The organism is Bacillus sp. FSL H8-0545, assembly GCF_038006105.1.
Taxonomy (GTDB): domain Bacteria; phylum Bacillota; class Bacilli; order Bacillales; family Bacillaceae_G; genus Bacillus_A; species Bacillus_A cereus_U.
On sequence record NZ_JBBOUO010000001.1, the window covers coordinates 3,413,057 to 3,528,399 of the forward strand.

Below are 115,343 nucleotides of genomic sequence, written 5' to 3' on the forward strand. Positions count from 1 at the left end.
TTCCCATCACTAAAATTGTTCCCACTGCAAAGTCAATGTCGGTAAGTTGCAAATTAACGCATTCGCTTACACGAATCCCAGTTGCATACATCAACTCTAATAAAGCTTGATTCCTTTGACCTAATGGCGCCCCTGTATCAGAAACTTCAAACAATTCCTCTAACTCTTCAGCATATAAAAACTTTGGGATTGACAATTCTTTCTTGGGAAGTGATGCAAGTGCAAACGGATTATCTTTTTGATAACCTTCACGCATCAAAAAACGATATAAACTTCGTAAGCTTGATACTTTCCTTGCGACAGATTTACGGGCTAACTTCTGATCGTGCAACGTCGTCAAGTATAAACGAACATCCGCGTATGTAACATCTAAAAAAGAGGATATGCCTTCTCGCTCCATAAATTGCACAAAATGTTCTAAATCATTTTGATAACTTGCAATTGTATATTTTGAATAATTTCTTTCAATTTGTAAATATCCAACGAATAATTGTAACAAATTCTTCACATTCACATCCATATAACTCACCTCAATAAAGGCTACTAAATCGTATCACAACTTAGTAGCCTTTGCAAGAAATTTAATTAAATATTTACAAAATTTTGAATTGTTTCCAAAGCGCGTGTAGCATATGCTTCATTTCGCTCTTGTTTCTTTTTAATTTTCTTCTCTAACGGTGTAAATAAACCGAAGTTTGCATTCATTGGCTGGAAGTTTTTCGCATTTGTCGCAGTAATATAATTTGCCATACTTCCCATTGCAGTTACAGGTGGTAATACAACTGGCTCTTCACCTTGTACAAGTCGAGCAGCGTTAATACCCGCTAATAATCCTGATGCTGCTGATTCAACATAACCCTCTACCCCAGTCATTTGACCAGCGAAGAATAAATCATCACGTTGTTTATATTGATATGTTGGACGAAGCAAATTAGGCGAATTAATAAACGTATTACGATGCATTACACCATAACGTACAATCTCTGCGTTTTCTAGTCCTGGAATTAGCTGTAACACTTCTTTTTGTGGCCCCCACTTTAAATGTGTTTGGAAGCCTACAATATTGTATAATGTTCCTGCTGCATCATCTTGACGTAACTGAACAACCGCATACGGTGTTTTCCCTGTTTTCGGATCTTCTAACCCAACAGGCTTCATCGGTCCAAATACTAACGTCTGTCTTCCTCTACTTGCCATAACTTCTACTGGCATACAACCTTCAAAGAAAATTTCTTTTTCAAATTCTTTTAAAGGCACTGTCTCAGCAGCAATTAAAGCCTCATAAAAACGATCAAACTCTTCTTCTGTCATTGGACAGTTTAAATATGCCGCTTCACCTTTATCATAACGAGATTTTAAATATACTTTATTCATGTCAATGCTGTCTTTCTCAACGATTGGCGCTGCAGCATCATAAAAATAAAAATAATCTTCACCTGTTAGTTTTTTTAATTGTGCAGAAAGATCCGGAGACGTAAGTGGACCTGTCGCAATAACAGTTGGCCCCTCTGGAATTTCAGTGATTTCCTCATTCATTACAGTTACGTTCGGATGATTTTTCACATATTCAGTCACTTTCGCCGCGAATTCATGACGATCTACAGCTAAAGCACCTCCTGCTGGTACAGAGCACTCATCAGCTGCACGAATAATGACAGAATCCATTAGGCGCATTTCTTCTTTAATAACACCGACAGCATTTGTTAATGTGTTTGCGCGAAGTGAGTTACTACATACTAATTCAGCAAATTTATCTGTATGATGAGCTGGTGTTTGCCTTACTGGTCTCATTTCATATAATTTTACTTGGACACCACGCTTTGCAATTTGGTAAGCTGCTTCGCTTCCTGCAAGACCTGCGCCAATGACGTTTACTACTTGTGTTGTCATATATATCACCTTTCCTTTTCTTCCCGAAAAAAATGTGAGCAGTTACGCTCACATTTGTTGTTCTTCTTCATAATCACACGAAACACATTGTACTTGCACGCCTTTTTTCAACTTTTTCTCTACGAGCATACTTTCACACTTCGGACATTTACGACCAATCGGCTTGTCCCAAGATACAAAGTCACATTCTGGATACGTACCGCATCCATAGAAAAGGCGTTTCTTTTTATTACTACGGCGTTCAATAATTTGCCCTTTATCACACTTCGGACAAGTAACACCGATTTCTTTTACAATCGGTTTTGTATTACGACATTCCGGGAAATTCGAACAAGCCATAAACTTCCCATATTTACCCATTTTAAAGACCATCGGGTGACTACATAATTCACAGTCTTCCCCAGCTGGTTCATCTTTAATTTCCACTTCACGCATTTCTTTTTCCGCTTTTTCTAAGCGCGGTTCAAATCCTACGTAGAAATCATCAACAATTTTCACCCAATTTGCATTTCCTTCTTCTACTTCATCAAGGCTTTGCTCCATATTGGCAGTAAATTCAATGTTAATAATTTCTGGGAAAAACTCTAAAATAAGTTCGATTACTATTCCACCAAGCTCAGTCGGAACGAAGCGTTTATTATCTAAAGCAACGTATCCTCGTTTTTGGATTGTTTCAAGTGTCGGTACATAAGTAGACGGTCTCCCAATTCCAAGCTCTTCAAGTGTTCTTACTAGACGAGCCTCTGTATAACGCGGCGGAGGCTGTGTGTAATGTTGCTTCGGTTCTATATCTTTTGAAAATACAGTTTCACCTACTTCTAAAGGTGGCAACATCTTATCCTTTTCTTCCGCACCATCATCTTTCGACTCTACGTACACTTTCATAAATCCTGGGAACTTTACAACTGATCCACTTGCACGGAACTGAACATTGTTATTAATGAGTTTCGCTGTAACAGTATCCATTATAGCAGATGCCATTTGACTTGCAACAAATCGCTCCCAAATCAGTTTATACAAACGGAGTTGATCACGACTTAAGAAACTTTTTAGTTCCTCTGGCTTTCTCATTACCGAAGTAGGACGAATCGCCTCATGCGCATCTTGTGCTTTCGACTTTTTCGTTTCTTTCTTCTTCTCTGTTCCTATGTATTCCGCACCAAACGCCTCAGTAATGTAATCACGAGCCTCTGTTTGAGCTGTTTCTGAGATACGTGTTGAATCAGTTCTCATATACGTAATAAGACCTACAGTCCCTTGTTTTCCAAGATCCATCCCTTCATACAGCTGCTGTGCAAGCATCATTGTTTTCTTTGCTCGCATATTTAACTTACGCGCTGCCTCTTGTTGCAAGGAAGATGTTGTAAACGGTAATGCAGGGTTACGCTTTCGCTCTTTTCGCGTTACATTTTCAACCGAAAACGCATTGTCTTTCATCTTTTCGATTATTTCGTTCACTTGTGCTTCGTTCGTTAATTGAACTTTTTCACCATCTACGCCGTAAAAGCTTGCTTCAAATGTGTCTTTCCCTTTCACAAATTCTGTTTTAATTGTCCAGAATTCTTCAGGTTCAAAACTTTGAATTTCTTTTTCACGTTCGATGATTAAACGAACTGCTACAGATTGTACGCGTCCTGCACTTAATCCTTTTTTTACTTTCTTCCATAATAAAGGACTAATATTGTAGCCAACAAGACGATCGAGTATACGCCTTGCCTGTTGTGCATCTACTAAATCCATATTAATTGCACGAGGATATTTAAATGATTCTTTTATTGCATCTTTTGTAATCTCATTAAATACAACTCGGCAATCTGATTCAACGTCCACATTTAACGTATTTGCTAAATGCCAAGCAATTGCTTCTCCTTCACGATCCGGATCGGCCGCGAGATAGACTTTCTTTGCTTTTTTTGCCGCTGATTTTAAATCTTTTAAAACGGGACCCTTACCACGAATGGTAATATACTTCGGGGTGAAGTTATTCTTTACTTCTATCCCCATTTGGCTTTTAGGTAAATCGCGGACATGTCCCATGGACGCGACGACTTTGTATTTTTTCCCTAAATATTTTTCAATGGTCTTCGCCTTAGAAGGCGACTCCACGATTACGAGGTAATCTGACATGCTAGTGCCTCCTTAAGAGGTGGATTCAAGTCTTCATCAATCTTATTGATTTCTCTTGTTTTTGTCAATCAAGAATGAATATACCATACAGCGACAATCTACCATTTGTCAATAATTGTTTAATAAAAACATGAAAATATATGGTTAATTTAAAATTTCTTCAAGGATATCCTCCGCATTTCTTACTAGCTTTGCGCCTTGTTGAATTAGATGATTCGTTCCCGCTACACTCTCTATAAATATAGGTCCAGGAAGCGCAAACACCTCTCTATTTTGTTCTAATGCAAGGTCTGCAGTAATAAGGGATCCACTTCTCGTTTTTGCTTCTACAACTAAAACACCTTTACTTATACCGCTAATAATTCGATTTCTTTTTGGGAAATACCATTTTTTCGGCACATAATGAGGCGGATACTCTGTCGATAACAATATATAATCTTTCCACGTGTCATATAAACCTCTATTCTCCTTTGGATACATATAAGATAATCCGTGTCCTAATATTGCAATAGTCGGGCAATGCTGCCTTACTGTAACTTCATGAGCAATTGTATCTATCCCTCTTGCAAACCCACTAACAATAAGCCATTCTTTTTCAAGTAAAGGTTGTAAAATAAACTTCACACTCTCCTTTCCATATAAAGACGGTTCTCTCGTTCCAACAATTGCTAATTTATTTATCTTGCCAAGAAAATCTCTCTCTCCTTTTCCGTATAAAACAAAAGGGGGATCTTGTATTTCCTGCAATAGTTGCGGATAATCCTCATCCCATATGGTTATATAAAATATTCGATTTTTTTCTAAATAGGATACATATTGCTTTAGATTTGAAGTCTGAAGGAAATTTACTAGTTCTGAAGATTTTTTCGGGGATATTCCAGCGTAATATTCAAATTGTTTCGGACTAAAAGTGTATACTCCCTTCAGTTCTGGATCAACATATAGTAGTCTCTCCATCGCCTTCCAATGATCCGCCAACATGTAATGAAGGTGCAATAAACGTTCTCTTTTCATCTCAATTCTCCTTACCCATAATTTTTATTATGTAAACAAAAAATGTGTAAAAAGACACCCTCTAATAAGAAGGTGTCTTTCAAAAAGATTAGTAGTTTTTGCAAGTCTCAAATAATCCCTTTTCTTTTAAAACAGAGATTAATGTTTCACCCATAACAGCTGGTGTTTCCGCTACTTTAATACCACAAGCTTCCATTGTTTTAATCTTTTCAGCAGCAGTTCCTTTGCCGCCAGAAATAATCGCCCCAGCATGACCCATACGTTTGCCTTCAGGCGCAGTTTGACCGCCAATGAAGCCTACAACTGGTTTTGTCATATTAGCTTGTACCCACTCAGCTGCCTCTTCTTCTGCCGTACCGCCGATTTCACCAATCATAATTACAGCATGCGTTTCTTCATCTTCATTAAATGCTTTTAACGCATCAATAAAGTCCGTACCATTAACAGGGTCTCCGCCGATACCTACAGCAGTAGATTGGCCAATACCTTCTTGTGTTAACTGATGTACAGCTTCATACGTTAATGTACCAGAGCGAGATACGATACCAACATGACCTTTTTTGTGAATATATCCTGGCATAATACCAATTTTACATTCGTCAGGTGTAATAACACCAGGGCAGTTTGGTCCAAGTAAACGTGTATGTTTACCCGCCATATATCTCTTAACGTTTACCATATCTAATACAGGGATTCCTTCAGTAATACATACTACTAAATCAATCTTTGCATCAACAGCTTCCATAATTGCATCAGCCGCAAAAGCGGGTGGAACGTATACAACTGAAGCGTTTGCGCCTGTTGCTTTCACAGCATCTTCTACTGTATCAAATACTGGTACGCCTTCAATATCAGTGCCACCTTTACCTGGTGTTACACCACCTACAATTTTCGTACCGTATTCAATCATTTGCTTTGTATGGAATAACCCTTGAGAACCTGTAATACCTTGAACAATAACTTTTGTATCTTTATTAACTAATACGCTCATTTTTCTCCCCCGCTTTCTATTAGCCCACTAGTGAAACAATTTTTTGTGCACCGTCTGCCATAGATTCTGCTGCAACAATATTTAAACCAGACTCATTTAAAATTTTCTTTCCTAACTCTACGTTTGTACCTTCAAGACGTACAACTAAAGGCAACTCAAGACCTACCTGCTTCGTTGCTTCAATAACACCTTCTGCGATAACATCACACTTCATAATGCCACCAAAAATGTTAACGAAGATACCTTTTACATTTTTGTCAGAAAGGATAATTTTGAATGCTTCTGTAACTTTTTCAGCTGTTGCGCCGCCACCAACATCTAAGAAGTTAGCTGGGTCACCATGGTAATGTTTAATGATATCCATTGTAGCCATTGCTAAACCTGCACCATTAACCATACAACCGATATTTCCATCTAAAGGAATGTAGTTTAAGTCATATTTAGAAGCTTCAATTTCTTTTGAATCTTCTTCTTCAAGGTCACGAAGTTCTAAAATATCTTTATTGCGATATAACGCATTAGAATCAAAGTTTAATTTTGCATCTAACGCCATAACTTTACCGTCACCTGTTGTAACAAGTGGATTAATCTCAGCGATAGAGCAATCTTTTTCGATAAACGCACTGTATAAGCCCATCATAAACTTCACAGCTTGTCCTACAAGTTCTTTTGGAATATTGATGTTAAACGCGATTCGACGCGCTTGGAAACCTTGTAAACCTACTGCTGGATCAATATATTCTTTAAAGATTTTTTCAGGCGTTTTTTCTGCTACTTCTTCAATTTCTGTTCCACCTTCTTCAGATGCCATTAAAACAACTTGAGAAGTTGCACGATCTAATACAAGACCTACATAATATTCTTTTTTAATATCGCAACCTTCTTCGATAAGTAAGCGTTTTACTTCCTTACCTTCAGGACCTGTTTGATGCGTCACAAGTGTAGTTCCTAAAATGCTTTCTGCATATGTACGAACTTCTTCTAAATTTTTCGCAACTTTTACACCGCCAGCTTTGCCGCGTCCACCAGCGTGAATTTGCGCTTTAACTACACACACTTCCGTTCCTAATTCTTTCGCTGCTTCTACAGCTTCTTCTACTGTAAATGCAACCTTCCCGTTCGGAACGCTAACCCCATAGCTTCTAAGGACTGCCTTACCTTGGTACTCATGGATATTCATGGTCCCATCCTCCCCTGTTTTCCTGTTTTACTCGAAAAGTTTTTTAATGTTTAAAAAACATTACATTGCCATTGTATAAGATGATTGGCACGCTGTCTACAATAAAGTGTCAGAAAACTGAAATCGCTTTATTCTTTTTCGAAAATAATAATGTTTATATACCAAAATAAAAAATAAGCTGTGAATATACAGCTTATTTTTGAATCATATCTTTAATTGGCGCAAATGATTTTCGATGTTCCTCTAATACTCCATGTACTTCAATCGCTTCTAAATGCTGTTTCGTCCCATATCCCATATGTTGTTCAAATCCATATGCAGGATACTTTCCTCCTAACTCTTTCATCATGCGATCTCTCGTCACTTTCGCAATAATAGATGCAGCTGAAATAGAGACACTTTTCGCATCACCTTTAATGATTGATGTTTGCGGAATTGATGTAGGAAGCTTCATCGCATCGATTAATAAATATTCTGGTGTACATGATAAATTAGCAACGGCATCTAACATCGCTTGCTTCGTCGCTTGATAAATATTTATTTCATCAATAACTTGTGGTGATACAATTCCCACTCCAATCGCAATTGCATGCTCTTTAATTTCATCATAAAAACGCTCACGTTTCGCTTCACTTAATTTTTTCGAGTCATTTAATCCTGGAATATAAAAATCTTCTGGAAGGACGACAGCCGCCGTCACAACAGGTCCTGCTAACGGCCCACGGCCCACTTCATCAATGCCAGCAATGTACGTGAGCCCTTTTTCACGTAACTCATTTTCGTACTTTGACATTTCTAGAAATTTTCCTCTTTCTTTTTGAGCTAACTCTTTTTGTTTATACCACTTCAAAATTAGTTTTTGAACACCTTTTCTCTCATCTTTCACTAACATTTGAAAACGCTCGTCTTCTTCACTCATAATTTCTTGCAGCAAACATCCCGCTTCTTGAATAGTCATTTTTTGCATTCATTTACACTCCTTTTAAACGTAACCAAAAAGAAAAGACGTACAAACGCACGTCTTATACTTCTTCTACTTTTTCTACATCTTCCACCTGCTCCGCAAACTCTTCTGGTGTTTCAAATGTCATTTTCCCAAATCTTCCACCACGAAGCTCACGAAGTATAAGCTCAGATGTTTTATCATAATCAATCATTCCGCCGCCCATTAAGCAACCTCTGTTTTTTCCAATTGCATCAAATAACTCCACAATTTCTTCTGGAATGTCATTTAACTTATATCGCTCTTTTAAACGTTCTGGATAATGTTTTTCCATAAAACGTAGTGCATAAATAGCTACATCCTGTAGATTTAATATAGAATCTTTAATTGCACCCGTCGTCGCTAAACGAAGACCAACTAATTCATCTTCAAATTTAGGCCACAAAATACCTGGTGTATCTAATAATTCCATTTCTTTCCCAACTTTAATCCACTGCTGAGCCGTTGTCACACCAGGACGATCTCCTGTTTTTGCTATATTTTTCTTCGCTAATTTATTAATCAGTGTAGATTTACCAACGTTTGGAATACCTACAATTAAAGCACGAATTGCTCTTGGTCTAATGCCTTTAGCAACCATTTTATCGAATTTTTCTTTGACAAGCACTTTACAAGCTGCTGCAATTTCTTTCATACCTTGTCCAGCTTGTGCATTAATTGAAATTGCTTTTTGACCTCTTTCATCAAAATATGCAATCCACTGCTTTGTAAGACGATCATCCGCCATATCCGCTTTATTTAAAACAACAAGCCTTGGTTTATGCGTAATAATTTCATCAATCATTGGATTACGAGAAGATAAAGGTAATCGAGCATCTACAAGCTCAATTACAACATCAATTAACTTTAATTTTTCTGTTACTTGGCGTCTAGCCTTTGCCATATGTCCCGGGAACCATTGGATTACCATGTTGCCACCTTCTTTTTCTTTTATTTCACAATACGTGCATCTTTTAACGGCCAATATAGCATATTTGCTTTACCAATCACTTGGTCCATTGAAATTGTACCAATCGAACGGCTATCTTTACTAAAACGACGATTATCGCCTAAAACAAATAATTGACCTTCTGGAACAGTTTTCTTTCCTGTCATTTCTTCAAGAGTAAAATCATATGTAAGCGGTCCGTCAGCAAGTTGTTTTTTCTGCTTATCTAAATACGGCTCCTCATAAGGTTTCCCGTTAACATATAGTTTATCATTACGGTATTCGATTTCGTCGCCCGGCAGGCCAATAATACGCTTAATGTAATCTTTTTCTTCAGTCGCTCGGAATACAATAATATCAAAGCGTTTCGGATCACCTATGTGATAGCCAATTTTATTAACAATCATTCGATCACGGTCATGTAAAGTCGGCGACATCGATACACCATCTACGAGAATTGGGGCAAAGAAAAACTGTCTAATTACGCCCGCTAATACAACAGCAATCAAAATTGCTTTGATCCATTCCCAAAGTGAGCTCTTCTCTTTCTTCATGCTTTCCCCTCCACAGTTATGTAAGCTGCTCGTATTATACCAAAATTTCATATAGATTGGAAAAAGGGAGCTTGTGTATTTACAAGCTCCCATACATGTCTTATCGAATTTCTTTAATACGTGCTTTTTTACCGCGAAGGTTACGTAAGTAGTATAACTTAGCACGACGTACTTTACCACGGCGAAGTACTTCGATGTTCGCGATTCTTGGCGTGTGAACTGGGAATGTACGCTCAACACCTACACCGTAAGAAATCTTACGAACTGTGAATGTTTCACTGATTCCGCCACCACGACGTTTAATTACAACACCTTCGAAAAGCTGAATTCTTTCACGAGTTCCCTCAACTACTTTTACGTGTACACGTAAAGTGTCTCCAGGACGGAATGAAGGAAGGTCAGTTTTCAATTGGCCTTTTGTGATTTCTGTGATTAATTGTTGCATATTAAATTCTCTCCTTTAAACAGATGCTCTTATAAAGTCTTATTAAATTACAGCGGAACATCGTTAATACGGCTACTGATTTCAGTAGCACAAATGTTATAATAGCATATTGTTAGGACTGTTGCAATAGAAAATATATCAAGCCCTTATCGGTCTTCTTTAATCTGTTCCAGCCATTTCTCTTCTTGCTTAGATAATTCTCGTTCTTCCAGTAAATCCGGTCTACGTGTGTACGTACGACGTAGTGACTCTTTATGGCGCCATTCATCAATGTTTTTATGATTTCCTGACATTAGTACATCCGGTACCTTCATACCACGAAAATCAGCAGGACGTGTATAATGTGGGTGCTCTAACAAACCTGTGCTAAAAGAGTCTTCCACTTGTGACGTTTGATTCCCAAGCACTCCTGGCAAAAGACGTACAACACTGTCAGTGACTACCATAGAAGCCAATTCTCCACCCGTTAATACGTAATCCCCAATAGAAATCTCATCTGTTACAAGATGCTCACGAATTCGTTCATCGTATCCTTCATAATGGCCACATACAAAAATAACATGCTCTTCTCCAGCAAGCTCTTCTGCCTTCTTCTGCGTGAAACGCTCTCCTTGTGGACACATTAAGACGATTCTCGGCTTACGGTCTGTTTCCTTCGTTAACTCTTCTACCGCATCAAAGATAGGCTGCGGGGTTAATACCATACCAGCGCCCCCACCATACGGATAATCATCTACACTATTATGCTTACTAGTTGTATACTCACGGAAATTGACAACACGAAGCTCTACCGCTTCTTTTTCTTGTGCTTTCTTTAAAATTGAAGACCCAAATACACCCGTAAACATATCTGGAAACAATGTTAAAATGTCAATTTTCATTATAGTAGCCCTTCCATTACATGAATGGTTACTAATTTATTTTCAATGTTAACTTGAAGTACAACGTCATCAATATAAGGAATTAACAGATCTTGACCCTTTGGACGTTTAATCACCCAAACGTCATTCGCACCAGGAGATAGAATCTCTTTGATTGTCCCTAACGCTTCTCCTTCTTCCGTTACAACGTTGCAACCAATAATTTCATGGTAGTAGTATTCACCTTCAGCTAGTTCACCTAACTGCTCTTCTGGTACTTTTATTAAAGAACCTTTAAACTTCTCTGCTTCATCTACATTGTTGTATCCTTCAAATGTTAATAAATCAAATGTCTTATGTTGACGATGAGCAGTTACCTTCACTGTAAGATAGTCTGTACCTTTCTCATCCCATATGTATAACGTGTTCCCTACTTTATATCGCTCTTCTGGAAAATCAGTACGAGAAATAACACGAATTTCTCCTTTTACGCCATGAGTATTTACAATTTTCCCTACGTTAAACCATTTTGTCATAAATAGTATGTCACCCCTGGTTTCTATATAAATTAAGCATTTCCATTTCATATATGGAACATGCAATTTCTCTTTAAATGTTAAAAAAGGGAGAGGAAATAACTCCTCGCCCTTTTTACGTTTATTGAATTTCCAGTGTGACGTTCTCATCATTATGATGTCCCACTGAATACAAGAGCATTCGAATCGCTTTCGCAACTTTCCCTTGCTTTCCAATGACTTTTCCAACATCCTCAGGATGTACAGTTAATCGATACTTTATTTCTCCGTTGCAAAGTTCCTGTGTAACTTTTACATCTCCAGGATGATCCACAAGAGGTTTAACAATTGTCTCGACTAACATTTTCATTGTCATTGCCTCAATTACTTACCTTGTTTAGATAAGTGGAATTTCTCCATGATACCTTGGTTAGAGAAAAGGTTACGAACTGTATCAGACGGTTTAGCACCATTTCCTAACCATTTTAATGCTGCTTCTTCGTTGATCTTAACTTCCGCTGGTTGAGCAACCGGATTGTAAGTACCGATTTCCTCAATGAAACGTCCGTCACGAGGAGAACGAGAATCTGCAACAACTACACGATAGAAAGGAGTTTTTTTAGCTCCCATACGTTTTAAACGAATTTTAACTGCCATTTATAAAGCACCTCCGAATTTATTTAACACAGATAATTATATTAGCAAAAAGACTATTGCTTTGTAAAGTATTTTTTCTTAACAGAGCCATCTTTTTTCCTTACATGAATGGAAACTTCAATCCACCTAGTCCTTTTTTCTTACCTTTTTGCATTCCCGTCATCGTCTTCATCATTTTTTTCATATCATCAAATTGCTTGATTAGACGATTGATTTCTTGTACCGTTGTACCGCTACCTTTGGCAATGCGCTTTTTACGACTAGCATTGATTATTTCCGGTTGTTCTCGTTCTACTTTAGTCATAGAACGAATAATTGCCTCAATATGCCCAATTTGTTTTTCATCAACTTGTGCATTTTTCAGCCCTTTAATTTTATTTGCACCAGGAAGCATTCCTAACAATTCGTCAAGCGGTCCAAGTTGACGCACTTGTCCAAGTTGTTCTAGGAAATCGTCAAGCGTAAACGAAAGCGTACGCATTTTTTGCTCAAGTTCTTTTGCTTTCTCTTCATCAACTGTAGCTTGCGCTTTTTCAATTAATGTTAAGACGTCACCCATCCCTAAAATACGGGATGCCATACGTTCTGGATGGAACGCTTCAATTGCATCTAGTTTTTCACCCATACCAGCAAATTTAATTGGTGTATTTGTTACAGCCTTAATAGATAATGCCGCACCACCGCGCGTATCACCATCTAATTTCGTTAATACAACACCTGTTAATCCTAACTGTTCATGGAAACTTTGTGCTACATTTACCGCGTCTTGTCCTGTCATCGCATCGACAACAAGGAAAATTTCATCCGGTTTCGCAACTTCTTTGACTTTCGCTAATTCATCCATTAGTTCTTCATCAATATGCAGGCGACCCGCTGTATCGATTAAAACATAATCGTGATGATCTTCTTTTGCTTTCGCAATCGCTTGTTTCGCAATTTCAACCGGACTTACTTGATCTCCTAAGGAGAAAACAGGCATGTCCAATTGCTTCCCTAATGTTTCAAGCTGTTTAATTGCTGCTGGACGGTAAATATCCGCTGCAACAAGCATCGGTTTACGATTATGCTTTTTTCGAAGCAAATTCGCAAGCTTACCTGTCGTCGTTGTTTTACCCGCACCTTGCAGACCAACCATCATTATAACAGTAGGTGGCTTATTAGCAACAGCAATTTTGCTTTGCTCTCCGCCCATAAGTTCTGTAAGTTCTTCCTGTACGATTTTAATTACTTGTTGTCCAGGTGTCAAACTTTTCATTACATCTTGTCCGACAGCACGCTCAGACACACGCTTTATAAAATCTTTTACTACTTTAAAGTTAACATCCGCTTCTAAAAGAGCTAGACGAACTTCTCTCATCATTTCTTTCACATCGGCTTCAGAAACTTTTCCTTTGCCGCGGATTTTTTGCATTGTCTGTTGAAGTCGGTCGGCTAATCCTTCAAATGCCATATTGCCGCCCTCCTAATCTAATTTTTCGATAGCTTCAACAACTTGTTTCATTTCTTCATACACATGCTCTTCTTCGCTGATTAGCTGTTTTAGCTTTGCAACAAGTCGCTGTCGCTCTTGAAACTTTTGAAGTAATACTAATTTATCTTCATATTCTTCAAGCATCGCTTCAGTCCGTTTAATGTTATCATACACGGCTTGGCGACTTACATCAAATTCTTCCGCAATTTCACCAAGAGATAAATCATCTAGATAATAAAGCGACATATAACTTCTTTGTTTTTGCGTTAACAACGATTGATAAAAATCAAATAAATAATTCATTCTCGTTGTTTTCTCGAGCATGTTGGATCATCCTTTGTTAAGTGATTTCCCTTTACATGATTTAGTTTACATGGAGTACAAAAGAGTGTCAAGTTTTTTTCTTAACATCACATATTTTTATAGAAAAAGAAGCGGAAATACCGCTTCTTTCACTTACACTTCTTCTGTTTCTACTAAGTTCGCAAACAAACCATAAACATATTGTTCTGGATCAAACTGCTGCAGATCATCCATTTGCTCTCCTAGCCCAACAAATTTCACCGGAACATCCATTTCGTTACGAATCGCTAAGACGATACCACCTTTAGCAGTTCCATCTAACTTCGTTAAAACAATACCAGTAACATTTGTTGCTTCACGGAATGTTTTCGCTTGGCTTAAGCCATTTTGTCCTGTTGTTGCATCAATAACTAGTAATACTTCATGAGGAGCCCCTGGTACTTCACGCTCAATTACGCGCTTCACTTTCTCTAACTCTTTCATTAAGTTTACTTTATTTTGTAAACGTCCTGCTGTATCACATAGTAATACATCCACTTTACGGGCCTTTGCCGCTTGTACAGCATCATACATAACCGCCGCTGGGTCAGATCCTGATCCTTGTTTAATTACTTCTACACCAACACGATCGCCCCATACTTCTAATTGTTCAATCGCCCCAGCACGGAATGTATCTCCTGCCGCCAATAGGACAGACTTACCTTCTGATTTAAATTTATGTGCAAGCTTACCAATCGTCGTCGTTTTCCCCACACCATTAACACCAACAAATAAAACTACCGTTAATTGATCCTCTTGTATATTAACTTCATTACTAAAGTCGCTGTCACCTTTGTAAATTCCCACTAGCTTTTCAGAAATAACAGCCTGTACTTCTTTCGGATCTTGAATGTTACGACGTTGCACTTCTTCTTTCAACTGATCAATTAATTCCATCACTGTCGAAACTCCGACATCCGCACTAATTAAAATTTCTTCTAATTCCTCAAAGAAATCTTCGTCTATTTTACGGTAACGGTACACTAAGTCATTTACTTTATCAGCAAATGAATTTCTCGTTTTTTCTAATCCTTGTTTAAACTTCTCTGTTACCGTATCCGTTTGTTTTGAAATTTTTTCTTTTAATTTTTTTAAAAAACTCATACTTCCCATCCTTCCTATCTACTTGCAACAAGTTCTTCGCCATCATCTAAACGAACAGAAACAAGCTTCGATACCCCTGATTCTTGCATTGTGACACCGTACAATACATCAGACTCTTCCATTGTACCTTTTCGGTGTGTAATTACAATAAACTGTGTTTCATCACTAAATTTCTTTAAATACTGCGCAAAACGAGCAACGTTTGCCTCATCAAGAGCTGCTTCTACTTCATCTAGTACACAGAATGGAACTGGGCGTACTTTTAAAATACCAAATAAGAGCGCAATTGCCGTTAAAGCACGCTCTCCCCCTGAAAGTAAACCTAAGTTTTGTAGTTTCTTTCCTGGTGGTTGCGCTACAATGTCAATACCAGTATTTAGTAAATCTTCTGGATTTGTCATTACTAAATCCGCTCTTCCACCTCCGAATAGTTCAGAGAATACATATTGAAACTCTGTTCGAATCCCTTCGAACGTAGTAGAAAAGCGTTTTTTCATCTCTTCATCCATTTCCATAATAAGTTGATGCAATGTCGATTTCGCTTCTTCTAGGTCATCTCTTTGCTCTAATAAGAATGTATGGCGCTCTGCTACACGTTCATATTCATCAATTGCCCCTAAATTTACTGCGCCTAACTCTTCGATGGATAGTTTAATTAGTTTCACCTTTTTACGTGCATCTTCTGCCGGCATCATCATTGTATACTTAAGTTTTGCTGCTTCAAATGAAATAGTATATGTTTCACGTAAATGTTGCAATCTATTTTCCAGCTCTACATCAAGTCGGTTAATTTTCACTTCTTGATCTTTCAGCATCTCAAGAATATATTTATGTTTACCTATTGTTTCTTTCGCACCGCGCTCTAAATGCTCGACTCTTTCTTGCAATGATACGCGTTGTTCACGACGAGAACGAATTAACTCCGAAGTTTGATTACGATCATACGCTTTCTTCTCAATCATATTCGTAATTTGTTCTTCGCCACTTGAATTAGATGTCATCTCTTGCTTTAAGAACGCTAAATCTTCCTTCGTTTTTACAAGCGTCGCATCAGTCTCTTCTTTTTCCTTCGTCAATCGTTCGACTTTTTCTTTTTGATTAGACAAACGTTGTTGTTGTTCAGCAGCTTGTACTTTTAGCTCCGTCATTTCCTTCTGAACTTTTTCTTTTGAAGAATGTTGTTCACTTTTTTGTTTCGTTAAAACGACGATTTTGCTATCTAATTCCCCAATCTCTGCTTGAAGAGTCGCTAAAATCTTTTCTAACTCTTCTTTACGCCCTTGCATTTTTACTTGATCTTGTAAAAATCCTTCAATCTCTAAATCGTAAATCGATAAACGATCATTAATACGATGTTCATCTAATTCTAAACGATTAATTTCTTCTCTTAGCTTCTGTTCATCTACACGTTCGGTCTCTACACCTTGGCGTAGCTCTCGTATTTGTACTTCTTTTTCTTGAATCTCTTGCTTTACTGCTTTAACAAAGTTTTCTAGCTTCGTTGTTTTTTCTTCCATGTCAGTTAGTTTTTTAGTCCACTCTTCAAGTTCACGTTGACGTCCCAATAAAGAGGATTTCGCCTGTTTTACAGCTCCACCCGTCATAGAACCACCCGGATTCACTACGTCACCTTCGAGTGTTACAATACGATAGCGGTATTGCAGTTGTTTCGCTAACTCATTTGCTCCGCGTAAATCTTTCGCAACAACAACAGTACCTAATAAACTGGAAACTACATTCTCATATTTATTATTGTACTGCACAAGTTCTGCCGCTACACCGACAAACGATGGATGCTGATTCACAATGCGTAATTGATCAAATGATAGCGATCGGCTTTTAATAACAGCTTGAGGTAAAAACGTTGCACGGCCATGTTTATTTTGCTTTAAAAATGCAATTGCATTACGAGCATGTTCTTCTGTTTGTACTACGATATGTTGCATCGCTGCCCCAAGGGCGATTTCCATTGCGATTTCATATTCTTTCGGCACAGTCAGAAGTTCTGCAACAGCTCCCTCAATACCTTGTAGCCTATTTTCTCTAGCCTTTAATACTTCACGTACCCCTTGATAGAAGCCAGAATAGTCCTCTTGCATCTCTTCTAACATTTCTTTCCGAGAGCGCGCCTGTTGCACAAATTGATACGCTTGATACAGTTTCGTTTCATTTTCACTATACTGTGACTTACATTTCCCAAGTGCCGTTTCTGTCTTCTGTATGTTAGAAATAATGCCAGCTATTTTCTCTCTCGCTTGCTCATAACTTTCTACAAGTTTCGCCTTTTTCGCTGTAATTCCCACACGCATCTGTACATACTTTTCATTTTCTTCATCAAGTCGTTCGTTTTTAGAGTTTTGCTGTTTTGATTGTTCTTCAATCATAGATAATTCATTACGAAGACTTGCTTGTTGATTTAAAAGTTCAATATAGTCACCTTTTAAATTCTCAATTTGTTCCTCTAAATTCTCAGCAAAAGTCGCAAGTAATTGCTCGTTATCATGCAATTTCTTCTCCAATTCTTTTACTTGATTCACAAATTGCATTAACGCTTCTGTACTTGTTTCAATTTCGTCATCATAACTTGTAGCTTTCTCTGTTAACTCAACAATTAGCTTTTCAAGCTGCGCACAATGCGTCGTTGCATTTTGCTTCCTTTCCTTTAACAGCTCGCGTTGCCCTTCTAGTTTTTCTAGTTCTTTACTAGACAGAAGGAGAACTTCTTGTAAGGAATTTACAGATTCATCAACGGCTTGTAATTGCCCGCGTAATTCCTCAAGCTCTTCTTCACTTTTTTGTAAGTTCGCCGACATTTTAGCTTCTTCATCTTTATTATGCCCAAATTGATTTCGAAGCGCTTCCCACTTTTCATGTAATTCTTCAATTTCATGTACAATAAGCGCAGCTTCTACTTTCTCTAATTCTTCTTTTTTCTCAAGATAATCTTTCGCAATAGAAGCTTGTCTTTCTAGTGGTTCTACTTGACTACTTAATTCGTGAATAATATCTTGTACACGATTTAAGTTTTCTTGTGTTTCCGCCAATTTCCCTTCAGCTTTCTTTTTACGAAGTTTGTATTTCAGCACACCCGCAGCTTCTTCAAATACACCACGACGTTCTTCTGATTTACTACTCAAAATCTCTTCGACTTTCCCCTGGCTAATAATTGAAAAAGCTTCTCTTCCCATACCAGAGTCCATAAATAAATCAATAATATCTTTCAATCTACAAGATTGTTTATTAATATAAAAATCACTATCACCCGAACGAGATACACGACGCGTTACACACACCTCGTTATATTCAATCGGTAAGCGTTGGTCTTCATTATTTAAAGTTAATGTAACTTCAGCAACATTAACCGCTCTTCTCGTATCACTGCCGGCAAAAATAATATCCTCCATCTTTGCACCGCGTAATGACTTTGCAGATTGTTCACCAAGTACCCAGCGAATTGCATCAGTAATATTACTTTTCCCGCTCCCGTTAGGTCCTACTACAGAAGTTACACCTGGAACAAAATCGACAGATACACGCTCAGCAAAAGATTTAAATCCTGCTATTTCTAATCTTTTTAAAAACACGAAAGGCCTTCCTCCTATTCTCCGTTGTTGTAAACGTTGTCTGTACGAAAACAAGCTACTATACGGATTTCCCACTCCTTTTATTTATAAATAAAAGGAAAGTTTCATTCTATGCATAAGGAATCCCCCTCATTCAAAGGGGGATTCCTTATGATTGTTCTTTTAATTTTTTCAATGCTTCTGCAGCAGCTTGTTGCTCTGCCTCTTTTTTTGACTTACCACTTCCAAGACCTAATGCCTCATTATTTAAAGTTACACGGGACACAAATTCTCGGTTGTGGGCCGGTCCTTTTTCTTGCAAAATTTGATACTCAACATTGCCACTACCATCACGCTGAATCAATTCTTGCAATTGACTCTTATAATCCATCACATGAGAAAAAGCACCTTCATTAATTTTTGGATATACAACTTCTTTTAAGTATCCCCAAACTGTTTCTAGCCCTTGATCAAGATAAAGGGCACCAATAAACGCTTCAAAGACATCCGCTAATAAAGCTGGTCGTTCACGTCCACCCGTCATTTCCTCACCTTTTCCTAATAAAACAAGGCTACCAAATGACATTTCGTTTGCAAAACGAACAAGAGATGGCTCACATACAATAGCTGCACGTAGTTTTGTTAACTCTCCTTCGCTCATTGTCGGATATTTTTGAAACAGATACTGTGATACAGTGAGTTCCAATACAGCATCGCCAAGAAATTCAAGACGCTCATTGTCCTCATGCGGTTTTTTTCGATGCTCATTCACATACGATGAATGCGTAAATGCTTGAATCAATAATTTTTCATCTGTAAACGTAATACCTATCTTTTCTTGAAATACTTTAAAAGCTTCACGATATTTTGTTTCGTATTTTTTTTCTCTATGTTTTCGGTACGGCATAGGTCCCTCCAGATATAAGCCGAGAAGCCCCGTTAAAAAACGGGACTTCACTTAAGCATTATAGATGACTCTCTATGTAAGTCACAGCATCGCCAACAGTAGCAATCTTTTCAGCATCTTCATCAGAAATTTCCATTTCGAATTCATCTTCTAATTGCATTACAAGTTCTACTACATCTAGGGAGTCTGCGCCCAAATCTTCTTTGAAGCTTGCAGCTGGTACTACTTCAGTTTCTTCTACTCCTAAACGATCAACGACAATTTTTGTTACACGCTCTAAAACATCTGCCATTTTATTCACCTCCCCTCAAATATTATATAAAATATTGTCCAAAAAAACTAGGTGAAATCGATTCTTTTATTACATTACCATACCGCCGTCAACATTTAACGTTTGACCTGTAACATATTTACTTTGATCAGAAGCGAAAAACGTTACAGTATTTGCGATATCTTGTGCTTCTCCAAACTGAGCCGCAGGAATTAATTTTAACATTTCTGCTTTTATATTTTCATCTAATACATCCGTCATATCAGTCGCAATAAACCCTGGAGCAATTGCATTTACAGTAATATTTCGGCTCGCTAATTCTTTTGCTGATGTTTTTGTTAATCCAATTACACCAGCTTTAGCAGCTACATAATTTGCTTGTCCTGGGTTTCCTGTTACCCCAACAACAGAAGCGATATTAATAATACGTCCATGACGTTGACGCATCATATAGCGCGATACTGCTTTCGTACATAAGAAAACACCTTTTAAGTTTGTATTAATAACTGTATCCCATTCTTCTTCTTTCATACGCATTAATAAATTATCTTTTGTTACACCAGCGTTATTTACAAGAATATCAACTTGTCCAAACGTATCTACAGTTTGTTTCACCATACTTGTAACATCATCAGCATTTGCAACATCTGCTCTTACTGCAATGGCATCTGAACCTAATTTCTTTATTTCATCAACTACTTCATTCGCCTTTTGCTCATTACCAGCATAATTTACTACAACATTTGCCCCTTGTTTCGCTAAATCAATGGCAATCGCACGACCAATCCCACGTGAAGCACCAGTTACTAATGCTACTTTCCCTTTTAACATCAGCTTTCTCCTCTCAAATTTGAAATGGTATCTTTTAATGTCTCTTCATCATATATCGCATATGCTTTCACTGAAGAATCAATCGACTTCATAAGACCAGCAAGTACTTTTCCAGGTCCGATTTCAATGAATGTATCTACCCCTTGATTCACCATATACTCAATAGATGGGTACCATAATACAGGCGAATAGAGCTGTTCAATTAGCTTTTCTTGAATATCTGTACCACGTGTAATAACATCCGCCGTAACATTTGCAATAATAGGAATATTCGTGTCTTGAATTGTAATTTCATTTAAAACACTTTGGAATTTCTCAGCAGCTGGTTTCATAAGCGAGGAATGAAACGGTCCACTTACTTTGAGCGGAATTGCTCTTTTAGCGCCATTTTCTTTCGCTCTTTGAGAAGCAAGTTCTACTCCTTGCTTTGTTCCAGAAATAACAATTTGCTTCGTACTATTCATATTAGCAATTTGCACTGCGTATCCTTCACTTGTTACTTCTTCTGTAACTCGTTTCAGCATATCCGGATCCGCACCTAAAATAGCTGCCATTGCACCTTCCCCGCCTGGAACAGCTTCTTCCATATATTCCCCGCGTTTCCTTACAGCATATACAGCGTCTTCAAATGTTAATGCACCAGCAGCTACAAGAGCACTATATTCACCCAAACTATGTCCTGCGACAAAATCAGGTGTAATATCATACTCCTTCAAAGCTGTTAAAATTGCAAAGCTCGTTGTTAATAGTGCCGGTTGCGCATTTGTCGTTAATGTTAACTTTTCCTGCGGTCCTTCAAAAATCACTTCTGAAAGAGAATCATGCAAAACCTCATCCGCTTTTGCAAACACTTTCGCAACCTCTTTATTATTCTCCGCTAACTGTCTACCCATTCCAACTGCCTGTGAACCTTGGCCCGGAAAAAGAAATGCTATTTTTCCCATTTCAAATCCTCCTCTTATTGAAGCGGCTCCTTCTCCATTACACTTGAAATTGTAGGAATTACTTCTTTCGCTACCATTTCTCTCGTTTGACGAATCGCACTAAATATCGATTGGTCATTAGAAGAACCGTGAGCCTTAATGACAGGAGCTTTCAATCCAAACAACGCCGCTCCTCCATACTCCGAATAATCCATTTTATCTTTCAATACCATAAGTTTTGGTTTTAATACCGCTGCTGCTAATTTGCTCGTAAACGAACTCATTAATTGTTCTTTTAACATAGAGAATAACGCAAGTGCTGTTCCTTCTAATGATTTTAGCGCTACATTACCCGTAAAACCATCACATACAACAACGTCTGCTACACCTTGCAATAAATCTCTTGATTCAACGTTTCCAACGAAATTAATTGGTGCATCCTTGAGCATAGCAAAGACCTGTTTTGAAAGCTCGTTTCCTTTACCATCCTCTGTTCCAACGTTTAAAAGTCCAACGCGTGGATTTTTAATTCCTCTTACCTTCTCTGCGTAAACAGAGCCCATTACTGCATATTGATATAAATGAATTGGTTTTGCATCAACGTTGGCTCCAACATCTAACATAACAAAACCTTCTCCATCAACAGTTGGCATTGTAGGTGATAAAGCTGGTCGTTCAATTCCTTCCATACGACCAATAACAAACAATCCAGCTGCCATCAAAGCTCCTGTACTACCTGCTGATATACAAGCATCCGCTACGCCGTCTTTTACTTGCTGCGCCGCTAGTACCATTGAAGCTTGTTTTTTTCGACGAACCGCTCTTACTGGTTCGTCTGTCGATTCAATTTTTTCGTCTGTATGAAGTATAGTAATTCGTTCTTCACTCGTTAAATATTGACGAATTCCCTCTTCTTTCCCTACTAACGTAATATGTAAATCTGAGTATTCCTTAATAGCTTTCATTGCTCCTAATACTACAGCCTTTGGTGCATGATCGCCGCCCATTGCATCTATTGCGATTTTCATAAGTTGTTACCTTCCTCACTATAATTACTAGATCGATACATTTCAAAAGTGCCTGTAAAAACAAGTTCTTCTCCTACAAAGCTACGCACTTTGACAACCGTCCGTCCTTTATCATTCTCTACATCTTCAACACGTGCTTTTGCAACAACACGCTCTCCTAATTTTACAGGACGAATATATCGAATGGTGGACTTTGCAGTTAAAGCTAATTCTTCATCAATAACCGCAACAGCTAGTGAGTTTGCTTGCGCAAACAAATGATGCCCACGAGCAATTTGATTTCTTTTAAATACATGTTCTACCTTTACTTCAAAGATAGAAATCGCATGTCTATCTAATTCTATATCGATAATTTCTCCGACAACCTCTTCTAACGGTAAAGATTTCACATCTTCTTCATGTTGTTTTGTAGCCACATGCTTAATTCGTTCTCTTAATTCAGGAATAGATAATTCCATACGATCAAGACGAACAGTTTGTATGCTCACTTGAAATTTTTCCGCTAAATCTTCATCCGTTATAAAAGGATTCGTTTCTATTGTTTGTTGTAATAATTCTTGTCTTTCTTTTTTACTTCTTCTTTTTTTCATACCGCACCATCCATTTTTTATGACTAGGTACTAAAAGTAGTATATAATCATTAAAAGTAGAATGCAACAAAAACTTTTGCAGACTACTTTTAATCGAGCTTCTCTCCCTGGAACACACCTGTCCCATTAAGATAAGTACGCAGCGAAGCATACTGATCATTATGCCAAAACGCTTCTGAATCAACTAGTATCGCCGCATCTTGTCTTGCTGTTTCTAACGCCCGATAATCATGCACCATATCAGCAACCTTAAATTCTGGTAGACCACTTTGCTTACTTCCAAAGAAATCCCCAGGACCTCGTAACTCTAAATCTTTTTCTGATAATACAAATCCATCATTTGTTTCAGTCATAATGCGCATTCTTTCTTTTCCCGTTTCTGATTTTGGGTCCGCAATTAATAAACAATAGGATTGTTCACTACCACGCCCAACACGCCCCCTCAGCTGATGGAGCTGTGATAAACCGAAACGTTCCGCATCATAAATAACCATAACAGTCGCATTTGGTACATTCACACCTACTTCAACAACTGTTGTCGACACAAGAATTTGCACTTTATTTTCACTAAACTGTCCCATTATCTCTTCTTTTTCTTGGGATGATAGTCTCCCATGCATTAATCCAACTTGGCATTTCCCTTGATAATGATGAGTCAGCATACTATGTAAGTCGATAGCATTTTGTACATCAAGCTTCTCAGACTCTTCAATAAGAGGGCAAATAACATATGCCTGTCTTCCTTTTTTTATCTCTTTCTCCACAAAGCCGAGAACACGATCTAACATATCATGTTTTGCCCAGTACGTTTCGATTACCTTTCTACCAGCTGGCATTTCATCGATAATAGAAACGTCCATCTCTCCAAATGCAGTGATAGCTAACGTACGCGGGATTGGGGTCGCCGTCATAAACAACACATCTGGACTTTCACCTTTCTCACGTAAAACCCGGCGCTGCGCCACACCAAATCGATGCTGTTCATCGGTAATAACGAGACCTAACCTATGAAATATAACTTCGTCTTGAATTAAAGCGTGCGTCCCAACAAGGATATCTACCTCTCCTTGTTCTAATCTCGACAAAATTTCTCGACGTCTCGCACCTTTAACAGAACTTGTTAGCAATTCAACCTTCATACCGAAATGTGAAAACGTCTCCGCGAGCGACTGATAATGTTGTTCGGCTAAAATTTCTGTAGGAACCATCAAAGCACCTTGATAATGAGCCAATTTCGCCGCATAAAGAGCAATCGCAGCAACAACTGTTTTCCCAGAACCTACATCCCCTTGCAATAATCGATTCATTCGGTACGGAGATGTCATATCTTTCATTATTTCATCTACAACCCGGCGTTGTGCACCAGTTAACGGAAACGGAAGTGCATCAGTAAACTCTTGTAATTCTACTAATGAAATTTCTTTTTTCGTCCCTTTCGAGTTTTCCCTTTCCATTTTCCGTAATGTTTGCATTTTCAACTGAAACAAGAAAAACTCCTCATATACAAAACGGCGACGCGCTTGCTTTAAGTCTTCCTGTCCCACTGGAAAATGTAACCCTCTGAGCGCTTCATAGCGTGATAATAATTTATATCGACTTAACAAACCATCTGGTAACACTTCGACTATAGAATCTCCATACTCCTTAAATGCTTGTGCAACAAAACGGCGCATCTGTTTTACTGTCAGTTTTCCTTTCACTGAATATACAGGTTCTACTTCTTGTTGTCGTACAACCGGTCCAAAATTCAGTTCTGATACAGCAATTGTTTGGCGATGCTGATCCCATTTACCAGTAATCGTTACCGTTTCATCTAGATTTAACTTTTGTTTATAGTATGGTCTATTAAAACATACAGCTGTAATTAAATAACGACCGACGAGAACACGAACTGTAAGACGTGACTTCTTCTTCCCATAATATTGCAGTAAAGGAGCACTATGAACTTTCCCCTCAACTGTTACACGCTCGTCATGCTTTACTTCAGCAAGATCTTTCATCGCATAGTCTTCATAGCGGTACGGAAAATGTTCTAATAGATGAGAAACTGTATAAATTCCCATCTCGTGTAACAACTCAGATGTTTCTCCTCCGATTCCCTTTACATCCGTAACAGGAACTTGTACAACTTCATTCAAGATTCTCACGCTCCGTCACATTATTTTATTTGATTCATTCTATTGATTATCCATTAATATCATTGACATCTGTAATTGCTCTCTTTCACCTTATATATTCTATCATAGGCATTCTAAGAGAAACTACTCTAATCCCTCTGTATAAAGTGAAACTATAATCAGTGGGGGTTTTGTTCATCCCCCACTGATTATTAGCCTTCACCAATCGGGCGTTTACGGGCAGTTTATCTCCCACCTAACTTCTTTGCTCCAGCCAAATTTAGGGGTGGAAGTTTTACTGCCCACAAATAGCGGGATAAAACAAAGTTGTACAATACGTAAGAAAAGAGCCTCACTATTAGCAGCAAGGCTCTTTTCTATCATCAATATGCTAGCCTTTTGAATAAAAACTAGTAATAAATTTCATATCACTATTTCTTATCCATTAGCAAGTGAGTAACCCATTTATTTCCAAATCAAATCTTATCTTATTCTACAGAGAAGATGAAAGAATACACCGGTTGGTTCCCTGCATGTACTTCTACTTCTGCATCTTCAAAGTTCTCTTCTACAAATGCAACTAATTCAGCCACTTCTTCATCTGTTGCATCTTCACCTTGTAGGATCGTTACGATTTCAGAATCCTCATCAATTAGCGCTTCTAGTAATTGCTTTGCAGCTCCTACTTTCTCAGCATTTGTAGATACAATTTTCCCATCTGCAAGACACATGAAATCATCTTTTTGAATCGCTACACCGTCAATTTCCGTATCACGAACAGCATACGTAATCTGACCTGTTTTCACATGAGCTAAAGCTTCTTTCATGTTTTCTTCATTCTCTTCTAGCGTTCCAACTGGATTAAATGCTAACATTGCAGCCATACCTTGAGGAACTGTTTTTGAGCGAATAACAATAACTTCTTGTTCTACAACTGACGCTGCTTGTTCTGCTGCCATCACGATATTCCCGTTATTTGGTAAGATGATGATTTTTTCAGCATTCGCCTCTTCAATCGCCTTCACAATATCCTCCGTACTCGGATTCATCGTTTGGCCACCTTCGATAACTTTCGTTGCGCCAATGCTCTCAAATAAAGTTTTAATACCCGATCCCATAGCTACAGTTACAATACCATACGGTTGTTTCTCTATTGGCTGATTCGTTTGTTCAGGCACCATGGTAGGTTCATCTAATAAAGCAGTATGCTGTTCACGCATATTTTCTACTTTGATCTTAATTAGACTACCGTAACGTTGTCCATAGTTCATAGGTTCTCCAGGATGTTCCGCATGAATATGAACCTTTACAACCTCATCATCCGATACAACAAGTAGTGAATCTCCGTACACACTAATATCTTCACGGAATTTTTGTTCAGAGAAATTATGTTCCTTCATTTTTTCAGGCTCTAATTTCACCATGAATTCCGTACAATATCCATACTTAATATCTTCTGTACTCAATTGGCTTTGTACACTACGGTGATGTTCTGCGCGTACCATGTCATTCATAGATGGTTGGGCAGGCATATTAGAAGAAATCGTTTCTCCTTTTAAGTCAGCTAAAAATCCTTCATACACAACAACAAGACCTTTACCACCGCTATCTACAACGCCAACTTGTTTTAATACAGGTAATAAATCTGGCGTACGATTTAACGATGCGTTTGCTTCTTTTACAACGTCTTCCATAAACAAAACAAAGTCGCGCTGTTTTTTCGCAACTGTCACTGCATATTTACCCGTTTCTCTTGCAACCGTTAAAATCGTTCCTTCAATTGGTTTCATAACCGCTTTGTAAGCTGCCTCTACTCCAGCTTCTAAAGCTGCAGCAAAATCAACTGTCGTTAATTCTTCTTTTTGTTCAATGGATTTAGAGAAACCACGGAATAACTGAGATAAAATAACCCCAGAGTTACCACGAGCCCCCATTAATAATCCTTTGGCTAAACTTACGCCGACTTTACCAGCATGCTGTGAAAGATTTGCTTTCACTTCACGTGCGCCTGAAGTCATTGATAAGTTCATGTTTGTACCGGTATCGCCATCTGGAACTGGAAATACGTTTAATGCATCAACAAGCTGAACATTATTTGTTAAATTATTGGCTCCTTGAATGATCATTTGTGATAAACGTTTTCCATCAATTTTTTGAATTGACACAGATTTTCCTCCTTAATGCACATTACAAGTTTATTACTTTAACTCCTTGTACGTAGATGTTTACAGAATCTACTGCTAGTCCTACAGTTTGATCTAATGTATATTTCACTTTAGTCTGCACGTTATGTGCTACTTCTGAAATTTTCGTACCATAGCTCACAATAATATACATATCAATATGTACTTCATCTTCATCTTTACGAACAATAACGCCTCTAGTGAAGTTTTCTTTTCGTAAAATGTCTGTTAATCCATCTTTTAACTGATTTTTTGATGCCATACCTACGATACCGTAGCAATCTACTGCGGCACCTCCAGCAATTGTTGCAATTACATCTGTACTAATATCAATTTGACCGTACTTCGTTTTAATTTCAATTGACATCTCGTTTCCCCCTTCATAAATGGTGAAAGTGAGCTAGACTACTTTAGTTACTATCATATAATCTTTTCAAAGAAAATTCCATCGTTCTTTCTTTTTCACTCTCATATTTTATGTTTTAAATTACATTTTTTTATGATGAGCAAAATAGTCCATTGTTATTATACAACATGTACCACTATAATATGTCAAGCAATTTTTCTTGATTTCACCTTTTCTTCATTGACATATAGTGTCAAGTATTTTTTCTTGATTTCTTTTTCCTACGGTGTTGCATTCTCTTTTTAGTTGTGTTAAATTATAGTAGTGTTTTTAGCATCGCATAAAAGGCTAACATTGAAAAATTACGTATGTTACGGTAGTTAAGGGAGGGAAATATAAATGGCTCGTGTTTGTGCTATCACTGGAAGAAAAGCTCGTTCTGGTAACTCTCGTTCTCACGCAATGAACGCTACAAAACGTAAATGGGGCGCTAACCTTCAAAAAGTTCGCGTACGCATCGACGGAAAAGTTCAACGTGTTTACGTTTCTGCTAGAGCATTAAAATCTGGCAAAATCGAACGTGTTTAATAATAAAAAAAAGAGCCGCTAGGCTCTTTTTTTATTATACCAATGGAAAAAGCACCGGTAATAGGTGCTTTTTTTAGTCTTTTTTGAAGGTATTTAACATCGCACGAACAATTCCACCAAGAAATTTAGGTAACTTAATTGTATAAAATCTCATGGTTTCCCTCCTAATCCCCATTACTCCACTTGTTCACTATATGATGCAAGGAGCAAAATTGTTTCTTCAATCAGTGCTTCTTATCATCATTAATATGCCAGAAGTAAATGAAAAATTACCTTTTTCCTCAATGAGTTCATTACTAATACAAAGTGTCGATCCCCACTCTATTGTTTTATTAGTAAGAGGGTACTTAAAACCGTGAAGTGTAATACCTTCTACCCTTTCAGTAACTGGTACAAATGATACGTATGGAAAATGTTCGTTTCCTTCAATTATATACATACCAAACTTTTTCACCATTATTTCATTTTTATTGTCCACAATACACATTTCTATGTTTACTTCTAATCCCTTTAAAAGCATCTGAATATTTGCTAAACCATGATCAAGTCTTCCACCAGTAGCACCAAAAATACGAATTAACTTTGGTTTCTGTTCTAAAGCCCAGCTAATTGCAATTTCTAAATCCGTTTGATCTTTTTCTCGCGGGACAATATGTAATTCATTTGTCTGCTGTCCCATCCATGCTAATTCCTCATCAGTAACTGAATCATAATCCCCAAACGCAACAGCCGGAGTGATTCCCCTTTTCAACAAACGGTACACTCCTCTATCAACGGCCGCCCAAACTACTTCTTCATTTTCATACCGAGAAAAATCTGCGCAGTATTCTGCAGGTCCTCCCGCTAAAATATGAATAATCATTTTCCCTTCCCCTTCTATTGTAAAAAGGCAATCTGCCATTCGGTAGATTGCCTTTCTCCTTATTTGCCACTCTAACATGTATAAATAGTGAAGTCTTAATGAACTAGAAGCTTCACTAGGATAACGGTTCATTCTTTATCCGCGAATTACACGAATTGCTTCACCGCGGTCTTTTTGATTGTATACTGCTGATCCCGCTACAAGAACATTCGCTCCTGCTTCAATACAAAGTCTTGCTGTTTCAGCGTTGACACCACCATCAACTTCAATTTCCACTTGTAGATTTCGCTCTTTAACCATTTCTGCAACTTGTTTGATTTTCGGTAATACAGAATGAATAAATTTCTGTCCGCCAAATCCAGGATTTACTGTCATAAGTAATACCATGTCTATATCTTCTAATACATGCTCAATCGTTGAAACTGGAGTATGTGGATTTAATACAACTCCCGCTTTAATGTCATGAGATTTAATTAACTGAATTGTACGATGTAGATGTGGACAAGCTTCTACATGGACAGTAATAATATCAGCTCCTGCTTTTGCGAAAGTTGGGATATAGTTATCAGGATTTTCAATCATTAAATGTACATCTAACGGTAATGATGTAATCGGACGGATTGCTTCTACAATTAATGGTCCAATCGTAATATTTGGTACGAAATGTCCATCCATTACATCGACGTGAATGTAGTCAGCTCCACCTTTTTCTACATCTTTAATCTCTTCCCCTAATCTTGAAAAATCTGCTGATAAAATCGATGGTGCAATTTTAATCATGACTAATACCTCGGCTTTCTCTCTCTAATTTCTTCTACGAATTGTTTGTAATTCTTATAACGATATTCGGTAATCTTTCCTTCTTCAATCGCAGCTTTCACCGCGCATTTCGGTTCAGCAAGGTGTGTACACCCTCTAAATTTACAGTATTGGCTCGCTTCTTTCAACTCTGGAAAACAATATGTAAGATCTTCTACCTCTATATCTATGAAATCAAGCGAACTAAAACCAGGTGTATCCGCAACAAGTCCGCTTCCAACTGTAATTAATTCCACGTGTCTTGTCGTATGCTTTCCACGTCCTAAATGTGAAGAAATATCATTAGTTTTCAATTCTAAATCTGGACGTAATACGTTTAGCATTGAAGATTTCCCAACACCAGATTGGCCTGCAACGACGGAAATACAACCTTCTAAGAATGGTTTCAGAATATCAATACTTTCCGATGTATTTATAGAAGTAAACAACACATCATAACCCATTTCACGATAATCATTTGCATAAGATTCAACAGTTTCTCTCATTTTTTCATCTACTAAATCCATCTTACTAATACAAATAATCGGTTTAATGTTATGATATTCAATCAATACTAAAAATCGATCTAACAGTCCTGGATTAAAATCTGGTTCTACTGCAGAGAAAACAAGAATAGCTTGATCAACATTAGCAATAGGAGGTCTAACAAGTTCATTTTTTCGATCAAATACTTCTAACACATAACCTTCATTCGGATTATCCGCTTGAAAAACAACTTGGTCTCCTACAAGTGGTGTAATTTTATTCTTTCTAAATACACCACGCCCGCGACATTGTGTAATCCCTTCCTCATTCTGCACATAATAAAACCCACTTAGAGCTTTTACAATTTTTCCTTCTGGCATATAATTCTCCTTTATTTTGTATAAAATGAAACTGCAATTAAATATGAATAGACTAGAGTTCTTTAAACAATTATTTCAAAACCCACCAAATATATATCCAGGTTCATATATTTAATCTACCATCAAATTTGAAATATTATTTACAACAGTATCACTTTTACAGCTTTTTGAATCATATATTTTTGCCTGTTATACAGTCCACGATGTAGACAGCATAACAGGCAAGAGTAGTGAATTCCATCTTCTATATAAGGACGATGGAATTCACTATTATTGAGCTGGATATGGTACTTCTTTGTCCATAATCGTTACTCCATCTCGGACAATCTTATAGTGTCCCTTTGCACCTTCTTGAATTACAAATTCTAAAGAAATAATCGCTGACTCAGTAATTGTTCTCGTTTCAACTGGTTTATCCATTTTTTGCTGCATATCTTCTTTATAAATTTCTATTGTTTGCGGCTTTTTATCACCTGTTGCAGAAGCTTCATATGGGATAGAAATGTTATCCACTTTTACCGTTTTCGTCACTTTAGGCTTCGGACCATCGGAGATAACAATCGATACTTTATCTCCTTCTTTTAAAGGTGTCCCAGGCTTTGGTAACTGTGAAATAACAAGGCCTTTATCAACCGTATCTGAATACTCTCTTTTTATATCAGAAACGAGCTTTCTTTCATTTAAATAACCTTTTACACTATTTTCAGTCCACCCTGAAAAATCACCTGGTCTTATTTGATAAGGCCCTTTACTTACCCAAACTTTCAGTTCTTGTTCAGCTTCTATAACCATTTGATCAGGCGTTGGTATTTGCTCTACAATTTCACCTTTCGGCTTATCATTTTCAATATAATTTATTGTAACTTGTTTATATTTTTCTTCTAACTCAGCTCTTATACTATCGAAATCTTTTCCTGTCAAATCACGCATCTTACTTTTCTTTTTCCCACCTGATTGATAGATAGTAATTTTAGAGTTTTCTTTCACTACTCTTCCTGCTATAGGATCTGTTTTTATCACTTTTCCGGCTTCAACATCATCTGTATATACAAGATTAGGTTCAGTAACTTCAAACCCTTTTTCAACTAATGTATTTACAGCTGTCGTATATTTCATACCAGCCACATCAGGAACCTTCACATCTTTCGGAATAAAGAAGCCTGGAATAACAGTAAGTGCTAAGGTTATCCCTATTGCTAAAAGTAAAAATGTTGTAATTAAAACTTTCAGCCATTTAGTACTTCGTTTTTTCTTCTTACCTGATTCGGTCTCTTCTTTTCTTACTTGTTCATCCACTTTACTTCCTTTTAATACAATCGTTTCATCACTTACATTTTGAAATAGTTGTTCTTGTTGAATAATTGGAATCGCTTTCGTTGCTTCCATATCTTCTGGTATGTAAAATGGTTGTTCATTTATTCGTTCTGGGTATAGTGCTGTTTCAATATCTCGTTTCATCGCGTTAGCAGATTGATATCGATGAAATGGATCTTTCGCAGTCGCCTTTAATATAATATTTTCAACACTTTGTGGAATATTTTCATTCCATCTTTTTGGAGATGGCATTTCATTTTGTAAATGTTTTAACGCAATTGCAACAGCAGATTCACCAGAAAACGGTTGTCTTCCTGTTAACAATTCAAACATAACAATCCCAAGTGAATAAATATCTGATTGTTTATTCGCTATACCGCCGCGCGCTTGTTCTGGTGATAAATAATGCACCGAACCGAGCACCGAATTTGTATGTGTAATCGTTGCTGCACTTGTAGCTGTCGCAATTCCAAAGTCTGTTACTTTTATCACTCCGTCATCTCGAATCAAAATATTGTGCGGTTTAATATCGCGATGTACAATCTCAAAATGATGGGCGTGTGCCATAGCGGACGTTAACTGCTCCATTATATCAAGAGCTTCTCCTATCGGTAACATCCCTCGATCGATTATGTATTGCTTCAATGTTCGTCCAGGTACATATTCCATTACAAGATAATATATACCATCCTCTTCCCCAACATCATACATATTCACAATATTTGGATGCGACAACGTTGTAACAGATTGCGCTTCTCGATGGAAACGTTTAATAAACTCTTCATTATTTGAATAGTCGAGTCTTAATATTTTTACCGCTACATCTCGGCCAAGTATATCATCATGAGCTAAATATACATTGGCCATTCCTCCACCGCCAATCATTTTCAGCAGCTTATAACGGTCATTTAAGCGTTTTCCAATCAGCACGTTGCACTTCACCTACTTTCGTTTGTCGAATCCGCATAATCAATAATAACGAGGGTGATATTATCTTCTCCACCACGATCATTTGCTAATTGAATGAGATGCTCTCCCTTCGCCTCGAGCTGTTCATTCAATTGTAAAATTTGTTGCATATCAGCCATAGGGACTTTGTTAGACAATCCATCAGAGCAAAGAAGCAATTGATCGTCTTCTTCGAGCACCAATGTTTTAACATCTAGTCCGACTTTTTCTTCTGTTCCTAACGCTCTTAACAGAACATTCTTTTTCGGGTGATATTCTGCATCTTCTTTTGAAATTTCACCGTGCCTAACAAGTTCATTTACAAGTGAGTGATCTTCCGTTACAAGCGATATTTCTCCCTCTGATGCCATATAACAACGACTATCTCCTATATGACCTATTGTTACAAAACTAGGTGTACAAATCGCCACGATAACCGTTGTTCCCATGCCATTACATTCTACATGCTGCTGAGAGTAAGCATATATGCGCTCATTAATAATTCCAACGTTAGTATGTAACCACTTTTCTACCTTTTTAGGCTCATTCATATTATGCGTTTGCTTCCAATAATCATGGAATAATTGAATAGCCATCGAGCTAGCTACATCGCCAGCTCGATGACCTCCCATTCCATCTGCTACTACCGCTAAAATATTTCCATCTAAATTGCGAAAAACTCCTGCACTATCTTCATTATGTTGACGAACTTTCCCTTTATCCGATAGAAACACGGCTTTCATCTCGTCACCTCGTCTCTTCTTTGCGCTCCTTTGCACGCAACTGACCGCAGGCTGCATCAATATCATGACCTTGTTCACGGCGAATTGTTACATTCACTCCACGATCTTTTAGCGTCTTTTCAAATAAGAAAATTTGCTCTCGTGGCGTACGTACATAATCACGTTCTGGCACGTAGTTTACCGGAATTAAGTTTACATGACATTTTACACCTTTTAAGAGCGCAGCAAGTTCTTCAGCGTGCTCAACTTGGTCATTTTCTCCTCCAAATAAGCCATATTCAAATGTAATACGACGCCCTGTTCTATTTACATAGTATTTAACAGCTTCCATTAAATCAGGTAGCTTATAAGCACGGTTAATCGGCATTAATTTTGAACGTATCTCTGTATTTGCAGCATGCAATGAAATCGCAAAATTGATTTGCATATCTTCTTCAGCGAACTTATAAATTTTTGGAACAATTCCACTTGTTGAAACTGTCATATGTCTTGCACCAATATGAATTCCTTTTTCATGATTTACAATGCGTAAGAATGACATCAAATTATCATAATTATCAAATGGTTCTCCAATTCCCATAACAACAAGAGAACTTACACGTTCTTCTGTTTCATCAAGCGCACGCTGAACTTCTACTACTTGCGCTACAATTTCTCCAGCCTCTAAGTTTCGTTTTAACCCACCAAGTGTAGATGCACAGAACGTACAGCCAATGCGGCAACCCACCTGTGTTGTTACACAAATGGAATTTCCATACTCATGTCGCATTAGTACAGTTTCAATAGAGTACCCATCATATAACTGGAATAGGAATTTAATCGTTCCATCCGAAGACGTTTGTTTTACTAAAGTGTTTAAAGTAGTAATATCAAAGGAATTCGACAATTTATCGCGCAATCCTTTAGCAAGGTTTGACATATCCTCATAATTTTTTACACGTTTTTTATATAGCCAATCAAAAATTTGTCCTGCACGGAACTTAGGTTCTCCTTGTTCCTTTAACCAATCTTGCATTTCATGAAGTTGTAAAGAATAAATTGATGGTTTCTTTGTCTCTAGATTTTTCTTTTGTTTTTTTACAGTCGTTTCCATGATGCTACACCTTCTTTCTTAAACAAGCAATATAAAAGCCATCTGTTGCAAAATAATGCGGTAAAATTCGTACTTGACCTTCATCAATATACGGATTTAACTTTTCTGGCATACGATCTTTTATCGTAGTATCCCATTCAAATTCAGGATGCTCTTGTAAAAATTGCTTTATTACTTGTTCATTTTCTATTTTTTCAATTGTGCACGTACTATAAACAAGGCGACCACCTTGTTTTAACAATGGTGCTATTTTTTCTAGTATCGCAAGTTGAATCGTTGATAACCTTTCACTATCGCCCTTATCTTTACCTAACTTAATATCAGGTTTACGTCTAATAACACCAAATCCAGAACATGGTGCATCTACTAATATTTTGTCAAAAGATTCATTTGCAAAATGATCTTGAACTTTTCTAGCATCTAAAGCCATCGTTTCTACATTTTCTAAACCAAGTCTCTTCGCCTGTTGTTCAATTAAACGTACTTTATGTGCGTGTAAATCAAGCGACATTACCTTACCAGTTCCGTCCAAACGCTCTGCAATATGAGTTGTTTTTCCGCCAGGAGCAGCACAACTATCTAGAACTGCATCTCCTTTATTCGGTTCTAAAGCACGTGCTACAAGCATTGAGCTTTCATCTTGAATAGAAAGGAAACCTTTTTTGAACGCTTCTGTATGTGCGACATTTCCTCTTTCAATTTGAATTGCATCCTCTGACAATTCGCCACGTTTTGCTTCTATACCCTCATCAGCTAATAACGCAACCGCTTCTTCTACCGTTACTTTATCAACATTTACACGTGCTGTTGGTACAGGTGGCAACATATTTACTTCACACATTTTCTCTGCTGTCTCTAAACCATATTCGGATGCCCATTCTTGTACAAGCCACATTGGGTGACTCGTTGCAATTGCAAGACGTTCTACTGGATTTTCGATTTCTTCTAACGAAGGTACACCTTCTCGCTGAATTGAACGCAATACTCCGTTCACCATACCTGAAATCCCTTTATGCCCACGACGCTTTGCAATCTCAACAGCTTCATGAATAGCCGCTCTTTCGGGAACTCGGTCTAAATATAACATTTGATATAAAGATAGGCGAAGCAACACTCTTACCCACGCTTCAACCTTTTTTCTTAAAAATGGTTGTAAATAATAATCTAGTGTGTCACGACGTTGAATTGTTCCATATACCATTTCAGTTAATAAACCAATATCTTTTCTGTCAATTGTATTTTTTTCGATCAGATTATTTAAAAGTAAGTTGCTATATGCACCACTTTTTTCTACTTGAATTAAGCCATCCAGAGCTAACTCACGAACATTTTGTCTCATGCATTTTCTCCTAACTTCGTACCAATTTCAGGTTTTGTTCCACGTAAAAATTGTGAACAACTCATACGCTTTTTACCAGACGGTTGCAATTCAGTGATTTTAACACCTGTCTCATTCCCTGTTGCAACAACAAATCCATCTTCTTCAAGAGCTACTATTGTACCTGGTTCAGCTTTCTCTGTAATAGAGATTTTCTCTCCCCACCATACTTTAATAACTTGTCCTGCCAAAGTCGTATAAGCAACTGGCCATGGATTCAATCCGCGAATGTGATTGTATACTTCTTCACCTGTTTTTGTCCAATCAATTATCTCTTGCTCACGTTTAATATTATATGCAAACGTCACTTCAGCTTCACTTTGTTTAATTGGTTCTAGTTTACCCTGAATTAGTAAAGGAACCGTTTTAGATAAAAGGTGTGCTCCTGCTTCGCTTAACTTATCAAATAATGAACCTGTTGTTTCACGCTCTTCAATTTCTACTTCTACTTGTGTTAATATATCGCCAGCATCTAATTTTTCTACCATATACATAATTGTAATACCTGTTTTCTCTTTACCTTCCATGATCGCATAATGAATTGGTGCACCACCGCGAAGTTCTGGAAGTAATGACGCGTGGACATTAATACATCTATACTTTGGCGCTTCTAAAATTTCATTCGGTACGATTTGTCCAAATGCCGCTGTTACAATTAAGTCTGGCTCTAGTGCTAATACTTTTTCATATTCGTCTTTTTCACGAATTTTTAACGGTTGTAATACTGGAATACCATGTTTCTCCGCTTCTACTTTAACAGGAGTAGGTGTTAAAACCTTTTTTCTACCAACTGGACGATCCGGTTGCGTTACAACACCCACTACGTCATATCCGTCCTCGATAAGACGACGAAGCACCGGCACAGAAAAGTCCGGTGTCCCCATAAATACTACTTTCATCATTCAAAAACCGCTCCTTTTAAACCTATTCTAATTCGCCTGCTTCATAATATCTTTTCACTTTAGATGTAAATAAAACACCGTGTAAATGATCGATTTCATGCTGAATTGCACGCGCTAAGAAGTCATCCGCTTCTAATAAAAATATTTTACCGCGACGATTTTGCGCACGTACTTTAATGTAATCTGCACGCTCCACTTCACCATAAAGTCCCGGAAAGCTTAAGCAGCCTTCGGGACCTACTTGTTCACCACGTTTTTCTAAAATAACAGGATTAATTAATTCAATTTTACCCGTATCATCACCTATATCAACAACAGCAACTTGTAAGCTTACACCTACTTGTGGCGCAGCTAGACCAACTCCGTCTGCAATTAACATTGTTTCATGCATATCTTTTAACAATTTCACTAACTTTTTATCAAAGTTAATTACTCTTTCGCATGGTGTTTCTAACACTTCATTTGGATGCTTTACAATTTCTAAAACTGCCATATTTCCCTCCGCTACATTAACATTGTTGGATTAAAATCAATTGAGATTTGTAGCTCTTTTTGCATTTCTGCTTGATAATGTTCATTTACCATTTTGAGCACGTTCTTTAAGTTTGGTTCCCGTTTGTATTTTATCATGCATTGGTAACGATATCTATCTTTTATCCTTGGAATTGCTGAAGCAACCGGCCCTAACACCATTGTTTGCCTTGAACAATGCGTTCGTAAATGACCGACAATTTTTTCCGTCACTTGGACTGCCTTTAATAATTCCGGATGAGATACAGTTACAAGTACAACGTAGTAATATGGCGGATATTGTCTCATTTGCCTCATTTGCATTTCGTGCTCATAAAATACATCATATTGTTGATTCTTTGCTAATTCTACACTGTAATGTTCCGGCGTATACGTTTGAATTACAACTTCCCCTGGCAATTCATGTCTTCCTGCACGTCCACTCACTTGTGTCAATAGCTGATACGTCTTTTCACTCGCCCGAAAATCAGGTAGATGAAGCATCGTATCCGCCGTTAAAACGCCAACAAGCGTCACCTTCGGAAAATCAAGCCCTTTTGCAATCATTTGTGTTCCAAGTAATATATCTGCTTTCTCTTCACCAAACGCCTTTAATAATTTTTCATGCATTCCTTTACGGCTTGTTGTATCCACATCCATTCGAATGACCCGCGCCTCAGGGAATAGTTTTGTGATTTCTTCTTCAACCTTTTGCGTCCCTGTACCAAAGAAACGAATATACGTACTATTACAAGCAGGACACTCCGTTGGCATATTTTCCTCATGACTACAATAATGACATTTTAAACGATGGTTCATTTTGTGATATGTCAACGAAATATCACAATGCGGACATTGTACGACATACCCACAATCACGGCACATCACAAACGTAGAATGACCCCTTCTATTTAAAAAGAGAACCATTTGTTCTTTCTTTTCTAATCGATCTGCTATTTTTTCATGCAGTGCCTTTGAAAACATTGAGCGATTTCCATCACGAAGCTCTTCACGCATATCAACAATTTCTACAGTCGGCAAAGCTTGTTTGTTCATACGTTTTTCCATTGTAAGCAACCCATAGACACCTTTTTTCGCTCTAGCAAACGATTCAAGTGTCGGCGTTGCACTTCCGAGAACGATTGGACACTTATGGTATTGTCCTCTCCACACTGCTACATCTCTCGCATGATACTTCGGGTTATCTTCTTGCTTATAACTCGATTCATGTTCCTCATCAATAATAATGATTCCTAAATTTTCAAAGGGAGCAAAAATAGCTGAACGCGCACCAACTACCACTTTCACTTCTTTTCTTAAAATTTTGCGCCATTCATCATATTTTTCTCCAACAGAAAGCGCACTGTGAAGAACTGCAACTTGCGAACCGAACCTACCTTTAAAGCGATCTACCATCTGGGGCGTTAGCGCAATTTCAGGAACAAGCACAATTGCTTCTTTTCCTTTCTCGAGCACCGCTGCTATAGATTGTAAATACACTTCAGTCTTACCACTTCCTGTAACACCATATAGTAAAAATGGATTGTAAGTTTCATTTGTAATTGATGACAAAATCGGTGTAATTACTTGTTTTTGTTCCTCAGTAAGCGGAAATGGTTTCGTTTGTTCAAAATCATCATCGTCATACGGATTCCGGTATACTTCTACATACTTTTCTGAGATTAGACCCTTTTTAACAAGTGATTTTATTGGAGCATCTGTTATTTGTAATTCTTCTGTTAAATTTTTCAACTGTACACTTCTGTAGTTTTCTACAAAATAATAGAGTACATCTTGTTGTTTTTTACTTTTCAGTTCAAATGCTGCTAATTCCAATTTATCTGCCGGCAACTCCGGTTGAACTACTCTTTGTTTCTTCTTCTGCACTTTATCCTTTACTTGATAAACCACTTCAGTCGTACCATTTTTAATTTCTTGTTGAATAGTGCGATATAGGTGCGGCTGCGCTTCGATAGCTTCCCAATCTATCGTTTCCTTCCCTTGAAATAAAGAAAGAATTTCTGGCGCTACTTCTTCTTGGTTACGAAGTTGCAGACGCTTTTTATATGTTGCTTTTATCGCCGTCGGAAGCATCACCTGAAAGGCTGATATCATATAACATAACGTTTCATTTGTAAGCCAATACCCAAGCTTTAATAATTCATCATTTAAAACCGGAGTGACATCTAATATTTCATACAACGCTTTTAACTTTTTACTTTCTAGATCAACCGAATCCTTTATGCCAATAATAAAACCTTGCAATTTCCTCGGACCGAATGGGACTACTACACGCATTCCTGTTTGCACGATATCTTCCCATTTTTCAGGGATAATATAATCAAACGGTCGATCTGTTTGACGTGCAGGTACATCAACAATTACACTTGCAAACTTCATACATGATCATCTTCTAACATCATTTCTATTTGCTTTAATATTTCACGAGCCACTTCTTTCTTCGTTAAAAGTGGCAGTTCAATAATTTCTCCATCTTTTCTATACATTGTCACAATATTTGTATCTGTACCAAACCCAGCTCCTTGCGCCTTCACGTCATTCGCAACAATCATATTTGCATTTTTCTCACGTAATTTTCTCGTTGCGTATTCCTCTATGTTTGTCGTTTCAGCTGCAAAACCGATAAGTAACTGTTGGTCCTTTTTCTCACCTAACGTTTTTAAAATATCCACTGTTCTTTCTAATTCAATTACAGCATCGCCATTTTTCTTTTTCATTTTATTATCATGCACATATTTTGGGCGGTAATCTGCAACTGCTGCTGTTTTGATGACAACATCCACATTCTGATAATGTTGAAGGACTGCCTCTAACATATCTTGTGCAGATTCTACTTGTATTCTTGTTACATGTAATGGTGACTCTAATGCTGTCGGTCCTGACACAAGTATGACATCAGCACCTAAGCCTGCTGCAACTTCTGCGATCGCATACCCCATCTTTCCAGAAGAAAAATTCGTCATAAAACGAACCGGATCAATCTTTTCACGTGTCGGTCCAGCTGTTATTAATATTCGCTTTCCTTGCAATGGTTTTTGTTCTGAGAAAGCCTCTTCTAGCCGTCCAATAATCGCTTCAGGTTCTTCCAGTCTTCCTTTTGCTACATAACCACATGCTAAAAAACCTTCCCCAGGCTCAATAAATGTATATCCTAATGTTTTTAACGTCATCATGTTTTTTTGAACAATTTTATTTTCATACATATGCACATTCATAGCCGGTGCAATCCACACTGGAGCTGTAGTAGCTAACAAAGTAGTTGTAATCATATCATCAGCAATACCGCCAGCTAACTTTCCAATGCAATTAGCTGTAGCCGGTGCAACAAGTACAACATCTGCCCAATCCGCTAAATCAATATGAGCGATAACAGCCGAGTCTCTCTCATCAAACGTATCCGTATATACATCATGGCGAGAAAGTGCTTGAAATGTAAGAGGCGTAACAAACTTCATTGCCGACTCACTCATCATTACTTTTACAAGAGCGCCAGCTTGTGTTAATTTACTTGTTAACGCAGCCGCTTTAAAAACTGCAATGCCTCCTGTTACACATAGAAGTATCTTTTTCCCTTTTAGCATATGACTCGTCCTCTTTCTTTTTCAAACTTATTCTACTGAAATAGAATTTTCAGCTCGTCAGTACCAGTATTTCGTTCCGTCTTTTTCGATTCCTTTTCATCCCTATCGTAAAAAAATAACAACCTACTTGTAAATAGGTTGTTACCGTTACATAGAAAATTATAAAGTCTATGTTTTAATTTGTCGAAAAGAATGTCTTAATCGATTATTTTGTCATCGCATGGTACATATTTTAATACTTCTGCATCGATTTCTTCTAATGATTTACCTACACATTTATGAGAAACAGGCTTTTCAATAACACAATTGTCAGCAATTTGCATTTCACGTGCACGCTTTGCAGCTACTGTTACAAGTGTATATTTAGAATCGATTTTTGTTAATAATGAGTCAATTGATGGATTTAACATAATTATAGACCCTCCGTCATTTCTTTATAGTATTTTGCCACTCTTTCGCGGCGGCAATGTTCACCAACCACAATTGCTTTAATTCGGTCGCAAGCTAATTCAACTTGATCGTTTTCTACAACATAGTCATAAGCGTCCATCATTTCGATTTCTTCTTTCGCTACAGTTAAACGATTTTCAATAACATCTTCAGTTTCTGTACCACGGCCGACAATTCGGTTCTTTAGTTCAGATAAACTTGGAGGTGCTAAGAAAATAAATACACCTTCAGGGAAGGCTTTCTTAACTTGAATTGCTCCTTGTACTTCAATTTCTAAGAACACATCTTTTCCTTCTTGTAACGTTTTTTCAACATAATCAATCGGTGTTCCGTAATAATTACCAACGAACTCAGCCCATTCAAGTAACTTTTCATTACGAATCATTTCTTCAAATTCTTCTCTCTCTTTAAAGAAATAATCCACACCATCTACTTCACCTTCACGCGGTTTACGTGTCGTTACTGAAATAGAGTACTGAAAACGTGTGTCTTCATGGCTAAACAGCTCTTTTCGAACCGTTCCTTTCCCGACACCAGAAGGTCCCGAAAGAACGATGAGCAATCCTCTTCTACTTCTCATAAATATGTAAAACCTACCCTTCCTCACTTAAATCTTCTTTATTATTTAAACGATGTGCAATCGTCTCTGGCTGAATTGGACTTAATACTACATGCCCATCATCCATAACAATAACCGCCCTTGTTTTTCTCCCATACGTAGCATCAAGCAAAGCATTATGTTCACGCGCTTCCTGTACTGTTCGTTTAATAGGAGCTGACTCCGGACTTACAATAGCAATAATTCGATGAGCAGATACAATATTTCCGTATCCAATATTTAAAAACCGCATGGCCATAGTTTGCGCCTCCTAGTAAGTCTATCCGATTTCTCCACCACGTATAACTTTATATATTTTTTGAAAGCTACTCAATATTTTGTACTTGTTCACGAATTTTTTCAAGGTTATTTTTCATTTCTACGACATATTTTGAAATTGTTAAGTCATTTGCCTTAGAACCTATCGTATTTACTTCCCTATGCATCTCTTGCACAATGAAGTCCATTTTCCTTCCAACAGGCTCTGTAATTTGCAGTGCTTCACGAAATTGATCTAAATGACTCTGTAATCGAACTAATTCTTCGTGAATATCTGAACGCTCTGCAAATATTGCTATTTCTGTCAACAATCGTTGTTCATCTAAATCTTGATTATGTAATTCTTTTAAGCGATTTTCTAATCGTTCACGATATTTTTGTGTGACAATTGGTGCATGTGGAATAATTGCATTTACACAATTATGAATCTCTTGCAAACGATATGCTATATCTTTATGTAATCGTTCTCCTTCGCCATCTCTCATCGTTTTCAACATATGAGCAGCTTGGCGAACAGCCTCATATAAACCGGTTTCAAATTGTTCATTTACATTTTCTATTTCTTCAACTGCCGTTACTTCTGGCATTCTCATTAGTTGCCCGAGTGTAATAGAATCTTGTAATTGAAATTTCCCTTTTATATTTTCCATAATGGATTGGTACTGTTCAAGAAGTTCCCAATTCACAGTTAATTTTCTTTCAACAAGCCCTTCACCTGTTATACTAATAGACACTTCAATACGTCCACGGCGAACTTGCTTTGCAATTATTTTACGAATCTTGTCTTCAAACACCATCATTTGCTTCGGAAGCCGAATACTCATTTCTAAAAAACGATGGTTCACCGACTTCATTTCTACTGTTATTTGAAAAGTATCGTTTTCTACCTTCGATCTTCCAAATCCTGTCATACTACAAATCATCTTTATCACATCCAAGCCATGAAATAACTCAATGAAAAAGGTAATAGAGATGCAACTCTACTACCTTCTGTAAATTATATCATATTTTCATATCATTGACTATTTCAAGTTTAATCCCTTCTTATATAACAGTGGCTTTTTCTTTTTTTCCTTTTTTCTTGTTAATAAGGATCCTACTAATAAGAAGGTAGGAATAGATGATAATCCCCCAATTAACAACCAATCTCGTGCTTGTATCGGCATTGTGCTAAAAATCGGCTGTAATGGTGGATAATATATAACTACAAGCATTAACAGTAAAGAAATAATAACCGCCCCTACTAAATATATATTTCCAAACGGGTTGCGGTGAAATATAGAATGTTCACTACGACAATCAAATACATGAATAAGCTGAGCCAGTACTAATGTTGCGAAGGCTACCGTTTGTGCATACTTCAATTCATTCGGATGCTGGTTAAATGCAATAATAAACGCTACTAATGTCACTGCTCCGATTAGAAAACCACGACTTATAATTTTCCACGCAAGCCCTCTAGCGAACACCCCTTCTTTCGGATGGCGTGGTGTTCTCTTCATCACATCTCCTTCAGCCTTATCCAAACCTAATGCCATCGCTGGTAAACCGTCAGTAACTAAGTTCACCCATAAAATTTGAATTGGAACCATCGGCAATGGCAGTGCCAGTAACATCGCAAATAACATAACTAAAATTTCACCAACGTTAGATGCTAACAAATACCGAATAAACTTCCGAATATTTTCATATATGTTTCTACCTTCTTTAATCGCCGATTTAATCGTAGCAAAGTTATCATCTAACAACACAAGTGAAGAAGCTTCTTTTGCAACATCTGTCCCTGTAATTCCCATCGCAATCCCTATATCAGCTGTTTTAATAGCTGGAGCATCGTTCACTCCATCACCTGTCATAGCTACTATATGCCCCTTATTTTGCAGCGCCTTAACGATTTTCAATTTATGCTCAGGAGACACACGAGCGAATACATACGTATCTTCTACAATATCTTCTAATGCCTCTACATCCATATTCGCAAGTTCTACACCTTCAACAACGCGTCCACCCGCTGGTAAAACCCCTAACTGTTCCGCAATTGCCATTGCTGTCACTTTATGATCTCCCGTAATCATTACCGTTCTAATACCAGCTTCCTTACACTCTTTCACCGCTTGCGCCACTTCTGGTCTTGGCGGATCTATCATTCCTTGTATTCCAACAAGCATAAAATCCTGTTCGACTTCTCTTTCGTGTTCAATTGAATCTGTAGCTTTTAACGGTTTAAATGCCACCGCAATCGTTCGTAAAGCCTGACTTCCTAAACTATGAATCGCTGCCTGCACTTCTTTTCGATACATTTCACTTAAAGGCTGCTGCTTATTTCCCCACAAAATTGTTTGACTCATTTGCAAAAGAACATCTGGCGCTCCTTTTGTAATAACAAATTTTTTACCTTCACGATCACGAACGATAACGCTCATCATTTTTCTAGTTGAATCAAAAGGAAATTCACGAATGACTTCAAACTTTCCTTTAAGAGCTTCACGTGATATTCCCGCCTTCATTGCAGCCGCAACGAGAGCTCCCTCTGTTGGATCTCCATCTAACACATACGTCTTTTTCTTTTGAATAACATTCGCATTATTACATAAACAGCCAAATGTAAGTAGTTGATACAATGATTTCGTCTTAGTAGGGTCAATTACTTCTTCACCTTTCATAAACGAACCCGTTGGCTCATAGCCTTGACCTGTTACTTTCCACAATTCTCCGCCTGACCACATATGCGTTACCATCATTTTATTTTGTGTCATTGTTCCTGTTTTATCTGAGCAAATAACAGAAGCACAGCCTAACGTTTCTACAGCTGGTAACTTTCGCACAATTGCCCTCTTTTTAATCATACGCTGTACACCAAGTGATAGCGCAACCGTAACGATAGCTGGTAATCCTTCTGGAATAGCTGCAACAGCAAGCGAAACCCCAGCCAAAAACATGTGATACACTTCATTCCCTTGATATACACCAGCTAATACAACAAGAGCTGTCAAAATAAGAGCAACAATAATCAAAATTTTCCCAAGCTGTTCTAATCTTCTTTGTAATGGCGTTTCCATTTGTACAGCATTTTGCAACATATTTGCAATTTGCCCCATAGCTGTATTCATTCCAGTCGCTACGACTACTCCTGTTCCAGCACCTCTCGTTATCATCGTCCCCATAAATGCCATGTTTTTTTGATCACCAATTGAAACATCTTGGCCTTGTAACGCCTCTACCTTCTTTTGTACAGGCAATGACTCTCCTGTAAGAGCCGATTCTTCAATATATAAACTTGAAGATTCCACAAGGCGAACATCCGCGCCAATACGGTCACCACTAGAAAACTTAATAATATCACCTAGTACAAGTGCTTTTGACGGCGCTTTTATCCACTTCCCATTTCTTAGTACAGTAACTTGAGGAGCTGCCAATTCTTTTAAAGCTTCCAACGATTTTTCAGCTTTCCTCTCTTGAAAAAAACCGAGGACACCATTGATAATAACAATTGCAACAATTGCAATCGAATCAATATACTCTCCTAAAAAAGCTGAAATAATTGTAGCACCAAATAAAACAAGTACCATAAAATCTTTAAATTGCGCTAAAAACACCATAAGCGCAGAAGGCCGCTTTGCTTCTTGCAATTCATTTGTACCAAATTTCTTTAATCGGCCCTCTGCTTCTTGCTCTGTAAGACCTACCTCCACATTCGTATTCGTTCTTTCCTCCACTTCATGTGCTCGCATTTCATACCAGTTCATCCTGCCATCGACCTCCTGATTCCAGACATACTCTAATGAAAGCTTATTCAGCCTCGTCCAAAAAAATGCTATAATTAACTTTTAGTTAGAAAGGAGTGTTCATTCATGGCATTCGATGGATTATTTACAAGAGCAATTACACATGAAATTGCAAATTCTCTTCAAACAGGAAGAATTTCAAAAATATATCAACCCTCAAAATATGAAGTTTTATTACATATTCGAGCAAACGGAAAAAACCAAAAGCTGATTCTTTCATCTCACCCTACATATGCGCGTATGCACTTAACAAATCAAAACTACGATTCACCAGCGCAACCGCCGATGTTTTGTATGCTTCTTCGCAAACATTTAGAAGGTGGATTTATTGAAAAAATTGAACAAATTGACTTAGAACGTATTATTCAAATTACAGTCCGCAGTCGCAATGAAATCGGTGACGAATCAGTAAAAACATTAGTAATCGAAATAATGGGACGACACAGTAATATTATCTTAGTAGATACGAAAACAAATGTTATTTTAGATAGCTTAAAACACGTTTCTTTAGCGGTAAACCGACATCGTACTGTATATGCTGGAGCTGAATATGTTGCCCCACCAGCACAACATAAAGTTAATCCGCTTCTTATCGAAACAGAAGATGATTTTATTAAACCGCTAGACTTTTTATCTGGCAACATGGACAAACAACTTGTCGGAGCATTCATGGGAATTTCCCCATTATTTGCAAAAGAAGTTGTAAAAAAAGCAGGTATGGCAAATGAAAAAGCATTATCTGAAGCTTTCTTCAGCTTACAAAAACCATTGCTAACACATCAGTACGTGCCAGCAATGATAACAGCAAATGGAAAAGAGTTCTTTTATCTATTCCCTCTTTCTCACTTACAAGGAAACGAAAAAACATTTTCATCTGTTAGTGAATTGTTAGACCGTTTCTTTTTCGGAAAAGCAGAGCGAGACCGTGTAAAACAACAAGCTCACGATTTAGAACGCTTTATGCAAAACGAAAAAAACAAAAATGAGAAAAAACTTATTAAACTTGAAAAAACATTACAAGATGCTGGAAAAGCAGATAAATATCAACTATTTGGAGAGCTGCTTACAGCCAATATGTACACTTTGAAAAAAGGTGATAAAGATATTGAGGTCATTAATTATTACGATGAAAATGGCGGAACTGTAAAAATCACATTAGATCCTTTAAAAACACCATCTGACAATGCACAACGCTATTTCCAAAAGTACCAAAAAGCAAAAAATTCAGTTGTTATTGTAGAAGAACAAATCGAAAAAACCAATGAAGAAATTCTTTATTTCGATAGCTTACTTCAACAAATGGAAGCTGCTTCTTCAAAAGATATTGAAGAAATTCGTGAGGAGCTAGCTGAAGAAGGATATGTGCGCAATCGTAAGAAGAAAAACGCAAAGAAAAAACCTACAAAACCAGTATTGGATAAATATTTAGCTAGTGACGGTACAGAGATTTTCGTTGGTAAAAACAATAAGCAAAATGATTATTTAACAACGAAATTTGCCCGTCGTGATGAAATTTGGTTACATACGAAAGACATACCTGGCTCTCATGTTGTCATTCGTTCTTTAGAACCTGCTGAAGAAACTTTACTGGAAGCTGCAAAAATCGCCGCTTATTACAGTAAAGCAAAAGAGTCTAGCTCTGTACCTGTTGATTTCACTAAAATACGTCACGTTAAAAAACCGAGTGGTGCAAAACTTGGATTCGTTACGTATGATAACCAACAAACAGTATATGTAACACCAGATGCTGACATCGTAATGAAATTAAAAGCGTAAATAAAAAATGCGTTGCTTGCTAGCAACGCATTTTTTATTTTTCCAGCTTAGTTCATATATCCATTAACTAATTCATAACATCTTTCTTTTGTCATCTTATATTTCTCTTCTGAAGCTTCTATACGTCTCATCGTTCCATTGTTTGGATCAGTACCAATTGCTGTAACTTTACTTTCTTTTTCTTTAACCCACGCAATTTGTTTCGTTTTTAACGACTGAAATGCATCAGGTGACATCGTATTTTTTAATGCGCTGTAAATTTCATTTAATTTACTATCCCACAATTGATAATTTCCTTCTATTTCATTAACTATATCGTTTGTTGTCATAACATTTGTATGTTTTTCTTGATTTTCTAGCGCGGCTAACTCATTTAGAACCTTAGTTTTACCTAATACTGAAGAAGATTCTTTTTTAGGCTGCTTCTCTTCTTTCGAACTAGTATACGTACTGGAATCATTTCCCTTAGCTGTTTCTTGCTCTTGAATAAAATCTTCTTTCGTTACCTTTTCTTGTTCTTTGTCATCTACATTGTGAGTAATAACAGATGTTTGGGCGTCCACAGCAACTACTCCGTTACTTTCTTTAAAAATATATTTCTTATTTCCACTATTCTCTTCTCTAACAAAAGAGACATTCTTGAAACCTTGAACTCTAAGAAGCTCGTTAGCTTCTTCTTTCGTTAACTTTAAATTTGCTAGCGTATTTGATGACCATCTATCCATTAACCATTTTCCATCTTTATAAACTAAAATAAATTCCCATGTCTCCGCTTCATTCCCCATGTCATTTGCAAGGGTAAGTGTCTCAATCTTTAAAACATCATTTTTCTGTGAATAAGTTATCCTCACGTCGGGCTCAATATGAATTGGAAATGGCAACATATCAGTTTCCCTTGACCTATTAAATGTATCAAGCAAACCTGGAAGCTGTTTCTCCAGAAACTTATCTGAAACTATACCCTTAACGCCTTTTTTAGCTGTACTCAAATCTCCAGGATTATTTCGACTCCATCCATTCTCTTTTTCCATTTCACTAAAAGAGTTTGCTATTCCATCTACGCTCTTTCTTACAATCTTTTTCGCTTCTTTTTCTGTCACTTCTGGTGCTTCATCAAGCTGTTCAATTGTTTTATTTACTTGAACTTTGTTTTCACTTTTTTCACAACCTGCTAGAACAACCATACTAGCTACCAAGCAAAATGACATTACTTTACTTAATTTTTTCATATACTCACAATCCTTATCCCTTCATATTTGTTACGTATCCATATCTTCGAGAGAAATCCAACAATTCCCTATTATATCAATAATAATCGTTAATTTATATATTAAAATTTACATTAAAATAAAACGTAAGCATAATGTTTTTCCAAATATATACTCTAAACATCACTTATCCTTTCCTTTCCTCACTTCAATATTGTCAAAAAATTTGACAGTTCTATTTCGCATTTGTATAAATTTTTTTACAGTGTGTAAAGAAAGTGAATCTTGAGTTGATGTTTTTTTTCATTCTCCCACTGTTAATTAAAGTAATCTGTATTTCACGAGCAGCCCACCGCCCACAAATAATGGGCTAAATTTCTTATCTTCTCTAAAACATATGTAATTCCCACTATCTTTTTCTCTAAAGATATTTTTTGGCACGCTATTTGCTTTATTCAATACTGTGAAAAGGGGGAATTAACATGACTTTAAGAATTAATAAAATCCAAAATCAACTAAAAAACTATGAAATTGACGGATTACTTATTACAAAAAAAGAAAATCGCCAATATGCAACAGGTTTTACAGGTAGCGCTGGCGTCGTCTTAATCTCTGCGGATAACGCTGTTTTTATAACTGATTTCCGCTATGTAGATCAAGCGAAATCACAAATAAAAGACGCAGAAATCATTATGCATAAAGGAAATTTAGAAAAAGAAGTTGCAAATCAAGTATCCAAATTAAACATTCAAAAACTTGGAATTGAAGAAAATAACATGACATTGCAACAATATAAGAACTTACAAAAATATATGAAGGCAGAAATGGTTCAGGTGTGTGAAATCATCGAAGATATTCGTATTATTAAAGACACACCCGAAATAGAAACAATGAAAATTGCCGCTACTATTGCTGACGAAGCTTTCCAACACATTCTCAGCTTTCTAAAACCGGGAATAAGCGAAACTGAAGTCCGAGATGAATTAGAATTTTTCATGCGAAAAAAAGGAGCTACGTCCTCATCGTTTCAAATCATTGTAGCTTCTGGTGTTCGTTCTTCTCTTCCTCATGGCGTTGCATCAAATAAAATCATTGAACGAGGCGATATGATTACATTAGATTTCGGTGCACTTTACAACGGCTATTGTTCCGATATAACACGTACTGTAGCAATCGGCGAACCATCAGAAGAATTCAAAAAAATATATAATGTTGTATTAGAAGCATTGAAGCGTGGAACTGAAGCAATTAAACCTGGAGAAACTGCGAAAAGTATCGATGATATAACGAGAGATTACATTACAGAACATGGATACGGTCAATACTTTGGCCACTCTACCGGGCACGGTCTCGGGTTAGAAATCCATGAACCGCTTCGCCTATCCCAAGAAAGTAAGGCAACTTTACAAGAAGGTATGGTTGTTACAGTTGAGCCGGGTATTTACATACCGAACTGGGGCGGTTGTAGAATTGAAGACGATATCGTCATTACAAAAGAAGGCTATGAAGTTATTACAAAATCAAATAGAGAACTAATTGTTATTCCTTGTTAAAGCTTTACGTATTTGAAGATGAAATCAATCATCGTGGACAAATTCGTTTAATTAAGAAGATGCAAAAAGCTCATTCAGTAAAGTAAGAAAGTGCCACCTTATCCGGTGGCACTTTCTTTTATTCATTAACAAATATTTTTCCGTTTACTTTTTTAGCAATCACTGCCACCGCTATTAAAATGAATAGTAAGTATAACCATTTTGCAAAAAGTAACCACCCTTGAAAAATTGCTATGTCATTCATTTGTTCATTACCTTTTATTAGCAAGAAAGGAATCGTGCTAATTATTATGACAAACTCGATACTATAAATAATTTTCTTTTTCCGACTATACGTTTTCCACTCTTTCCAGCGGTACAAGGGAGCAAAAATGAATACGCCTATACATAATATAACTGGCATCCATTCACTTTTAAGAAATTGTGCTGAAATGATAGATACTATTAAACAAATAAGTACACCATAATATCCTATTTTTTCTCTCATTCGTACTCCCTCCATCCTACCCTCTCTTTAATATGTAACTCCCTATTCTTATTATGACTCTTAGAAAAATAACGACTACAATTACGATATAAAGGCCTTTCGCAGAAGACATCCACTCTTGAAAAATAGACATTTTCTCCATTTTCTTTTGCCCCTCTATTAAAATAAACCCTACGACAAATGAACAAACAACAATGATACCTATCGTAATCCCAATACTTTTCTTACTATATTGTTTCATGTCATCCCAGCGATATAAAAGCAAAAAGACAAACCCGAGAACAGGTATAATACTTATCCATTCATTCTTCGTAAATAGATTTAAAATGATTAATAGACTACAAGAGATGACGAATCCCCAAAAACCAATTTTTTTGTACATAGGTCCTCCTCAAATTCCATTTTTAGGATTAATTGTATTGTAACATCCATTTCTTATCCTTACCATTACAGTACATGAAATTTCATTTTTTCTTTTTCCTATCCTCACATACTTTCACTGCTTTCATACAATGAACTACACGAACGCCTAAAGGATGTGAATGTTATGGGAGTTGAATTAACGCTTTTACACGCTCTCTATGTTCTTTGCTTACTCACTATTATTACCTTCTTTATTCTTAGAAAAGATACGACAATCATTTGTATCGTTTTTATCTTTTTATTGGCATTAACCGCAACTAGTTCTATCCCTCTTGCCATTAGTGGTATCTTTCAAAGTTTCATTTATGCCATTACTGAACTATTACCAACTATATTAATCATCTCCATTATCGTATCGATGAGCAATCTACTCGTTCATACCGGCATTAATGATACGATGATTTCACCATTTACAAAGATGATTCGTACACCTGCACATGCCTACTGGATTATCGGTCTTTTAATGATGACTATTTCCTTTTTCTTTTGGCCCTCCCCAGCTGTCGCTTTAATGGGGGCGATTTTATTACCTGTCGCTGTACGCGTCGGCCTTCCGCCAATTGGAGTCGCAATTGCTATGAACTTATTCGGACACGGCATCGCCTTATCTGGTGACTTCGTTATTCAAGGTGCACCAAAATTAACCGCAGACGCCGCCGGACTTCCTGTTTCTAGCGTTGTTTCTGCCAGTGTTCCCCTCGTTATCGTTATGGGTATTGTGACAACTTCTGTCGCATTTTTCTTCTTACGAAAAGAATTTCATACAGGCTTATCTATACAAGAATCTACCCCATCAACCGAACCTTCTAAAACGCTCACTTCATTATCTCCTCGGGCAAAGAAATGGCTTGCCATATGTATCCCTATCGTATATATCATTGATATCCTTTGCATGATTCAGTTTAAACTACAAGGAAGCGACGCAACAGCACTTATCGGCGGGACGACTGTTATTATGATTATCATCATTTCTCTCATCGCCTACAAAGGAAATGGCCTTAATAAAACGACCGATTATTTTATAGAAGGACTACAATTTGGATTTAAAATTTCCGGGCCAGTTATTCCAATTGCTGCACTTTTTTATTTAGGAGATAGCGGCTTTGTAAAAATTATCGGAGATTATTTACCGAAAGGTTCACATGGAATTATTAATGACCTAGGAATCGCCTTATCTCAAACTGTACCTTTAAATCAATATGTATCGGCTGGAACTTTAACTATCGTTGGTGTCATAACGGGCTTAGATGGATCTGGCTTTTCAGGTATATCACTTACTGGTTCGATTGCAAACCTTTTCGGAACAGCACTTGGACATGGAACCGCTACATTAACAGCACTCGGACAAATTGCAGCCATATGGACTGGGGGCGGGACTTTAATTCCTTGGGCTCTTATTCCTGCCGCTGCTATTTGTAAAGTAGATCCATTTGAACTCGCACGTCGAAACTTTTCACCTGTTATTATCGGCTTAATCGTCACCACTATCGTTGCGATGTTTATTCTATAGCGTAAGCAAGGCTATACTTGCTTACGTTTTTTTAGGTTAAGTATTAAAACATACTGACCTTCAAAAGGGATTATGTATTACGTAGCGAAATTATATTAAGAGAGTAATTATTTCAAAACGTTCACAAGAAACATATTACTTCTACTAGAAAAGGGGACATAACTATGAATGAATTGATTTTCGTCTTATTTCTTTGTCCATTACTTATTTTTATCGTTTCTGTTATTGGAACACGTAGAACGAAAACGTATTATGTAATGCCAATTGTAACGTTTGCTAGTTTTTTAATAATTGGGGTTATCGCCTTTACTCCAAAATTTTTCTTTTGGGTTGGCATGTACAGCATCTTCTCGTTTATTGTTTCTTATATGACTCTATTGTTTGTGAGAGGGTATAAAGTTGCAGAAAGCAATAAGTAGTTATTAGTAAGGAGATTGCAATATGATTTTCTTTGATATCGATAGAACTTTACTTGATTATGATGCTGCTGAGAGAAATGGCATTTCACATTTTTCCCAAGAGTATAATGATATTTTTTTAGAAAACGAATTAGAGGCCACGAAACAAAAGACGACCGCGTTTCCCCCCGCAGTCGTCCTTTTTCGTATTACGCTGTAACCCAAGCTTCGTCAGATGGATTTTTACGCCACTCTTGTAATTTTTTCGTTTCAGCTTGTCCGATCATACCTTTTTCTGCTGCAACTTCAGTTAATGCACTGTAATCACTTAAAGAATATGAAGCTACGTTAGCTGCTTCTAATTTTTCTTTTCCTGACTCTAGCTCGTATGTGAAGATTGATACGATTCCTAATACTTCACAGCCAGCTTCGCGAAGTGCTTCTACACATGTAATTGCACTACCGCCAGTTGAAATTAAGTCTTCTACTACTACTACTTTTTGACCTTTTTCAGCTTTTCCTTCGATTTGGTTCCCTTTACCGTGACCTTTTGCCTTACTACGTACGTAGCACATTGGTAAATCCATACGATCGCTTACCCATGCAGCGTGCGCAATACCAGCAGTTGCTGTTCCTGCAATAACTTCTACAGTTGGGAAGTGCTCTTTAATTAATTCTTCTAATCCAGCTGCGATCGCTTGGCGTACTTTTGGATAAGATAAAGTTAAACGATTATCACAATAAATTGGTGATTTCATACCAGAAGACCAAGTGAATGGATCATTCGGTTGTAAAAATACTGCTCCAATTTCTAATAAATGCGATGCGATTTCTTTTTTCATACTGTTACACCTTCCCACTGTTGTTTTACTGTTTTATACGCTTCAAGCGGATTTTCTGCTTTTGTAATACTACGTCCAACTACGATGTAGCTTGAACCAAGTTCCCTCGCACGTTTCGGTGTTGCTACGCGCACTTGGTCATTCACATCATCACTTGCAAGACGAATCCCCGGTGTTACTGTTACAAATTCATTTCCGCATACTTCACGTAATTTTGGTACTTCAAGTGTTGAACAAACAACGCCATCAAGTCCACTTTCTTTCGTTAATTTTGCATAATGAGCAACCGCTTCTTCTAACGTTTTCTCAATACCAATCTCTTTTTTCATCATAGCTTCCGAAGTGCTTGTTAGTTGTGTAACTGCAATACAAATCGGTCTCTCTTTTCCTTCTTGCTTACCTTCCTCTAATCCCTCAATCGCAGCTTTCATCATACTACTTCCCCCAGCAGCATGAACATTTACCATATCTACATCTAGACTAGCTAGGCTACGCATAGCGCTTTTTACCGTATTCGGAATATCATGAAGTTTTAAATCTAGAAAAATCTTATGTCCTTTTTCTTTTAAGTACGTAATAATTGCAGGACCCTCTTTGTAAAATAACTCCATACCCACTTTGACAAATAACTCTTCCCCTTCAAAGTGATGTAAGAATTGTTCTACCTCTTGTTTCCCTGGAAAATCTAGTGCAACAATTAGCGACTGTGACATACTTACTTCCAGCTCCTTCCTCGACATTCCGAAATGTGATCAAATCCTAATTCATCTAGTAATGCTGGTAATTCTTCAATAATTGTCGGACATACGAACGGATCGATAAAGTTCGCCGTTCCAACTGCAACCGCGCTTGCGCCAGCATAGAAGAATTCAATTACATCTTCCGCTGTTTCAATACCACCCATTCCGATAATCGGAATGTTAACCGCTTGACTTACTTCATGTACCATACGAATTGCTACTGGCTTAATCGCAGGCCCTGATAGTCCGCCCGTACGGTTTGCTAAAATTGGTTTTGCAGTTTTTAAATCTAGACGCATACCAAGCAATGTATTAATCATCGTTAAACCGTCCGCACCCGCATTTTCAATTGCTTTTGCAATTTCCACAATGTTTGCCACGTTCGGTGACAATTTCACATATACCGGTACTTCAGAAACCTCTTTTACTCGCTTCGTTAAATCAGCAGCAATTTCAGGATTTGTACCAAAAGCGATACCACCCGTTTTTACGTTTGGACAAGAAATATTTAATTCTAGCGCATGAACATTAGGTGCCTTTGAAATTGCCTTCGCAACCGCTACGTAATCCTCAGCTTGTGAACCCGCAACGTTTGCAATAATCGGAAGATCAAATTGCTCGAGAAAAGGTAATTCAGAATTCATTACCTTTTCTAATCCAGGATTTTGAAGCCCGATTGCATTTAGCATTCCGCCTGGTGTTTCAGCAACACGAGGCGTTGGGTTTCCATAACGAGGTTGTTCTGTTGTCGCTTTAATCATAATTGATCCAAGTACACTTAAATCATAGAACTGTGCATACTCACGACCAAATCCGAAGCAACCAGATGCTGGGATGATTGGATTTTTTAATGATAACCCTGGTAATTCAACTTGCAATCTGTTCATAGTACAACCTCCCCGATTGGAAATACTGGTCCGTCGCTACACACCTTCTTGTAAGAATGTCCACTCGGATCTGCTTGTAAATGGCATACACACGCGAAACATGCTCCGATGCCACAGCCCATACGTTCTTCTAATGAAATGTAGGCTTTTCTCTCCTTATAGCGTCCTTCTAATGCACGAAGCATCGCTAAAGGTCCACATGAGTAGAGAATGTCAAAGTCAATTCCATAGCTATCAATTACATCTGTTACAAACCCTTTTGTACCATGTGTACCATCAACTGTTGCAACATACGTATCACCAAGCTCTGCGAATTTCTCTTCATAGAAGACAACATCTTTCGTTTGGAAACCTAAGATGTGAATAACGCGTACTCCTTTTGCTACAAGACGCTGTGACAATTCATATAGTGGTGGTACACCAATCCCCCCACCAACTAATAGAGCCGTTTGTCCAGATTGCGCTTCTTCTACAGGAAATCCATGACCAAGTGGTCCTAACACATCTACAAGTTCACCTTGTTTTCTTTTCGCTAATGTTTTTGTTCCTTGTCCTTCCGCACGATATAGCATTGTAAATTCGTTCTTGTCTTGATCAACATTACAAATACTAATTGGGCGGCGCAGAAGGGGCGTAATGCCCTCTGCTACCTTAATGTGTACAAACTGCCCTGGATCCTTCATTTGCTGCACTAGATCCCCTTGAAGCACTAATTCGTAAATGTTTTTTGCGATTTCTTTTTGGTTAACGACGATCATATTTTGCTTTTGCATCATGCATGTACCACCTCGTGACGCTTCGTTTGCGTAATTTCTTTCATTGAATGAGCTGAGAATGTCATAGATTCTAATACTCTCAAGATTGCTCTCGTTGTATCAAGTGATGTTAAGCAAGCCACACCATTTTCTACTGATTCACGGCGAATGCGGAAACCATCACGCGCTGGTTGTTTTCCTTTTGTTAATGTATTGATTACAAACTGCGCTTTCCCTTGACGGATAATATCAAGTAAGTTGTAGTCTTCAGAATCAATTTTGTTTACAACTTGCACCGGAATGTTTTGTTCTGTTAGGGATTGTGCTGTTCCTGCTGTTGCTAATAAGTTATAGCCGATTTCATGGAAGCGTTTTGCAATTTCCAGCGCTTCTTCTTTATCTTTATCCGCTACAGTGATAATTACTGATCCGTGCGTTGGAATGTTAATTCCTGAAGCAACAAGTCCTTTATATAATGCTTTTTCAAGCGTTAAATCTTTACCCATTACTTCCCCTGTTGATTTCATTTCAGGCCCTAATGTTGTATCAACTGAGCGTAGTTTCGCAAATGAGAATACCGGTGCTTTTACATACACTTCCTTCTCTTCTGGGTGATAGCCAGTTCCATATCCTTGTTCTACAAGGTTTTGACCTAAAATAACTTTCGTTGCGATATTTGCCATCGGTACGCCTGTAATTTTACTTAAGAATGGTACTGTACGGCTCGCACGTGGATTTACTTCAATTACATACACTTCATCTTTGAATACTACAAACTGAATGTTTAGTAATCCAACAATGTTTAAACCTTTTCCAAGCGCAATTGTATGTTCAATAATTTGTTCTTTTAGTTTTTCAGATAAGCTCTGTGGTGGATATACTCCAATTGAATCCCCAGAGTGAACTCCAGCGCGTTCGATATGTTCCATAATACCTGGAATGAATACATTCTCACCGTCTGAAATTGCATCTACTTCAATTTCTTTACCAACCATATAACGGTCGATTAATACTGGGTGATCTGCGTGAACTTTAACCGCATTTTTCATGTAATGCAGTAATTCTTCTTGACGATATACGATTTCCATCGCACGTCCACCTAGTACGTAAGATGGTCTTACTAATACTGGGTAACCAATTTTGTCAGCAATCGCTACTGCTTGCTCTACAGTCGTTGCTGTTTTACCAACTGGTTGCGGGATACCGAGCTTTGTTAAAGCTGCTTCAAACTTATCACGATCTTCTGCACGGTCTAAATCTTCAAGTGATGTTCCTAAGATTTTCACACCGTGTGCTTCTAATTTAGCTGCTAAGTTAATTGCCGTTTGTCCACCGAATTGGACGATAACACCTTCTGGCTTTTCTAAATCGATAATGTGCATTACATCTTCGATTGTTAATGGTTCAAAGTATAATTTGTCAGAAATACTGAAGTCTGTTGAAACTGTTTCAGGGTTGTTATTAACAATGATTGCCTCATATCCAGCTTCTTTTATTGCCCATACAGAGTGAACTGTTGCATAATCAAACTCAACACCTTGACCAATACGGATTGGACCAGATCCTAGTACAACTACACTCTTACGATCTGTTACAATCGATTCATTCTCGTCACCATATGTGCTGTAGTAGTATGGTGTTGCAGATTCAAACTCTGCCGCACAAGTATCTACCATCTTATAAACAGGAGTCATATTGCTTTCTTTACGCATATCGTAAATTTCACGCTCTGTTTTGTTCCAAGCATTGGCGATGTAATGGTCACTGAAGCCCATTTCTTTCGCAGATTGTAACACTTCCATATTTCCTACATTCGCTTTTACTTCGCGTTCCATGTTTACGATATTTTCAACTTTTTGTAAGAAGAAGAAGTCCATTTCACACCATTCGTTGATTTCTTCTTTCGTTACACCTTGACGGATCGCTTCTGCTACAACGAACAGACGCTCGTCATCAGCTTTTATAATACGCTTTTTCATCGTTTCTTTATCAAGCTCTTTTAAGTGGTCTAACTCTAGGTGATAAACGCCAAGCTCTAAAGAACGGATCGCTTTTAATAATGATTGTTCTAAGTTACGTCCGATTGACATAACTTCACCAGTTGCCTTCATTTGTGTACCAAGTGTTCTGTTTGCTGATTCAAACTTATCAAATGGCCAACGTGGAATTTTTGAAACAACATAGTCTAATGCTGGCTCGAAGCAAGCGTATGTTTTTTGTGTTACTGGGTTTACAATTTCATCTAATGTTAAACCGACTGCAATTTTCGCCGCTAGCTTCGCAATTGGATATCCAGTTGCTTTAGATGCTAGTGCAGACGAACGACTCACACGCGGGTTTACTTCGATTACATAGTATTGGAAGCTATGTGGATCAAGTGCAAGCTGAACGTTACATCCACCTTCAATTCCTAATGCGCGAATAATTCGTAATGAAGTGTTTCGTAACATTTGATACTCACGGTCACTTAATGTTTGGCTCGGTGCTACAACGATAGAATCACCTGTGTGAACCCCAACCGGATCGATATTTTCCATGTTACATACTACAATCGCGTTATCATTCGAATCACGCATTACTTCATATTCAATTTCCTTACAACCAGCAATACTCTTTTCTAATAAACATTGTGTTACTGGACTATGTTTTAATCCACCTGATACGATTTCAATTAGCTCCTCTTCATTATTACAGATTCCGCCACCTGTTCCCCCCATTGTAAATGCTGGGCGAACAATAACTGGATAACCAATTTCTTTTACAAATTCATGTGCTTCTTCCAGCGTATGAATAATAGTACTAGATGGAATTGGTTCATTTAATTCCTGCATTAATGTACGGAATAAGTCACGATCCTCGGCTTGCTCGATTGCTGATAATTTTGTTCCTAAAATTTCAACTCCGCACTCTTCAAGTATGCCTGATTTCGCAAGTTCAACAGCCATATTCAGGCCTGTTTGACCACCTAATGTTGGTAGGAGTGCATCTGGACGTTCTTTACGAATAATACGGCTTACGAATTCTAGTGTTAATGGTTCTATATATACTTTATCTGCTGTTGCAGTATCTGTCATAATTGTTGCTGGGTTAGAGTTAACAAGGATTACTTTGTAACCTTCTTCTCTAAGAGATTGACAAGCTTGTGTACCAGAGTAATCAAACTCTGCTGCTTGCCCAATTACAATTGGTCCTGATCCGATTACTAAAATTGTGTTAATGTCTAGGCGTTTTGGCATAACTCTTCCCCTTCTTTCTTGAAGTTTTCAATCATTGCTAAGAAATCTTCGAATAAATCATTTGCATCTTCTGGTCCTGCAGAAGCTTCTGGATGGTATTGCACTGTAAATGCTGGGAATTTCGTATGACGAAGACCTTCTACTGTTCCATCATTTAAAGCAACATGTGTAATTTCAAGTTCTGTATTTCCAACTGATTCCTCTTCTACTGCGTAACCATGGTTTTGAGATGTAATTGCTACTTTTCCAGTTGCAAGATTTTTTACTGGATGATTTAAACCACGGTGACCGAATTTTAACTTACTTGTATTCGCACCAGATGCTAGCGCGAACAATTGATGTCCTAGGCAAATCCCGAATAAAGGAACTTTACCAATAATGTCTTTTAACATTTCAATTGCTTCTGGTACATCTTTTGGGTCCCCAGGTCCATTACTTAACATAATTCCATCTGGGCTAAGACGTAAAATTTCTTCTGCTGTTGTATTGTAAGGTACAACAATTACATCACAGTCACGCTTATTTAATTCTCGTAAAATACCATGTTTCATTCCGAAGTCTACAAGTACAACGCGATGACCACGGCCTGGACTTGGGTATGGGTCTTTTGTTGATACGCGTTTCACATGATCTGTAAAGACAGTTGCTTTCAATTGGCTAACGATGTCCTCTACATCCACATCCATATTGCAAAGACGTCCGCGTAAAGTTCCATATTCACGAATTTTTCTTGTTAATTTTCTCGTATCAATTCCTGCTAATCCTGGGATATTTCTTTCTTTCAAGTAATCATTTAACGAAATTTCATTACGGAAATTTGATGGGTGATCACAAATTTCGTTTACGATTAAACCATTTACAGATGGGTGAATTGATTCAAAATCATCACGGTTAATGCCGTAGTTTCCGATTAATGGATACGTAAATGTTACGATTTGACCGCAGTATGATGGATCAGATAAAGTTTCTTGATATCCAGTCATCCCAGTTGTAAATACAACCTCACCTGACTTTTCGATTTCTCCTCCGAAACCTTTTCCAATTAATACCGTTCCATCTTCTAAGATAAGTTGTCTTTTCATACTAATGCACTCTCCTTTTGCCATGCGATCTTACCACCAACGATTGTCATAACCGGCCAACCTTGGCATTTCCAACCTGCGAATGGTGTATTCTTTCCTTTTGATAAGAATGTTGTTGGATCAATTTCTTCTTCTTGTTCTAAATCGATAATTGTAATATCCGCTGTTCTACCTTCTGTTAGGCGCCCTGCTTCTAAACCGAATGTGTCAGCTGGTTTTTCTGTTAAGAATTGAATTAGTTGCTCTAATGTAATGATTTCTTTTTTCACAAGGTTCGTATATAAAAGCGGGAATGCTGTTTCAAAACCAGTAATTCCGAACGGCGCTCTTTCAATCCCTTGCGCTTTCTCTTCTGCAGTATGCGGTGCATGGTCAGTTGCGATCATATCAATTGTTCCATCTAATAGTCCTTCAATTAACGCTGCATGATCTTCTTTTCCTCGAAGCGGTGGATTCATTTTAAAGTTAGGATCAGCCGATGGGATATCATCTTCACATAATACTAAGTGATGCGGTGTTACTTCTGCTGTCACCTTAATTCCAGCACGTTTCGCGTCACGGATTACACGTACAGATCCTTTTGTACTTACGTGACATACGTGATAGTGGCAATTTGCAGCTTCCGCAAGTAAGATGTCCCGGGCAATATGTACGGATTCACATACTGATGGGATACCGTTTAATCCGTGTTTCTCAGAAAACTTCCCTTCATGTACACATCCTTTATTAATAAGTGTGTTCTCTTCACAGTGTGCAACAACTGCCATATTTAATTTCGCTGCACGCTTCATTGCAGCTAACATCATGCTTGCATCTTGCACACCTACGCCATCATCAGTGAAAGCAAACGCTCCAAGTTCTTTTAACGTTTCAAAATCAGTCATTTCAGAACCTGCTTGACGTACTGTAATTGCTCCATATGGTAATACATTTACATGTGCTTTTTCTTTAATACGCTTTTGCAGGTCTTCCATATGTTCTTTACAATCTGGTACTGGGCGTGTGTTTGGCATTGCGCAAATTGTAGTAAATCCACCTTTTGCTGCTGCAAGTGTTCCTGTTTCAATTGTTTCTTTATGTTCACCACCTGGTTCACGAAGATGAACGTGTACATCTACTAATCCAGGTGCGATTAACTTTCCATTTACATCGATTACTTCAGCATTATCTGCCGTAATATTTTCTGCTACCTTCGCAATTTTACCGTCTTGTACAAGAAGATCTGTTGCTACAATTGTTCCTTCTTCATTCATATAACGACCGTTTTTAAACAAATAATTCATGTTTCATTCCTCCTAATACATTTGGTAATGCGCGTTTTAGTACAGCCATTCTTACGTAGACCCCGTTTTCCATTTGCTTAAATATGCGTGAGCGTTCACACTCGACAAGTTCACTCGCAATTTCAACATCACGGTTTACAGGGGCTGGATGCATAATAATGCTTCCTTCTTTCATACGTTTTTCTCTTTCAACTGTTAACCCATGTTGCTCGTGATACTCTTTCATAATGTCTGTTTCATAATGGTCATGACGCTCATGTTGTACACGAAGTAACATCATCACATCCACTTCTGGAACAAGTTCATCTAAACTCTTGTACGTTCCAAATGTGTTCTCTTCATCTTTCCACTCTTCTGGGCTTGCAAAGTAAATTGTCGCGCCCAGTTTCGTTAATGCTTCTGCATTAGAACGTGCTACTCGGCTATGACGAACATCCCCAACTATTGCAATCTTCAAACCTTCAAATCTTCCAAACTCTTGTTTAATTGTTAGAAGATCGAGTAGACATTGCGTTGGATGATTTCCACATCCATCTCCAGCGTTCAAGATTGGGATATTCACCTGATTTTTTAATTCATCGAAATAACGATCTTGCTCATGGCGGATGACTACCGCTTTTGTTCCGATTGATTCTAGTGTTCTTATCGTATCGTATAAAGTTTCTCCTTTTTGTACGCTAGATGCATCTGCGGAAAAGTCTAATACTTCAAGTCCTAATCTCTTCTCAGCAACTTCAAAGCTAAATCTCGTCCTCGTACTATTCTCAAAGAACAAGTTCGCAACAAATGTTTGCTCTGTCGTTTTTCTCTCTTTTCCATTCGCGAAATTTTCTGCGTCTTTTAGGATTTCTGAAATTTCTTGTTCCGATAATTCACTCATCGTTAACAAATGGCTCATCGTCATCCCTCATCTTTCTGTTTTTTATGATAACATCATTGAATTTATATAACAATAACTGCATAAAAATACCCTAGCCTTTGAGACTAGGGTGCGTTAAAGTAGCCACCCTTTTCTATCTCACAGGACTGAATTAAAAGGTTATTTTTATGAAGCAATCTGCTTAGATTGTTTTGTTTTATTTGTTTGTTTTGTCTCCGGTAGTAGTAGATTTAATAGTACACCGACAATTGCTGCTAGTGCCATTCCTTCTACTTGGAACGATTCACCTACGTGTAGTACCGCCCCGCCAATACCGATTACTAGTATAACTGATGCAATCATTAAGTTTCGTTTGTCGCCTAAGTCTGTTTTATCGTCTACCATCATGCGTAAACCACTTGATGCGATTACACCGAAGAGTAAGATTGATACACCACCCATAACCGGTGTTGGAATCGAATGAATCAGTGCTGAAATCTTCCCGATAAATCCAAACATGATTGCGAACACTGCTGAACCGATGAATAAGTATACACTGTATGCTCTCGTAATTGCTAGCACACCGATGTTTTCACCATATGTTGTATTCGGTGGTCCTCCTATTAGTGATGCGATCAATGTTGCTACCCCATCACCGAAGATTGAACGATGTAAACCTGGTTTTTCAATTAAATCTCTTTTAATAACATTTCCAAGTACAATTTGATGTCCGATATGTTCTGAAATTGTTACAAGTGCAACTGGTACCATTAAGAGTACAATTTTCCATGAAAACTCCGGAGTGTATGTTACAAACGGTACTGTGAAATCTGGTATGACAAACCATTTCGCCTCAGCTACTGGCTTTAAATCTACTAGCCCTTGGAAGTAAGCGAATATATACCCGCCGATGATTCCAAGTAGCACTGGTATGATACTGAAAAACCCTCTCCCGAATATGGAGCAAATGATTGTAATTGCTAATGTTACTAATGCTACTGAAAAGTGTGTAATGCTATACTTACCATCCGCACCGTTCATCGCCATGTTCACTGCTGTATGTGCTAAAGATAAACCGATTACCATTACGACTGGTCCAACTACGATTGGCGGAAGTAATTTCATAATCCATTCTGACCCAGATTTCTTAATTCCGAGTGAGATTAAGATGTACACAAGTCCCGCAAGCATTCCACCAAGCATCGCTGCTCCAGGTCCACCTGCTGTTTTCGCTGTAATAATTGGTGCAATAAAGGCGAATGATGATCCTAAATATGCTGGTACTTGACCTTTCGTTATTAGAAGAAACGCTAGCGTTCCTAATCCACTTGATATTAAAGCTACTGATGGATTCAGTCCTGTTAAAAACGGAACAAGCACTGTTGATCCAAACATCGCGAACAAATGTTGTATACTTAATAATAACCATTTTCCCGGTTTCGGTACTTCATGAATGTCTAACACTGGCTTTTGCTCCATTGTTACATCCTCCTTCAGTTTTGATTTTTGCAATAAAAAAACTCTTTGTGCCTGTGCACAAAGAGTCCTACACTTTCGTATGCCAAATTTGACATATGAAAGCCAAGACCCTTTGGCAGCCTCACAGGACTACATTTAAAAGGGCTTTACTTATCGTATATGCTTACTCGATCTTGTTGATCTGTCTCTTGCAAATCAACTTCGATACGCTCTTCACTAGATGTTGGAATGTTCTTTCCTACATAATCAGCGCGAATTGGTAATTCACGATGACCTCTATCAACAAGAACAGCCAATTGGATTTGTGATGGTCTACCTAAATCCATAAGAGCATCCATTGCTGCTCGAACTGTTCTTCCTGTATATAACACATCATCCACAAGGATAACTTTTTTCTTCGTAATATCTACAGGAATATCAGAACCTTTTACAAGTGGTTCTTTATGTTTCGATTGTAGTGTTAAATCATCACGATATAACGTAATATCTAACTCTCCTACTTCCATCTCTTTTCCTTCAATTTGACCAATTCGTTCTGCCAAACGTTGTGCAATAAAAATTCCACGTGTTTTTATTCCGACAAGAACACAATTATCGACACCTTTATTTCGTTCCACGATTTCATGACTAATTCGTGTTAAAGCGCGGCGAATCATTTGGTCATCTAAAACTACAGCTTTCTCTTGCATGCTCTACACCTCCAAGCTTTTTTTCTTGCGTGAGAGTAATGGTATAAAAAAAGTCCTCTCAGCGTGTGCGAGAGGACTTTTGAAAAAAGGGTACAACATACCCTAAGTATTTCAAACCGTTACCTTCTCAACCTCACGGGGCTGTGTTAAAGGATCATTATTTAACTGTTGTCAGTATCTCAGTTTTCTTATGATTTGTCAATACTATTTCCGTAAAATATTTAGCGCTTCTTCAAACACTTCTGGAATCGGTGCCTCAAACTCAATATATTCACCAGTACGAGGGTGATCGAAACCTAAAATCCCTGCATGAAGTGCTTGTCCATTCATATCTAATGTTTTCTTCGGACCATACTTTGGATCCCCTGCAAGTGGATAACCAATATATTTCATATGAACACGAATTTGGTGTGTACGTCCCGTTTCTAAGCGACATTCTACAAGTGTGAAATCCTTAAATCGCTCTAACACTTGGAAATGTGTAACAGCATTCTTACCATTTTCATCAACGGTCATACTTTGACGTTCTTTTTTATCACGACCAATTGGAGCATCAATTGTTCCTTTATCATGTGGAATTACACCATGTACAATCGCTTTGTAGCGTCTTGTTACCGTTTTTGCTACAAGTTGATTTACAAGTGATTCGTGCGCCACATCATTTTTAGCAACCATTAATAATCCAGATGTATCCTTATCAATACGGTGTACTATACCAGGACGCATTACACCGTTAATACCTGATAGGTCTGTACAATGATGCATAAGTCCGTTTACAAGCGTACCTTTCGTATGCCCTGGTGCTGGATGTACTACCATGCCACGCGGCTTATTTACAACTAGTACATCGGCATCTTCATAATAAACTTCTAAATTCATATCTTCCGGTTGAATATCTAACTCTTCTGGCTCGGGAATTGTTACTGTAATTTCATCATTTCCTTTTACTTTATAATTCCCTTTAACTGATTTCCCATTTACTGTCACAACAGCATCTTTAATCCATTGCTGCACTTGTGAACGTGACCATTCACTGTTTATTTCTGCAACGAATTTATCAATTCGCTCGCTTTTTTGTTCTTCTGCAACTGTTACTTGTACTACTTCACTCATTCAATTACTCCTTCGTTTTCTTTCCTTCTAATACTGTTTGAATAATAATTAATACAACTCCAATACATAATGCTGAGTCAGCTATATTGAATACTGGATAGTTGTACGAGAAAATATACACGTGAATGAAATCCACTACTTCTTGTCTAAATACACGATCAATAAAATTGCCAATTGCTCCGCCTAAAATTAGACCTAATGAAATACCTAGAAGCTTGTCCGTTTTCGCATATTTTTTCATATAAAATACGATAAATGCTACGAAAATGACTGTAATAATGTAGAAAAACCACATTTTATTTTCTAAAATACCCCAGGCAGCTCCTCTATTTCGATGTGATGTTATGTATAATACATTATCGATAATCGGAATGCTCGTACCCAATTCCATGTTCTTTACAATTAGCCATTTCGATATTTGATCGATGGCAATGACAAATAACGCTATTACATAATATATCATTTTCATTTCCCCCATAAAGACAGTGTACCTCAAAATTTTAGCATAGCTGCTGCCTTTTCACAATGAACCTTTATAGAAGAATAAAATAAATTAAAAAAAGGTAACATAATATCGTTGTGCGTATTCATACATTTACCTTTTCATAGAAAAATTCATGAATAGTACGAGCAGTCGGCATTGTTTTCATTTGTTTTGTAGAAATCGCTCTTCCAGTTTCTTCACAAATACCGTACATATCTATTTCCATTTTAAACAATGCACGTTCTACATCTTTTAAATCCTCTTTTATATCATGTAATAGCAATTTTTTCTTTGTCTCTTCCTTTATTCCGTATCCAAGTTCTTGCCCAAATTCCATATAGTATGTGTGCATTACTTCTTTCGCCAGTCTATCTTGCAACTCTTTTCTCATCAATTGCAATTCTTCTTTTATTTCCATATAAATTTCATTCACGTGTACATTCCTCCCAGCTGCAATGTACAATTAGTGTGTCCGAAATTTCTATGCTTACCTCACACACATTTTTCCTTCATAGGAAAGAGAGTGAAAGTTATTTCGATATATCATCAACAAAAAACTGACTACTCTTATGAGCAGTCAGTTTTTTCATTATTTTACGTAGTTTTCTTTAACAACTGTTGCACAGCGCTCACACAATGTTTCATGTTCCGCATCTTTGCCAATTGTTTCTGAAACAACCCAACAACGTTCACACGTATCACCAGTTGCTTGAGCTACAACAACCGCTGTATGCTCATACTTAGGTGCATCTGCCGGAGCTTCTTCTATCATACCACCAAGTTTATACTCAGAAACAATAAATAGTTGCTTTAAGTCTTCACTAATAGACTCTAACATAGCTTTCATTTCTGCAGTCGGATATAGTGTAATACTTGCATTTAATGACTTACCAATTACTTTTTCATTACGAGCGACTTCTAAAGCTTTTAATACGTCATCACGTAACGTCATAAATGCATCCCATTTTGTTTTTAACGCTTCAGCACCATCTACTTCTACAACTTCTGGCATATTAGTTAACTGTACACTTTCTTCTTCTGCACCAGGAACATAAGGCCATACTTCATCAGCTGTATGAGGTAAGATTGGTGTTACAAGTTTTGTTAATGCAACAAGAACATCATATAATACTGTTTGAATCGCGCGGCGATCTTGGTGATTTGCACCTTCAATGTATAAAATGTCTTTCGCAAAGTCTAAATAGAATGAGCTTAAATCAATTGTACAGAAGTTATGAATTGCGTGATATACTGCTGCAAAGTCATATGCTTCATACGCTTCTTTCACTTTTGTAATTAATTCATTTAATTTTACTAACATATAACGGTCAACTTCACGAAGCTCAGCTGCCGCCACTGTATTTTCACTTGGATTAAAGTCATCTAAGTTTCCTAATAAGAAACGGAATGTATTACGGATTTTACGATATACTTCTGCTACTTGTTTTAAAATATCATCTGAAATACGTACATCAGATTGATAGTCAACAGAAGATACCCATAAGCGTAAAATATCTCCGCCTAATTGATCCATAATTTTCTTCGGTACGACGATGTTTCCAATCGACTTACTCATTTTACGTCCGTCACCATCTAGTACGAAACCGTGGCTTAGAACACCTTTATACGGTGCTTTACCTGTTACAGCAACTGCTGTTGATAATGAAGAGTTAAACCAACCACGATATTGGTCAGATCCTTCTAAATATAAATCTGCTGGACGTTGTAAATCATCACGCTCTTCTAATACCGCTTGGTGAGAAGAACCTGAATCAAACCATACATCCATAATGTCTGTTTCTTTACGGAATTCACCATTTGGGCTACCTGGATGTGTAAATCCTTCTGGTAATAGATCTTTCGCTTCACGCTCGAACCATACGTTAGAACCGTGTTCACGGAATAAATCTGCTACATTGCTAATTGTTTCATCTGTAATAATTGGGTCTCCATTTTCCGCATAAAATACTGGAATCGGTACACCCCATGCACGTTGACGAGAAATACACCAATCACCACGGTCACGAACCATATTATGAAGACGAGTTTCACCCCATGCTGGAACCCATTTCGTTTCTTCAACAGCTTGTAATAATTCTTTACGGAATGCTTCAATAGATGCAAACCACTGTGCTGTTGCACGGAAAATAATTGGTTTTTTCGTTCTCCAATCATGTGGGTATGAATGCGTAATAAATGTTAATTTTAGTAACGCACCTACTTCTTCTAATTTTTCCGTAATTGGTTTATTAGCTTTATCATAGAATAGACCTTCAAATCCAGGTGCTTCATTTGTTAATACACCTTTATCATCAACTGGACAAAGAACTTCTAAACCATATTTCTTACCAACAAGGAAATCGTCTTCCCCGTGTCCTGGTGCTGTATGAACACAACCTGTACCAGCATCTGTTGTAACGTGCTCCCCTAGCATAACTAATGAGTCACGATCGTAGAATGGGTGTTTTGCAACTGTATACTCAAGTTCGCTACCTTTTACCGTTTTCACAACTTCAGCATTTTCCCATTCTAACGTTTTTTCAACTGTCTCAAATAGTTCAGAAGCAATAATATATTTCTCATCATTTACGTTCACAATAGCATATTCAAGTTCTGGATGAACAGAAATACCTAAGTTAGCAGGTAACGTCCAAGGTGTTGTTGTCCAAATAATGAACTTCTCATCACCTTCTAATACGTTCTTTCCGTCTTTTACAGGGAATGCTACGTAAATAGATGCTGATTTTTTATCTTGGTATTCAATTTCAGCTTCTGCTAAAGCTGATTCACTCGTTGGAGACCAGTAAACTGGTTTCTGTCCTTTATAGATATAACCTTTTTTCGCCATGTCACCAAACACTTTAATTTGTTGTGCTTCATAAGCTGGCTCTAAAGTAATATATGGATTATCCCAATCTGCACGTACACCTAAACGCTTAAATTGTTCACGTTGACGTTCTACTTGCTCATATGCATACTCTGCGCATAATTTACGGAACTCAGCAACTGTCATTTCTTTACGCTTTACACCTTTATTCGTTAAAGCTTGTTCAATTGGTAAACCGTGCGTATCCCAACCTGGCACATATGGTGCACAGTATCCTGTCATTGATTTAAAACGAACAATAAAGTCTTTTAACACTTTATTTAGTGCGTGTCCCATATGGATGTCACCATTTGCATATGGAGGTCCATCATGTAGTACAAATAAAGGACGACCTTTTGTATGTTCTTGTACCTTTTCATAAATATTCATTTCAGCCCATGTTTCTTGCATTGCAGGCTCACGTTTCGGTAAATTCCCACGCATCGGGAATTCTGTTTTTGGCATTAGTAATGTATTTTTGTACTCCATGCTCAATTCCTCCTTAAATATATAAACGACAGACCTTAAAAAAGGGAATAAAAAAGAGACCTCTCATCCCAAAAAGGGACGAGAAAGTCTCCCGCGGTACCACCCTAGTAGACCATATACAAATGCATAAGGTCCTCTTTATATTCTTAACGCGAATATACGCCTACGCTTACTAAATTTGTTCAGCGCGGAACTCCAGGGTGATATTCCCATTATCTCCTTATCCTGAGCTTACACTATCCTCAGTTCGCTATATAAGGTATGAAAAAGGTACTTATCCCTATCTTCGTTTTTCTTAATAAATATGCTGTTTAAAATTATATGTAATAATAAGAAAAACGTCAAGCTTACACTGTTTCTTCTTTTTTCAACAGTTCGTCCACTTCGTCTTCTAACTCAATTAATTTGTCCCAATCATCGTTGCTTAACATTTCAAGCTGTGTTTCTAACAACATACGGAAACGAGTGCGGAATACTTTCGCTTGTTTCTTTAACTCTTCAATATCAAATGCAACTTTTCTTGATTTCACTAATGCTTCATTAATGATACGATCTGCATTTTTTTCTGCTTCACGTACAATTAATTTTGCTTCTTTTTGTGCATTACGTTTCACTTCTTCAGCAGCTTCTTGTGCGACAATGATAGATTTGTTAAGCGTATCTTCAATATTAGAAAAATGATCTAACTTTCCTTCTAATTGTGCAACCTTTTCTTCTAAAGCTTTTTTCTCACGAATGACTAATTCATAATCTTTGATGATTTGATCAAGAAATTCATTTACTTGATCTTCATCGTAGCCACGGAATCCGCGACCAAATTCTTTGTTATGAATATCTAATGGTGTTAACGGCACAACGCCACCTCCAAGTAGTTATCTAAATTTCCTCTTTCAATTATATCTTTTCTTCGACAAAATAAGAGAATTTCCTTCTAAAAAACCAATCATTTTAGTATACCATACAAAACTCTCCATTTGTCGCGCTTCGTTTTACCTTCTACAGAAAATAATTTACTTCGTCCATACCCTCTAACCGAGAAAACATCACCCGGAAAACATTCATACGAAGTTTGCTCTACTGTTTTCCAATTGACTTTTACTAGGCCACCTTTTATAAGAGGCTGTACTTTCTGCCTAGATATATGCAGCATTTCAGCTAATAAAACATCTAGACGAAGTGACGAAACTGTTCCAGATTTTTCTCCCCACTTTTCACCTACACGCAAAACTTTCTCTACTTGTATAGGAGAGAGTGTGACTTTCATTTTCCCTATTGATTGTAAGTTCATTTCAATATAGGATACAACTTCTTTCGCAACTGCAATTTGGGCACGATCTTCTTGAAGCAAAATATCACCACATTTTTCCCTTGTTAAACCAAGTGACATGAATGCACCTAATATTTGCCTATGTTCTAGCGTGAAAAACTTGGAAGGATAGTCAATTTCTAATACTTCTACTTGAAATTCCTCTTCATTTAATTCTAGATAATCTGGATAAATTAGTGCTCTTTTTCGTTCGGCTTCAGGCATCGCACCATCAAACCGTACAGCTACATCTCCTTGCCCTATTACCATAGAAACAATTTGTTGCTGTCTTGGATCAAGAAAATCTGTTAACTTGACTTGATGGTACTCAGCAGCCTGTTTCCACTCTATTACTTTATCCACAAAGACCTCTTCATCAGGTCTAAAATGCTCGTAGATGCTCATGTATGTAGCCTTTCGCTAAACAAAATAAAAAAACAAACTTGTCAATCCTCTACTAGCGAGATTCAATGTGAAAATCGCAACAAGTGGAGAAATATCAATCATACCAAGCGGTGGAATAAATTTCCTAAAAGGCTCTAAATAAGGTTCGCAAATGCGTGCAAGAAAATCACCAAATTTTGATTCTCTTGCACCTGGGAACCAAGACAAAAGAATATAAATGATAAGCGCATAGGAATAAATTTGAATAGCAGACTGCAATACTTGTACAACTGTTGTCATGGCGTATTACCACCTCTTTATATTTGTCTCTTCTTCTTCACCGAATAACTCTGAAATCGCACCAACGATATCAACATTTTCAGGTGTACACATAAATGTTTTCGGGCCTATTTTTTGAATGTCCCCGCCTATAGCGTATACAGTACCACTTAAAAAGTCAACGATACGTACAGCTTGATCTGTAGACATTCTTTGCAAATTAATTACAACAGCTCGTCTACCTTTTAAGTGATCCGAAATGCCTTGCGCTTCCGAATATGTGCGTGGTTCTAGTAAAACAACTTTTGAAGATTGCTTCGCTGTTTCAATACTCACTACATTTTGCTTCGGTTGCACTTTCGCAAACGGAACATCTTGTTGTTCTGGGGGATCTTGTTGTTTTTTCATGTCTGTTTGCTCCTTTTCATAACTATATTGAGCTGCTTCTTTTTCTTCCGGTGTGTCAAAAAAGAAGTATTTTACTTTTGACCAACTCATAATAACTTTCTCCTTCCTCTTACGCTTTTCCTACTAAAACCGTTCCCAAACGAATATATGTAGCGCCTTCCTCAATTGCAATCGTGTAATCATTTGACATTCCCATTGATAATTCTTTACATGGTGCATGTAATAATTCTAGCTCCTGCACTTCTGTTTGTAGCATGCGTAATTCCTTAAAGCAGCGACGAATCTCTTCCTCTTCTCCTGTAAACGGAGCCATTGTCATTAATCCTACCACTTCAATCTTATCCAATTCTTGCAAACTTTGAATAAAAGAAATTGTTTCTTCTATCGCCAATCCTTGCTTTGATTCTTCAGATGATGTTTTCACTTGAATAAAGCATTTAACTTTCTTATCAGCACGTTTTTGAATTTCTTGTGCAAGTGAGAGACGATCTAATGAATGTAAATAATCAATCTCATTAATGATTTCTTTTACTTTTCTCGTTTGTAATGAGCCAATAAAATGCCAATTCACTTTTGAACCGAAATGCTCGTATTTTTGTAAGAAACCTTCATTTCTATTTTCACCTAAGTCAATAATTCCTGCTTCAATTACTTCGCTTGTTTTTTCAATTCCTACAGTTTTTGTAACTGCAACGAGCTTAATATCTTTCGTCGAACGTCCAGCTCGTGCACAAGATTCTTTAATTGCTTCGTTTACATCTGCTAAATTCCCTTGCACTGTCACTTGCTTCACTCCTCCTTAAAACCTATGAAACTCAACATTCTCCCCGTCTTACCTTGATCACGACGATGAGAGAAAAATAATTGTTCTTCACAGCTTGTACAAAGAGATGACATTACAATATGTTCTTCTTTTATACCTGCTTGTACACATAATATACGATTAACTTCTTTTAAATTAATTGCATACTGACCATCAGAAATTACTTTATAGGGAACTGATCCGTTTACTACTTGCTGCGCTGCTGTTAATACACGATCATCAACAACATAACAACATGATCCGATTGCAGGACCAATTGCGACATGAATTTCATCACTTGAAACACCTTCTGCATTCCACTTTTGAATCATTTCTTTCGCAATCTCTGTTACAGTCCCTTTCCACCCAGCATGCGCAAGTCCTATCATATCATGTGATGGTGCATAAAAATAGAGCGGAACACAATCAGCGTAACAAGATGTTAAGAGAACATCTTTGTTAGTCGTATAAATGCCATCCGTTTTTGGAATACCGTCTTCATATGAATAAACGCCTTTCCCTTTTTCTTGCAGTCCTACTTTCTCAACATGATGGTCATGAACTTGTTCAGAGCAAATCCATTTTTCTAATGGTTTTTGTAACTTATTCGCTAAAATGCGTCTGTTTTCATGAACATTCTCCACGATATCATTCACATGTAATCCTAAATTCATCGCATGAAAGGAGCCTGTACTTACTCCACCATCTTTTGTCGTAAATCCAACAGTAATGTTTCCAATTTCTTTCCACGCTTGTAAATACAGTATACCGTCCACATATTTAAATGGTTCTCTCATAAAGCGGCTCCTTTTAATTAAAATAACAGAAAAAAGCATGGTACTTCCTGTCTATTTTACCATACTTTTATTTTTTCATAATGACAACTGAAAAAAAAGGGGAATTTGTAATATTCTTTATGAAATTGTCGGTGTTTGTATTGATTCTGTTACAGAATTAATATTATCTACTCTGACAAGTATGACATCTTCCCCAATTTTCATAATTTGCTCCCAAGGAATCACAAATTCTACTTCCTTTCCAAAGAGTCCTAGCATACGTGTCTGCTTGGAAATAATAACTGTCCTAATCTTACCTGTGTCTATATCAAAATCAATATCTCCAATATTTCCAAGCCTTTTTCCATCTAAAATATTTACAACATCCTTCATTTGAAACTCCGAAATTCGTATCATATTCATCCTCTCCCTTATATCATGAATCATAATTACGCTCTCAAATAAAGTGAAACCTTAATCAGTGGGATTTTTCCCATCCCTACTGATTATTAGCCCATGCTAATCGGACTTTTTCGGGTAGCTCCGCTTCCATCTAACTTCTTACTTCAGCCGAATTTTGAAGCGGGTAAACAGTATATAACCGCTACTAATAGAACATCCATTTCATTTTCATTATATGAACCTACCCACTGTACTATGAGAGCAAAATATTATATATAAAAAAGGCCTCACCATAACTGGTGAGGACCTTATCCTTGAATCGTCTTATTCATTTGCTTAATAGCAGACTTCTCCAAACGTGATACTTGTGCTTGAGAAATCCCAATTTCTTCGGCAACTTCCATCTGTGTCTTTCCTTGGAAGAACCGTTTTCGAATAATCATTTTCTCACGATCATTCAAACGCTTCATCCCTTCTTTCAACGCTAGTTCTTCAACCCACTGCTCGTCCTTTTGTTTTTCATCACTTAACTGATCCATAACAAAGATAGGATCTCCTCCATCATTATAAATCGGTTCAAATAATGAAACTGGATCTTGAATAGCATCTAACGCAAAGACAATTTCTTCATGTGTCACTTCAAGAACTTTGGCAATATCCATTGCTGTTGGTTCTTTGGAATTTTCAGCAATCAATTTTTCTCTTACTTGCAACGCTTTATACGCAATATCTCGTAATGAGCGAGATACGCGAATTGGATTGTTATCACGCAAATATCTGCGTATTTCCCCAATAATCATCGGCACAGCATACGTTGAAAATTTTACATTTTGGCCTAAATCAAAGTTATCAATGGATTTCATAAGTCCAATGCAACCAACTTGAAATAAATCATCAACATATTCTCCTCTGTTATTAAATCTTTGGATGACGCTCAGTACAAGACGTAAGTTTCCATTCACTAATTTCTCTCTGGCGCTTATCTCTCCACTTTGCATTTCACGAAATAATTTACGCATCTCTTCATTTTTTAGTACTGGAAGTTTAGCTGTATCAACACCGCAAATTTCTACTTTGTTTCTCGTCAAAGTGTTCCCTCCTATCGGGAGTTGCTGTACAGTGTAAAGTATTTCCTTTGAAGGGGATTTTATGCATACGGTTTTCCCATCGTTTTTCACAAACATCATATTTCCTAATGCACAAAAAGAAAATAAGACCAGTCTAGATACCGACTGGTCTTATTCTTCACACCATTTTATTAAATTCTTTTCGTAATCTTTTTATAATTCTTTTTTCCAAACGAGAAATATACGACTGTGAAATTCCAAGCATATCAGCCACATCTTTTTGTGTCTTCTCTTCGCCACCAGCGAGTCCAAACCGAAGCTCCATAATTTGTTTTTCACGATCATTTAATTGATGCAATGCTTTCATTAAAAGATGACGATCTACAGTAGCTTCTAAATCTTTTGTAATAATGTCATCATCTGTACCTAACACATCTGATAATAACAGTTCATTTCCGTCCCAATCAATGTTAAGCGGTTCATCAAAAGAAACTTCCGAACGATTTTTATTATTTCGACGCAAATGCATTAAAATTTCATTTTCTATACAACGAGATGCATATGTTGCTAATTTAATTTTCTTTTCTGGATTAAATGTATTCACTGCCTTAATAAGACCAATTGTTCCTATACTAATCAAATCCTCAATATTTATCCCTGTATTTTCAAATTTTCTTGCTATATATACAACAAGCCGTAGATTACGTTCAATAAGCATCGATCTGGCAGCCTGATCTCCATTTGGTAATTTATTCAAAAGAACTGCCTCTTCGTCTTTCGTTAACGGCGGTGGCAACGCTTCACTTCCGCCAATATAATAAATTTCATCGGTCTTAATTCCTAATTTCAGCAATACTTTATACCAAAGGTATACCAAATAAAATTTAAATTTCACCATATTATCCCGCCTCTCATAATTAAGCAATTACCATCTTTTGCGAAATCAACATTTTCGGATGTACAATGCATTGATACTCTCCATTGGTAGATAATTGTTGTGTATTTAATCCAATCAGTACTTTGTTTACAACAACCAAACCTTCATGATAAACTTGCACACAATCTGGCTTAATTGCCCATAAAAATTGATTCTCTACTCCTACTGCTCGGAAAGGAATTAAACGTAGTTTCGTCGCCCACCCAGAATCATTTTCTGGTATTTGAGGAATTTCTGTTTTGGAATAAATTTGTTCTGTTAACCAAGCTGGCAAACAATGTTCTAATGATGAAATATGCATAATCATAACGGGTGTTTTTGTTAACGGGTCATAAAGTTGGTTCCCACTATCAATTAGACCTGCTAGTTCTAGTTCCTCTCCAGCTAATTGAATTTTCACTTTCACGATTTGATCATAGTGTATCTTTGTGACCTCTACGCTTTCTATACGCTTTTTAGAAAAATAATAAATTACTGGAAAACCAAAAATAACAAACAACCAACTAATTGGATCACCGTAAGAAACTGATTTAGATTGAACTAACCCATTTACCATTTCGTTCGTTTGTAAAAAGTAATGCGTTCCAATTAATCCTCCACCAACCATAAAGGTTACAAAATAGAAAGTAAAAACAGTTTGTGCATAATTTCTAAATGTTGAAAATCCAAATGCTGTATACACAATAAGTAACGAATACAATAGTTTCATAATTGGATGTGTCATCATAGAAGCAAAAGGCGTAAAGGCGAAAATAACAATAGTTGAACCTATAAATGCCCCTAACACAAGCCTCCATCTTTTGATTCTCTTTTTTAACACGGTGGCTGTTAATAAAAGTAAAAGAAAATCAATGCAGGCGTTTAACAACCAAACAATGTCGGCGTAAACAACCAAACAATTCACCTCTTTTTTTAAGTTGAGACTAGTATAATGCATATCCAATAGGAAAGTGTGTCAATTGGTGGAGGGTTTTTTTTGTTATTTTGTGATTTCTAGACATAATCTGTCGGTAAAAAATAAAAGTGTATTTTTCATAGAATAATATAAATCTCTTACTTGTATACATAATAATTGAATTATATATATACAAAGCTAATCTTGCTATTTGCGGGCAGTAACACCCCTGCCTCAAAATTCTGCTACAAAAAAGTACAGAAGTTAAGCGGGAGTCGGGCTAACAATCATTTTGGATGAACAACCCCTACTAATTAAAGTTTCACTTTATTTATCACAGCTTATAGCTTAAAAATAGGACTGGACTCTCCATATGCAAAATAATAAAAAAAGATCTGCTTAGCAGATCTTTTCCATTTAGACAACAAAAAAAAGGAGCATGAAAGCTCCTTTTCTTTTATCGTCTACGACGGTTACGTAAGAATGCTGGAATATCGATGTCATCTGAATCTGTATGACGATCATGCATAACCGGCTCTTCACGTTTCATTTCACGCTTAACTTCACGTTGTTTTGAAGGTTGAGCTACTGGTTGTTGTTGTTGTTGTGAATGATTCGCAGTCGGACGGATAATTGGTTTTGGTGGCTGCGTCGAAGCACTATCATCAAAACCAGTTGCAATTACAGTGACAACGATATCATCTTTTAATCCTTCATTAATAACAGAACCGAAGATCATATTTACTTCTGGATCCGAAGCTGAAGCTACAATGTCTGCCGCTTCTTGTACTTCATATAAACTTAAGTTTGCGCCGCCCGTAATGTTCATAATAACACCTTGAGCTCCATCAATAGATGTTTCTAGTAATGGACTAGAAATCGCTTTTTTCGCAGCTTCAGCTGCACGATTTTCACCATTACCAGAACCGATACCCATTAAAGCAGAACCTCTATTAGACATAATTGTTTTTACGTCTGCAAAGTCTAAGTTGATTAGACCTGGTGTAGCAATTAAATCAGAAATACCTTGAACACCTTGACGTAATACGTTATCTGCTTCACGGAACGCTTCTAACATTGGCGTATTTTTATCAACAATCTCTAATAAGCGATCATTTGGAATTACAATAAGTGTATCTACATTTTCTTTAAATGATGCAATACCAGATGCAGCTTGAGTTGCACGTTTACGTCCTTCAAATGTAAATGGGCGTGTTACAACACCAACTGTTAACGCACCTAGTTCTTTTGCAACTTGAGCAACAACTGGAGCTGCACCAGTTCCAGTTCCGCCGCCCATACCAGCAGTTACGAAGACCATATCCGCACCACGAAGTGCTTCCTGAATCTGTTCTTTACTTTCTTCTGCAGCTTTTTTCCCTACTTCAGGGTTTGCGCCTGCACCAAGTCCACGCGTTAATTTTCCACCAATTTGCATTTTCGTTTCAGCTTTTGATAGATTTAATGCTTGTGCATCAGTATTCACAGCGATAAAGTCTACACCTTGTACACCATGTTCAATCATACGGTTTACAGCATTGTTTCCGCCACCGCCGACACCGATAACTTTTATATTTGCTAATTGATCTTGAGTAGTATCAAACTCTAACATGTCGAAATCCCCCTAGAACCTCATTTTTCGTGTCCAATTTTAATCCCATAAATAACGGAATACACGTTTTACTTTTGACATCATGCGGTCATCATTTTGATTAGTATTATTTTGATTACGATTTTTCTGTTTCGCAGGTTGCTGTTGTACCGGCATTGGTGCTGGTACTGGTTCAAAATGTTCTTGCTTTTCCTGCACATTTTTCCCACGTAATTTAGCTTTTTGATAAGAATGTTTAATTAATCCAACTCCACTTGTATATTGAGGCTCACGAACACCAATATAATCAGGAGTTGCTATACGAACATTTTCATGTAAAATATCGTATGCAAGATCAAGAACACCTGGCATAGAAGCTATCCCACCAGTTAGTACATATCCAGAAGCAGCTTGCTTTACTCCTAACTTATGCACTTCATCTTGAACAAACATTAAAATTTCCTCTACACGAGCCTCTATTATATCCGATAATTCCAACTGAGAATATTGTTCTGTTTGATCGCTTCCCATAATAGGAACCGTAAACATCTCTTCTTCAGATGCTGTATCATAAAAAGCATGTCCATATTTCAGCTTAATTTGATCTGCATTTTCTGTTGAAGTTTTCAGCCCAATCGCTATATCCTTCGTTATATGATCTCCACCTAATGGCAATACGCTCGTTGCTTGCAACTCTCCATCTTTAAAAATAGATAAGGTTGTAGATCCTCCACCCATATCAACAAGGGCTACCCCTCTATTTCTTTCATCCGAAGATAACGCAACTGTCGCTGCCGCTAAAGGTTGCAGACAAATATCAACAATTTCAAGACCTGCTTTTTCTACACAACGAAGTAGGTTATGTAGTAAAGTTCTCGAGCCTGTAATAAGTGTACCTTCCATTTCTAATCTTACACCGATCATCCCGCGTGGATCGTTAATCTCGTCAAGACCGTCTACAATGAACTGTCGAGGTACCACATCAATAAATTCACGTTCAGGAGCAATTGACACAACTTGCGCTGCATCTAGAACGCGTAAGACATCTTCATTCCCGATTTCACGATCTTCATTTGAAACAGCGACTACACCGTGACACGGGAGCAACTGTACCTGGTTTGCATTGACACCTACTACAACTTGCTCAATGTGGATACCCACCATGCGCTCAGCCTGTTCAATTGCTTTTTTAATTGATCGAACAGTTTCATCTATATCAACTATCGATCCCTTCTTCAAACCATTTGATTTTACGTTTCCAACACCAATAATGTTTAAGCTATCATTAACCATTTCACCAATGATGACTTTAACATTGGATGTACCGATGTCAAGACTAACATAAATTTCATTGCTGTTCATTCTTTGGCACCTCCTTCTTTATTTATACCATACAACTCAATATATGGAACAACAATCGCAACTTTACTATTTATAAGAAAAATATTCAACGTCTTTATACGTTTCCCTTTTTTAACCCTATATTTTTCTTATTTTTATTTAACATTCATTTAAGAATATCTCAGTAACCTGTGAATAACTGCTTTATCTTGAAATAATTATATTTCAAGTGTAAAGATTACCGCCAAGTATAAGTCTACACTAAGATGTACTTGTAGAAAAGTGAAACTTGTACCAATCCTAGTATGAATCTAAGAAAATTTACATTTTCTTCATCAAATTAAGCATTCTTGCAAATTACCATCCATATAAAAGAACGTTTGTTTCATTTCATACGTAATAACGCAGTAAAAACTATCATTCTATTCTTTCTTTTCTTCAGCACCTAGTTCCTTCGTATATGCACCCACTTCTAAGTCAATTAAAACCTTCTTACCAGGTTCAATTGTTTTTAAAATAAGTGGATAAGCTTCCATTCGCTTTGCGAAATTTTGAATAGTGGTGCTCACTTCATATCCTTCATTCATATATAAAGTAAGATGATCTTCATTTGCGTTCGTTGGTGTATAACGAATTTCAGAAATAGACCTTAAAATAGTCGGCGTTAATTTTTCTAGTTCTGCAATTAATTCCTTCATTTTTTCCTCTTTAAACGGTTCAAAAATTGGTGCTGCAACTGGAAGTTTTCCGTTCGGAAGTACATCGAGTGTTTTCCCATTTTCTAATAACGGTTGTAATTTCCCATCTTTGTTTATATAGCCAATTGTTAAATATTCTTCGATATGAACATCAATTTTGTTTGGGAAACGTTTTTTTACATTTACCGCTTTAATTTCTTTTCGTTTCGTTAAGTTTTCTTCTGCTTTATGTGCTGTTACTCGGAAATAACTCGTATCATATGTCACACCTGATTCCTTCATAACTTGTTCATCTGTCATATAATGATTTCCAAACACACTTATCTTTTTTATATTACTAAGCGGAGACCGAAAATAAATTAAAAAGAGTACTAATAAAAATAAAATCGATATGTATAAAATTAACCGATGATTAACAGGTTTCTTATTCTTTTTCTTTTGATTCTTTAATTTTGGTACACGATCTTGTAGTTTAATCACTTTACTATTTTTCATGTACGATCCCCCTATGTAACATAAAGAACGGCATGTTCCTCATGCCGTTCTTATCTTCTTATTATAACATAAATGATAATGAGCGGAACGAACAACCGTTATCTTCCAATTATTTCTACTTCTGTATGCATATCGACACCAAATTTATCCTTAATTGTACGCTTTATCAATACGATCAAGTCTAATACATCTTGTGCTGAAGCCACACCAGTATTAACAATAAAATTCCCATGCATTTCAGAAATTTGAGCTCCACCTATTTTATAGCCACGCAGCCCTGCTTTTTCTATTAAATCTCCTGCAAAATATGGGACTGGATTTCGAAATATACTTCCTGCACAAGGGTGATTCCAAGGCTGCGTTTCACGGCGATACTCTTTATTCTTTTGCATGCTTCTTACAATTTCCTCGCGTTCGCCTACCTCCAATTGGAATTCAGCTTCTAAAACAATACCAGGGCGTTTCATTTGCAATACAGATGTGCGATAAGAAAACCCCATTTCGGTATTCGTCAACCAATTAATTGTTCCATTGTCAAACAAAATACGAGCTCTCGTTAATACACTCGATATGTCGGACTTATGAGCGCCTGCATTCATATACACTGCACCGCCAACACTTCCTGGAATACCACTTGCAAATTCCAAGCCAGCTAATCCCTGTCGACTAAGTAAAGTTGACAATTTAATAAGGGGGTATCCAGCACCAACTCTTACTCTATGTTTTTCGACTTCTAAGTGATCTAATCCTTCTCCTAAACGAATAACCACACCTTCTATACCTTGATCAGATACGAGAAGATTTGAACCACGACCAATTGCAGTCCACCCTGTCTTGTACTTCTTTACTAACTCTAACGTCTTCTCAATACCAGCAACATGCTTTGGCACAATTAAAATATCAGCTGGTCCGCCTATTTTCATAGTCGTGTAACGCGCTAACGGTTCATTAACTAACACGCGACCAACATTTGCTTCTAAAAGCTCTTTTACTAATTGTTCCATAGACAATCTCCCCCATATTAAGTCTCCTTATTACAGTAATATGCAGGGCGTTCACCTAATGTTATTTTTTAATAAGCTTGTTCATTACTTCATATAGCTTATTTGCTGCATCTGGAATACCAAGTTGCTTAGTAGCCAGTTTCATATTTTGTAATGTTTGTGTATCCAATAAAATCTCATCAATGTCACGAATAAGCGTTTCAGATGTTAAATCTTTTTCAAGTAGCATTTTAGCTGCTCCTTTATCAACAACTGATCGTGCATTTTTTTCTTGATGGTTATTTGTTACGTACGGACTTGGAATTAATACACTCGGCTTTCCTAACGCTGTTAATTCTGCAAGCGTTGTAGCCCCTGCTCTTGAAACAACAAGATCTACACCAGTCAGTACCTCTGGCATATTATGAATAAAAGGTTTAATAATAACATTATTCGGATTCCCTTTTTGTTTCACGGCTTCCATAACTTTATCATAATGTACTTCGCCTGTTACATATAATACTTCGTAACTTTTATTCCCAAATTGTTCAATCGCTTCTACAAAAGCATCGTTAATCGGTCTAGCCCCGCGACTCCCACCAAAAATAAGCACGGATTTTTTAGAAAGGGATAGTCCTACCGAACGTTTTCCTTTCATTCCATTTTGGTCCATTACTTCTGATGCACGTGGATTACCTGTCATAACCACTTTTGACTGTGGGAAATGTTCTGCAGCTGCTTCAAAGCAAACTGCAACTTTATCGACATAACGACTTAAAAATTTATTCGTTACACCAGGTACACTATTTTGTTCATGTACAATAGTCGGAATACCTAATTTAGCCGCAGCATATACAACTGGCCCACATACGTATCCACCCGTACCAATCACAATATCAGGGTTAAAACGACGAATATATCGTTTACTATCTTGAACACCTTTTAGGAAACGCATCACTGTTTTTACATTATCAAGAGATATTTTTCGTTTAAATCCACTTATAACAATAGATTGGAACGGAATACCCGCTTTCGGTACGATGGTACTCTCTAATCCATTCTCTGTACCAATGTATAAAAATCTTGCTTCCGGATTTAGTTTTTTTATTTCTCTAATTAAAGCAAGAGCTGGATAAATATGTCCTCCAGTACCCCCACCACTTACTAATACTCGCACTACTGATTCCTCCACTTCCCTGTTCTTATTCAATCGTATTTATTTCTATATACATATTGTATTTTCACACACACACGAAAAACCCTGTCTTTTAAACAGGGTTTAATAGCGAGAATGGCGACTTATATTCAATAATACACCTACTGCCATTAACATTAAGGTCAAACTTGATCCACCATAACTTAAAAACGGCAAAGTAATACCCGTAACAGGCATCAGTCCTGTTACAACACCAACATTAATCATTACTTGAATCGCAATCATCGCCACAATACCTACTGCTAAAAACGTACCATATAAATCTGGCGCTCCTAATGCTATACGAATCCCGCGCCATAATAATAGACTAAATAATAATAACACAAATGAACCACCAATAAAACCTAATTCCTCGGATAAGATTGCAAATATAAAGTCTGTTTGTGGTTCAGGTAAATAAAGAAATTTTTGTCTACTTTGTCCAAGTCCAAGCCCAAATAAACCACCAGGTCCAATTGCGAGTAACGATTGGATAATTTGAAATCCACTTCCGAGCGGATCCGACCACGGATCTAAATATGATGTAATGCGTTTCATTCGATATGGTGCTGATGCAATTAACCCTACAAATCCCGCTGCACCAAGCAAACCAAACATTGCAAAGTGAAAAACCCTTGCTCCCGAAATGAATATCATAATAATACATGTCCCAACCATTACCGTTCCCGTACCAAGATCTGGTTGTAACATAATCATCCCAAAAGCAAGAAATACAAAACTAAGAGCCGGTAGCAAACCTCGTTTAAACGATGTAATTAATTTTTGTCGTTCCGCTAAAAATTTTGCTAAGAAAATAATCATCGCGAATTTCATAAACTCTGACGGTTGGATAGAAAATGCTCCGATTCCAATCCAACTTCGCGCTCCCCCACGAACGAGACCTACTCCAGGAATAAGAACGAGAATAAGAAGAACGAAACAAACTAGTAAAATTACTTTTGAATACGTACGCCACACCCAATAATCAATTTTCATGAGAGAAAACATAGCTACTACCCCAAGACTTGCAAATAACAATTGTCTTTTTGCAAAAAAGAATGAATCCCCCATTTTATAAGAGGCCCAAACCGCACTCGCACTATAAACCATAATCATTCCGATTGTTAACAACGCAAGTGTAACGATGATGAGAATAAAATCAGGCGTTTTCTTCATTACCCATGTACACCACCTCTTTGGGCAGAACCTTTGCCCTATGTAACAAAACATCAGTAGGTGTTAGCCTACTGATGTTTTGATTTACTTTATATAAGTTTATGCACAGCTTGTATAAAAATGTCTCCTCTTTCTTCAAATGTTTTAAATTGATCCCAGCTTGCACATGCTGGCGAAAGAAGAATAACATCACCATCGGTAGAATGAGCATAAGCCTTCACTACTGCATCATCTAAAGTATCGACACTTTCAATTACATCTAATCCTGCTTTTTCTGCCGCTCTTACTAATTTTGGTGCAGTTTGTCCAAATGTTACAATCGCTTTGACATGTTTAAAGTATGGAATTAAATCATCAAATTCATTACCACGATCAAGTCCACCAGCCAATAATACAATCGGTTGTGTAAATGCAGATAATGCTTTTTCTGTCGCTAGCATATTCGTCGCTTTTGAATCATTATAAAATTTACGATTATTAATCGTTGTTACATATTCTAAGCGATGTTTTACACCTGTAAAACTTTTTAACACAGCAGTAATGGCTTCATTAGAAACACCTAGTAATTTAGCAATACTCATTGCTGCTAAAATATTTTCTAAATTGTGCTTACCAGGTAAAACAATATCGCTTACTTTAACTACTTTTTCGCCTTTAAAATAAAGAGCGTTATCTTTTATACACGCACCATCTTCAATTTCTTTCGTCGTCGAAAATAATACTTTCTGTCCTTTACTATATGCAGATAATGCCATTACATCTGCATCATCTGCGTTAATTATACTATAATCTGTTTCAGTTTGGTTTTTGAAAATATTCGCTTTCGCCAAACCATACTCTTTCTTCGTCCCGTGATAATCTAAATGCGCTTCAAATAAATTTAAAAAGGCTGCAATTTTTGGTTGGAACGATTCCACTCCCATCAATTGAAACGATGAAAGTTCCGTAACGACAACTTCATTTTCTTTCGCCAATTGTGCAACTTCACAAGCTACAGTACCTATATTCCCCGCAATAACTGGGTGCTTTTGTCCTTCTTTTAACATTTCAAACGTTAACATTGTCGTTGTTGTTTTGCCGTTAGATCCCGTAATCCCAACAAACGGTGCTGCTGAAATGCGATATGCTAATTCAACCTCAGTTACAATTGGAATTTGCTTTTCCTTCGCCGCCACTAAGAGTGGATTAGAATATGGAATTCCTGGGTTTTTTACGACAAGTGAAATGTTTCTCTCCAGCAATTCTAACGGATGCCCACCACATACAACATCCATTCCTTCCACTTGTAACTCAGCAGCAAGCACATTACCCACTAATGGTTTCCCATCATTTACAATGACGTTTGCCCCTAATTTTTTTAATAAAGTAGCTGCTGCATAACCACTTTTAGCAATACCTAATACAAGAACATTTTTATTTTGATATTCAGTTACAGTTTTCAATTACATCCACACCCCGATATAAATTCCTAGCACAGCTAATAAAAATCCTACAGACCAAAACGTTACAACAACGCGCCACTCTGACCAACCACATAATTCATAATGATGATGTAATGGACTCATTTTAAAGACACGCTTTCCTGTTGTTTTGAACGAAATAACTTGGATAATAACAGATAAAGTTTCCGCTACGAATACACCGCCAATAATAACGAGTAACAATTCTTGTTTTAACAAAATCGCTACAGCTGCGATAGCACCACCTAAAGCTAGAGAACCTGTATCCCCCATAAATACTTTTGCTGGATTCGCATTGAATACTAAAAAGCCAAGTACAGCTCCTACAACTGCCATACAGAAAATCGCTACCCCAAATTGTTCTTGAGCTACAGCAATAATACTGAATGCTCCGAATGCAATAGCAGCTGTTCCTGATAATAAACCATCTAAACCATCTGTTAAATTAACCGCATTTGATCCACCAATAAGCATAAATAATACAAGAACAAAATATGCCCAGCCTAATTCAAATTTAACATCAGTTCCCGGAATCATGATATAAGTGTGAAATGCTTGCCCTTTTCCAATTAAAAAGAACGCAATAGCAATTACAAGCTGACCAATCAATTTTTGTTTTGATGTTAAACCAAGATTTCTTTTCTTTACTACTTTTATGTAGTCATCTAAAAATCCGATTAATCCGTACCCAAATGTAACTAATAATAACAATGATACTTCTGCACCTAAATTGTTAAATTTAATCGCCATAATAAGCGTAGTCACCATCATAGATACATATATGACAATACCACCCATCGTTGGTGTCCCTGATTTCTTTTGGTGTGACTTCGGTCCTTCGTCACGAATACTCTGTCCGAACTTTAACTTTCTTAAAAATGGGATAAATAATGGCGAAAGGGCAACAGAAATTAAGAATGCTACCCCAGCCGTTACTAATAAGCCTTGTTCAAGCACATGTAGTCCTCCTCTCATGCTGTTACACTTCGTTGTTTAAACGCTCCGTGATTGCTTCTTTAGCAACTTCACGATCGTCAAAATGATGAACTTCTTTACCAATAATTTGATACGTTTCATGCCCTTTACCAGCAATAATAATAATATCTTCTGCTTTCACTTTCGAGATAGCGGAACGTATCGCTTCTTTTCGATCGACAATTACTTCATAATCATTCCCTTTTACATCATTTACCATATCATCTAAAATAGCCTTCGGATCTTCACTTCTTGGATTATCTGATGTATAAATTGCATGAGTTGCATATTTGGTTGCAACACTTGCCATTATTGGTCTTTTCGTTCTATCTCTATCACCACCGCAACCAACGATACAATATACATCACCTTTTGCAAACTGTTTTGCTGTTTTTAGTACGTTCTCTAAGCTATCAGGTGTATGTGCATAGTCAACAATAACTGTGTAATTTTGTCCACCATCAACAACTTCAAAACGTCCAGGAACGCCAGCAAGCTCTTTAATTACATCAATAATTGTTTGTAAGCTCACTCCTGAAACAAGACCTGCTGCTGTAGCAGCTAACACGTTGTATACATTAAACTTACCAATTAATTTCATCGTAACATTTACAGTTTCATACGGTGTTACAAGTGTAAATGTTGTACCGCCACTCGTCATTACGATATCTCGTGCCATAATGTCGCTTGCAACATCTATACCGTATGTTACAACAGTAGCTGCTGTACTTCTCATATACTCTTCTGCTACTGGATCATCACTGTTTAATATAGCGTATTTTTCACGATTATGATGATAACTATTGCCAAGCTGTGCAAAAAGCAACCCTTTCGCATGTTTATATTCTTCCATCGTTTTATGATAGTCTAAATGATCTTGTGTTAAATTCGTAAATACTGCAACATCGTAATCGCACCCGTGTACACGGCCAAGATCTAAAGCATGAGACGAAACTTCCATTACTGTGCTATCCACACCTTGTTCAACCATTTTTGAAAATGTCTGTTGAAGTGTTAGTGCATCTGGTGTTGTATTTTTCACCTCAAATGTTTCATCACCGATTTTCATATTAATCGTTCCAATTAGCCCTGTTTTATGACCATGTGCGCGCATAATTTCATCCATAATATGCGATGTTGTTGTCTTTCCATTTGTACCTGTAATACCGATTAAATGTAACTTGTGTGTTGGTTGGCCATAAAAATAATCAGCTAACACCGCTAGCGAACGAAAAGTATTTTTCACAAGTACAACTGGAACGTCAACATCAATTGGTCTTTCCGCAACAATAGCAGCCGCTCCTTGTGCCGCTGCTTGCTTAGCAAAATCATGGCTATCAACCGTATATCCTTTCATACATATAAATAAGCTTCCCTCTTTCACTTTACGTGAATCCGCTTCAATAGATGTTATTTCTGGATTTTCTGTTGGAACAACTGGAAAATCATGCAAACATGATACAAGTGTATGCAACTTCATTTCACTAAACCCTCTCTACATTGTTTATTTATCTCTTATTTTAGCAAGTAACACGTTACCTCCTATGTTATATAAAAATAGGAGGTAAGTGCTACTATAGTCTAATCAATAGATTTATTTATTAATGAGACACTTATCGTCTCAAATAAAGCAATTTCCCTATAAAGAACTCACTTCCACCAATTGTACCATAAAACACAATCAGTTACCTTTAATTCCCGAAGTAAATTCTAACTTTTGAACCCTCTTTTACTTTAGCTCCTGCTTCTGGTGATTGTTTAATTACTTTCCCACCATCACCACTTATATCAAGCTTCAAGTCTACAAGTTGCGTTTGTAAATCTTTCTTTTTCATACCAATTAAATTCGGAACTTCCACAGTTGGTGTATCGCCCCATTTATATTCTTTCTCAACTTGCTCTTTTCTCGGTTCCACTCCCATTACAGGAAGTGCGTCACGAAGAATATTCCCAACAATAGGTGCTGCTACCACTCCACCAAATTGAGTGACTCCTTTTGGATTATCCACTGCTACATAAACAACAATTTGCGGATCGTCAGCTGGAGCAAAACCGATAAATGATACAATATAGTTATTATCTAAATATTTTCCATCTTTCACCTTTTGAGCAGTTCCAGTTTTTCCACCTACACGATATCCATCAATATAAGCCCCTTTACCAGAACCTTTCGCTACAACATTCTCTAATGCGTAACGAACTTTCTCTGAAGTTTCCTTGGAAATAACTTCCCTTTTCGCAACAGGTGTCTTTTTGCTGACAACTTGATTATTCTTCGGATCAATAAATTCCTTCGCTATATATGGCTGATACAAAGTTCCACCATTTACAGCGGCCGCTACAGCTGCTACTTGTTGAATCGGTGTAACAGAAACACCTTGCCCAAATGAAGTCGTCGCTTGCTCGACTGGACCAACTTTATCTAAATTAAATAAAATCCCGCTACCTTCACCTTGTAAGTCAATTCCGGTCTTCTGTCCAAACCCGAAATTGCGAATGTATTTAAATAATCGTTCTTTACCAAGACGATCACCGAGTTCAATAAATCCTGGGTTACAAGAGTTTTGAACTACCTCTAAAAACGTTTGGCTACCATGGCCTCCAGCTTTCCAACACCGCAATCTAGCTCCACCAACTTCAGCTGCCCCATCATCATAAAATGTATCTTTCTCTAAGTCTACCAAATTTTCATTCAAGGCTGCAGCTAATGTAATAATCTTAAATGTTGACCCCGGCTCATACGTACTCCATACAGGTAAGTTTCTGTTATATACTTCCGGAGAAACACTTTGGAAATCTGCTGGATCAAAACTTGGTCGACTTGACATACCTAAAATTTCACCATTTTTCGGATTCATTGCAATTGCTATCATACCGTCAGGATTATACGTTGATTCCGCAATATTCATTTCTCTTTCCATAATCCTCGTAATGCGTGAATCAATTGTTAATCCTAAATTCAAGCCGGCTTCTGGTTTTTTGAAATCATCTCCAACGTTAGGCATTCTCTGTCCTTTCGCGTCTGCAAAAAATCGCACATGACCTTTATCACCATTTAGCTCTTTATCATAATATTTCTCTAGTCCCATAAGCCCTTGATTATCACTGCCCGCAAATCCTAATACGTGTGATAAAAAATTACCGAATGGATAGTACCGGATAGAATCCTCTGCGATGTACACACCCTTTAAACTTAATCCGCGTACTTCTTTCGCTTTGTCATGCGATATTTTCCTTCCGCCTTTATCAAGCCTTACAATCGATTCTTTTTTTGTAATCCGCTTATAAACATCATCTTTTTCCACACCTAATACTGCAGCTAACTTCTCTGCAGTCTCTGCTGGTTTTTCAATTTGCCTTGGCACAACAAAGACGGTAGGTGCACTTTTATTCGTAGCAAGCTCCACACCATTTCGATCTAAAATTTTCCCTCGCTCTGGTTCAAAAGTAATATTACGACTCCATGAATCCTTCGCACGATCCGTTAACATATTTCCAAGAAAAAATTGCACATATCCAAGACGAATATCGATGATGGTGAAAATGAGTATACCCGATATAAGTATAAAAATAAGTCGTTTCCTAACCGTTACATTTGATACACGCATATTGGAACAAGCCTCCCTTACGCCTAGCTTGTTCCAATATATGCTTGTACTTATTTAATTAGAACTTCTTCCCTATTACCATTATGGCTTTTCTGCTTCTTGCTGCGGCTCAAGTGGTGGTACGAGTGTTACACCTAATTCTGTACCAGGTTGCAACACTGTTCCTTCTGCCACACTTTGTTCCGTTACATACCCTGTACCAGAAGGTTTTAAGTTAAGCTTTAATGTTTTTGCTAAATTCATAACATCACGCAGTGCCCACCCCTGTATATTTGGCATTGTAGGTTTATCTCCTACTAAGAAGACTCGATCACCCTTTAATGTTTGTTCAGTTGCTTTTGGCACTTGCTGCTGCACTTTACCTTCACCTAATACGATTGGACGCAGTTTTGCTTTATCAATTGTTTTTTTCGCTTCTTCCATCGTTTTTCCAGTTACATCTGGAACGACAGTTTGTTGTTCTTTCACATATTTTTTCGGGTCTTTTACTTCATTTGGCTTAATCTTTAAATACTCTAAACTATTTTTCGTTACATATTTAAAGATATCAGCTAAAGGTTTAGCCCCGTTTTCATCATCTTTTAATTTTGGTTGTTTAACGGCCACATACACAACAAGTTGCGGATCGTCCATCGGTGCCATACCTAAGAATGAGAATATATAATTCTCTCTTCCCGTCATATAGCCACCTTTCCCGTCAGGAATTTGTGCTGTACCTGTTTTACCACCGACTGAGTACCCATCAATTTTATATGCAGTCCCTGTTCCTTTCGGTGATGTAACAACACGTTCTAGTAATTGCCTTACTTGCGCTGCTGTCTCTTTGGAAACAGGTTTTCCTACTTCTTCTGGTTTATGTTCTAGCTGTACTTTACCTGTTATTGGATCCACAATTTTATCAATTGTATAAGGTTTCATCATTTTCCCATCATTTGCAATCGCTGTTGCAGCTTGTACAAGTTGAATTGGTGTAACTGTAGAACCTTGTCCAAATGCTGTTGTTACTTGTTGTATTTGTTGATCAAATAAAATTGTATTTGACCCTTCACCAGGTAAATCAATGTTTGTTTTTTCATCTAATCCAAAATTATGAATATATTTTCGGAAACGATCTGGACCAAGTTTTTGATCACCTAAAATTGCAAACGCTACGTTTGAAGAGCGCTCTACCCCTTCATCAAAAGTAATAGAACCCCATCCAGCGCCGCCGTTATGATCTTTTATTTTGCGATCACCAACTTGATATGTACCAGACTGATAAAAGTCTTGTCCATTGTATACACCTTCATTAATGGCCGCTGCTAATGTGAAAATCTTCATTGTTGATCCCGGTTCAAATGCATTTGCAATTGCGTCGTTGAAGAAATATTTAATTTGACGATCATTAGGGTCATAACTAGGTTTACTAGACATCGCTAATATTTTTCCCGTCTTTGGATCCGCTACAATTCCAATTAAATTTTCTGGCTCATAATGTTTACTTGCTTCTTTCATTGCGTCTTCTAAATAACTTTGAATACGTTGGTCAAGCGTTAAATACACATTATCTCCATTTTTAGGCGCCTTTACATTCACCTTTCCACCGTCAAGAGATACACCTTTACGGTCCCCTGTATAAGCTACCTCACCATTAGAAGCACCTAAATACTTATCTAAACTCTTTTCTAAGCCAAATTGACCTACTGCGATTCCATTCTCATCAGGGCTGGCATGCCCTATGACGTAAGATGCGAAATCACCGTTTGGATACACCCTCGCATTTTCAGTAATGAAAGAGATTCCCGGCAATTTCAATGCTTCTATTTGTTCTTTCTTTTCTTTCGTCAAGTCCTTACCTAATGTTCCAAATTCCACTTGACTTCTGCCTTCTTTATTTAAAGTAGCTAAAATTTTATCTTCATCTTTTCCGAGTACTCCTGCAATTTTCTTTGCAGTATCCTCTTTATCCTTAACGGCATTGGCTCCTTTTAACTCGGCTACAAGTTTATAAGAATTTGCATCTTGCGCTAGGACATGACCATTTTGATCATAAATTGTTCCTCGATTCGCTTCGAGAACTCCCTTTTTACTATGTTTCTGCTCAGCAAGTTTCTTCAAATCATGATTGTCCACTGTTCCTGTTACTTGTATGTAAAAAAATCGGGCTAATAACAGCAAAAAGAGCAGGAGGAAAAATATCATAAAATAACCTGCTCCCTTATTGGTATGAAATTTGGTCATATTTCTCTTCATCTTTTCTTCACACCTATTTGCCTTACTTTAGGCCTTTCACATTATTCGCATTAATTTCTAGCCCGTGTTTTTTTGCAACTTCAGCGATACGTTCATAACGACTTAACTTCTCTACTTCAGCCTGCAATTCTTGATTTTCCTTTTGTTTTTTCACAATTTCTTCTTCTATCGTCGCTGCTTCTACATTAACTTGATATAGACCCGCTTTATTCCCAATAAAAGCTACACAAGCATATAATAAAAATCCAATAAACGTTACGTACAATAGCTTTTCAATTCTTGTAATTTTCGTTTTTACTTTTGGCTTAACCATCTGCTGTGGCGGCGCTTGAATTTGTACCTCTTCTTGCGCCTGTTGTTTATACTTTACAGCTAAATTAGTCATACCTCTCTCTCCTTTTTATCGTTTTTCAGCGATTCTCAACTTCGCAGAACGCGCTCGATTATTTTCTTCTAATTCAATGTCAGAAGGTAAAATCGGTTTCCTTGTAATAAGCTTTAATTTCGGCTTAAATTCATCCGGAATAATCGGTAGTCCCTGTGGTAATTGCGGCGTTGTGCTATTTCGCTTAAACGTCGTTTTACAAATACGATCTTCTAAAGAATGGAATGTTATAACACTAACTCTTCCACCAGGCTTGACCATACCAATTGCAGATTCCAACGCTTCTTCAAATACTTTTAATTCATCATTTACAGCAATACGAATCGCTTGGAATACTCGCTTCGCAGGATGTCCACCTGTTCTACGTGCCGGAGCTGGAATACCTTCTTTAATTAATTCCACTAATTCTCCTGTCGTTTCAATAGCCTTATTCTCGCGATACGCTTCAATTTTCCTTACTATTTGCTTTGAAAATTTTTCTTCGCCGTATTGGAAGAAAATTCTTACGAGTTGTTCATATGACCAGCTGTTCACAACATCATATGCTGTTAATGGGGCATCTTGATCCATCCGCATATCTAACGGTGCATCATGATGATAACTAAAGCCACGCTCTGGTGTATCTAATTGTGGGGATGAAACACCTAAATCGAATAAAATCCCGTCTACTTCTGTGATACCTAATTCATGTAGTTTTTCAGATAAATAACGGAAGTTGCTCTTCACTGTTACAAATTGTTCACCATAAGAAGAAAATTTTTCCTTCGCATTTTGAATCGCTATTTCATCTTGATCAAATGCTATTAATTTTCCACCATCTGTTAGCTGAGATAATAAATAAGAACTATGTCCTCCTCCACCCAGTGTACAATCTACATATGTACCACTCGGTTTTATATCTAAGCCATCTACTGTTTCTTTCAAAAGTACTGTTACGTGTTTGAACATTGCTGCACCTACTCTTTTTCCAATTAATTATGTTAAATACATTTCTCACTCTACAAACACAATTTACTACTAGAGGATGAAATGCTACTAAAGAACGACTCATTTAACTTCCAACAAGGTAGTACGCTATACAAATCGCTATTTTATTTTATTATATACTAAATTTTATCATTTTTTGCGGGAATTTAAACAAAAACCTGTCGAAAAAGATAATAATCCGTTTACATTTTGTGCTATTTTGTCATATATATATACCTGATACATAGCGATTCATTACAATAACATAAGATGAATAATTCAGAAATATTTCACTTCACAGTTAATTCAACAGAATAAAAATAAAATCCTGCTCAAAAGAGCAAGATTCTATAGTTTTATTACATGATGTTTTCCGTCCCACGAAAAAGATTGTTCCATTACCCGGTCAACAAAATCAAGGCCGAACTGATTTAAATAATAACACACATTCCACACACGTTCTTGCGGTGCTCCTAATGGACGAAGCGCAAATTGTAAACGGCGGAATTTATTCAGTTGAACCTCATGTTTCTTCTCAACATTTCTTTTCAACATTCTTTCTAACAGTTCAATTTGCTCATTAATTTTCAGTTCATTTTTCCCAGCAAACTCATTTAACCCTGGATCTATTTTTTTCACGAATTGTTGTAATGATGTATGGATATCCATTATTTCTTTTTTCGCTTCTATAAATCGCTCGTCTATCGGTTCCTCTATTTGATTAGAAAGCCAATTGTCACGTAGATTATCTATATCATTTAGAAATGGATCAATTTCTCGCAAATCTAAATCATATAAATCTGTCGCTATATCTCGCTCCATATAAGTAATTGTAAGGCGCGGAACAACAGGTGGCATTTGGAAACCGGCCGTATGAAACACTTGTTGCAATTCACTCCAATAAGCTAACTCCCCTGGACCGCCAATAAACGCTAACGTAGGAAACACATATTCTTGCATAAGAGGGCGCGTTACAACATTATTACTAAAACGTTCTGGACTTCTTTCCATCTCTTCCATCAATTCTTCATACGAAAATGAATGCACTCCATCTTTTCCAATAAACTTCCCTTGATTCTCTTCAAGCAATACTCGCTCATTATCAATTTCCATAAATATATGCACTGCATTTGTCTTCGTTTCAATAATCGGTTTAAATCCTAATTCCTTAATTACTTCCTGTTGATTATGAAGTGCTACTTGAATTTCTTTATATTTACTTATAATTTGTTGTAAAAACGGCACTTCTAATTTTCTTAATGCAGGATGATGTGAATCTACAAGAATTAAACCAGAATTTGCGAACATTTTCGTAATAAGGCGTGCAAAGAAATCTACATATGTATGCGATTTACCTAAAGCATCATCAACAAATTGTAATACATCCTTTGTAAAATTCGTTTCCGGATATGTTTTAAAAATCTCTTCGACCCATTTTCTACAGTCTTCAATAGAAAGTTCAGACTCAGAAGCACTCGCCTTTTTCGGATAACGTTCATGAAAAATGGTCTTTTTTATTTTTTTATTTTTCGTTACAAATGTATGATTAATTTCATCCATATCATGGTCTTCACCAGCAATCCAAAAGACAGGAACAACCCGAACCCCTAAACTCTCTTCTTTTTCTTTTGCAAGCTGTAAAATTGAAATGATCTTATGCACTGTATAAAGCGGACCAGTTAATAAACCAGCTTGTTGTCCAGCTATAACTACATATGTATTTTCATCTTCAAGCGCTTTTATATTTTGAATTGTAAATTCTCCCGCTTGCAATTGTGTATTATATTCTAATAAATGCGTTACTAAATCTTGACGGAAGAACTCTCTCTCACGCAAATCATGTAAACGCTGTTTAAAAGCATCCTCTGTTAACAGATAATCAAAACATGACTGTATCTCTTTTTTAACGTTCATATAGTCCGCTACAACACCTTGTAGTGGAACAGAGATCTCTTTTATCTCCATATAATTCTTCCTTTCGTATCCTGTTCTCTCACCAACCCACATTGTAGTCAATGTTTCACGTAAAAGCAAAGAAAAACACTTATAATTCCATTCCTTTTATTGCATTGAACAAAAATCGAAGTGTCGGAACAGATTGTTGTTGTTCCTTAGCTTCTTCTAATACATATCCAACAATCGCATTAACTTCTGTTTGTCTATTCGCTCTTACGTCCGCTAACATAGATGAAGTATTATGAGATGTTTTTTCACATACTTGGCATACCATTTGCCATAGCATTTCCCTATCTTCTTCTTTAACAAGAAATGCAACTTCCTGAAATACTTGCTCCATCATTTGATAAAAAAACGGGTTTGAAATTAACTCTCCGTTCTCAACCCGCAATAATGCCGTCAATGGATTAATACATACATTGACTACTAATTTATTACGCATAATCCCCTTCCAATCATCTTCTATCTGAATCGGAAAATAATCAAAAGGAAAACAATTAAATACCTTTTTAAAACAACTAGATTGACCACGCACTACACCAAACTTTGTAACACCTATTCCAGTATGACGAACTGTATGTCCATCCTCTTTTTTTGCACCATGCTCCACAATCCCGACTGCTATACGTTCATTTCCTATTTTTTGCATAACGTGAAGATGCGACATTCCATTTTGCAAAAAGATTAATGACGATTCTCCCTGCACAAAAGGTAATATATCAGTTACATGATATTGCTTTACAGCAATAAATGTATAATCTAACTGTTTATCCAGCATACTTTCTATCGGTAAAATAGATGGAAATACTGTTTCACGTTCTCCATTCCTAATACAACTTACACCCGTTAAGTTTAATTCTTCTGCTTGCTTAGCGTTTCTTGTAAACAACGTAACATCTTGATTGCTTTTTTGTAAATAAAATGTATATAGGAGACCAATAGCTCCCGGTCCAACAATTCCAATTTTCATCTTCACACAAAGAACTCATATTAACAAGTGATATAAGTTCCCTTGCCCTCCCCCCTTTACATCTTATTAAATTACAATTACATAGTTAAGGATTCAATTATCTTGTAACAAATGCAACCCCTTCTTTCACTATGTATATACTACCTATATACATAGTTCTATTCTTAGTTTAGCAAATCCTCAAAAAAATAATGAAAGAAATATTCTATCTTCTTCATAAAAATTAAAAAATGAGTTATAATATTATTATAAATATTTTAACTTTTCTGTATTCAACAAGATAAGAAAAGGATGTGATGTAATGGGATTCCCAAAAGTTGAACGCTTGCTCATCAATTATAAAACATTAGATGCATTTAAAAAATTTAAAGGGTGCGGAGCTCAAGAACTATCCATGTTGGAAGAATTACAAGCAAACATTATTGAAAATGATAGTGAGTCTCCATTTTACGGTATTTATTATGGAGGATCGCTAATCGCACGTATGAGTCTATACATGAAAAGGAACGGTGGAGAACCATTTGAAATTACAGGTACTTACCTAGAACTTTATAAACTCGAAGTGTTGCCGACTTTTCAAAAACAAGGATTCGGACAAATGCTTGTTAATTATGCGCAACAACTACAATTCCCAATTAAAACGATAGCACGTATCCAGTCAGCTGGTTTTTGGGATAAATTAAGTTTCCAGCCAGTATCAGTAACTAATGGTGATTTTTATATTTGGCAACCAGAAACAAATTCGAATGCGATTACAAACGAAGAATCTGCATAAGAAATAAAAAAAACAGCTGTTACGCAGCTGTTTTTATTTCTTTAATTTTTCTAATTCTCCATTCGAGCGAGCGCCATTTCTTTCTGCTACCATTACACTTCTTTTTTGATCAATATAATCAAGTAATGTTCTATATTCTTCCTCATATACTGATAATCGCTCCAGAAGACGTTCTTTCTCTGTTTGTAACGATTCAATTTGTTGTTGTAACATCATTAAAGAGCTTTCATCTTTATAATTTCGCAAGAATTCAATAACATCATTCAATGTAATAGATTTTGGCTCTAATACCGTTGTCTCTTTCACTTCATAATTTTCTACCTTACGAAGTTGCTTTGCTTCTTCAATACGTTCTTTATACTGCTTTCTAACGTAAGAATTCCACCTAAATCCACAAGCTGCAGGTGTACGAGACAAATGCCTCCCCACTTCTTTAAAAGCGGAAAGTTGCGTTCCACCTTCACGAATATGCCGGAGTACTACTTCTGCCAGAAGCAAATCTTCATCATCAGTCCAAGCATCTTGTCTTGTTGTCGCCATCTCTCTAGTCCTCCCTATGCATTTTTTATTAAGCATATGCAGTTACTAGAAAAGATAGAATACAACAAATAAAGAATAAGACAAAAAAAATAAACGTAGAAGATATCTTCTACGTTTATTTTTCGCAATTACTTGCTGATTACTTCTTTACCTTTGTAAGTACCGCATGCTTTACATACACGGTGAGCTAATTTCGCTTCACCACAGCTTGGGCACTCTACCATACCAGGTACTGATAATTTGAAATGCGTACGACGCTTTCTTTTTACTGTTTTAGAAGTTCTTCTAAAAGGTACAGCCATTCTTCCCACCTCCTTAAAAGAAATAATTATTTTCATATGAAGGCCTAAACCAGTCTTCCGATTATTTGTCAAAAAACTTTGCAAGTCCTGCTAATCTTGGATCAACAGTCTTTTCTTTGTTTTCTTCCGAAATCACTTGCCAGTCTTGACCTTGCATCGGTGCTCCACCAGAAACATCATCACTGAAAATTTGCATTGGAATCTCCAAAAGTATATTTTCCTTGATTACGGGCAGTAAGTCAAGTACTTCTCCTTCTAAACAATGAATTTCAGCTTCTGTTTCAAATTCTTCTTCTGAAGTTTGGAACACCTCAGTTGTTTTAATGTCAAATGGTAATGTCACATCTACTAAAGAGCGAGAACATGGTAAAACCATGCTTCCAGTTATATGTAGATGAAACGTAAACTTACCGGAGCCAAAATCAACTCTTCCTGTTACATGAACAGGATTAATTTCACGAATATCTTTCTCGACCTCTTTTAGCTCACTTACATCTACCATTTCATTTAATGTCAATCCTTTATTTCTCAATTTATTCAATTGATGGATGGACCATTTCATATCATATCACCTCAAGGCAACAAACAAAATTATAGCTAGCCATTTTATATTTGTCAATGTTTTTTCTTTACACTATAATGAAGTCATCATAGGAAATAATATATACATTATCACGTTTTCCAAAAAGATGCTACATCGAAAGGAGAGATTACCATAAAATCCAGTGGTATTATTGTTGAATATAACCCTTTTCATAACGGTCATGCTTATCATGTGCAAGAAACAAAAAAGTTAACACAGTCTGATATTATTATCGCCGTTATGAGTGGTCCTTTTTTGCAGCGTGGTGAGCCCGCACTCATCTCCAAATGGTATCGTACTAAAATGGCCTTAACAAACGGCGTAGACCTTGTTGTAGAGCTTCCTTATGCATTCGCAACACAAAAGGCCGAAACTTTCGCAAATGGCGCAATTTCGATTTTAAACGCCCTTGGTGTTTCTGAAATTTGTTTTGGTAGTGAAGATGGACAAACTGAAAATTTCTACACTACCATCGCTATACAAAAAAATGAAGAAAAGACTTTTAATCGTCTTGTGAAGCAATTTATGAATGCAGGTAATAGTTATGCAAAAGCTACATCTGAAGCCTTTCTACACATCTTACCACCCGAAAAAAACGTAGATATGTCACAACCAAATAACATTTTAGGCTTACAGTACATTAAAGCCATTCTCTTACAAAATAGTTCCATGCAAGCACAAACTATAAAAAGATTCGCCTCTCATTATCATGATGAAACATTTCACGATCAACATATTGCAAGTGCAACAAGTATTCGCAAACAGCTATTTATTGAAAACAGTTCCTCTACAACTATTGAGCCTTTTATCCCGAAAATGACTGCTTCTCTTTTAGAAAACTACAAGCAAAACTACGGGACGTTACATAACTGGGAAAAATACTTTTCATTTTTTAAATACAAACTTATGACGATGTCTTCTCGAGACTTACAACATATATATGAAATGGAAGAAGGTTTAGAGCATCGTATTTTATCAAAAATACAAAACAGTTCATCTTTCTATTCATTCATGGAAGCATTAAAAACAAAACGTTATACATGGACTAGATTACAAAGAGCTTGTACACATATTTTAACAAATACAACGAAGGAAGAAATACACAAAGCAAATATAGCGCAACATGCGCCGTATATCCGTCTTCTCGGAATGTCACAAAAGGGACAAACTTATCTTTCTAAAAATAAGAAAAAAATAGAACTTCCAATCCTTACTCATACAAAAACTTTTGAACATCCGGCTTTAGACATAGAACGAAAATCAAATGCTGTATATTTCTCCATAATGCAAGAACCTTTGCGGACACAACTACTAAAACAAGACGCAACGCATCATCCAATTCGTTATGATGAAATAATGAAAAAATTCCTATAAGAAAAACCTCTCTTCTTCAGAGAGGTTTACTTTATTTCACCCATTTTTTCCAAATACGTTAATGCATCATCCAGTGTGTCCACCGGTACAATTTTCATCTTTGTTTTAATATCTTTCGCAGCTTCAAGAGCATCTTTATAATTCGATTTCTCTACACCTTTTTCATTTGGCGCAAAAAACACTTCAGCTCCTGCATCACTAGCAGCTACTACTTTTTGCTGAATACCACCAATTGGACCAATTTCCCCTTTATCATTGATTGTACCTGTTCCAGCTATTTCATGTCCGTTTGTTAAATCTTCTTCAACGAGCTGATTATAAATTTCTAGTGTAAACATTAACCCTGCTGATGGCCCCCCTATTTCATGGGAATCAATTTTCACTTTCGGATCTACTACTAACTCTCTTTCCGTAACGATAGAGACCCCTATACCGACACGTCCATTCCCATTAGGGATTGTCTTTACATTTAAATTTTCTTTAAACTGTTTTCCGTCCCGCTTGTATTCAATATTTACTGTATCCCCTTCTTTTTTCCCTGTCATATACTCAATAAATTGTTCCGTCTTGTCGAATATTTTTCCATCGACAGCTACTATAACATCTCCAAGCTTAAGCTTTCCTTCTGACGGCATACCCTTTGCTACACCAGCCACTAGTACACCTTTATTTTCAAAAGAAACAGAGCGATTTGCACGTTTATATGCATTATAAATTGCAGCGTTTTGTGAATCTTTCATCGCATAATCTTGACGAAATTGATATTCTTCATCACTCTCACCTTTTTGCAATATTTCTTCCGCCTTCGAAATGTGTGTATATTTATTAAATTGCGCGGCTATTAAGTTCACAACATTTGCAGGCCCCATTGAGACAGTGACAAGCATAAAATCACCAGACTCTTTAGTACCACCGTCAACTTGCACGTACGGCGCTAATTTTGCGGCCATACCTGGTTTTGTCACAAAGTATGGCAAACGCACATAAACAAGTAGCATCGCCAATATAACCCCTATTAAAATTGCATATATAAACCGAAAACGCTTAAACATTATGTTTCTCCTTCCACTGCTCAATTAGTAAATAAATGTTTGAAATGTGTTTTTCTGCTTCCACTTCTCCGACCCGAATGATGTCTTCAATATGTGTAAAAGCACGCGAACTAAATTGTTCTACTGCTGGCCGCATCATTAAATCTGATGCTATTTGCCGATTCATCACAAGTTCATGTTGCATAATTTCAATACTTTGCATAATTACATCATAAATCGATGTAACCTCTCCATTCACCTTAATTGGAGATACATCTACAGCAATAACAATATCAGCCCCTAAATCTTTTACAACCGATACGGGAATACGGTCAATTACCCCTCCATCCACTAATAAGCGACCATCTATTTTCTCTGGAACAAACACCCCTGGCACAGATATACTAGCTCGAACCGCCTCCGCAATCGGACCGCTTGTAAAAACAACTTTTTCCCCCTTCAAAATGTCAGTAGCCACAACAGCCGTCGGGATATCTAACTCTTCTAAATTTTTATTATATGTAAACATTTTAATCATATCTTTAATACGTTTTCCAGCAATAAATCCCATTTTAGGAACTGTAAAATCCAAATAATATTTCCTTTTAAAAACAGCTGCCAATTTATACAGTCTTTCAACGTCACAACTCGCTGCATAGAATGTACCAATTAACGCTCCTATACTACTACCTGCTATCATATGAATAGGGATACCAGCTTCCCTTAATACTTTTATTACCCCTATGTGAGCAAAACCTTTTGCACCTCCGGATCCAAGCGCTAAACCGATTTTTGGTTCCTTCATTTTTCTCACCCTTTAATTTTTTTCATTCCTTTTTCATACTTATGGTCTAAATTCACCACATATCCACGTATACTGAAATGAACGTTTTTGGGACAAAGGGGGATTTTCTTACATGTACGAAAAATGGAAAACTGCTTTTCTTACCATATCAATGTTATTTTTAACCTTTTCTCTTGTACTTCACCCCCAAGCTGCTTTGCAAGCTTCAATTCGCGGGTTAAATATATGGTGGGAAGTTGTATTCCCTTCACTACTACCGTTTTTCATCATTGCGGAACTTCTAATCAGTATTGGTATTGTAAAATTTATCGGTGTTATATTAGAACCACTAATGCGTCCACTGTTTCGTGTTCCAGGGGTAGGTGGGTTTGTTTGGGCAATGGGAATGGCTTCAGGATTCCCCGCTGGCGCCAAATTAAGCGCTAGACTACGCAAGAGCAATCAACTAACACAAATCGAGGCGGAACGACTCGTATCTTTCACAAATTCTTCTAATCCACTTTTTATTTTCGGAGCGGTTTCTATTGGTTTTTTCAATAATCCAAAATTAGGACTCGTATTAGCAGCAGCACATTATATAAGCAACTTTATCGTCGGATTACTTATGCGCTTTTATGGTAATAACGATACTTACATAAAAGACAAACATACGAATCAAAAGCGTGCCTTTCAAAACCCTTTTTCCATCCTCCACCAAACACGTATGCAAGAAAAAAGACCGATTGGAAAACTACTCGGTGACGCTATCGTTTCTTCTATTCAAACATTGCTCATGATTGGTGGGTTTATTATTTTATTCTCTGTTTTAAATAAAATGATTACTGTTTTCGAAATTACAGAAGCGCTTTCTTTTATTATGCAACATATTTTATCATTCTTCCAACTTACATCCCAATTTAGTATTCCGATATTATCCGGTATTTTTGAAATGACGCTTGGAAGCCAAATGATTAGTCAAATTAATGAATCAACACTTCTTCAACAAGCGATGGTAACAAGCTTCATTTTAGCATTTAGCGGCCTTTCTATTCAGGCACAAGTAGCAAGCATATTAGCGGAGACAGATATCCGCTTTAAACCATATTTTTTAGCTCGAATTATCCAAAGTATTCTCGCTCCTATTTTCACTTTTATATTTTGGGGGCCATTTTATGAAAAGGTTCATTCTTTCTCGCCTACGCAAGAAGATCTTCCCGTATTTTTATTGAATCATTCTTACACACTAACTGATATTTGGACATCATTTATACACTACGGACCAATCTTCACCTTATTTTGTTTATATTTATATGTTATCTTATTATTTTTACGCATTCATAAAGAAAAACCCCGTTCACTTTAACGGGGTTTGAAACTTTTCTTTTAAAGCACGCTCTACAATCGGAGGAACAAGGTCTACTACACTTCCCCCATATCTCGCAACTTCTTTCACAATACTTGAACTTAAAAATGAATATTGATTATTTGTCATGATGAAGAAGGTTTCGATATTTTCGTCTAATTTTCGATTCATTGAAGTAATTTGCATCTCATATTCAAAATCAGAAACCGCTCGCAAACCACGTAATATTGCATTTGCATTACGCATTTTTGCATATTCCACCAATAATCCACTATGTGAATCAACTTTTACATTCGGTATATCCTTTGTCGCCTCTCGAATTAACTCTAGGCGTTCTTCTACCGAAAAGAATGGTTTTTTTGATGAATTGTTTAAAACAACTACATATACTTCATCAAATACTTTTGCTCCCCTTTTAATAATATCCAAATGTCCAAGGGTAATTGGATCAAAACTCCCTGAAGAAATAGCTATACTTGTCATTCTGTCCCCTCACCTTCATACTTATAAATCGAAATTGCTGTAATCCCGTAGTTTTCTGCCCGTACTTTTACAAGTTCTCCTATAGAATCAGGTAAAACCACGTCATCCCCATGCTCTGCCATAATGATGCCATCTTTATTTAACAATCCATGTTGATCGATCACACTAATTAAAGACACAATTTTTTGACCTTTATATGGAGGGTCTATTAGTATAAGATCGAATGATATTTCACGCTTTATAAGCGCCTTTACCGCCCGTTCCGCATCATTTCGATACACTTCAGCTTGTTCTTGTATTCTACAGCTTTCTAAATTTTGATGAATGACTTTTATCGCTTTACTATCTCGGTCAACAAAAATCGCTTTATCAATCCCTCTACTTATGGCCTCAATTCCAAGACCACCACTACCACCAAATAAGTCAAGAGCGATACCACCATCATAATAAGGACCTATCATATTAAAAATAGATTCTTTCACTTTATCTGTCGTTGGACGTGTTGTATTACCAGGTACCGCTTTAAGTGGGTGCCCTTTACATTTTCCTGAAACTACTCTCATCTGTTGTCACTACCTTTATTTCAATCTATCGAGCGATTACAGTAAATCCATCTCAAGTCAGTAACCGCTACCAAACCATACAATTCTTCACTAATTCGTTACTTAACCTATAGAGAACTTTAGTTAAAATAACCGTTCGCTATTTCTTGCATATTCATCTCACTATTTGCGAACAAAAACCCTTTATGTACATCAGTTCCACTTTACCTTTTTTATCCTATCATAAAATAAAAAAAAGAAAAATAAAAAGCCTAACATAAATTTTAATTTCATTATGTATATCTTCATTCAGATTGGACATAAATAAATATAACAACATCATCTTCGATGTTGTTGCCAACCGCGGAGAAGACTTACGTTTCCCCATAAGTTCTTCCTCCGGTTTCTCCTCTCCCTTTGCCTTCTTACTAGTAGTACATACTAGTATTAGAAGGGCCCTGCTTTGCAGGGTTTTTTTATTTGTCTACTTTTCATTTAAAAAGTGAGGTGGTACAGTAAAAGAAAGAGGAGGAAAAAATATGATTCAACGCTTTATAGAACTCGGAGAAGGCTACTCTGACTTATATGAATTACTTGAAATTGCCAAAACAAACCCAGAACGTGTAACACATATGTTACAATTCGAAACTGTAAAAAACGAAAAAAAAATGTGTTCACTTGTTGTAATACTAAAACCGACAACTACTGGTGATTTCCAACCATTATACATATGTCGTGAAGGCATTCCTTTACTTGAAAATAAAAAAAGTAAACGTGTCGTTTTATTTGAAGAAATGGCGGAACAAATAGGGAAAAAAGTTACTCCCTTTACTGTAAAACCATCAACAACTTTCCCTGAAAAAGAACTATTTTTTAATCATCTAATTGGTATTTTACGAATGAACAATTTCATTCCTCCAATGAAATAACACGTTATTTCAAATAAAAAAATCCCCTGCTAAATTTAGCAGGGGATTTTTTCACTTAGCTATAATCGTATTCTTTTGCCCGATCAGGACGCGAATTTTCGAATTCTGTTTTTAAAAATGGGCGATACGACTGTTCTACTTTTTTCACAAAAGGAAGTTTATTCAATTTTTGCATCATATGCTCAATTTGTTCCATATCACAATATACAACGGCATATTTCAAACGTTTTGATATGTAATGAATGTTACCATATTTCCTTAAAATCTTGGCATGTTTCAATGAATGTAAATAAACAATCATACTTTGTCGTTGCCCGAACATAATCTTCTCCATCTTCTCCTTTTAAAAACTTATATTCTTATATTTTATGAAAACCAATCAAAAATTTATGACATTAAAGGACAAACTCTGTATACGTTTTCTTCTATATTCTAAAAAACAGGGTAAATTACCCCGTTTTTTTACAACCACAACCGCCTCCGGTACCACAACCACCGCCACAGCCACCCGCATCAAAAAACGGATTTCCTGTTGGGACTTTAACGGAAGATGACACCTCAGAACCTATTGCTACACTAACTTCATCTAATAACTTTTGTAAAGCAGTTTCTGCTCTTTTAAAGGCTGCAACCTTATCATGCATATCTACAGAACGCTTTAATTCCCTCATTTTCGTTGAAACGAAAGTATAATCAGGATGATATTTACCAAAACGTTGCACTTCTTCGTATCGCTCTTTCATCACTGTAAATTGCTGAATTAGCGTCTGGACCTCTATATCTTCTTGTAAATCCTTATAATACTTACGATAATCTTCTGCTATATCTGAACAGATAATCGCTTTTGCAAGCTGCTCTGCCTTATCTAAAATCAATACGCTTTCCAGCGTCGCTACAATCATGAGAGACACCTCCGAGTATTCATCATAACACATTTGGAACAGAACTACTAATTGAAGTGTCTCACCTAAAAGAAAGATATGATACTAACTACTTTTCATACCATCCCCTTGCACTCTTATACACTAATATGCTCCGCAATATTATATTTAAGAACATCCCATTTCCCGCTATTCTCTTTCACGTAGCTAATACATGCGTTTTTTAACGGCGTTTTAAATGTAATTTCATCTGGTGCAATTGCGTGTAAAATAGCTTTTATTGCATGTGAATGCGCAACAATGATAATACGTTTATCTCCATGTGCTGCTGCAACCTCCTGTAAAGCCGTAAAACAGCGCTCTACAATTTCTTTATCCTGCTCCATTCCTTCTACATTACCTTCTGCAATTAACTCTCTAACGGCCGCAACTGGTTTCCCAGAAGCTTCCCCAAAATTTCGTTCCATAAATCGCTCATCTAATAAAATAGATGGTAATCCAATAGCCCCAGCAATTTCCTTAGCTGTTTCTTGCGCTCTAATTAACGGACTACTTATAATTATATCCCACGATTCCGCTTGCAAGGCAGCTGCACTTTGACTCGCTTGCTTCTTCCCAACTTCGTTAAGTGGAATATCTTCGCGCCCTTGAATAATCTCTTGAAAGTTCCAATCAGTTTGTCCATGTCGTACTAAACAAATTTCCGTCATGCTGCAACTCCTTTTTTAAATAATGCGATTCTATTGTAACAAAAGTTTTGCATAACGGACATAGTTTTCCCTTCCAATTACGTCGTATTTTGCTGCTTCATATACTGGAACATATCAATCATAATTGAAGCAACCGCCAATTGATTTTGAAATTTTTCCACTTTATCTGGTATCGTTTTTTTGAAATGCTGCATGGCAGCTAACTCAAAAGCTTCTTTTTCTTCTGGGTTACGCGTCAATTTCCGGTACCAGTATGGCTGTTCCCGAATATAGCGAGCTAAATCCTCATCAGCTTTTATAAACTCCATAAGCTCTGCTCTCATCCTCTTTCCCCCTAATCCTTTTGAAAGAAAAAAGGATTATTTTCAGAAGTACTTTGTTCTTGCTGCGCACGGTTCCCTTGAAATTGTTGGATAACTTGTTGCACGCTACCAATCGCACTCGTTACATTTGCTAAATGATGTTGCATTTGTTCTACGTCTAACTTTTTAAAGAAAGAAAGCATTTGCCCCATCACATCAGCAGTTTTTTCCTCTTCTGTTCGACTTTCTTTTTCTTCTTTATTTTCTTTTACCGAAGAAAAAGCAGGTGCTCCATCAGGTCTATACGCTGTCCATATTTGATCTTTTTCACCAAGTAAGTACCATTCTTCATAAAATTGCTGCCAAGTTTTTTGACCACTTCTAACCTCATGAACCATTTTAGGGTGATGGTTTACAAACTCTTTAAACTGTTGAACCGATGGATGTAACGGCCCTTTTGTTGTTGGCATAATCCTCACCTCTTCATGTATATCTACTATATTGTAAGAAAAAAAAGGCACATGGTTCGCCTATTTTTAGACGATTCATGCACCTTTTTATCTCCCTATTTGTGGACAGTAAGACTCCCACTGATTAAAGTTTCATTTTATTTTCGGATAAAGTTTTGAGTATAAAATTTATCATATACCCCAACACCTAATCCAGTAAATTGTTCATTTAATACATTCTTTCTGTGACCCTCACTATTTAACCAACCTTGTACCGCCGCAATTCCATCACTATGTTGCGCCGCTATATTCTCACCAGCAAGTTGAAAAGCCACTTGCCCACGTTGCAAACGATCTCCTAACGTACCAAAAGTAGGTGAATCGTGTGAAAAATAATTATTATCCTTCATATCTTTACTATGGCCAAATGCAACATCTGCAGCTTGTTGGTCCCATGTTAACAACGGTAATTGATGACGACTTCGAATAACATTTGTTAAATCGAGAATTTGTTGCATATTCCCATTTTCAACTTGCTTCATTTTTTCTGGCGTCAGCGGCTGTTCCGCTATTAATTCACCTGAATAAACAAGTTGATATGGTCTTTGTCGTAATAACGTTTCATCATCCATATAACGAAGACCAACAAGCTCATGTGTAAAGTGATCAAAGTATAATTGTGCCCATCCATCTTCTACAGGTACTAGCGGTTGTTCCATTACTTCCGTATCAGATAACTCAAATTGATAACTATTCTTTCCTCTTTTTAATGAAATCTCATGTGAAAGTGGATTCTTTTTATATACCTCTTCATACTTTTCATTTATATAATAGGGAGCCACCTTAACTTGCTCACCAGCAACATACGCCGTTACAACTTTACGTTCAGCAACTCCAAATTGAACATACTGAGCTAAATCTTGGTTATACACCCACCATTCATATCCATAAGCAGACGGCTCTATTCGAGACGGTTCGCCCCACTTCGCTAATAAATTCTCAGAGTCCCCACCAATCATACTTAAAACAGTATCTGTGGATTCTTCATTTACTTGCTTCTTCTTTTTCACAATTTTATTTTCTTGCTTAGAGTGAGATGGGGTTAATATATATTGTGATACGAGTAACTTCCCGTATAAATCAACAGCTAAAATTAAAAATGTAATCATTACGATACGCAATAATTTCTTCAAACGATATACCTCCTGAACAAAGCATAAAATCGAGATATACACAAATCCTTTTCTTTCCTTTTTTGTGTGTACCGTACTCTTTTCACTATATCATATTTTCACGAAAAAAGTCTGGAATATCCCTTTTCTCGCAATATGAATTGCACTTTCTTATTATTCATACTATTATAAAAATAATGCACTAACATTAAAAGAAGGAGGTATTCTATGCAATTTACAAATACAAACTTTAATGATGCAGTCGTTGATTTAACTCTTTTAACTGAGATTATGGAAAACAATCATTTTGTACTTGCTGGACAATGGGATTACGAACGCGTTACATATGATTATAAATTTGAAATATTAAAGGATATTTATTATTTACGTGTACAAGGATTTGCTGTTGAAGGTGACATCGGCGGCAGACACGCTCAAGTAAAACTATTGCCACCCTTATTAGGAAAACATTATTATCCTCATGGCGTTGAATATGGAGATGATGAGATTTTCCCAACGAATGTACTTCAAAAAAGCGAACAACTCCTACAAAATATTGAAAAAGAGTTGAAAGAATTTCAAATTATTGAATAACAAAAAAACTAGCGCATTAACACGATGCGCTAGTTTTTATTTCGTCTGCAAATAAGGAGGTAACTCTTGCAGCTGCTCTTTATCCTTTTCACGCTCTCTACGTGCCCAGTTAAAGAACACATAACCGATAATCGTACCGTACACTATTTCCTGGACAATTTTCATAATGATACCACCTGTTTGCTGGTCTTGTACTACCGGCATCCAATGTAAAAATTCTGGTCCAGTTATATTTAAATCTGATAAAGTACCCGCCGGTACACAGAGTTCCATTGCCTTCATCCAAGCGGCCGGATCTGTATATGTTGCAAATAATGGTGCAGTCGCAAAAATTATTAACGCACAAGCTGGCGTTAATAACATACCATTAGCAAACATATAACCAAGCTTCTTAATATCACTTAAAGTTTGATATTCTGGCAGCGGATTTAACATCGGCCACCACATCATCATTGCTGCAAAAAACAATATAGCAAGGCAAATCGGATGCGCTATTTGACTTTGTTTTACTGCATCAAAAACAATTGGCAAATGATAAAAGGAAAACAGGCCATTAAATACAAACAACGCAATAAGCGGCTTAGCAAAAAACTTTATCACAATTTGAATGAACTTAAAAGAAGTAATATAACGATATAACCAAACTGGTATACCAAGCAGTAATAACGGCGGCACCGCAATATACATTACTGCCATCTCAAACATATGTGCACTAAATATAATATGACCAATTAAATCAATAGGTCCTCCCTTTACAAAATACAAAAGAACAATCCCGGTCGTAAAATAAAAAATTTGCTTCTTACTTACCTTCGTCGCATTTTCAAATCGCGTTCTATATGGTCCAATAATTAAAAAATAACTAATAAGAATCGAGATCATAAATAATAAAAAAATTGGACTCCATAAAGCTTGAAAACCAAATACCCATAAGTTTTCCATTTCCACACCTACCTTTTCAAAATCCTTATATTTCATATAAAAAGAGGGCTATGATAAATCAGAGCCCCCTACTATCACTGTTTAAATCCACACAATTGTCATAAAGGCTAATATTGTTAATAAACCAATTAACAATCCAGAGTACAAGAAGAAACTCGCCGCTTCATGCCCTTTATGACTCATATGCATGAAATAATATAACTGAAATATAACTTGAATGACTGCTAACAATAATATAAATGGAACCGAAAAAATCGGGCTAAATGTTTTCGGATATGCCACCGCTGCAAATGCAACTAATGTTAAAAAAATCATTAGTGAAAATGTAACAACTTGGTGCTTCATTTCCTCTGCACTTTTTCTCTTCCGATAAACAAGATCCACCTTAGGATTATTCGTTTGCTTAACCGCCATTGTTTATCCCACCATTCCCATCAAATATACTACAGTGAAAATAAACACCCAAACTACGTCAATAAAGTGCCAATAAATTGATGCAACATAAAACTTTGGTGCGTTGTATAAATTTAAACCTCTCTTCGCGTTTCTAAAGATTAATGTTAAAATCCAACATAATCCAAACAACACGTGGAGCCCGTGTGTACCAACAAGAGCATAAAATGCAGAACCAAATGCACTACTTCTCATAGTATGCTTAAATTCATGCGTATAATGATAAAACTCATATATTTCAAACCCCAAAAATCCTAAGCCAAGCAACACTGTTACAAGTAACCAAAGTTGCATTTTCTTAAAGTTGAAATTTTTCATATGATACATTGCGTATACACTCGTTAAACTACTTGTTAACAACAGCATCGTCATAATGAAAACGAGCGGCATTTGAAACATCTCTTGAGATGTTGGTCCACCATTTGTAGAGTTCTTTAATGCTAAATATGTGCCAAATAAGGAAGCGAACAACACTGTTTCGCCTCCAAGAAATAACCAAAAACCAACAAACTTATTTTTTCCCTCAAGGGTTGCTTTTTCAGGCTCTGCTGGAAATGTTTCATTCGTTAATTTCTCATCTACATGCATTACGCCTTGCCCCCCTTATCATCTAAATCTTCCTTATGAATATGATATCCATGATCATCAATTACTGAACGAAGGAACATTGTACCAAATGTAATGATTAAACCGATAATTGCTACTAATAACCAAAATTTATCTTTGCCACCCTGCATATACATCGCACCAAAAGCAGCTATAAATAAACCTAGAGAAATAATAAATGGTGAAAATGAAGAATTTGGCATATGAATATCACCGACCGGTTCCGCTGCTGTCATCTCTTTATTACCCTCACGTTTTTCAATCCAAAACGGATCTAATCCGCGAACAAATGGTAACTGTTTGAAATTATATTCCGGTGTAGGTGCTGGCATTGTCCACTCTAACGTACGCGCATCCCATGGATCACGACCAGCCTTCTCTTTTGATACCGTTGTTTTTATTACATTGAATAAAAGAACAATCGTTCCAAGAGCCATAAACACTGCCCCAATAGAACTAATCATATTCCCCATTTCCAATCCTTGCCCCTCTAGATATGTGTAGTAACGACGCGGCATACCGATTAGACCCAGGAAATGCTGAATAAAGAACGTTAAATGGAAACCGATAAAGAATAACCAAAATGTTATCTTTCCTAACGTTTCATTTAATACTTTATTAAACATAAGTGGCCAATAATAATGCGCACCTGCAAGTAAACCAAATACAACACCGCCAACAATTACATAATGAAAGTGTGCTACTACGAAATAATTATCATGAAACTGATAATCAGCTGGTGCAGAAGCAAGCATAACGCCCGTAACTCCACCCATAACGAAGGATGGAATAAAAGCTACCGCCCACATCATTGGTGTTGTAAACCTAATACTTCCACCCCACATTGTAAAGAGCCAGTTAAATATTTTAATACCCGTCGGAACTGCAATCGCCATTGTTGCAACTGAGAAGATAGCATTTGCAACAGGCCCAAGACCAACAGTGAACATATGATGCGCCCATACCATAAATCCTAAAAACCCTATTAATACTGTCGCGAACACCATCGAGGAATAACCGAATAATCGTTTTTTCGAAAATGTGGCGAAGATTTCTGAGAATATTCCGAAAGCTGGGAGTATAAGAATGTATACTTCCGGATGACCGAAGATCCAGAATAAATGCTCCCATATAATCGTGTTCCCACCTAGTGCCGGATTAAAGAAACTTGTGCCAAATAAACGATCTAACATTAAAAGTCCTAATCCTACAGTTAATGGTGGAAATGCAAATAAAATAAGTGAAGACGTTACAAATGTTGTCCATGTAAACATCGGCATGCGCATGTAAGTCATCCCTGGCGCGCGCATATTAATAATTGTAACAAGGAAGTTAATACCTCCAATTAATGTACCAATACCTGATATTTGCAAGCCGAGTACATAAAAATCAACACCATGTCCTTTAGAGGCTAAAGCTAAAGATGCATACGATGTCCACCCTGCATCAGGCGCTCCTCCTAAAAACCAACTTAAATTTAAAAATAATCCACCAAAGAAAAATAACCAAAATCCGAGCGAATTCAAAAACGGGAACGCCACATCACGTGCTCCAATTTGAAGTGGTACAGCGGCGTTCATAAATGCAAACACGAGTGGCATAGCTGCGAGGAAAATCATTGTTGTACCGTGCATCGTTAATACTTGATTATAAGCATCCCCAACAAGAAAAGCATTGTTAGGAATCGCTAACTGCAGGCGAATAAATAGTGCTTCTATTCCACCTATTACAAAAAACAATCCACCTGCAATTAAATAGAGAATGGCAATCTTTTTATGGTCTACTGTCGTTAAATAATCCCATATGACAGCACCCATCCCCTGTTTTTTTGCTACAGAACTCACGTTTTCAACCTCCCCTTCGCAAATGATCCCTCTTTACTTTTCAATCTTTAACGTTTGTAAATATGCATTTAATGCATTAATTTGATCATCCGTTAAGTTGCCATATTTACCAGTCATTTTATTACCTGGTTTCATATTTTCAGGATCTTTGAGCCATTTTTTTAAGTTCTCTTCATTATTTTCGGCAATACCAGCAACCATATCGCGATCTGCAAAGTTTGCTAAGTTCGGTGCGATACGAGCAGAAGGTGGTCTACTATCATTTGATCCAACTGCATGACAACCAATACAGCTTTTATTAAATATTTCTTGACCTTCTTGCGCCTTTGTAGAAGCTACTTCTTTTTTCCCATCAATCTTCTTCATGTCAGCAAGCCATTTTTTGTACTCGCTTTCATCCAGAGCTTTCACTTTGAACTGCATTAAAGAATGTGATGGGCCACAAAATTCTGTGCAAAAACCATTATAAGTGCCCGATTTATCTGCCTTTAACCACATTTTGTTTACATTATCTGTATTTGTATCCATTTTCCCAGCTAAAGATGGAACCCAAAACGAATGTTTAATATCGGCACCCTTCAAATTCAAATACACTTTCTTACCTGTGGGGATAACTAAATCTTGAGAAGTTACTATTTTTTCTGATTTATAAGAAAATTCCCACCAATAAAGATTCGCTGTT

Annotated in this window: 114 protein-coding genes, 1 pseudogene and 1 other annotated feature (2 of these 116 running past the window's edge); of the genes and pseudogenes, 11 read left to right on the forward strand and 104 right to left on the reverse strand. The window is 37.0% G+C overall.

Annotated elements, in window-relative coordinates; genetic code table 11:
* The 27 genes from xerC to MHI07_RS17935 all read right to left on the reverse strand — a co-directional run.
* Nucleotides 1–514, reverse strand: the 5' portion of a protein-coding gene (xerC, locus tag MHI07_RS17805; protein ID WP_078172994.1) for a tyrosine recombinase XerC. The gene continues 386 nt to the left of window position 1, outside the view; 514 of the gene's 900 nt are visible here — the first part of the coding sequence; its start codon is at nucleotides 512–514; its stop codon lies off the left edge, out of view.
* 71 nt (nucleotides 515–585) lie between these two features.
* Nucleotides 586–1,890, reverse strand: coding sequence for an FADH(2)-oxidizing methylenetetrahydrofolate--tRNA-(uracil(54)-C(5))-methyltransferase TrmFO (trmFO, locus tag MHI07_RS17810; RefSeq protein WP_002066796.1), 1,305 nt, complete (start codon nucleotides 1,888–1,890; stop codon nucleotides 586–588).
* Nucleotides 1,891–1,938: 48 nt separating this feature from the next.
* Entirely contained in the window at nucleotides 1,939–4,017 is a 2,079-nt protein-coding gene (gene topA / locus MHI07_RS17815; RefSeq protein WP_002160736.1) for a type I DNA topoisomerase, read from the reverse strand.
* A gap of 144 nt (nucleotides 4,018–4,161) precedes the next feature.
* Nucleotides 4,162–5,031: a DNA-processing protein DprA gene (gene dprA / locus MHI07_RS17820; protein WP_340825492.1), complete on the reverse strand. Its 870-nt coding sequence runs from the start codon at nucleotides 5,029–5,031 to the stop codon at nucleotides 4,162–4,164.
* Between the two features lie 88 nt (nucleotides 5,032–5,119).
* The gene (gene sucD / locus MHI07_RS17825; protein ID WP_000115186.1) at nucleotides 5,120–6,022 is read right to left on the reverse strand and encodes a succinate--CoA ligase subunit alpha; all 903 of its coding nucleotides are present in this window, start codon (nucleotides 6,020–6,022) and stop codon (nucleotides 5,120–5,122) included.
* Between the two features lie 19 nt (nucleotides 6,023–6,041).
* Entirely contained in the window at nucleotides 6,042–7,202 is a 1,161-nt protein-coding gene (gene sucC / locus MHI07_RS17830; RefSeq protein WP_002014529.1) for an ADP-forming succinate--CoA ligase subunit beta, read from the reverse strand.
* 193 nt (nucleotides 7,203–7,395) lie between these two features.
* Nucleotides 7,396–8,169 carry a ribonuclease HII gene (locus MHI07_RS17835; RefSeq protein ID WP_002066793.1) on the reverse strand — a complete coding sequence of 258 codons (774 nt, stop codon included), beginning with the start codon at nucleotides 8,167–8,169 and terminating at the stop codon, nucleotides 7,396–7,398.
* Between the two features lie 55 nt (nucleotides 8,170–8,224).
* Nucleotides 8,225–9,115, reverse strand: a complete 891-nt coding sequence (gene ylqF, locus MHI07_RS17840; protein WP_002066792.1) for a ribosome biogenesis GTPase YlqF — start codon at nucleotides 9,113–9,115, stop codon at nucleotides 8,225–8,227.
* 20 nt (nucleotides 9,116–9,135) lie between these two features.
* Nucleotides 9,136–9,687 (reverse strand): signal peptidase I, encoded by a 552-nt coding sequence (gene lepB, locus MHI07_RS17845; RefSeq protein ID WP_002066791.1) that lies wholly within the window; start codon nucleotides 9,685–9,687, stop codon nucleotides 9,136–9,138.
* Nucleotides 9,688–9,787: 100 nt separating this feature from the next.
* A complete protein-coding gene (rplS, locus tag MHI07_RS17850) occupies nucleotides 9,788–10,132 on the reverse strand; it encodes a 50S ribosomal protein L19 (RefSeq protein WP_002014524.1) in 345 nt (114 codons plus the stop codon).
* A gap of 146 nt (nucleotides 10,133–10,278) precedes the next feature.
* The gene (gene trmD, locus MHI07_RS17855; RefSeq protein WP_002014522.1) at nucleotides 10,279–11,013 is read right to left on the reverse strand and encodes a tRNA (guanosine(37)-N1)-methyltransferase TrmD; all 735 of its coding nucleotides are present in this window, start codon (nucleotides 11,011–11,013) and stop codon (nucleotides 10,279–10,281) included.
* Complete coding sequence (gene rimM, locus MHI07_RS17860) at nucleotides 11,013–11,528, reverse strand: ribosome maturation factor RimM (protein ID WP_033710827.1); 516 nt, start codon at nucleotides 11,526–11,528, stop codon at nucleotides 11,013–11,015. Before rimM ends, trmD begins: the two co-directional genes overlap by 1 nt.
* Nucleotides 11,529–11,649: 121 nt before the next feature.
* Nucleotides 11,650–11,877, reverse strand: coding sequence for a KH domain-containing protein (locus MHI07_RS17865; protein ID WP_002088196.1), 228 nt, complete (start codon nucleotides 11,875–11,877; stop codon nucleotides 11,650–11,652).
* A gap of 14 nt (nucleotides 11,878–11,891) precedes the next feature.
* Entirely contained in the window at nucleotides 11,892–12,164 is a 273-nt protein-coding gene (rpsP, locus tag MHI07_RS17870) for a 30S ribosomal protein S16 (RefSeq protein ID WP_000268750.1), read from the reverse strand.
* A 100-nt stretch (nucleotides 12,165–12,264) separates the two neighbouring features.
* Complete coding sequence (ffh, locus tag MHI07_RS17875) at nucleotides 12,265–13,614, reverse strand: signal recognition particle protein (protein WP_002111383.1); 1,350 nt, start codon at nucleotides 13,612–13,614, stop codon at nucleotides 12,265–12,267.
* Nucleotides 13,615–13,626: 12 nt separating this feature from the next.
* Nucleotides 13,627–13,959, reverse strand: a complete 333-nt coding sequence (locus MHI07_RS17880) for a putative DNA-binding protein (RefSeq protein ID WP_002160734.1) — start codon at nucleotides 13,957–13,959, stop codon at nucleotides 13,627–13,629.
* A gap of 132 nt (nucleotides 13,960–14,091) precedes the next feature.
* Nucleotides 14,092–15,081, reverse strand: coding sequence for a signal recognition particle-docking protein FtsY (gene ftsY / locus MHI07_RS17885; RefSeq protein ID WP_002160733.1), 990 nt, complete (start codon nucleotides 15,079–15,081; stop codon nucleotides 14,092–14,094).
* Between the two features lie 14 nt (nucleotides 15,082–15,095).
* On the reverse strand, nucleotides 15,096–18,665 hold the full coding sequence (smc, locus tag MHI07_RS17890; RefSeq protein ID WP_002160732.1) for a chromosome segregation protein SMC: 3,570 nt from the start codon (nucleotides 18,663–18,665) through the stop codon (nucleotides 15,096–15,098).
* A 148-nt stretch (nucleotides 18,666–18,813) separates the two neighbouring features.
* The gene (rncS, locus tag MHI07_RS17895) at nucleotides 18,814–19,551 is read right to left on the reverse strand and encodes a ribonuclease III (protein WP_016106003.1); all 738 of its coding nucleotides are present in this window, start codon (nucleotides 19,549–19,551) and stop codon (nucleotides 18,814–18,816) included.
* A 58-nt stretch (nucleotides 19,552–19,609) separates the two neighbouring features.
* Nucleotides 19,610–19,843, reverse strand: coding sequence for an acyl carrier protein (acpP, locus tag MHI07_RS17900; protein WP_002014515.1), 234 nt, complete (start codon nucleotides 19,841–19,843; stop codon nucleotides 19,610–19,612).
* A gap of 69 nt (nucleotides 19,844–19,912) precedes the next feature.
* Complete coding sequence (fabG, locus tag MHI07_RS17905; RefSeq protein WP_016106004.1) at nucleotides 19,913–20,653, reverse strand: 3-oxoacyl-[acyl-carrier-protein] reductase; 741 nt, start codon at nucleotides 20,651–20,653, stop codon at nucleotides 19,913–19,915.
* A complete protein-coding gene (gene fabD / locus MHI07_RS17910; protein WP_002160730.1) occupies nucleotides 20,653–21,597 on the reverse strand; it encodes an ACP S-malonyltransferase in 945 nt (314 codons plus the stop codon). The genes fabG and fabD overlap by 1 nt, the downstream gene beginning before the upstream one ends.
* A 14-nt stretch (nucleotides 21,598–21,611) precedes the next feature.
* Nucleotides 21,612–22,604 carry a phosphate acyltransferase PlsX gene (gene plsX / locus MHI07_RS17915; protein ID WP_002160729.1) on the reverse strand — a complete coding sequence of 331 codons (993 nt, stop codon included), beginning with the start codon at nucleotides 22,602–22,604 and terminating at the stop codon, nucleotides 21,612–21,614.
* Nucleotides 22,601–23,194, reverse strand: a complete 594-nt coding sequence (gene fapR / locus MHI07_RS17920; RefSeq protein ID WP_000747352.1) for a transcription factor FapR — start codon at nucleotides 23,192–23,194, stop codon at nucleotides 22,601–22,603. Before fapR ends, plsX begins: the two co-directional genes overlap by 4 nt.
* Nucleotides 23,195–23,283: 89 nt before the next feature.
* A complete protein-coding gene (gene recG, locus MHI07_RS17925) occupies nucleotides 23,284–25,332 on the reverse strand; it encodes an ATP-dependent DNA helicase RecG (protein ID WP_078172931.1) in 2,049 nt (682 codons plus the stop codon).
* Between the two features lie 467 nt (nucleotides 25,333–25,799).
* The gene (locus MHI07_RS17930) at nucleotides 25,800–27,476 is read right to left on the reverse strand and encodes a DAK2 domain-containing protein (protein WP_002160728.1); all 1,677 of its coding nucleotides are present in this window, start codon (nucleotides 27,474–27,476) and stop codon (nucleotides 25,800–25,802) included.
* A 22-nt stretch (nucleotides 27,477–27,498) separates the two neighbouring features.
* Nucleotides 27,499–27,861, reverse strand: coding sequence for an Asp23/Gls24 family envelope stress response protein (locus tag MHI07_RS17935; RefSeq protein WP_000021109.1), 363 nt, complete (start codon nucleotides 27,859–27,861; stop codon nucleotides 27,499–27,501).
* A gap of 378 nt (nucleotides 27,862–28,239) precedes the next feature.
* On the opposite strand from MHI07_RS17935, the gene rpmB reads away from it, so the two are divergent.
* Nucleotides 28,240–28,428: a 50S ribosomal protein L28 gene (rpmB, locus tag MHI07_RS17940; protein ID WP_000124776.1), complete on the forward strand. Its 189-nt coding sequence runs from the start codon at nucleotides 28,240–28,242 to the stop codon at nucleotides 28,426–28,428.
* A 73-nt stretch (nucleotides 28,429–28,501) separates the two neighbouring features.
* On the opposite strand, the gene spoVM is transcribed toward rpmB, so the two are convergent.
* The 17 genes from spoVM to MHI07_RS18025 all read right to left on the reverse strand — a co-directional run bounded on the left by spoVM (nucleotide 28,502) and on the right by MHI07_RS18025 (nucleotide 46,517).
* Nucleotides 28,502–28,582, reverse strand: coding sequence for a stage V sporulation protein SpoVM (gene spoVM, locus MHI07_RS17945; protein WP_001213599.1), 81 nt, complete (start codon nucleotides 28,580–28,582; stop codon nucleotides 28,502–28,504).
* Nucleotides 28,583–28,648: 66 nt separating this feature from the next.
* Nucleotides 28,649–29,329, reverse strand: coding sequence for a thiamine diphosphokinase (locus MHI07_RS17950; RefSeq protein WP_033714868.1), 681 nt, complete (start codon nucleotides 29,327–29,329; stop codon nucleotides 28,649–28,651).
* 96 nt (nucleotides 29,330–29,425) lie between these two features.
* Nucleotides 29,426–30,070 (reverse strand): ribulose-phosphate 3-epimerase, encoded by a 645-nt coding sequence (rpe, locus tag MHI07_RS17955; RefSeq protein ID WP_002111395.1) that lies wholly within the window; start codon nucleotides 30,068–30,070, stop codon nucleotides 29,426–29,428.
* 2 nt (nucleotides 30,071–30,072) lie between these two features.
* Nucleotides 30,073–30,954, reverse strand: coding sequence for a ribosome small subunit-dependent GTPase A (gene rsgA / locus MHI07_RS17960; protein WP_016106007.1), 882 nt, complete (start codon nucleotides 30,952–30,954; stop codon nucleotides 30,073–30,075).
* A gap of 270 nt (nucleotides 30,955–31,224) precedes the next feature.
* Nucleotides 31,225–33,198, reverse strand: a complete 1,974-nt coding sequence (pknB, locus tag MHI07_RS17965; protein WP_215579443.1) for a Stk1 family PASTA domain-containing Ser/Thr kinase — start codon at nucleotides 33,196–33,198, stop codon at nucleotides 31,225–31,227.
* A gap of 8 nt (nucleotides 33,199–33,206) precedes the next feature.
* Nucleotides 33,207–33,959, reverse strand: a complete 753-nt coding sequence (locus tag MHI07_RS17970; protein WP_215579446.1) for a Stp1/IreP family PP2C-type Ser/Thr phosphatase — start codon at nucleotides 33,957–33,959, stop codon at nucleotides 33,207–33,209.
* 4 nt (nucleotides 33,960–33,963) lie between these two features.
* Nucleotides 33,964–35,052: a 23S rRNA (adenine(2503)-C(2))-methyltransferase RlmN gene (gene rlmN / locus MHI07_RS17975; RefSeq protein WP_002014500.1), complete on the reverse strand. Its 1,089-nt coding sequence runs from the start codon at nucleotides 35,050–35,052 to the stop codon at nucleotides 33,964–33,966.
* Between the two features lie 4 nt (nucleotides 35,053–35,056).
* A complete protein-coding gene (rsmB, locus tag MHI07_RS17980; protein ID WP_078179790.1) occupies nucleotides 35,057–36,391 on the reverse strand; it encodes a 16S rRNA (cytosine(967)-C(5))-methyltransferase RsmB in 1,335 nt (444 codons plus the stop codon).
* Nucleotides 36,388–37,332 carry a methionyl-tRNA formyltransferase gene (gene fmt / locus MHI07_RS17985; protein WP_002160723.1) on the reverse strand — a complete coding sequence of 315 codons (945 nt, stop codon included), beginning with the start codon at nucleotides 37,330–37,332 and terminating at the stop codon, nucleotides 36,388–36,390. The genes rsmB and fmt overlap by 4 nt, the downstream gene beginning before the upstream one ends.
* A 22-nt stretch (nucleotides 37,333–37,354) precedes the next feature.
* On the reverse strand, nucleotides 37,355–37,825 hold the full coding sequence (gene def / locus MHI07_RS17990; RefSeq protein WP_002014496.1) for a peptide deformylase: 471 nt from the start codon (nucleotides 37,823–37,825) through the stop codon (nucleotides 37,355–37,357).
* Nucleotides 37,826–37,836: 11 nt separating this feature from the next.
* Nucleotides 37,837–40,242, reverse strand: coding sequence for a primosomal protein N' (gene priA, locus MHI07_RS17995; protein WP_215579450.1), 2,406 nt, complete (start codon nucleotides 40,240–40,242; stop codon nucleotides 37,837–37,839).
* Complete coding sequence (coaBC, locus tag MHI07_RS18000; protein ID WP_002160721.1) at nucleotides 40,239–41,444, reverse strand: bifunctional phosphopantothenoylcysteine decarboxylase/phosphopantothenate--cysteine ligase CoaBC; 1,206 nt, start codon at nucleotides 41,442–41,444, stop codon at nucleotides 40,239–40,241. The genes priA and coaBC overlap by 4 nt, the downstream gene beginning before the upstream one ends.
* Before the next feature lie 197 nt (nucleotides 41,445–41,641).
* Nucleotides 41,642–41,854 carry a DNA-directed RNA polymerase subunit omega gene (gene rpoZ / locus MHI07_RS18005; protein ID WP_002111403.1) on the reverse strand — a complete coding sequence of 71 codons (213 nt, stop codon included), beginning with the start codon at nucleotides 41,852–41,854 and terminating at the stop codon, nucleotides 41,642–41,644.
* Between the two features lie 2 nt (nucleotides 41,855–41,856).
* Complete coding sequence (gmk, locus tag MHI07_RS18010) at nucleotides 41,857–42,474, reverse strand: guanylate kinase (protein WP_001257739.1); 618 nt, start codon at nucleotides 42,472–42,474, stop codon at nucleotides 41,857–41,859.
* Between the two features lie 13 nt (nucleotides 42,475–42,487).
* Nucleotides 42,488–42,751, reverse strand: coding sequence for an extracellular matrix/biofilm regulator RemA (gene remA / locus MHI07_RS18015; protein ID WP_001251456.1), 264 nt, complete (start codon nucleotides 42,749–42,751; stop codon nucleotides 42,488–42,490).
* Nucleotides 42,752–42,818: 67 nt separating this feature from the next.
* Entirely contained in the window at nucleotides 42,819–43,694 is an 876-nt protein-coding gene (locus tag MHI07_RS18020; protein WP_002160720.1) for a YicC/YloC family endoribonuclease, read from the reverse strand.
* Nucleotides 43,695–43,793: 99 nt separating this feature from the next.
* On the reverse strand, nucleotides 43,794–46,517 hold the full coding sequence (locus MHI07_RS18025; RefSeq protein ID WP_078172929.1) for a calcium-translocating P-type ATPase, SERCA-type: 2,724 nt from the start codon (nucleotides 46,515–46,517) through the stop codon (nucleotides 43,794–43,796).
* Between the two features lie 105 nt (nucleotides 46,518–46,622).
* Here MHI07_RS18025 and MHI07_RS18030 point away from each other — a divergent pair, with 105 nt between their 5' ends.
* On the forward strand, nucleotides 46,623–48,332 hold the full coding sequence (locus MHI07_RS18030; protein WP_002146064.1) for an Rqc2 family fibronectin-binding protein: 1,710 nt from the start codon (nucleotides 46,623–46,625) through the stop codon (nucleotides 48,330–48,332).
* Between the two features lie 47 nt (nucleotides 48,333–48,379).
* Here the strand turns inward: MHI07_RS18030 and MHI07_RS18035 are convergent, their stop codons facing one another.
* Nucleotides 48,380–49,561: a lysozyme inhibitor LprI family protein gene (locus MHI07_RS18035; protein WP_340825517.1), complete on the reverse strand. Its 1,182-nt coding sequence runs from the start codon at nucleotides 49,559–49,561 to the stop codon at nucleotides 48,380–48,382.
* A gap of 461 nt (nucleotides 49,562–50,022) precedes the next feature.
* Between MHI07_RS18035 and MHI07_RS18040 the strand changes: the two genes are divergently transcribed.
* Nucleotides 50,023–51,093 (forward strand): M24 family metallopeptidase, encoded by a 1,071-nt coding sequence (locus MHI07_RS18040; RefSeq protein WP_340825520.1) that lies wholly within the window; start codon nucleotides 50,023–50,025, stop codon nucleotides 51,091–51,093.
* A gap of 118 nt (nucleotides 51,094–51,211) precedes the next feature.
* On the opposite strand, the gene MHI07_RS18045 is transcribed toward MHI07_RS18040, so the two are convergent.
* Complete coding sequence (locus MHI07_RS18045; RefSeq protein ID WP_215579462.1) at nucleotides 51,212–51,580, reverse strand: YoqO family protein; 369 nt, start codon at nucleotides 51,578–51,580, stop codon at nucleotides 51,212–51,214.
* A gap of 16 nt (nucleotides 51,581–51,596) precedes the next feature.
* Nucleotides 51,597–51,962: a YoqO family protein gene (locus MHI07_RS18050; protein WP_215579465.1), complete on the reverse strand. Its 366-nt coding sequence runs from the start codon at nucleotides 51,960–51,962 to the stop codon at nucleotides 51,597–51,599.
* A 165-nt stretch (nucleotides 51,963–52,127) separates the two neighbouring features.
* Here MHI07_RS18050 and MHI07_RS18055 point away from each other — a divergent pair, with 165 nt between their 5' ends.
* From MHI07_RS18055 to MHI07_RS18065, 3 genes and pseudogenes are all read left to right on the forward strand, one after another.
* Nucleotides 52,128–53,513 (forward strand): hypothetical protein, encoded by a 1,386-nt coding sequence (locus MHI07_RS18055; protein ID WP_340825525.1) that lies wholly within the window; start codon nucleotides 52,128–52,130, stop codon nucleotides 53,511–53,513.
* Nucleotides 53,514–53,677: 164 nt separating this feature from the next.
* Nucleotides 53,678–53,932, forward strand: a complete 255-nt coding sequence (locus MHI07_RS18060; RefSeq protein ID WP_215579472.1) for a YbeF family protein — start codon at nucleotides 53,678–53,680, stop codon at nucleotides 53,930–53,932.
* Between the two features lie 22 nt (nucleotides 53,933–53,954).
* Nucleotides 53,955–54,077: pseudogene (locus MHI07_RS18065) on the forward strand (HAD family hydrolase); the annotation flags it as partial.
* Nucleotides 54,078–54,120: 43 nt separating this feature from the next.
* On the opposite strand, the gene pyrE reads toward MHI07_RS18065, so the two are convergent.
* From pyrE to panE, 39 genes are all read right to left on the reverse strand, one after another.
* Complete coding sequence (gene pyrE, locus MHI07_RS18070; RefSeq protein WP_215579474.1) at nucleotides 54,121–54,753, reverse strand: orotate phosphoribosyltransferase; 633 nt, start codon at nucleotides 54,751–54,753, stop codon at nucleotides 54,121–54,123.
* The gene (gene pyrF / locus MHI07_RS18075; RefSeq protein WP_000083510.1) at nucleotides 54,750–55,466 is read right to left on the reverse strand and encodes an orotidine-5'-phosphate decarboxylase; all 717 of its coding nucleotides are present in this window, start codon (nucleotides 55,464–55,466) and stop codon (nucleotides 54,750–54,752) included. The genes pyrE and pyrF overlap by 4 nt, the downstream gene beginning before the upstream one ends.
* Before the next feature lie 2 nt (nucleotides 55,467–55,468).
* On the reverse strand, nucleotides 55,469–56,380 hold the full coding sequence (gene pyrD / locus MHI07_RS18080; RefSeq protein ID WP_016106019.1) for a dihydroorotate oxidase B catalytic subunit: 912 nt from the start codon (nucleotides 56,378–56,380) through the stop codon (nucleotides 55,469–55,471).
* Nucleotides 56,377–57,156: a dihydroorotate oxidase B electron transfer subunit gene (gene pyrK / locus MHI07_RS18085; RefSeq protein WP_002160712.1), complete on the reverse strand. Its 780-nt coding sequence runs from the start codon at nucleotides 57,154–57,156 to the stop codon at nucleotides 56,377–56,379. The genes pyrD and pyrK overlap by 4 nt, the downstream gene beginning before the upstream one ends.
* Nucleotides 57,153–60,371 carry a carbamoyl-phosphate synthase large subunit gene (gene carB / locus MHI07_RS18090; RefSeq protein ID WP_002146052.1) on the reverse strand — a complete coding sequence of 1,073 codons (3,219 nt, stop codon included), beginning with the start codon at nucleotides 60,369–60,371 and terminating at the stop codon, nucleotides 57,153–57,155. Before carB ends, pyrK begins: the two co-directional genes overlap by 4 nt.
* Nucleotides 60,356–61,453, reverse strand: coding sequence for a carbamoyl phosphate synthase small subunit (locus MHI07_RS18095; RefSeq protein ID WP_016106020.1), 1,098 nt, complete (start codon nucleotides 61,451–61,453; stop codon nucleotides 60,356–60,358). The genes carB and MHI07_RS18095 overlap by 16 nt, the downstream gene beginning before the upstream one ends.
* Complete coding sequence (pyrC, locus tag MHI07_RS18100; protein WP_002160710.1) at nucleotides 61,450–62,736, reverse strand: dihydroorotase; 1,287 nt, start codon at nucleotides 62,734–62,736, stop codon at nucleotides 61,450–61,452. The genes MHI07_RS18095 and pyrC overlap by 4 nt, the downstream gene beginning before the upstream one ends.
* A complete protein-coding gene (gene pyrB / locus MHI07_RS18105) occupies nucleotides 62,720–63,634 on the reverse strand; it encodes an aspartate carbamoyltransferase (RefSeq protein ID WP_088079281.1) in 915 nt (304 codons plus the stop codon). Before pyrB ends, pyrC begins: the two co-directional genes overlap by 17 nt.
* Before the next feature lie 147 nt (nucleotides 63,635–63,781).
* Nucleotides 63,782–65,074, reverse strand: coding sequence for a uracil permease (gene uraA, locus MHI07_RS18110; protein WP_002111419.1), 1,293 nt, complete (start codon nucleotides 65,072–65,074; stop codon nucleotides 63,782–63,784).
* A gap of 146 nt (nucleotides 65,075–65,220) precedes the next feature.
* Nucleotides 65,221–65,763, reverse strand: coding sequence for a bifunctional pyrimidine operon transcriptional regulator/uracil phosphoribosyltransferase (gene pyrR / locus MHI07_RS18115; protein WP_001156489.1), 543 nt, complete (start codon nucleotides 65,761–65,763; stop codon nucleotides 65,221–65,223).
* Nucleotides 65,764–65,967: 204 nt separating this feature from the next.
* A complete protein-coding gene (locus tag MHI07_RS18120; RefSeq protein ID WP_002111420.1) occupies nucleotides 65,968–66,876 on the reverse strand; it encodes an RluA family pseudouridine synthase in 909 nt (302 codons plus the stop codon).
* A 4-nt stretch (nucleotides 66,877–66,880) separates the two neighbouring features.
* A complete protein-coding gene (gene lspA, locus MHI07_RS18125; protein ID WP_002088246.1) occupies nucleotides 66,881–67,339 on the reverse strand; it encodes a lipoprotein signal peptidase LspA in 459 nt (152 codons plus the stop codon).
* Between the two features lie 124 nt (nucleotides 67,340–67,463).
* Nucleotides 67,464–67,793 carry a hypothetical protein gene (locus tag MHI07_RS18130; RefSeq protein WP_002160708.1) on the reverse strand — a complete coding sequence of 110 codons (330 nt, stop codon included), beginning with the start codon at nucleotides 67,791–67,793 and terminating at the stop codon, nucleotides 67,464–67,466.
* Between the two features lie 156 nt (nucleotides 67,794–67,949).
* Nucleotides 67,950–70,715: an isoleucine--tRNA ligase gene (gene ileS2 / locus MHI07_RS18135; protein WP_002160707.1), complete on the reverse strand. Its 2,766-nt coding sequence runs from the start codon at nucleotides 70,713–70,715 to the stop codon at nucleotides 67,950–67,952.
* A gap of 71 nt (nucleotides 70,716–70,786) precedes the next feature.
* Nucleotides 70,787–71,011: a binding site (T-box leader), on the reverse strand.
* 51 nt (nucleotides 71,012–71,062) lie between these two features.
* Entirely contained in the window at nucleotides 71,063–71,569 is a 507-nt protein-coding gene (gene divIVA, locus MHI07_RS18140) for a septum site-determining protein DivIVA (RefSeq protein ID WP_002088249.1), read from the reverse strand.
* An 89-nt stretch (nucleotides 71,570–71,658) separates the two neighbouring features.
* Entirely contained in the window at nucleotides 71,659–72,426 is a 768-nt protein-coding gene (locus MHI07_RS18145) for a YlmH family RNA-binding protein (protein WP_002111424.1), read from the reverse strand.
* Between the two features lie 15 nt (nucleotides 72,427–72,441).
* Nucleotides 72,442–72,705, reverse strand: coding sequence for a YggT family protein (locus MHI07_RS18150; RefSeq protein ID WP_002111425.1), 264 nt, complete (start codon nucleotides 72,703–72,705; stop codon nucleotides 72,442–72,444).
* A gap of 6 nt (nucleotides 72,706–72,711) precedes the next feature.
* A complete protein-coding gene (locus tag MHI07_RS18155) occupies nucleotides 72,712–73,182 on the reverse strand; it encodes a cell division protein SepF (RefSeq protein WP_002014721.1) in 471 nt (156 codons plus the stop codon).
* A gap of 19 nt (nucleotides 73,183–73,201) precedes the next feature.
* Nucleotides 73,202–73,876, reverse strand: coding sequence for a YggS family pyridoxal phosphate-dependent enzyme (locus MHI07_RS18160; protein WP_016106024.1), 675 nt, complete (start codon nucleotides 73,874–73,876; stop codon nucleotides 73,202–73,204).
* A 5-nt stretch (nucleotides 73,877–73,881) separates the two neighbouring features.
* A complete protein-coding gene (pgeF, locus tag MHI07_RS18165) occupies nucleotides 73,882–74,691 on the reverse strand; it encodes a peptidoglycan editing factor PgeF (RefSeq protein ID WP_016106025.1) in 810 nt (269 codons plus the stop codon).
* A gap of 117 nt (nucleotides 74,692–74,808) precedes the next feature.
* A complete protein-coding gene (locus tag MHI07_RS18170) occupies nucleotides 74,809–75,087 on the reverse strand; it encodes a YlmC/YmxH family sporulation protein (RefSeq protein ID WP_033710824.1) in 279 nt (92 codons plus the stop codon).
* 293 nt (nucleotides 75,088–75,380) lie between these two features.
* A complete protein-coding gene (gene sigG / locus MHI07_RS18175; protein ID WP_000197755.1) occupies nucleotides 75,381–76,160 on the reverse strand; it encodes an RNA polymerase sporulation sigma factor SigG in 780 nt (259 codons plus the stop codon).
* 157 nt (nucleotides 76,161–76,317) lie between these two features.
* Entirely contained in the window at nucleotides 76,318–77,037 is a 720-nt protein-coding gene (gene sigE, locus MHI07_RS18180; RefSeq protein WP_002111431.1) for an RNA polymerase sporulation sigma factor SigE, read from the reverse strand.
* A gap of 19 nt (nucleotides 77,038–77,056) precedes the next feature.
* Nucleotides 77,057–77,971, reverse strand: coding sequence for a sigma-E processing peptidase SpoIIGA (gene spoIIGA / locus MHI07_RS18185; RefSeq protein ID WP_002111432.1), 915 nt, complete (start codon nucleotides 77,969–77,971; stop codon nucleotides 77,057–77,059).
* A 457-nt stretch (nucleotides 77,972–78,428) separates the two neighbouring features.
* Nucleotides 78,429–79,583 carry a cell division protein FtsZ gene (gene ftsZ, locus MHI07_RS18190; protein ID WP_016106026.1) on the reverse strand — a complete coding sequence of 385 codons (1,155 nt, stop codon included), beginning with the start codon at nucleotides 79,581–79,583 and terminating at the stop codon, nucleotides 78,429–78,431.
* 39 nt (nucleotides 79,584–79,622) lie between these two features.
* Entirely contained in the window at nucleotides 79,623–80,924 is a 1,302-nt protein-coding gene (gene ftsA, locus MHI07_RS18195) for a cell division protein FtsA (RefSeq protein ID WP_002160703.1), read from the reverse strand.
* Nucleotides 80,925–81,325: 401 nt separating this feature from the next.
* The gene (gene divIB, locus MHI07_RS18200; protein ID WP_002111435.1) at nucleotides 81,326–82,096 is read right to left on the reverse strand and encodes a cell division protein DivIB; all 771 of its coding nucleotides are present in this window, start codon (nucleotides 82,094–82,096) and stop codon (nucleotides 81,326–81,328) included.
* Nucleotides 82,097–82,194: 98 nt separating this feature from the next.
* On the reverse strand, nucleotides 82,195–83,100 hold the full coding sequence (gene murB, locus MHI07_RS18205; RefSeq protein WP_088079285.1) for a UDP-N-acetylmuramate dehydrogenase: 906 nt from the start codon (nucleotides 83,098–83,100) through the stop codon (nucleotides 82,195–82,197).
* A 61-nt stretch (nucleotides 83,101–83,161) separates the two neighbouring features.
* Nucleotides 83,162–84,256, reverse strand: coding sequence for an undecaprenyldiphospho-muramoylpentapeptide beta-N-acetylglucosaminyltransferase (gene murG, locus MHI07_RS18210; RefSeq protein WP_002088269.1), 1,095 nt, complete (start codon nucleotides 84,254–84,256; stop codon nucleotides 83,162–83,164).
* 102 nt (nucleotides 84,257–84,358) lie between these two features.
* A complete protein-coding gene (spoVE, locus tag MHI07_RS18215) occupies nucleotides 84,359–85,450 on the reverse strand; it encodes a stage V sporulation protein E (RefSeq protein ID WP_002111438.1) in 1,092 nt (363 codons plus the stop codon).
* Nucleotides 85,451–85,539: 89 nt separating this feature from the next.
* The gene (gene murD, locus MHI07_RS18220) at nucleotides 85,540–86,892 is read right to left on the reverse strand and encodes a UDP-N-acetylmuramoyl-L-alanine--D-glutamate ligase (protein ID WP_215579481.1); all 1,353 of its coding nucleotides are present in this window, start codon (nucleotides 86,890–86,892) and stop codon (nucleotides 85,540–85,542) included.
* On the reverse strand, nucleotides 86,893–87,867 hold the full coding sequence (gene mraY, locus MHI07_RS18225) for a phospho-N-acetylmuramoyl-pentapeptide-transferase (protein WP_002014738.1): 975 nt from the start codon (nucleotides 87,865–87,867) through the stop codon (nucleotides 86,893–86,895).
* A 22-nt stretch (nucleotides 87,868–87,889) separates the two neighbouring features.
* Nucleotides 87,890–89,365: a UDP-N-acetylmuramoyl-L-alanyl-D-glutamate--2,6-diaminopimelate ligase gene (locus MHI07_RS18230; RefSeq protein ID WP_215579484.1), complete on the reverse strand. Its 1,476-nt coding sequence runs from the start codon at nucleotides 89,363–89,365 to the stop codon at nucleotides 87,890–87,892.
* 211 nt (nucleotides 89,366–89,576) lie between these two features.
* Complete coding sequence (locus MHI07_RS18235) at nucleotides 89,577–91,493, reverse strand: stage V sporulation protein D (protein WP_215579487.1); 1,917 nt, start codon at nucleotides 91,491–91,493, stop codon at nucleotides 89,577–89,579.
* 81 nt (nucleotides 91,494–91,574) lie between these two features.
* Nucleotides 91,575–93,725, reverse strand: coding sequence for a penicillin-binding protein (locus MHI07_RS18240; protein WP_435868761.1), 2,151 nt, complete (start codon nucleotides 93,723–93,725; stop codon nucleotides 91,575–91,577).
* A 22-nt stretch (nucleotides 93,726–93,747) separates the two neighbouring features.
* The gene (gene ftsL / locus MHI07_RS18245; RefSeq protein WP_002111445.1) at nucleotides 93,748–94,110 is read right to left on the reverse strand and encodes a cell division protein FtsL; all 363 of its coding nucleotides are present in this window, start codon (nucleotides 94,108–94,110) and stop codon (nucleotides 93,748–93,750) included.
* Between the two features lie 15 nt (nucleotides 94,111–94,125).
* Nucleotides 94,126–95,058 (reverse strand): 16S rRNA (cytosine(1402)-N(4))-methyltransferase RsmH, encoded by a 933-nt coding sequence (rsmH, locus tag MHI07_RS18250; protein WP_002160698.1) that lies wholly within the window; start codon nucleotides 95,056–95,058, stop codon nucleotides 94,126–94,128.
* Nucleotides 95,059–95,424: 366 nt separating this feature from the next.
* The gene (gene bshC / locus MHI07_RS18255) at nucleotides 95,425–97,041 is read right to left on the reverse strand and encodes a bacillithiol biosynthesis cysteine-adding enzyme BshC (protein WP_002160697.1); all 1,617 of its coding nucleotides are present in this window, start codon (nucleotides 97,039–97,041) and stop codon (nucleotides 95,425–95,427) included.
* Nucleotides 97,042–97,120: 79 nt separating this feature from the next.
* Nucleotides 97,121–98,008 (reverse strand): 2-dehydropantoate 2-reductase, encoded by an 888-nt coding sequence (panE, locus tag MHI07_RS18260; RefSeq protein ID WP_002111450.1) that lies wholly within the window; start codon nucleotides 98,006–98,008, stop codon nucleotides 97,121–97,123.
* Nucleotides 98,009–98,303: 295 nt separating this feature from the next.
* On the opposite strand from panE, the gene MHI07_RS18265 reads away from it, so the two are divergent.
* Nucleotides 98,304–98,777, forward strand: coding sequence for an N-acetyltransferase (locus MHI07_RS18265; RefSeq protein ID WP_002160696.1), 474 nt, complete (start codon nucleotides 98,304–98,306; stop codon nucleotides 98,775–98,777).
* Between the two features lie 33 nt (nucleotides 98,778–98,810).
* Here MHI07_RS18265 and MHI07_RS18270 read toward each other — a convergent pair whose 3' ends face one another.
* The 3 genes from MHI07_RS18270 to MHI07_RS18280 all read right to left on the reverse strand — a co-directional run bounded on the left by MHI07_RS18270 (nucleotide 98,811) and on the right by MHI07_RS18280 (nucleotide 100,181).
* Complete coding sequence (locus tag MHI07_RS18270; RefSeq protein ID WP_002160695.1) at nucleotides 98,811–99,317, reverse strand: RsfA family transcriptional regulator; 507 nt, start codon at nucleotides 99,315–99,317, stop codon at nucleotides 98,811–98,813.
* A 128-nt stretch (nucleotides 99,318–99,445) separates the two neighbouring features.
* Nucleotides 99,446–99,619 (reverse strand): 50S ribosomal protein L32, encoded by a 174-nt coding sequence (gene rpmF, locus MHI07_RS18275; protein WP_001984764.1) that lies wholly within the window; start codon nucleotides 99,617–99,619, stop codon nucleotides 99,446–99,448.
* A 61-nt stretch (nucleotides 99,620–99,680) separates the two neighbouring features.
* Nucleotides 99,681–100,181 carry a YceD family protein gene (locus MHI07_RS18280; protein ID WP_000872151.1) on the reverse strand — a complete coding sequence of 167 codons (501 nt, stop codon included), beginning with the start codon at nucleotides 100,179–100,181 and terminating at the stop codon, nucleotides 99,681–99,683.
* Between the two features lie 153 nt (nucleotides 100,182–100,334).
* Between MHI07_RS18280 and MHI07_RS18285 the strand changes: the two genes are divergently transcribed.
* Nucleotides 100,335–101,576 (forward strand): nucleotidyltransferase, encoded by a 1,242-nt coding sequence (locus tag MHI07_RS18285; protein ID WP_215582167.1) that lies wholly within the window; start codon nucleotides 100,335–100,337, stop codon nucleotides 101,574–101,576.
* A gap of 26 nt (nucleotides 101,577–101,602) precedes the next feature.
* On the opposite strand, the gene MHI07_RS18290 is transcribed toward MHI07_RS18285, so the two are convergent.
* Nucleotides 101,603–102,628: a SepM family pheromone-processing serine protease gene (locus MHI07_RS18290; protein WP_340825547.1), complete on the reverse strand. Its 1,026-nt coding sequence runs from the start codon at nucleotides 102,626–102,628 to the stop codon at nucleotides 101,603–101,605.
* Nucleotides 102,621–103,412 (reverse strand): patatin-like phospholipase family protein, encoded by a 792-nt coding sequence (locus tag MHI07_RS18295; protein ID WP_002160692.1) that lies wholly within the window; start codon nucleotides 103,410–103,412, stop codon nucleotides 102,621–102,623. Before MHI07_RS18295 ends, MHI07_RS18290 begins: the two co-directional genes overlap by 8 nt.
* Nucleotides 103,413–103,524: 112 nt before the next feature.
* Here MHI07_RS18295 and ylbJ point away from each other — a divergent pair, with 112 nt between their 5' ends.
* A complete protein-coding gene (ylbJ, locus tag MHI07_RS18300) occupies nucleotides 103,525–104,754 on the forward strand; it encodes a sporulation integral membrane protein YlbJ (protein WP_016106037.1) in 1,230 nt (409 codons plus the stop codon).
* Here ylbJ and coaD read toward each other — a convergent pair.
* A complete protein-coding gene (coaD, locus tag MHI07_RS18305) occupies nucleotides 104,746–105,237 on the reverse strand; it encodes a pantetheine-phosphate adenylyltransferase (protein ID WP_000200601.1) in 492 nt (163 codons plus the stop codon). The two genes, ylbJ and coaD, sit on opposite strands and share 9 nt — an antisense overlap.
* The gene (gene rsmD, locus MHI07_RS18310; RefSeq protein ID WP_002066890.1) at nucleotides 105,234–105,800 is read right to left on the reverse strand and encodes a 16S rRNA (guanine(966)-N(2))-methyltransferase RsmD; all 567 of its coding nucleotides are present in this window, start codon (nucleotides 105,798–105,800) and stop codon (nucleotides 105,234–105,236) included. The genes coaD and rsmD overlap by 4 nt, the downstream gene beginning before the upstream one ends.
* A 518-nt stretch (nucleotides 105,801–106,318) precedes the next feature.
* Between rsmD and MHI07_RS18315 the strand changes: the two genes are divergently transcribed.
* Entirely contained in the window at nucleotides 106,319–106,708 is a 390-nt protein-coding gene (locus MHI07_RS18315) for a DUF7147 family protein (RefSeq protein WP_002199503.1), read from the forward strand.
* Nucleotides 106,709–106,763: 55 nt separating this feature from the next.
* Here MHI07_RS18315 and MHI07_RS18320 read toward each other — a convergent pair whose 3' ends face one another.
* The 6 genes from MHI07_RS18320 to MHI07_RS18345 all read right to left on the reverse strand — a co-directional run bounded on the left by MHI07_RS18320 (nucleotide 106,764) and on the right by MHI07_RS18345 (nucleotide 110,243).
* Nucleotides 106,764–107,030, reverse strand: coding sequence for a YlbG family protein (locus MHI07_RS18320; protein WP_002088292.1), 267 nt, complete (start codon nucleotides 107,028–107,030; stop codon nucleotides 106,764–106,766).
* Nucleotides 107,031–107,157: 127 nt separating this feature from the next.
* Nucleotides 107,158–107,610: a YlbF family regulator gene (locus MHI07_RS18325; protein ID WP_002111468.1), complete on the reverse strand. Its 453-nt coding sequence runs from the start codon at nucleotides 107,608–107,610 to the stop codon at nucleotides 107,158–107,160.
* Between the two features lie 116 nt (nucleotides 107,611–107,726).
* The gene (locus tag MHI07_RS18330; protein WP_215579490.1) at nucleotides 107,727–108,299 is read right to left on the reverse strand and encodes a histidine phosphatase family protein; all 573 of its coding nucleotides are present in this window, start codon (nucleotides 108,297–108,299) and stop codon (nucleotides 107,727–107,729) included.
* A 77-nt stretch (nucleotides 108,300–108,376) separates the two neighbouring features.
* Nucleotides 108,377–108,622, reverse strand: coding sequence for a YlbE-like family protein (locus MHI07_RS18335; RefSeq protein ID WP_002014770.1), 246 nt, complete (start codon nucleotides 108,620–108,622; stop codon nucleotides 108,377–108,379).
* A gap of 11 nt (nucleotides 108,623–108,633) precedes the next feature.
* Nucleotides 108,634–109,071, reverse strand: a complete 438-nt coding sequence (locus MHI07_RS18340; protein WP_340825554.1) for a YlbD family protein — start codon at nucleotides 109,069–109,071, stop codon at nucleotides 108,634–108,636.
* Between the two features lie 137 nt (nucleotides 109,072–109,208).
* Nucleotides 109,209–110,243, reverse strand: coding sequence for a CAP domain-containing protein (locus MHI07_RS18345; protein ID WP_215579494.1), 1,035 nt, complete (start codon nucleotides 110,241–110,243; stop codon nucleotides 109,209–109,211).
* Between the two features lie 207 nt (nucleotides 110,244–110,450).
* On the opposite strand from MHI07_RS18345, the gene MHI07_RS18350 reads away from it, so the two are divergent.
* On the forward strand, nucleotides 110,451–110,816 hold the full coding sequence (locus MHI07_RS18350; RefSeq protein WP_002066906.1) for a YugN family protein: 366 nt from the start codon (nucleotides 110,451–110,453) through the stop codon (nucleotides 110,814–110,816).
* A 36-nt stretch (nucleotides 110,817–110,852) separates the two neighbouring features.
* Here the strand turns inward: MHI07_RS18350 and ctaG are convergent, their stop codons facing one another.
* The 5 genes from ctaG to coxB form a co-directional block, all read right to left on the reverse strand.
* Nucleotides 110,853–111,758 (reverse strand): cytochrome c oxidase assembly factor CtaG, encoded by a 906-nt coding sequence (ctaG, locus tag MHI07_RS18355; RefSeq protein WP_002160689.1) that lies wholly within the window; start codon nucleotides 111,756–111,758, stop codon nucleotides 110,853–110,855.
* Between the two features lie 81 nt (nucleotides 111,759–111,839).
* Nucleotides 111,840–112,172: a cytochrome c oxidase subunit IVB gene (ctaF, locus tag MHI07_RS18360; protein WP_002014776.1), complete on the reverse strand. Its 333-nt coding sequence runs from the start codon at nucleotides 112,170–112,172 to the stop codon at nucleotides 111,840–111,842.
* 3 nt (nucleotides 112,173–112,175) lie between these two features.
* A complete protein-coding gene (gene ctaE, locus MHI07_RS18365; protein WP_000557861.1) occupies nucleotides 112,176–112,799 on the reverse strand; it encodes a cytochrome c oxidase subunit III in 624 nt (207 codons plus the stop codon).
* Entirely contained in the window at nucleotides 112,799–114,634 is a 1,836-nt protein-coding gene (ctaD, locus tag MHI07_RS18370) for a cytochrome c oxidase subunit I (RefSeq protein WP_171903074.1), read from the reverse strand. Before ctaD ends, ctaE begins: the two co-directional genes overlap by 1 nt.
* A 60-nt stretch (nucleotides 114,635–114,694) precedes the next feature.
* Nucleotides 114,695–115,343, reverse strand: the 3' portion of a protein-coding gene (gene coxB, locus MHI07_RS18375) for a cytochrome c oxidase subunit II (protein ID WP_002088304.1). 401 nt of this gene lie beyond the right edge of the window; only the last 649 of its 1,050 coding nucleotides appear in the window; the start codon falls outside the window, past its right edge; the stop codon is at nucleotides 114,695–114,697.

Bases quoted from the DNA above. Each gene is read 5' to 3' on its own strand.
- pyrD (WP_016106019.1), bottom strand. From the start codon at position 56,380: ATGAACAGATTGCAAGTTGAATTACCAGGGTTATCATTAAAAAATCCA.
- ftsY (WP_002160733.1), bottom strand. From the start codon at position 15,081: ATGAGTTTTTTAAAAAAATTAAAAGAAAAAATTTCAAAACAAACGGAT.
- gmk (WP_001257739.1), bottom strand. From the start codon at position 42,474: ATGAGAAGTAGAAGAGGATTGCTCATCGTTCTTTCGGGACCTTCTGGT.
- rsmH (WP_002160698.1), bottom strand. From the start codon at position 95,058: ATGTTCAAACACGTAACAGTACTTTTGAAAGAAACAGTAGATGGCTTA.
- rpsP (WP_000268750.1), bottom strand. From the start codon at position 12,164: ATGGCAGTTAAAATTCGTTTAAAACGTATGGGAGCTAAAAAAACTCCT.
- rpmB (WP_000124776.1), top strand. From the start codon at position 28,240: ATGGCTCGTGTTTGTGCTATCACTGGAAGAAAAGCTCGTTCTGGTAAC.
- rpmF (WP_001984764.1), bottom strand. From the start codon at position 99,619: ATGGCTGTACCTTTTAGAAGAACTTCTAAAACAGTAAAAAGAAAGCGT.
- pyrE (WP_215579474.1), bottom strand. From the start codon at position 54,753: ATGAAAAAAGAAATCGCATCGCATTTATTAGAAATTGGAGCAGTATTT.
- MHI07_RS18315 (WP_002199503.1), top strand. From the start codon at position 106,319: ATGATTCAACGCTTTATAGAACTCGGAGAAGGCTACTCTGACTTATAT.
- plsX (WP_002160729.1), bottom strand. From the start codon at position 22,604: ATGAAAATCGCAATAGATGCAATGGGCGGCGATCATGCACCAAAGGCT.
- MHI07_RS18150 (WP_002111425.1), bottom strand. From the start codon at position 72,705: ATGACAACAGTTGTACAAGTATTGCAGTCTGCTATTCAAATTTATTCC.
- sigE (WP_002111431.1), bottom strand. From the start codon at position 77,037: ATGGTGAAATTTAAATTTTATTTGGTATACCTTTGGTATAAAGTATTG.
- MHI07_RS18235 (WP_215579487.1), bottom strand. From the start codon at position 91,493: ATGCGTGTATCAAATGTAACGGTTAGGAAACGACTTATTTTTATACTT.
- MHI07_RS17880 (WP_002160734.1), bottom strand. From the start codon at position 13,959: ATGCTCGAGAAAACAACGAGAATGAATTATTTATTTGATTTTTATCAA.
- ffh (WP_002111383.1), bottom strand. From the start codon at position 13,614: ATGGCATTTGAAGGATTAGCCGACCGACTTCAACAGACAATGCAAAAA.
- sucD (WP_000115186.1), bottom strand. From the start codon at position 6,022: ATGAGCGTATTAGTTAATAAAGATACAAAAGTTATTGTTCAAGGTATT.
- rlmN (WP_002014500.1), bottom strand. From the start codon at position 35,052: ATGGAAACGACTGTAAAAAAACAAAAGAAAAATCTAGAGACAAAGAAA.
- trmD (WP_002014522.1), bottom strand. From the start codon at position 11,013: ATGAAAATTGACATTTTAACATTGTTTCCAGATATGTTTACGGGTGTA.
- rimM (WP_033710827.1), bottom strand. From the start codon at position 11,528: ATGACAAAATGGTTTAACGTAGGGAAAATTGTAAATACTCATGGCGTA.
- pyrB (WP_088079281.1), bottom strand. From the start codon at position 63,634: ATGAGCCATTTGTTAACGATGAGTGAATTATCGGAACAAGAAATTTCA.
- priA (WP_215579450.1), bottom strand. From the start codon at position 40,242: ATGAAGTTTGCAAGTGTAATTGTTGATGTACCTGCACGTCAAACAGAT.
- rsmD (WP_002066890.1), bottom strand. From the start codon at position 105,800: ATGAGAGTAGTTTCAGGAAAATGTAAAGGGCACCCACTTAAAGCGGTA.
- coaBC (WP_002160721.1), bottom strand. From the start codon at position 41,444: ATGCTAAAAGGGAAAAAGATACTTCTATGTGTAACAGGAGGCATTGCA.
- spoVE (WP_002111438.1), bottom strand. From the start codon at position 85,450: ATGAAGAAAACGCCTGATTTTATTCTCATCATCGTTACACTTGCGTTG.
- MHI07_RS18025 (WP_078172929.1), bottom strand. From the start codon at position 46,517: ATGAACTGGTATGAAATGCGAGCACATGAAGTGGAGGAAAGAACGAAT.
- trmFO (WP_002066796.1), bottom strand. From the start codon at position 1,890: ATGACAACACAAGTAGTAAACGTCATTGGCGCAGGTCTTGCAGGAAGC.
- MHI07_RS18295 (WP_002160692.1), bottom strand. From the start codon at position 103,412: ATGAAGGAACCAAAAATCGGTTTAGCGCTTGGATCCGGAGGTGCAAAA.
- MHI07_RS18335 (WP_002014770.1), bottom strand. From the start codon at position 108,622: ATGAGAGCAGAGCTTATGGAGTTTATAAAAGCTGATGAGGATTTAGCT.
- coaD (WP_000200601.1), bottom strand. From the start codon at position 105,237: ATGACAAGTATAGCTATTTCTTCAGGGAGTTTTGATCCAATTACCCTT.
- MHI07_RS18290 (WP_340825547.1), bottom strand. From the start codon at position 102,628: ATGTTTAAGCGTTTTCGGTTTATATATGCAATTTTAATAGGGGTTATA.
- MHI07_RS18060 (WP_215579472.1), top strand. From the start codon at position 53,678: ATGAATGAATTGATTTTCGTCTTATTTCTTTGTCCATTACTTATTTTT.
- MHI07_RS18050 (WP_215579465.1), bottom strand. From the start codon at position 51,962: ATGTACAAAAAAATTGGTTTTTGGGGATTCGTCATCTCTTGTAGTCTA.
- rncS (WP_016106003.1), bottom strand. From the start codon at position 19,551: ATGCCGTACCGAAAACATAGAGAAAAAAAATACGAAACAAAATATCGT.
- MHI07_RS18350 (WP_002066906.1), top strand. From the start codon at position 110,451: ATGCAATTTACAAATACAAACTTTAATGATGCAGTCGTTGATTTAACT.
- uraA (WP_002111419.1), bottom strand. From the start codon at position 65,074: ATGGAGCAAAAGCCAGTGTTAGACATTCATGAAGTACCGAAACCGGGA.
- MHI07_RS18040 (WP_340825520.1), top strand. From the start codon at position 50,023: ATGACTTTAAGAATTAATAAAATCCAAAATCAACTAAAAAACTATGAA.
- lepB (WP_002066791.1), bottom strand. From the start codon at position 9,687: ATGAAGAAAGAGAAGAGCTCACTTTGGGAATGGATCAAAGCAATTTTG.
- topA (WP_002160736.1), bottom strand. From the start codon at position 4,017: ATGTCAGATTACCTCGTAATCGTGGAGTCGCCTTCTAAGGCGAAGACC.
- MHI07_RS18240 (WP_435868761.1), bottom strand. From the start codon at position 93,725: ATGAAGAGAAATATGACCAAATTTCATACCAATAAGGGAGCAGGTTAT.
- ileS2 (WP_002160707.1), bottom strand. From the start codon at position 70,715: ATGGAGTACAAAAATACATTACTAATGCCAAAAACAGAATTCCCGATG.
- MHI07_RS17865 (WP_002088196.1), bottom strand. From the start codon at position 11,877: ATGAAAATGTTAGTCGAGACAATTGTTAAACCTCTTGTGGATCATCCT.
- ftsL (WP_002111445.1), bottom strand. From the start codon at position 94,110: ATGACTAATTTAGCTGTAAAGTATAAACAACAGGCGCAAGAAGAGGTA.
- MHI07_RS18340 (WP_340825554.1), bottom strand. From the start codon at position 109,071: ATGCCAACAACAAAAGGGCCGTTACATCCATCGGTTCAACAGTTTAAA.
- ctaD (WP_171903074.1), bottom strand. From the start codon at position 114,634: ATGGGTGCTGTCATATGGGATTATTTAACGACAGTAGACCATAAAAAG.
- ftsZ (WP_016106026.1), bottom strand. From the start codon at position 79,583: ATGTTAGAGTTTGATACTACTCAAGATCAATTAGCAAATATAAAAGTT.
- ctaG (WP_002160689.1), bottom strand. From the start codon at position 111,758: ATGGAAAACTTATGGGTATTTGGTTTTCAAGCTTTATGGAGTCCAATT.
- ylqF (WP_002066792.1), bottom strand. From the start codon at position 9,115: ATGGTAATCCAATGGTTCCCGGGACATATGGCAAAGGCTAGACGCCAA.
- MHI07_RS17950 (WP_033714868.1), bottom strand. From the start codon at position 29,329: ATGGCAGATTGCCTTTTTACAATAGAAGGGGAAGGGAAAATGATTATT.
- ctaF (WP_002014776.1), bottom strand. From the start codon at position 112,172: ATGGCGGTTAAGCAAACGAATAATCCTAAGGTGGATCTTGTTTATCGG.
- MHI07_RS18155 (WP_002014721.1), bottom strand. From the start codon at position 73,182: ATGAGTTGGTCAAAAGTAAAATACTTCTTTTTTGACACACCGGAAGAA.
- pyrR (WP_001156489.1), bottom strand. From the start codon at position 65,763: ATGCAAGAGAAAGCTGTAGTTTTAGATGACCAAATGATTCGCCGCGCT.
- lspA (WP_002088246.1), bottom strand. From the start codon at position 67,339: ATGATATATTATGTAATAGCGTTATTTGTCATTGCCATCGATCAAATA.
- dprA (WP_340825492.1), bottom strand. From the start codon at position 5,031: ATGAAAAGAGAACGTTTATTGCACCTTCATTACATGTTGGCGGATCAT.
- MHI07_RS18035 (WP_340825517.1), bottom strand. From the start codon at position 49,561: ATGAAAAAATTAAGTAAAGTAATGTCATTTTGCTTGGTAGCTAGTATG.
- carB (WP_002146052.1), bottom strand. From the start codon at position 60,371: ATGCCAAAACGCCTAGACATTAACACAATTTTAGTAATCGGATCAGGA.
- remA (WP_001251456.1), bottom strand. From the start codon at position 42,751: ATGGCCATGCGGTTTTTAAATATTGGATACGGAAATATTGTATCTGCT.
- divIB (WP_002111435.1), bottom strand. From the start codon at position 82,096: ATGAAAAATAGTAAAGTGATTAAACTACAAGATCGTGTACCAAAATTA.
- MHI07_RS18055 (WP_340825525.1), top strand. From the start codon at position 52,128: ATGGGAGTTGAATTAACGCTTTTACACGCTCTCTATGTTCTTTGCTTA.
- pyrK (WP_002160712.1), bottom strand. From the start codon at position 57,156: ATGATGCAAAAGCAAAATATGATCGTCGTTAACCAAAAAGAAATCGCA.
- MHI07_RS18170 (WP_033710824.1), bottom strand. From the start codon at position 75,087: ATGATACGAATTTCGGAGTTTCAAATGAAGGATGTTGTAAATATTTTA.
- MHI07_RS18120 (WP_002111420.1), bottom strand. From the start codon at position 66,876: ATGAGTGAAGTAGTACAAGTAACAGTTGCAGAAGAACAAAAAAGCGAG.
- acpP (WP_002014515.1), bottom strand. From the start codon at position 19,843: ATGGCAGATGTTTTAGAGCGTGTAACAAAAATTGTCGTTGATCGTTTA.
- MHI07_RS18045 (WP_215579462.1), bottom strand. From the start codon at position 51,580: ATGAGAGAAAAAATAGGATATTATGGTGTACTTATTTGTTTAATAGTA.
- ylbJ (WP_016106037.1), top strand. From the start codon at position 103,525: ATGTACGAAAAATGGAAAACTGCTTTTCTTACCATATCAATGTTATTT.
- rsgA (WP_016106007.1), bottom strand. From the start codon at position 30,954: ATGCCAGAAGGAAAAATTGTAAAAGCTCTAAGTGGGTTTTATTATGTG.
- fabG (WP_016106004.1), bottom strand. From the start codon at position 20,653: ATGTTAAAAGGGAAAGTAGCATTAGTAACTGGTGCTTCACGTGGGATT.
- MHI07_RS18325 (WP_002111468.1), bottom strand. From the start codon at position 107,610: ATGATTGTAGCGACGCTGGAAAGCGTATTGATTTTAGATAAGGCAGAG.
- MHI07_RS18320 (WP_002088292.1), bottom strand. From the start codon at position 107,030: ATGTTCGGGCAACGACAAAGTATGATTGTTTATTTACATTCATTGAAA.
- murB (WP_088079285.1), bottom strand. From the start codon at position 83,100: ATGGAACAATTAGTAAAAGAGCTTTTAGAAGCAAATGTTGGTCGCGTG.
- spoVM (WP_001213599.1), bottom strand. From the start codon at position 28,582: ATGAGATTTTATACAATTAAGTTACCTAAATTTCTTGGTGGAATTGTT.
- pyrF (WP_000083510.1), bottom strand. From the start codon at position 55,466: ATGTCACAGTCGCTAATTGTTGCACTAGATTTTCCAGGGAAACAAGAG.
- pgeF (WP_016106025.1), bottom strand. From the start codon at position 74,691: ATGAGAGAACCATTTAAATATGTGGACGGTATACTGTATTTACAAGCG.
- MHI07_RS18270 (WP_002160695.1), bottom strand. From the start codon at position 99,317: ATGGCGACAACAAGACAAGATGCTTGGACTGATGATGAAGATTTGCTT.
- MHI07_RS18145 (WP_002111424.1), bottom strand. From the start codon at position 72,426: ATGAGCATCTACGAGCATTTTAGACCTGATGAAGAGGTCTTTGTGGAT.
- ftsA (WP_002160703.1), bottom strand. From the start codon at position 80,924: ATGAACAGCAATGAAATTTATGTTAGTCTTGACATCGGTACATCCAAT.
- MHI07_RS18230 (WP_215579484.1), bottom strand. From the start codon at position 89,365: ATGAAGTTGCATACACTTGTATCATGTTTGCATGATTTTCCAGTTGTT.
- ctaE (WP_000557861.1), bottom strand. From the start codon at position 112,799: ATGCATGTAGATGAGAAATTAACGAATGAAACATTTCCAGCAGAGCCT.
- MHI07_RS18030 (WP_002146064.1), top strand. From the start codon at position 46,623: ATGGCATTCGATGGATTATTTACAAGAGCAATTACACATGAAATTGCA.
- fapR (WP_000747352.1), bottom strand. From the start codon at position 23,194: ATGAAAAAAAGAAGAAGTAAAAAAGAAAGACAAGAATTATTACAACAA.
- MHI07_RS18095 (WP_016106020.1), bottom strand. From the start codon at position 61,453: ATGAAAAGACAACTTATCTTAGAAGATGGAACGGTATTAATTGGAAAA.
- sucC (WP_002014529.1), bottom strand. From the start codon at position 7,202: ATGAATATCCATGAGTACCAAGGTAAGGCAGTCCTTAGAAGCTATGGG.
- MHI07_RS18020 (WP_002160720.1), bottom strand. From the start codon at position 43,694: ATGATTTGTAGTATGACAGGATTTGGAAGATCGAAGGTAGAAAACGAT.
- bshC (WP_002160697.1), bottom strand. From the start codon at position 97,041: ATGGAGATAAAAGAGATCTCTGTTCCACTACAAGGTGTTGTAGCGGAC.
- rpoZ (WP_002111403.1), bottom strand. From the start codon at position 41,854: ATGTTAAATCCATCAATTGACTCATTATTAACAAAAATCGATTCTAAA.
- MHI07_RS17935 (WP_000021109.1), bottom strand. From the start codon at position 27,861: ATGTCAATTGAAATTAAAACGAAGTACGGTCAAATTGATATTAGTACA.
- def (WP_002014496.1), bottom strand. From the start codon at position 37,825: ATGGCAGTTTTAGAAATTGTAAAGCATCCAAATGAAGTGTTAGAAACA.
- rsmB (WP_078179790.1), bottom strand. From the start codon at position 36,391: ATGAGACAAAATGTTCGTGAGTTAGCTCTGGATGGCTTAATTCAAGTA.
- MHI07_RS17835 (WP_002066793.1), bottom strand. From the start codon at position 8,169: ATGCAAAAAATGACTATTCAAGAAGCGGGATGTTTGCTGCAAGAAATT.
- MHI07_RS18330 (WP_215579490.1), bottom strand. From the start codon at position 108,299: ATGACGGAAATTTGTTTAGTACGACATGGACAAACTGATTGGAACTTT.
- MHI07_RS18280 (WP_000872151.1), bottom strand. From the start codon at position 100,181: ATGAAATGGTCCATCCATCAATTGAATAAATTGAGAAATAAAGGATTG.
- rpe (WP_002111395.1), bottom strand. From the start codon at position 30,070: ATGATTAAAATTGCACCATCGATTTTATCAGCAGATTTTTCAAGATTA.
- pyrC (WP_002160710.1), bottom strand. From the start codon at position 62,736: ATGAATTATTTGTTTAAAAACGGTCGTTATATGAATGAAGAAGGAACA.
- MHI07_RS18265 (WP_002160696.1), top strand. From the start codon at position 98,304: ATGGGATTCCCAAAAGTTGAACGCTTGCTCATCAATTATAAAACATTA.
- MHI07_RS17970 (WP_215579446.1), bottom strand. From the start codon at position 33,959: ATGAAAGCCGTGTTTCTATCGGATAAAGGGAAAGTTCGTCAACATAAT.
- fabD (WP_002160730.1), bottom strand. From the start codon at position 21,597: ATGGGAAAAATAGCATTTCTTTTTCCGGGCCAAGGTTCACAGGCAGTT.
- fmt (WP_002160723.1), bottom strand. From the start codon at position 37,332: ATGATGAAAGTAGTATTTATGGGGACACCGGACTTTTCTGTGCCGGTG.
- rplS (WP_002014524.1), bottom strand. From the start codon at position 10,132: ATGCAACAATTAATCACAGAAATCACAAAAGGCCAATTGAAAACTGAC.